81 protein-coding genes, 1 tRNA gene and 5 pseudogenes (1 of these 87 running past the window's edge) are annotated in these 115343 nt (G+C 70.3%); 24 read left to right on the plus strand and 63 right to left on the minus strand.

Features of this window, described 5'->3' with window-relative positions; all coding sequences use genetic code 11:
- Positions 1-134 precede the first annotated feature (134 nt).
- From ACZ7PG_RS45205 to ACZ7PG_RS45220, 4 genes are all read left to right on the plus strand, one after another.
- A complete protein-coding gene (locus tag ACZ7PG_RS45205) occupies positions 135-1673 on the plus strand; it encodes a sugar ABC transporter ATP-binding protein (RefSeq protein WP_470245374.1) in 1539 nt (512 codons plus the stop codon).
- A 64-nt stretch (positions 1674-1737) separates the two neighbouring features.
- Entirely contained in the window at positions 1738-2763 is a 1026-nt protein-coding gene (locus tag ACZ7PG_RS45210) for an ABC transporter permease (protein WP_360482365.1), read from the plus strand.
- A gap of 3 nt (positions 2764-2766) precedes the next feature.
- Positions 2767-3423, plus strand: coding sequence for a FadR/GntR family transcriptional regulator (locus tag ACZ7PG_RS45215; protein WP_470245375.1), 657 nt, complete (start codon positions 2767-2769; stop codon positions 3421-3423).
- A gap of 72 nt (positions 3424-3495) precedes the next feature.
- Complete coding sequence (locus tag ACZ7PG_RS45220) at positions 3496-4578, plus strand: glycoside hydrolase family 88 protein (RefSeq protein ID WP_470245376.1); 1083 nt, start codon at positions 3496-3498, stop codon at positions 4576-4578.
- A gap of 1 nt (position 4579) precedes the next feature.
- Here ACZ7PG_RS45220 and ACZ7PG_RS45225 read toward each other — a convergent pair whose 3' ends face one another.
- The 12 genes from ACZ7PG_RS45225 to ACZ7PG_RS45280 form a co-directional block, all read right to left on the minus strand.
- Positions 4580-5887, minus strand: coding sequence for a DNA polymerase IV (locus ACZ7PG_RS45225; protein WP_470245377.1), 1308 nt, complete (start codon positions 5885-5887; stop codon positions 4580-4582).
- Position 5888: 1 nt separating this feature from the next.
- The gene (locus ACZ7PG_RS45230; protein ID WP_470245378.1) at positions 5889-6203 is read right to left on the minus strand and encodes a transcriptional regulator; all 315 of its coding nucleotides are present in this window, start codon (positions 6201-6203) and stop codon (positions 5889-5891) included.
- Positions 6200-6814, minus strand: coding sequence for a hypothetical protein (locus ACZ7PG_RS45235; protein ID WP_470245379.1), 615 nt, complete (start codon positions 6812-6814; stop codon positions 6200-6202). Before ACZ7PG_RS45235 ends, ACZ7PG_RS45230 begins: the two co-directional genes overlap by 4 nt.
- 150 nt (positions 6815-6964) lie before the next feature.
- The gene (locus ACZ7PG_RS45240) at positions 6965-7696 is read right to left on the minus strand and encodes an ABC transporter permease (protein ID WP_470245380.1); all 732 of its coding nucleotides are present in this window, start codon (positions 7694-7696) and stop codon (positions 6965-6967) included.
- Positions 7693-8601, minus strand: coding sequence for an ABC transporter ATP-binding protein (locus ACZ7PG_RS45245; RefSeq protein WP_470245381.1), 909 nt, complete (start codon positions 8599-8601; stop codon positions 7693-7695). The genes ACZ7PG_RS45240 and ACZ7PG_RS45245 overlap by 4 nt, the downstream gene beginning before the upstream one ends.
- 217 nt (positions 8602-8818) lie before the next feature.
- Positions 8819-9118 carry a hypothetical protein gene (locus ACZ7PG_RS45250; protein ID WP_470245382.1) on the minus strand — a complete coding sequence of 100 codons (300 nt, stop codon included), beginning with the start codon at positions 9116-9118 and terminating at the stop codon, positions 8819-8821.
- A 36-nt stretch (positions 9119-9154) separates the two neighbouring features.
- Positions 9155-10726, minus strand: a complete 1572-nt coding sequence (locus tag ACZ7PG_RS45255; RefSeq protein WP_470245383.1) for an alpha/beta hydrolase — start codon at positions 10724-10726, stop codon at positions 9155-9157.
- 284 nt (positions 10727-11010) lie between these two features.
- Positions 11011-11388 carry an effector-associated constant component EACC1 gene (locus ACZ7PG_RS45260; protein ID WP_470245384.1) on the minus strand — a complete coding sequence of 126 codons (378 nt, stop codon included), beginning with the start codon at positions 11386-11388 and terminating at the stop codon, positions 11011-11013.
- A gap of 44 nt (positions 11389-11432) precedes the next feature.
- Positions 11433-13151, minus strand: a complete 1719-nt coding sequence (locus tag ACZ7PG_RS45265) for an aminotransferase class V-fold PLP-dependent enzyme (protein ID WP_470245385.1) — start codon at positions 13149-13151, stop codon at positions 11433-11435.
- Positions 13148-13915, minus strand: coding sequence for an amino acid ABC transporter ATP-binding protein (locus ACZ7PG_RS45270; protein ID WP_470245386.1), 768 nt, complete (start codon positions 13913-13915; stop codon positions 13148-13150). Before ACZ7PG_RS45270 ends, ACZ7PG_RS45265 begins: the two co-directional genes overlap by 4 nt.
- Positions 13908-14786, minus strand: a complete 879-nt coding sequence (locus ACZ7PG_RS45275) for an amino acid ABC transporter permease (RefSeq protein WP_470245387.1) — start codon at positions 14784-14786, stop codon at positions 13908-13910. Before ACZ7PG_RS45275 ends, ACZ7PG_RS45270 begins: the two co-directional genes overlap by 8 nt.
- Positions 14773-15723: an ABC transporter substrate-binding protein gene (locus tag ACZ7PG_RS45280; protein WP_470245388.1), complete on the minus strand. Its 951-nt coding sequence runs from the start codon at positions 15721-15723 to the stop codon at positions 14773-14775. Before ACZ7PG_RS45280 ends, ACZ7PG_RS45275 begins: the two co-directional genes overlap by 14 nt.
- Positions 15724-15819: 96 nt before the next feature.
- Between ACZ7PG_RS45280 and ACZ7PG_RS45285 the strand changes: the two genes are divergently transcribed.
- Entirely contained in the window at positions 15820-16803 is a 984-nt protein-coding gene (locus ACZ7PG_RS45285) for a Gfo/Idh/MocA family protein (RefSeq protein ID WP_470245389.1), read from the plus strand.
- On the opposite strand, the gene ACZ7PG_RS45290 is transcribed toward ACZ7PG_RS45285, so the two are convergent.
- Entirely contained in the window at positions 16800-18005 is a 1206-nt protein-coding gene (locus ACZ7PG_RS45290) for a glycosyl hydrolase family 8 (RefSeq protein WP_470245390.1), read from the minus strand. The two genes, ACZ7PG_RS45285 and ACZ7PG_RS45290, sit on opposite strands and share 4 nt — an antisense overlap.
- Positions 18006-18164: 159 nt before the next feature.
- Here ACZ7PG_RS45290 and ACZ7PG_RS45295 point away from each other — a divergent pair, with 159 nt between their 5' ends.
- Positions 18165-18557 carry a TIGR03618 family F420-dependent PPOX class oxidoreductase gene (locus ACZ7PG_RS45295; RefSeq protein ID WP_470245391.1) on the plus strand — a complete coding sequence of 131 codons (393 nt, stop codon included), beginning with the start codon at positions 18165-18167 and terminating at the stop codon, positions 18555-18557.
- A gap of 43 nt (positions 18558-18600) precedes the next feature.
- Here the strand turns inward: ACZ7PG_RS45295 and ACZ7PG_RS45300 are convergent, their stop codons facing one another.
- From ACZ7PG_RS45300 to ACZ7PG_RS45320, 5 genes are all read right to left on the minus strand, one after another.
- Positions 18601-19143, minus strand: coding sequence for a TetR/AcrR family transcriptional regulator (locus ACZ7PG_RS45300; RefSeq protein WP_470245392.1), 543 nt, complete (start codon positions 19141-19143; stop codon positions 18601-18603).
- Positions 19143-20675: an acyl-CoA synthetase gene (locus ACZ7PG_RS45305; RefSeq protein ID WP_470245393.1), complete on the minus strand. Its 1533-nt coding sequence runs from the start codon at positions 20673-20675 to the stop codon at positions 19143-19145. Before ACZ7PG_RS45305 ends, ACZ7PG_RS45300 begins: the two co-directional genes overlap by 1 nt.
- Before the next feature lie 122 nt (positions 20676-20797).
- The gene (locus ACZ7PG_RS45310; protein ID WP_470245394.1) at positions 20798-22000 is read right to left on the minus strand and encodes a GTPase; all 1203 of its coding nucleotides are present in this window, start codon (positions 21998-22000) and stop codon (positions 20798-20800) included.
- Positions 21997-23781, minus strand: a complete 1785-nt coding sequence (locus ACZ7PG_RS45315) for a P-loop NTPase family protein (RefSeq protein ID WP_470245395.1) — start codon at positions 23779-23781, stop codon at positions 21997-21999. The genes ACZ7PG_RS45310 and ACZ7PG_RS45315 overlap by 4 nt, the downstream gene beginning before the upstream one ends.
- 101 nt (positions 23782-23882) lie before the next feature.
- Positions 23883-24884: an IniB N-terminal domain-containing protein gene (locus ACZ7PG_RS45320; RefSeq protein WP_470245396.1), complete on the minus strand. Its 1002-nt coding sequence runs from the start codon at positions 24882-24884 to the stop codon at positions 23883-23885.
- 302 nt (positions 24885-25186) lie between these two features.
- Here ACZ7PG_RS45320 and ACZ7PG_RS45325 point away from each other — a divergent pair, with 302 nt between their 5' ends.
- On the plus strand, positions 25187-26302 hold the full coding sequence (locus tag ACZ7PG_RS45325) for an Hsp70 family protein (protein ID WP_470245397.1): 1116 nt from the start codon (positions 25187-25189) through the stop codon (positions 26300-26302).
- On the plus strand, positions 26299-29085 hold the full coding sequence (locus ACZ7PG_RS45330; RefSeq protein ID WP_470245398.1) for a helix-turn-helix transcriptional regulator: 2787 nt from the start codon (positions 26299-26301) through the stop codon (positions 29083-29085). Before ACZ7PG_RS45325 ends, ACZ7PG_RS45330 begins: the two co-directional genes overlap by 4 nt.
- A gap of 46 nt (positions 29086-29131) precedes the next feature.
- On the opposite strand, the gene ACZ7PG_RS45335 is transcribed toward ACZ7PG_RS45330, so the two are convergent.
- The 3 genes from ACZ7PG_RS45335 to ACZ7PG_RS45345 are packed head-to-tail and all read right to left on the minus strand — an operon-like array spanning position 29132 to position 31084.
- Positions 29132-29875 (minus strand): ferredoxin reductase, encoded by a 744-nt coding sequence (locus tag ACZ7PG_RS45335; protein WP_470245399.1) that lies wholly within the window; start codon positions 29873-29875, stop codon positions 29132-29134.
- Complete coding sequence (locus ACZ7PG_RS45340) at positions 29845-30444, minus strand: sulfite oxidase-like oxidoreductase (RefSeq protein WP_470245400.1); 600 nt, start codon at positions 30442-30444, stop codon at positions 29845-29847. Before ACZ7PG_RS45340 ends, ACZ7PG_RS45335 begins: the two co-directional genes overlap by 31 nt.
- A 28-nt stretch (positions 30445-30472) precedes the next feature.
- Positions 30473-31084 carry a pentapeptide repeat-containing protein gene (locus ACZ7PG_RS45345; protein ID WP_470245401.1) on the minus strand — a complete coding sequence of 204 codons (612 nt, stop codon included), beginning with the start codon at positions 31082-31084 and terminating at the stop codon, positions 30473-30475.
- Positions 31085-31128: 44 nt separating this feature from the next.
- Here ACZ7PG_RS45345 and ACZ7PG_RS45350 point away from each other — a divergent pair, with 44 nt between their 5' ends.
- The 3 genes from ACZ7PG_RS45350 (at position 31129) to ACZ7PG_RS45360 (ending at position 33633) form a co-directional block, all read left to right on the plus strand.
- Entirely contained in the window at positions 31129-32031 is a 903-nt protein-coding gene (locus ACZ7PG_RS45350) for an ornithine cyclodeaminase family protein (protein WP_470245402.1), read from the plus strand.
- A 321-nt stretch (positions 32032-32352) separates the two neighbouring features.
- Complete coding sequence (locus ACZ7PG_RS45355; protein ID WP_470245403.1) at positions 32353-32607, plus strand: hypothetical protein; 255 nt, start codon at positions 32353-32355, stop codon at positions 32605-32607.
- Positions 32608-32811: 204 nt separating this feature from the next.
- Positions 32812-33633: an LmeA family phospholipid-binding protein gene (locus ACZ7PG_RS45360; RefSeq protein WP_470245404.1), complete on the plus strand. Its 822-nt coding sequence runs from the start codon at positions 32812-32814 to the stop codon at positions 33631-33633.
- Between the two features lie 60 nt (positions 33634-33693).
- Here ACZ7PG_RS45360 and ACZ7PG_RS45365 read toward each other — a convergent pair whose 3' ends face one another.
- From ACZ7PG_RS45365 to ACZ7PG_RS45410, 10 genes are all read right to left on the minus strand, one after another.
- A complete protein-coding gene (locus ACZ7PG_RS45365; protein ID WP_470245699.1) occupies positions 33694-34260 on the minus strand; it encodes a hypothetical protein in 567 nt (188 codons plus the stop codon).
- On the minus strand, positions 34260-35876 hold the full coding sequence (locus ACZ7PG_RS45370) for an extracellular solute-binding protein (protein ID WP_470245405.1): 1617 nt from the start codon (positions 35874-35876) through the stop codon (positions 34260-34262). The genes ACZ7PG_RS45365 and ACZ7PG_RS45370 overlap by 1 nt, the downstream gene beginning before the upstream one ends.
- Complete coding sequence (locus ACZ7PG_RS45375; RefSeq protein ID WP_470245406.1) at positions 35873-37003, minus strand: toxic anion resistance protein; 1131 nt, start codon at positions 37001-37003, stop codon at positions 35873-35875. The genes ACZ7PG_RS45370 and ACZ7PG_RS45375 overlap by 4 nt, the downstream gene beginning before the upstream one ends.
- 1 nt (position 37004) lies before the next feature.
- On the minus strand, positions 37005-38084 hold the full coding sequence (locus ACZ7PG_RS45380; protein ID WP_470245407.1) for a hypothetical protein: 1080 nt from the start codon (positions 38082-38084) through the stop codon (positions 37005-37007).
- Positions 38085-38180: 96 nt separating this feature from the next.
- On the minus strand, positions 38181-39674 hold the full coding sequence (locus ACZ7PG_RS45385) for a carboxylesterase/lipase family protein (protein WP_470245408.1): 1494 nt from the start codon (positions 39672-39674) through the stop codon (positions 38181-38183).
- Positions 39674-41095: an ATP-binding protein gene (locus tag ACZ7PG_RS45390; protein ID WP_470245409.1), complete on the minus strand. Its 1422-nt coding sequence runs from the start codon at positions 41093-41095 to the stop codon at positions 39674-39676. The genes ACZ7PG_RS45385 and ACZ7PG_RS45390 overlap by 1 nt, the downstream gene beginning before the upstream one ends.
- Entirely contained in the window at positions 41092-42744 is a 1653-nt protein-coding gene (locus ACZ7PG_RS45395) for an FAD-dependent oxidoreductase (RefSeq protein ID WP_470245410.1), read from the minus strand. Before ACZ7PG_RS45395 ends, ACZ7PG_RS45390 begins: the two co-directional genes overlap by 4 nt.
- Before the next feature lie 10 nt (positions 42745-42754).
- Positions 42755-43681 carry a ribonuclease Z gene (locus ACZ7PG_RS45400; protein ID WP_470245411.1) on the minus strand — a complete coding sequence of 309 codons (927 nt, stop codon included), beginning with the start codon at positions 43679-43681 and terminating at the stop codon, positions 42755-42757.
- A 13-nt stretch (positions 43682-43694) separates the two neighbouring features.
- Positions 43695-44264: an HdeD family acid-resistance protein gene (locus ACZ7PG_RS45405; protein WP_470245412.1), complete on the minus strand. Its 570-nt coding sequence runs from the start codon at positions 44262-44264 to the stop codon at positions 43695-43697.
- A 149-nt stretch (positions 44265-44413) separates the two neighbouring features.
- Positions 44414-46600 carry an RICIN domain-containing protein gene (locus ACZ7PG_RS45410; RefSeq protein ID WP_470245413.1) on the minus strand — a complete coding sequence of 729 codons (2187 nt, stop codon included), beginning with the start codon at positions 46598-46600 and terminating at the stop codon, positions 44414-44416.
- Between the two features lie 278 nt (positions 46601-46878).
- Here ACZ7PG_RS45410 and ACZ7PG_RS45415 point away from each other — a divergent pair.
- Positions 46879-46951 (plus strand) — tRNA-Ala (locus tag ACZ7PG_RS45415).
- A 226-nt stretch (positions 46952-47177) separates the two neighbouring features.
- Here ACZ7PG_RS45415 and ACZ7PG_RS45420 read toward each other — a convergent pair.
- Together ACZ7PG_RS45420 and ACZ7PG_RS45425 are read right to left on the minus strand one after the other, a co-directional pair.
- A complete protein-coding gene (locus tag ACZ7PG_RS45420) occupies positions 47178-47336 on the minus strand; it encodes a hypothetical protein (RefSeq protein WP_470245414.1) in 159 nt (52 codons plus the stop codon).
- Positions 47337-47730: 394 nt separating this feature from the next.
- A complete protein-coding gene (locus tag ACZ7PG_RS45425) occupies positions 47731-48624 on the minus strand; it encodes a hypothetical protein (protein WP_470245415.1) in 894 nt (297 codons plus the stop codon).
- A gap of 408 nt (positions 48625-49032) precedes the next feature.
- Between ACZ7PG_RS45425 and ACZ7PG_RS45430 the strand changes: the two genes are divergently transcribed.
- On the plus strand, positions 49033-49548 hold the full coding sequence (locus tag ACZ7PG_RS45430) for a TIR domain-containing protein (protein WP_470245416.1): 516 nt from the start codon (positions 49033-49035) through the stop codon (positions 49546-49548).
- 23 nt (positions 49549-49571) lie between these two features.
- Here the strand turns inward: ACZ7PG_RS45430 and ACZ7PG_RS45435 are convergent, their stop codons facing one another.
- Genes ACZ7PG_RS45435 through ACZ7PG_RS45445 form a run of 3 tightly spaced genes read right to left on the minus strand, consistent with a single transcriptional unit; the run spans position 49572 to position 51218 of the window.
- Positions 49572-50021 (minus strand): HIT family protein, encoded by a 450-nt coding sequence (locus tag ACZ7PG_RS45435; RefSeq protein ID WP_470245417.1) that lies wholly within the window; start codon positions 50019-50021, stop codon positions 49572-49574.
- Positions 50018-50884, minus strand: a complete 867-nt coding sequence (locus ACZ7PG_RS45440) for a macro domain-containing protein (protein WP_470245418.1) — start codon at positions 50882-50884, stop codon at positions 50018-50020. The genes ACZ7PG_RS45435 and ACZ7PG_RS45440 overlap by 4 nt, the downstream gene beginning before the upstream one ends.
- A gap of 40 nt (positions 50885-50924) precedes the next feature.
- Positions 50925-51218, minus strand: coding sequence for an ImmA/IrrE family metallo-endopeptidase (locus tag ACZ7PG_RS45445; RefSeq protein WP_470245419.1), 294 nt, complete (start codon positions 51216-51218; stop codon positions 50925-50927).
- Positions 51219-52488: 1270 nt separating this feature from the next.
- Here ACZ7PG_RS45445 and ACZ7PG_RS45450 point away from each other — a divergent pair.
- Complete coding sequence (locus ACZ7PG_RS45450; protein WP_470245420.1) at positions 52489-52617, plus strand: hypothetical protein; 129 nt, start codon at positions 52489-52491, stop codon at positions 52615-52617.
- Between the two features lie 122 nt (positions 52618-52739).
- Here the strand turns inward: ACZ7PG_RS45450 and ACZ7PG_RS45455 are convergent, their stop codons facing one another.
- Positions 52740-53153: a winged helix-turn-helix transcriptional regulator gene (locus tag ACZ7PG_RS45455; protein WP_470245421.1), complete on the minus strand. Its 414-nt coding sequence runs from the start codon at positions 53151-53153 to the stop codon at positions 52740-52742.
- Positions 53154-53258: 105 nt separating this feature from the next.
- Here ACZ7PG_RS45455 and ACZ7PG_RS45460 point away from each other — a divergent pair, with 105 nt between their 5' ends.
- Together ACZ7PG_RS45460 and ACZ7PG_RS45465 are read left to right on the plus strand one after the other, a co-directional pair.
- Entirely contained in the window at positions 53259-54098 is an 840-nt protein-coding gene (locus tag ACZ7PG_RS45460; protein ID WP_470245422.1) for a DsbA family oxidoreductase, read from the plus strand.
- Between the two features lie 26 nt (positions 54099-54124).
- Entirely contained in the window at positions 54125-54790 is a 666-nt protein-coding gene (locus tag ACZ7PG_RS45465) for an NAD(P)-dependent oxidoreductase (RefSeq protein WP_470245423.1), read from the plus strand.
- A 364-nt stretch (positions 54791-55154) separates the two neighbouring features.
- On the opposite strand, the gene ACZ7PG_RS45470 is transcribed toward ACZ7PG_RS45465, so the two are convergent.
- Genes ACZ7PG_RS45470 through ACZ7PG_RS45485 form a run of 4 tightly spaced genes read right to left on the minus strand, consistent with a single transcriptional unit; the run spans position 55155 to position 63395 of the window.
- Positions 55155-55937, minus strand: a complete 783-nt coding sequence (locus ACZ7PG_RS45470; protein ID WP_470245424.1) for a hypothetical protein — start codon at positions 55935-55937, stop codon at positions 55155-55157.
- Between the two features lie 10 nt (positions 55938-55947).
- The gene (locus ACZ7PG_RS45475; RefSeq protein ID WP_470245425.1) at positions 55948-60813 is read right to left on the minus strand and encodes a DNA repair ATPase; all 4866 of its coding nucleotides are present in this window, start codon (positions 60811-60813) and stop codon (positions 55948-55950) included.
- A complete protein-coding gene (locus ACZ7PG_RS45480) occupies positions 60810-62819 on the minus strand; it encodes a flotillin family protein (protein ID WP_470245426.1) in 2010 nt (669 codons plus the stop codon). Before ACZ7PG_RS45480 ends, ACZ7PG_RS45475 begins: the two co-directional genes overlap by 4 nt.
- A 6-nt stretch (positions 62820-62825) precedes the next feature.
- Positions 62826-63395, minus strand: a complete 570-nt coding sequence (locus ACZ7PG_RS45485) for a hypothetical protein (RefSeq protein WP_470245427.1) — start codon at positions 63393-63395, stop codon at positions 62826-62828.
- Between the two features lie 258 nt (positions 63396-63653).
- Here ACZ7PG_RS45485 and ACZ7PG_RS45490 point away from each other — a divergent pair, with 258 nt between their 5' ends.
- Positions 63654-65075 (plus strand): M1 family metallopeptidase, encoded by a 1422-nt coding sequence (locus ACZ7PG_RS45490; RefSeq protein ID WP_470245428.1) that lies wholly within the window; start codon positions 63654-63656, stop codon positions 65073-65075.
- A 57-nt stretch (positions 65076-65132) separates the two neighbouring features.
- Here the strand turns inward: ACZ7PG_RS45490 and ACZ7PG_RS45495 are convergent, their stop codons facing one another.
- From ACZ7PG_RS45495 to ACZ7PG_RS45510, 4 genes are all read right to left on the minus strand, one after another.
- Positions 65133-65879 carry a Fe(II)-2OG oxygenase family protein gene (locus tag ACZ7PG_RS45495; protein WP_470245429.1) on the minus strand — a complete coding sequence of 249 codons (747 nt, stop codon included), beginning with the start codon at positions 65877-65879 and terminating at the stop codon, positions 65133-65135.
- A 78-nt stretch (positions 65880-65957) separates the two neighbouring features.
- On the minus strand, positions 65958-66974 hold the full coding sequence (locus ACZ7PG_RS45500) for a TauD/TfdA family dioxygenase (RefSeq protein WP_470245430.1): 1017 nt from the start codon (positions 66972-66974) through the stop codon (positions 65958-65960).
- A gap of 86 nt (positions 66975-67060) precedes the next feature.
- Positions 67061-70576 (minus strand): hypothetical protein, encoded by a 3516-nt coding sequence (locus tag ACZ7PG_RS45505; protein WP_470245431.1) that lies wholly within the window; start codon positions 70574-70576, stop codon positions 67061-67063.
- 43 nt (positions 70577-70619) lie between these two features.
- Positions 70620-71387, minus strand: coding sequence for an SMODS-associated NUDIX domain-containing protein (locus ACZ7PG_RS45510; protein ID WP_470245432.1), 768 nt, complete (start codon positions 71385-71387; stop codon positions 70620-70622).
- 688 nt (positions 71388-72075) lie between these two features.
- Between ACZ7PG_RS45510 and ACZ7PG_RS45515 the strand changes: the two genes are divergently transcribed.
- From ACZ7PG_RS45515 to vanX, 3 genes are read left to right on the plus strand one after another with little or no spacing between them, the layout of a single operon-like run.
- Positions 72076-73098 carry a D-isomer specific 2-hydroxyacid dehydrogenase family protein gene (locus ACZ7PG_RS45515; protein ID WP_470245433.1) on the plus strand — a complete coding sequence of 341 codons (1023 nt, stop codon included), beginning with the start codon at positions 72076-72078 and terminating at the stop codon, positions 73096-73098.
- On the plus strand, positions 73085-74119 hold the full coding sequence (vanA, locus tag ACZ7PG_RS45520; protein ID WP_470245434.1) for a D-alanine--(R)-lactate ligase: 1035 nt from the start codon (positions 73085-73087) through the stop codon (positions 74117-74119). The genes ACZ7PG_RS45515 and vanA overlap by 14 nt, the downstream gene beginning before the upstream one ends.
- Positions 74116-74724 (plus strand): D-Ala-D-Ala dipeptidase VanX, encoded by a 609-nt coding sequence (vanX, locus tag ACZ7PG_RS45525; protein ID WP_470245435.1) that lies wholly within the window; start codon positions 74116-74118, stop codon positions 74722-74724. Before vanA ends, vanX begins: the two co-directional genes overlap by 4 nt.
- Before the next feature lie 6 nt (positions 74725-74730).
- Here vanX and ACZ7PG_RS45530 read toward each other — a convergent pair whose 3' ends face one another.
- On the minus strand, positions 74731-75810 hold the full coding sequence (locus ACZ7PG_RS45530) for a sensor histidine kinase (RefSeq protein WP_470245436.1): 1080 nt from the start codon (positions 75808-75810) through the stop codon (positions 74731-74733).
- A gap of 7 nt (positions 75811-75817) precedes the next feature.
- Complete coding sequence (locus tag ACZ7PG_RS45535) at positions 75818-76477, minus strand: response regulator transcription factor (protein ID WP_470245437.1); 660 nt, start codon at positions 76475-76477, stop codon at positions 75818-75820.
- Between the two features lie 87 nt (positions 76478-76564).
- On the opposite strand from ACZ7PG_RS45535, the gene ACZ7PG_RS45540 reads away from it, so the two are divergent.
- A complete protein-coding gene (locus tag ACZ7PG_RS45540) occupies positions 76565-76984 on the plus strand; it encodes a M15 family metallopeptidase (RefSeq protein WP_470245438.1) in 420 nt (139 codons plus the stop codon).
- Here the strand turns inward: ACZ7PG_RS45540 and ACZ7PG_RS45545 are convergent.
- From ACZ7PG_RS45545 to ACZ7PG_RS45555, 3 genes and pseudogenes are all read right to left on the minus strand, one after another.
- Positions 76967-77392, minus strand: coding sequence for a hypothetical protein (locus ACZ7PG_RS45545; protein WP_470245707.1), 426 nt, complete (start codon positions 77390-77392; stop codon positions 76967-76969). The genes ACZ7PG_RS45540 and ACZ7PG_RS45545 overlap by 18 nt on opposite strands.
- Before the next feature lie 1002 nt (positions 77393-78394).
- Positions 78395-78757 (minus strand): annotated as a pseudogene (locus tag ACZ7PG_RS45550) (NAD-dependent epimerase/dehydratase family protein); the annotation flags it as partial.
- Entirely contained in the window at positions 78754-79722 is a 969-nt protein-coding gene (locus tag ACZ7PG_RS45555) for a ScbA/BarX family gamma-butyrolactone biosynthesis protein (RefSeq protein WP_470245439.1), read from the minus strand. The gene ACZ7PG_RS45555 and the pseudogene ACZ7PG_RS45550, both read right to left, overlap by 4 nt.
- A gap of 206 nt (positions 79723-79928) precedes the next feature.
- On the opposite strand from ACZ7PG_RS45555, the gene ACZ7PG_RS45560 reads away from it, so the two are divergent.
- Positions 79929-80558: a ScbR family autoregulator-binding transcription factor gene (locus ACZ7PG_RS45560; protein WP_470245440.1), complete on the plus strand. Its 630-nt coding sequence runs from the start codon at positions 79929-79931 to the stop codon at positions 80556-80558.
- A gap of 58 nt (positions 80559-80616) precedes the next feature.
- On the opposite strand, the gene ACZ7PG_RS45565 is transcribed toward ACZ7PG_RS45560, so the two are convergent.
- Entirely contained in the window at positions 80617-81234 is a 618-nt protein-coding gene (locus ACZ7PG_RS45565; protein WP_470245441.1) for a ScbR family autoregulator-binding transcription factor, read from the minus strand.
- A gap of 294 nt (positions 81235-81528) precedes the next feature.
- Here ACZ7PG_RS45565 and ACZ7PG_RS45570 point away from each other — a divergent pair, with 294 nt between their 5' ends.
- A complete protein-coding gene (locus tag ACZ7PG_RS45570) occupies positions 81529-82293 on the plus strand; it encodes an AfsR/SARP family transcriptional regulator (protein ID WP_470245442.1) in 765 nt (254 codons plus the stop codon).
- A 71-nt stretch (positions 82294-82364) separates the two neighbouring features.
- Here the strand turns inward: ACZ7PG_RS45570 and ACZ7PG_RS45575 are convergent, their stop codons facing one another.
- From ACZ7PG_RS45575 to ACZ7PG_RS45625, 11 genes and pseudogenes are all read right to left on the minus strand, one after another.
- The gene (locus ACZ7PG_RS45575) at positions 82365-82940 is read right to left on the minus strand and encodes a methyltransferase domain-containing protein (RefSeq protein ID WP_470245443.1); all 576 of its coding nucleotides are present in this window, start codon (positions 82938-82940) and stop codon (positions 82365-82367) included.
- 129 nt (positions 82941-83069) lie between these two features.
- A complete protein-coding gene (locus ACZ7PG_RS45580) occupies positions 83070-83897 on the minus strand; it encodes an ABC transporter permease (protein WP_470245444.1) in 828 nt (275 codons plus the stop codon).
- Positions 83894-84820, minus strand: coding sequence for an ATP-binding cassette domain-containing protein (locus tag ACZ7PG_RS45585; RefSeq protein WP_470245445.1), 927 nt, complete (start codon positions 84818-84820; stop codon positions 83894-83896). Before ACZ7PG_RS45585 ends, ACZ7PG_RS45580 begins: the two co-directional genes overlap by 4 nt.
- A gap of 124 nt (positions 84821-84944) precedes the next feature.
- Positions 84945-95177 (minus strand): annotated as a pseudogene (locus ACZ7PG_RS45590) (SDR family NAD(P)-dependent oxidoreductase); the annotation flags it as partial.
- 14 nt (positions 95178-95191) lie between these two features.
- Positions 95192-99880, minus strand: a pseudogene (locus ACZ7PG_RS45595) (type I polyketide synthase); the annotation flags it as partial.
- A pseudogene (locus tag ACZ7PG_RS45600) lies at positions 99877-105003 on the minus strand (type I polyketide synthase); the annotation flags it as partial. The pseudogenes ACZ7PG_RS45595 and ACZ7PG_RS45600, both read right to left, overlap by 4 nt.
- A 145-nt stretch (positions 105004-105148) precedes the next feature.
- Positions 105149-105988 carry a nucleotide disphospho-sugar-binding domain-containing protein gene (locus ACZ7PG_RS45605; RefSeq protein ID WP_470245446.1) on the minus strand — a complete coding sequence of 280 codons (840 nt, stop codon included), beginning with the start codon at positions 105986-105988 and terminating at the stop codon, positions 105149-105151.
- A gap of 98 nt (positions 105989-106086) precedes the next feature.
- A complete protein-coding gene (locus ACZ7PG_RS45610) occupies positions 106087-108642 on the minus strand; it encodes an ABC transporter permease (protein ID WP_470245447.1) in 2556 nt (851 codons plus the stop codon).
- Positions 108639-109406, minus strand: coding sequence for an ABC transporter ATP-binding protein (locus ACZ7PG_RS45615; protein WP_470245448.1), 768 nt, complete (start codon positions 109404-109406; stop codon positions 108639-108641). The genes ACZ7PG_RS45610 and ACZ7PG_RS45615 overlap by 4 nt, the downstream gene beginning before the upstream one ends.
- A complete protein-coding gene (locus ACZ7PG_RS45620) occupies positions 109403-109639 on the minus strand; it encodes a hypothetical protein (protein ID WP_470245449.1) in 237 nt (78 codons plus the stop codon). The genes ACZ7PG_RS45615 and ACZ7PG_RS45620 overlap by 4 nt, the downstream gene beginning before the upstream one ends.
- Before the next feature lie 111 nt (positions 109640-109750).
- Complete coding sequence (locus ACZ7PG_RS45625; RefSeq protein ID WP_470245450.1) at positions 109751-110182, minus strand: hypothetical protein; 432 nt, start codon at positions 110180-110182, stop codon at positions 109751-109753.
- Between the two features lie 76 nt (positions 110183-110258).
- Here ACZ7PG_RS45625 and ACZ7PG_RS45630 point away from each other — a divergent pair, with 76 nt between their 5' ends.
- Positions 110259-110984, plus strand: a complete 726-nt coding sequence (locus ACZ7PG_RS45630) for a TetR/AcrR family transcriptional regulator (protein ID WP_470245451.1) — start codon at positions 110259-110261, stop codon at positions 110982-110984.
- A 69-nt stretch (positions 110985-111053) separates the two neighbouring features.
- Here ACZ7PG_RS45630 and ACZ7PG_RS45635 read toward each other — a convergent pair.
- Positions 111054-115343, minus strand: a pseudogene (locus ACZ7PG_RS45635) (SDR family NAD(P)-dependent oxidoreductase); its annotated part runs 6498 nt beyond the window's last position; the annotation flags it as partial.

A 115343-nucleotide genomic window follows, 5' to 3' on the forward strand; every position in this document is an offset into this window, starting at 1 on the left:
AAGAAGACCAAGGTTCGGAAAAAGGAAAAAAAAAAGGGGGACGGGTGAAAGCGGCCCTGGCCCATTCTGTTGGGGGGGGGAAGGGGTCGGAACCCCCTTTTCCCCCCCCCACGACCGCCGTACGGAAGGCGATCATGTCCAGCTCTCCTGCCGCGCTCGCCGTCGAGGGCATCGGCAAGCGCTTCTCCGGTGTCACCGCCCTCGACGACGTCTCGCTGGAAATCCGTTCCGGCGAGGTGCTCGCGCTGATGGGCGAGAACGGCGCCGGGAAGTCGACGCTGCTGCGCGTCCTCTCCGGCGACCAGGGCCCCGACGACGGGCGCCTGCTCCTCGACGGCACCGAGGTCGCGTTCGACACCCCGCGCGCGGCGATGGCCGCCGGGGTCCGCGTGATCTACCAGGAACCCGAGATCATCCCGCACGTTTCGGTCGCGGAGAACGTCTTCGTCGGCGAGCTCCCCGCCAAGGCGCGGGTGTTCAACCGCCGCACGCTCATCAAGGCGACGCAGGACGCGCTCGCCGAGTACGGCTTCGAAGGCGTCCTCAACCCCGCGACGCTCGGCGTCGCGCTGTCGGCCGCCCAGCGCCAGATCGTCGAGATCCTGCGCGTCCTCACCGCGGCCACGCCGCCGAAGGTGATCGCCTTCGACGAACCGACGTCGTCGCTGTCCGAGCACGAGGTCGAGGCGCTGTTCCGGCTTATCGGCCGGCTGCGCGACAGCGGTGTCGCGGTCGTCTACGTCTCGCACCGGATGAAGGAGATCTTCCAGCTCGCGGACCGCGTCGCCGTGCTGCGCGACGGCAAGCTCGTCGGCGTCCAGCAGGTCGCGGAGACCGACGAGCCCGGCCTGGTCCGGATGATGATCGGCCGCGACCTCTCGGCGCTCGAGCGCCGCGTCACCCAGGACACCGGCGACGTCGTGCTGAAGCTCGACGACGTCACGACCGACGACGTCACCGGCATCTCGCTCCAGGTCCGCGCGGGCGAGGTCGTCTGCCTGGCCGGCCTGGTCGGCGCGGGACGTTCCGAGCTGGCCCGCGCGATCGTCGGCGACCTGCCGATCCGGTCCGGCACGGTCGAACTCGACGGCAAGCGGCTGCGCGCGCACAACCCGGGTGACGCCGTGAAGGCCGGCATCGGCTTCGCGCCCGAGGAGCGCAAGACGGACGCGTTGCTCATGCAGCGATCCGTCCGCGACAACATCTCCATCTCGGTGCTGGACCGCCTTCGCCGCTTCCGCGTCGTGAAGCGGGCGAAGGAACGCGCGCTCGTCGAGGAGTACATCCGCGAGCTTCGCGTGCGCACGCCGTCGATGGAGCAGGAAGTCCGCAAGCTTTCCGGCGGCAACCAGCAGAAGGCCGTCCTGGCGCGCTGGCTCGCGCGGCGGCCCAAGCTGCTGATCCTCGACGAGCCGACGCGCGGCGTCGACGTCGGCGCGAAGGCCGAGATCTACCGGATCATCGACGGCCTCGCCGCGGAAGGCATCGCGCTGCTGGTCATCTCCTCCGACCTGCCCGAGGTGCTGACGCTGGCCGACCGCATCCTCGTCATGCGCGCCGGGCACCTGGCCGGCGAGCTCAGCCGCGAGGACGCGACCGAGGAAGCCGTGCTGACCCTCGCCATCCCCGAAACCGAACCAGCCGTGGAAGAAGCCCAGGAGATCGGCGCATGAGTGAGCTTGCGAACGAATCGAATGACACGGCTGTAGCCGTGCCGAGCGTCAGCGAGGTCGGCGCATGAGTACCCCCACCAAGGAAACGACGGCCCCCGCCGCACCTGCGCAGCCGAGCGCCGCGCGTCGCGTGCTGACCGGCATCGGCGTGCAGAACTCCAGCCTGATCATCACGCTGATCGCGTTGATCGTCCTGCTGAGCATCCTGAACGACAACTTCCTGCGCACCAACAACCTGCTGCTGATCGGCAGCGCGATCACCATCATGGGACTGCTCGCCCTGGTGCAGACGCTGGTGATCATCCTGGGCGCGCTGGACATCTCGGTCGGCTCGATGGCCGGGCTCGCCTCGGTCATCTCGGCGATGGTGTTCACCTCGACCGGCAGCGCCGGGGTCGGCATCCTCGCCGCGGTCGGCGTCGGCATCCTCTGCGGCCTGATCAACGGCATGATCATCATCTTCGGCCGGGTCAACCCGGTGGTCGCGACGCTGGCCATGCTCGCCACCTACAAGGGTGTCGCGCAGGTCATCTCGGACGGCAAGTCGCAGGGCTACACCGGCGGCGACGACCTGTTCATCTTCCTGGCCAAGGGCGCGATCGCGGGCCTGCCGTCGCTGGTGTGGGTGTTCCTGATCGTCGCGGCGCTGCTGCATTTCCTGCTCAAGTACACCGACATCGGCCGCAACGTCTACGCCATCGGCGGCAACGACACCGCGGCGCGGCTGGCCGGCATCAACATCAACCGGTACATCATCGGCGTGTACGCGCTGGCCGGCGTGGTCGCGGCGGTCGCGGGCGTGCTGATCACCGCGCGCACGGGCTCCGGCCAGCCGGTGTCCGGGTCCGAAGGCCTGGAACTGCAGGCCGTCACCGGCGCGGCGCTCGGCGGCACGATGCTCAAGGGCGGCCGCGGGTCGATCATCTCCACGGTCCTCGCGGTGATCATCCTGGGCGTGCTCGACAACGGCATGTCCGGGCTGGGCATCAACCCGTTCTGGCAGAACGTCGCCCACGGCGCCCTGCTCGTGATCGCGGTGGTGCTGCAGCAACTGCGCAGTGGAGAGCGCCGCGTCGGCCTGCCCGAGTAGCCGGTGAACCTCCATGCCCGGATAGTGGACGAACTGGGCAGGCTCATCGTCGAAGGCGTCCTCGGGGACGGGCAGCCGCTCGTCCCCGAGGAGCTCGGCCGCCGCTTCTCCGCCTCCCGGACGGTGGTCCGAGAGGCACTGCGGGTGCTGGAATCCAAGGGCATGGTGACCGCGCGGCCGCGCGTCGGCACGTGGACACTGCCCCCCGAGGCGTGGGACGCGATCGACCCGGACGTCATCGGCTGGCGCGTCAACGGGCCGGACGGCCGCCACCACCTGCACGAGCTGCGGGAACTGCGGCTGACCATCGAGCCGCAGGCGGCGCGGCTGGCCGCGCAGCACCGGCGTCCCGACGAGCTTTCGGCGATGGCGGCGGCCTACGAGCTGATGGCGGACGCCGTCGAACGCCAGGACACCGCGGCCTTCCACGACGCCGACTCGAAGTTCCACGCGGCCTTGATCCGCGCGTCCGGGAACGCGTTGATCGCGCAGCTGCACGTCCCCGTCGTGGCCGCGCTGACGGCGCACGGCGAGCCGATGGAGCTCGTGGCGCATTCCCGGGTACTGACACTCGTGCTCGCGAAGAACGCCGACGGGGCCGAATCCGCGTCCCGCCGATTGCTGGAAACCGTTGCGCCGTACCACTCACCGGCACCTTGACACGTCCACCGGGAACCCTGAACACTCGCTGCGACCCACCCGCCGCCATGACGTGCTGAGGAGGACGCTTCCATGCGTTTCCCGGGTATTCGTGGCTTTGGCGTGCTCGCGGCCGCGGTGGTGGCGGGCGGGCTGTTCTCCGCTCCGGCGGCGGTCGCGGCCCCCGCAGACTGCCCGATCACCGGCCAGATGGTCGCCGCCGGCGACTACTGGGTCGCCAACGGCACCAACCTCGACGCGATCGACTGGCAGAACGCGACGTTCCACGTCGGCAATCTCGCGCTGGTCCGGACCACCGGCCAGTCGAACCACAAGACGCTGCCGTGGGCGCAGGCCGCGAACTACCAGCTGCCGCTGGACCCGAAGCGGCCGTTCTTCCCGGACAACCAGGCGGCCGGCGAGGCGTACCTGGACTTGTACACGTACTTCCACCCGGAGATCTCGCTCGACTCGATCCGCACCCGGATCAAGGACGAGGTCGCGTCCGTGCAGGCCGGGCACCGCGACTACTGGAACTACGTCGACGCGCTGAACATGGCGATGCCGTCGTTCGCCCGGATGAGCGTGATCGACCACGATCCGTCCTATTTGGACGCCATGGACAAGCTGTTCCGGACCTCGGAACACAAGCTGTTCAACGACTTCACGGGCCTGTGGTACCGCGACGCGCGGTTCACCGGCTCGGGCGTGTTCTGGTCGCGCGGCAACGGCTGGGCCCTGGCGGCGCTGACGAAGGTGCTGCAGGTCCTGCCGTCCACCGACCCGCGCCGGCCGGAGTACCTGCGGGTGTACAAGAAGATGGCAACGACGTTGGCCCTGGTGCAGCGTCGTGACGGCTTCTGGAACTCCGACCTGCTCAACCCGTGGGACCACGGCGGCCCGGAGACGAGCGGCACGGCGTTCTTCACGTTCGGCATCGGCTGGGGCATCTCCGCGGGCATCCTGGACGCGTCGCGGTTCCGCCCGGTGGTGGACAAGGCGTGGACGGCGCTGTCGACGACGGCCCTGCAGGCGGACGGCAAGGTCGGCTACGTCCAGCCCGTCGGCGACCGTCCGGCGACGGCTCACGCGTCCGACACCTCGGCTTACGGCGTCGGCGCGTTCCTGCTGGCCGGCCAGGAAGTGGCCAAGCTGCAAGGCTGCTCGGCCGAGTAGGTCACTTCAGGCAGTCGCCGGGGTCGCCGCGGGTCAGGGCCGGGTCGGTCTGGGGGAACGTCTTCGCCGCGCCCGGGCCCGAGCTGCGGTGCTCGAAGCGGACCGTCACCCGGCCGTGGCCCGCGCCCTGGACCCAGCCCGTGCCGAACTCCGAGTGCACCACGTCGTCGCCCTGTCGCCATTCCGACGGGGCGGCGACCGGTGCGGGTGCGGCGGAGACCACCGTGGCCGCCGCGGTTTCCGGTACGGAGAGGCTGAACAGCGCGTCCTGGTGCGGCACGGAAAGCCCGCTGTAGGCGACGCCGGCGAGGCGGATCCCGCCGAACTCCGCGGGGTCCAGTAGCAGCCGTTCCGCCACCGCCGCCAGCTCGGCCAGGTCGTCCGTGGGTGCCGAGATCGTCTCGGAGCGGGTCACCGTGCGCATGTCCGTGTGCCGCAGCTTGATCACCACCGTGCGGGCCACGCGCTCGGCCTTGACCAGCCGCTTGTGCGCCCCCACCGCGATCCGGCGCACCTCCGCCCGCAAGGACGTCAGGTCGATGATGTCCGTGTCGAACGTCGTCTCCGCGCTGACCTGTTTGGTCTCGCCGCGGTCGGCCACCGGGCGGTCGTCGAAGCCCGTCGCCAGCCGGCGCAGGTCGCGGCCGACCACGCCGCCCAGCGTCGCCACCGCGTCCTGTTCGGACAGTGCCGCCAGCTGCCCCAGCGTCTGGACGTCGATGAACCGCAGCTTCCCCTCGGCGACCGGGCCGATCCCCCACAGCGCGCGCACCGGCAGTGGCGCGAGGAACTCGCGTTCGGTGCCCTGCGGCACCACCAGCAGGCCGTCCGGCTTGGCCTCGTCCGAGGCGATCTTGGCGATCTGCTTGCCGTTGCCCGCGCCGATCGACGCCACCAGCCCGGTTTCCGACCGGATGCGGGACCGCAGCGACGCGCAGAACTCCGTCACCTCGTCGAAAGACGCGCCGACGAGCGAAGGCGGCTCGGCGAAGGCCTCGTCGAGGGAGATCTTCTCCAGCAGCGGCGCCACCGACGTGACGACGGCGAACACCTCCTGGCTGAGCCGTTCGTACACGCGGAACCGCGGCGGCACGATCACGCCGTTCGCCGGGAGCAGCCGCCGTGCCTGCGCCATCGGCATGGCCGACTTGATGCCGAACGCCCGTGACTCGTAGCTCGCGCCCGCGACGACGCCGCGGGGACCGGTGCCGCCGACGAGCACCGGGCGCCCGGCCAGCGTCGGGCGGGTGAGCTGCTCGGCCGACGCGTAGAAGGCGTCCAGGTCGAGGTGGATCACCCAGCGGGCCACGTCAGTCCCCGCCGGTGGCGTCCAGCAGCTGGTGCAGCGCCTTGGTGTAGCTCTCGAACGCCGCGCGCCCGGCCGCGGTCAGCCGGACCAGGGTGACCGGCGTGCGGTGCTCGTAGGCCTTGGTGATCTCGACGTACTCGGCGTCCTCGAGCTTGCGCAGGTGCGTCGAGAGGTTGCCGGCGGTCATGTCCAGGAGCTGCTGCAGGCGCGGGAAGGTGATCTGGTCGCCGGTGTGCAGCCCGGCGAGCGCGACCGTGACCCGCAACCGCGCCTGGGCGTGGATGACCGGGTCGAGCTGCGGCAGCGGTTCGCTCATCGCGACTTCTCGCGCACGAAGTACACGATCGAGGCGAGCAGGAACCCGCCACCGCCGCAGATGGTCAGCACCAGGAAGTTGCCCGGGAACCCGATCAGCACGCTCAGCGCCGCGGACACGATCATCCACGCGCCCAGGCCGTACATCAGCTTGTCCTGCCAGAGCATGCCGCCGGCGAGGTACATGACGCCGGTGACCAGCAGCCAGGTGCCCGACCACAGCAGCGACACCTGGTCGGAGGTCAGCGAGCCGAACTGGGTGATCCGGATGTCGATCACGGAGAGCCCGATCGAGGCGAAGGCCCAGCTGTAGCCGTACATCGCGCCGACCGTCTTGGACGGGCCGCGGATCCCCCGCCCGGCCCGCGCGCTGACGAAGGCGGTGTAGCCCATCGCGCCGAGGAAGAGCACGGTGACGAGCACGCCGCCGACCCATCCCGGGACGCTCTCGGTCTGCGTCGCGAAGTAGGTGAAGCCCCAGCCGACGATCCAGGCGAAGGCCCACGCGGCGAGCATGCGCGCGGGGCCTCCGCCCAGTTCCCGGCGGTTCTGCCGGTTCTGCCGGGCGATCAGGTTCAGCGACTCCTCCGCCGACATCGGCTCGTCGTCCACCTGTTCCGCCCTTCGTCCGCGCAGACCCCTCAGTACTTGAACCTTGTTCTGGTCAGCCCGGCGCGCCCCGCCGCGAAACGGAGGCTCGGAACCTGGTGATGCGCCGGGCGACGGCAGAACAAGGTTCACTGCACGGAGGTTAACAAGCATTCACAGCCTGGCCGTGTCCAGCCGGAACCGGCGCACCACGACCAGCGCGGGCACGACCAGCCACCCCGCCAGCACGAGCACCGCGACCCACGTCCCGGACGCGTGCGTCAGCGGGTCGACGCCGACGCGCCGCAGCCAGTAGGTCGGCACGAAGTGCGCCAGCGTCGTCATCCAGCCGGGCAGGAACTCCAGCGGGATCCACAGGCCGCCGAGCATGCCGAGCGGCATCATCAGCGCACCGGTCACCGCGCCGACCGTGTCGCCCTTGCCGAACAGGCCGATCGCCAGCCCGAGCACGGCGAACGGCAGCGTGGCCGCCCACAGGAAGACCAGCAGCCGGCCCCAGTCGGCCAGGCCGAGCTGCTCGCCGCGCAGGAAGCCGACGAGGAAGATGACCAGGAGCACCGGCAGGGCGACGGCCATCGCCGAGGCGACCTTCACCGCCAGGTAGCCGGAGCCGCGCATCGGCGTCAGGCGGATCTGACGCTGCCAGCCGTCGGTGCGCTCCTGCGCCACGCGGGTGCCGGTGAACAGGGCGCCGCCGCTGGCGCCGTACGCCGCCATGGTGATCATCGTCTGGGTGCTGGAGTGCAGGCCGTTGTCCAGGAGGGTGTCGCCGAAGATGGACCCGAACAGCAGGTACATCGCCGTCGGCATGCCGATGGTGAAGATCGTGAACTGGGGACTGCGGACGATCCGCTTGATCTCCAGGCTCAGGTAGGTGGTGTTCACGCGGCCGCCCCTTCGGTCTCGTCGGCGGTGAGCGCCAGGAAGGCCTCTTCCAGCCCCAGTGCGGTGATTTCGATGTCGGACGCCTGCGGGTACTTCGCCAGCAACGCGCGGATGGCGGCGTCGGAGTCGGCGCAGGCCAGCTCGGCGCGGCCGGCGCGCAGCTGGACGGTCGTGACACCCGGAAGCGCGGCCAGGTCGGTTTCGGTGGCCTCCGGCACGACGGCCTTGAGCACCCGCCCGGACACCGCGGCCCGGACCTCGGCGACCGCACCGTCGGCGACGACGACGCCGTGGCGCATCAGCACGACGCGGTCGGCGTAGTCCTCGGCCTCGGCGAGGTAGTGCGTCGCGAACAGCACGGTCCGGCCGGTGGCGGCGAACTCGCGGATGGCCGCCCAGAAGGCGCGCCGCCCGTCGACGTCCATCGCGGCGGTGGGCTCGTCGAGGACGAGCAGCCGCGGGTCGCCGGCCAGGGCGAGCGCGAACCGCACGCGCTGGCGTTCACCGCCGGAAAGCTTGCCGCAGCGGCGCTTCACGAGGTTCTGGAGCCCGGCACGGGCGATCACCTCGGCGGCGGGCAGCGGGTTGACGTGCGTCGACACGATGAGGTCGACGATCTCGCCGACGGTGACATCGCCGAGCAGCGCGCCGTTCTGCATCATGGCGCCGACGAGCCCCCGGTCGACGGCCTCACGCGGGCTGCCCCCGGCGACGGTGACCTCCCCCGCGTCCGGCTTGGTCAGCCCCAGCAGCATGTCGACGGTGGTCGACTTGCCCGCACCGTTCGGCCCGAGCAGCGCGACGATCTGACCCTGCGCGACCTCGACGGACACCCCGCCGACGGCCGTGACGCCGCCGAACCGCTTGGTGAGCCCGTGGAGCGCGAACGCCGGTCCCCCGGTCATGGCGTTCTCCTTTCGTGGACTTTGCGTTTCAAACTCGACTTGCACTTTGTAACACAAAGTCCGCGCAGGTTCAAAGTCCCCGGCGTCGGAAAGTCGGAGAAACGGGGTGCCGGGCGCTGGGCCCGACACCCCGTCTCAGCGGGTTTCCGCAGGTCAGCCGGTGAACCGCCCGGCAACCAGACCCTGAGTCGCGCCAAGGTCGGCGACGTCGTGCCACCTACCTCCAGAGCCGCTCGCGGCCGCACCAGTCGGCGACGTCGGTAACGACGCCGTCCGCGCGGGCCTCGTCGAGGCGGGACTGCTCGCGGCGAGCGAGCGCGTAGGGAACGGCGCCCGGGTCGTCTCGCTCGACGTCCCGCAGAGACTCCCGAACACCCTCGGCCGTATCGCGCGGCATCATGACGGCGACCAGATCCGGCAGCTCGGAGGACACCGGCTCGACGCCGGCCTGGCCGACCGTCAACTGCGACGTGACTCCCTCGGCAACCCCGTCCGACAAAAACGGGGTGCCGGGCACTGGGCCCGACACCCCGTCTCAGCGGGTTTCCGCAGGTCAGCCGGTGAACCGCCCGGCAACCAGACCCTGAGTCGCGCCGAGGTCGGCCTTCGCCGCGGTCGGTGCCGGGGGCACCGGCAACGGCAGCGGGGCGCACTCGACGTCGGCCGTGCGGCCCGGCTTGCGGGCCGGGAGCGCGCCCGTCGCCAGGTAGTCCGCGATCTTGTTGTCGACGCACGCGTTGCCGCGCGGGGTGATCGCGTGGCTCGTGCCGCCCGGCTCCGCGATCAGCGACGCGCCCGGGAAGCGGCTGCGGACCTCGAGGCTGCCCGGGAACGGCGTCGCCGCGTCGAGCGTCTCGTCGATCATCAGGACGCTCTGGACGCCGCTGCCGTCGATCTTGGTCGGCTTGCCCGCCTTCGCCGGCCAGTACAGGCACGGCGCGTTGAACCAGGCGTTCTGCCAGGTGAAGTACGGCGCCTTGGTGAACGTCTTCCAGTTGTCGATCTTCCACTGGTTCCAGCTCTGCGGCCACTGGACGTCGGAGCACTGGACGGCGAGGTAGACCGCGTAGCCGTTGTCGTCGCCCCGGCCGCCGAAGGCCTCGAACAGCGACTTCCAGTTCTGCCAGTCACCCTGGTTGACGAACCGCGCGAGCGCGTCGCCCAAGAGCGTCCACCGGAGCTGGTAGTACGACGCCTGCTGGATGACGTCGATGATCTCGTCCGGCCCGATCACGCCGCCGGCCGGGTTGAACTGCGCCTTGAGCAGCTGCTCGTTCACCACGCGCTGCACGGCGGACTGGGTCTTGCCGAGGTGGTAGACGTCGTCGTGCTGGGCGACCCAGCCGAACCAGATGAGGATGTTCTTGTCGAACGCGACGTCCTGGTTCAGGTTGTCGCCGTACCAGACGCCGCGCGGGTCGACGGTCGAGTCGAGCACCATCCGGCGCACGTTCCGCGGGAACAGCGAGCCGTACACCTGGCCGAGGTAGGTGCCGTAGGAGTAGCCGTAGAAGTTCAGCTGCTTCGCACCGAGCGCCTGGCGGATGGAGTCCATGTCCTTGACCGTGTCGGTCGTCTTCATGTTCTCCAGCAGGGCCTTGGAGTTGTTCTTCGCGCAGGCCTCGGCGTACCCCTTGGAGCGGTTCAGCCAGGTCTTCTCCAGCTGCGGGGTGAACGGCACGTACTGGGGACGGTTGTAGTCCATGTAGTTCGGGTCGCAGCTCAGCGCGGGCTTGCTGGACCCGACGCCGCGCGGGTCGAAGCCGATCCAGTCGTAGGCGTCGCCGGCGTGGTTGGGCACGCGCGGCCCGCGGGTCGCCAGCAGCAGGCCGGAGCCGCCGGGGCCACCTGGGTTCGTCAGCATGACGCCCTGGTACTGCGCGTCCGGCACCTTGTGCTTGACGCGGTCGACGGCGAGCTGGATCTGCTCACCGTGCGGCTTGGAGTAGTCGAGCGGGACCCCCAGGTACCCGCATTCGGCGCCGGCGGCGACGAGCGTGGGGTCGGTGCAGGCCCCCCAGGCGATCGACGCCTGGCTCGCGGGCGCGGCGGTCGCGGCCGGCGCGGCCACGAGCGCGGACGCCACCGCGGCGGCGGCCACCACGGAAAAAAGGGCACGTCTCACTGTTTTCTCCCTTTCGGCTTCGGCTTCGGCGGCTGAACCCTAAACCCGCGCACGCCGACCGGGGACGGCAAACGGGTGGCAGGGTGCGAATGCCCTACGAAAGGCGGAAATCGGATGCACCGGGCACCCGGCGCCGGTCCTATTTGGATCGACCGGGGACAGCCGACAGGCCCAGCACCATGAAGGTCGCGAAGACCACGAGCAGCAAGGGGACCAGCCAGCCCGTCACGCCTGAAGTCAGCACCAGGATCAGGAGGGCCAGCGGCAGTGCGTGCCGGGCGCGGTCAGCCGTGCCGCTGGACGAACGCCTCGATCAGCTGCTGGCGCTCCGCCGAGGTCGCCCGCTCCAGCTCGACGGTGTCGCCGTCGATCGTCATCTTGATCTTGTGGCGGCCCGCCTGGCGGCCCAGCCACTCGCGCAGCGTCTCGACCAGGCCGGGGAACACTCCGCCGGCCGCGCTGAACGCCACCATCAGAGACCCGATCGTCACGGGGTCCGCGCCCTTCGCGCCCGCCGGGACCTCGCCGGGTACCGAGCGCAGGTCGACGTCGAGCTCGCCCAGCTCGGCGCGCAGCCGGCGGGCGAGCCGGTCGAGCTCCTCGGCGTCGGCGTCGTCCGCCTCGAGCCGCAGGAGCGCTCGCCGGGTGTCCGGTTCGGTCATGCGCGTCATGGTGCGCTCCGGAACGGGCGCGGGCAAGGCCCCGATCAGGCGCGGATTTCGTTGAGGTAGTTGTAGATCGTGTAGCGGGTGACGTCGAGGCGCCCGGCCAGGTGGTCGACCGCGTCCTTGATGAGGAAATAACCGGCTTCGTCGAGCTCCCGGACCACCGCCGCCTTGTGCCGCTTCTTCATGAGGTCCACCGGGATCCCGGCCTTGGTCACCGCGCGGTCGACGAGGAACCGCTGCAGGCTGTCGACGTCCGGTGGGAAAGTCTCCGGCTCGCCGGCGCCGTTCGCCGGCGCGGACGCGTCGACGCTGTTGACGCACAGACAGCCGACCGCGACCCCGTCGGCGTCACGCAGGAACAGCGTCGACGAGCGGATCGGGCGGCCGTCCGGGCCGTGCGTGCGGTAGTTCGTCAGGTCCTGGGTCGTGCCGCGGCGGACCAGGCCGAGCAGCAGGTCGGTCATCGGGCCGCCGACGTTGCGGCCGGTCAGGTCGCCCGCGATGGCGACGATCGAGTCCGGCAGCCGGCTCAGGTCGTGCAGCAGCACCTCGTTGCCCGGCCCGAGCATCGCCGCGAGCCCCGGGATCGCGGGGACCAGCGCGGTCAGCACCTCGTGCGTCGTCGCGCCCGCGGCCGGGACGGCCAAGGGCTCACGCGGCTTGGTCAACGTCTCCAAGGCGGAGCGCAGCAGATCCGCGGCGGCCGCCGGCGTCGACGCGTGGGGCGACAGCCGGACGTGCTCGGGCCGCACCGTCGCGGCGATCCCGGCGGTAGCCAGCGCGGCGCCGACCTGCTCGGCCGGGTGGCCGGGCAGCGTGAACGCCAGGATCCCGGCGCGGCGGTCCACCGCGGACACGACCTCGGCGCCGCAGGAGGCCAGCACCTCCTCGAACGACCCGATGCGCTCGGCGATCCGGGCCGCGATGGCGCCGACGCCGGCGTCCTCGACCAGTTCGAGGGCCTCGGCGAACGCACCGGACGTGATCGGGCTGAGGTTGGAGATCGACCAGGCCTGCGCGGTGACGTCCGGCGGGTGGATCTCGTCGTCGAACAGGCCGGGGTCACGCGCACCGGTCCAGCCGGAGAACACCGGGTCCATCCGCTCGAGCGCCCGGTCGGACAGCACCGCGAAGCCGGTCCCCCAGCCCGCGCGCAGCCACTTCTGACCGCCGACGACCAGGACGTCCGCGACCTCCCACGGCTCCTCGACGACGCCGAAGCCCTGGATGCCGTCGACGACCAGCAGCCGGTCGCCGACGACGTCGCGCAACGCCGCCAGGTCGGCACGGAAGCCGGTGCGGAAGTCGACGGCGCTGACGCTGACCGTGGTGATCTCGGGCGTCAAAGCGGAAGCGACGCGCTCAGGAGTCACGTATCCGCCGGTCAGACGCCGGACACGCAGCCGGCCCGCTTGTTCGGCGCGGGCCCACGGGTAGGTGTTGGCGGGGAACTCGGCGGCCGACACCAGGACGTCACCGCTGCTGTGGAACGCGGCCTGGAACAGCCCGAGGCTGGTGTTGGGCAGCAGGACCGTGTGGTCGGTGTCCGAGCCGGACAGCCGCGCGGCGGCCGCCTTGGCGCGGATCTCCTGCCGCATCAGCTCGTCCACAGTGGACGGACCGGCCGTCGTGGCCTGGTCGAGCAGTGCGGCCGTCGTGTCGAGCACCGCGTGCGACGGCGGCCCGAAGCGGGCGAAGTCGAGGTAGCCGGCGGGCTCGTCGAACTGGAGCAGGTACCGGGGCGAAATCCGCGTCACGCGAGGATCCTCGCCAGGAACTGCCGGGTGCGCTCGTGCTTCGGCGCGCTCAGCACCTCCGACGGCGGCCCGGTCTCGACGACCGCGCCGTCGGCCAGGAACACCACCTCGTCGGCGGCCTCCGCGGCGAAGCTCATCTCGTGCGTCACGACGACCATCGTCATCCCCTCCCCCGCCAACGTACTCATCACTTCCAGCACCTCCCCGACCAGCTCCGGGTCCAGCGCCGACGTCGGCTCGTCGAACAGCATCAGCTTCGGTTTCATCGCCAGCGACCGCGCGATCGCGACGCGCTGCTGCTGCCCGCCGGACAGCTGCGCGGGGTAGGCGTCGCCCCGGTGCCCGAGCCCGACGCGGTCCAGCAGTTCGAGGCCCTGCTTGCGGGCGTCTTCGGCGCGCAGGCCGAGCACCCGGATCGGGCCCTCGACGACGTTCTCCAGCGCCGTCCGGTGCGCGAACAGGTTGAACCGCTGGAACACCATGCCGATGTCCCGGCGCTGGCGGGCGACGTCGCGTTCGCGCAGTTCGTACAGCTTTCCGCCGCGTTGCCGGAAGCCGATCGGCTCGCCGTCGACCCAGATCTGGCCGGCGTCGATCGTCTCCAGGTGGTTGATGCAGCGCAGGAACGTGCTCTTGCCCGCACCGGACGGCCCGAGCAGGCAGACGACCTGTCCCTTGTGGACTTCCAGGTCGATGCCGCCGAGGACTTCGGTGTGGCCGTAGGACTTCTTGACGCCGACGGCGCGCAGCAGCGGCTCAGACACGGGCACTCCTCACCAGCGGCACGCCGCGCAACGCCTTGCCCGCGCGGGCGAGCGCCCCGCTGTCGGACTGGCCGAAGGAGCGTTCCAGGTAGTGCTGACCGACGCCGGCGACGGTCACCACGACCATGTACCAGACGGCCGCGGCCAGCAGCGTCTCCATCACCAGCAGGTTGTTCGACGAGATGTTGTTCGCCGCGTGGATCAGCTCGGTCACGCCGATCACCGACGCCATCGACGTGCCCTTGAGCATGTTGATGAAGTCGTTGCCGGTCGGCGGGATGATCACGCGCATGGCCTGCGGCAGCACGACCCGGCGCAGCGTCGCGGCCGGCGTCATGCCGATCGACTTGGCCGCCTCGGTCTGTCCGCTGTCGACGCTGTTCAGCCCGGCCCGGACGATCTCGGCCATGTACGCGCTCTCGTTGAGCGCCAGACCGAGGAACGCGGCGGTGAACGCGCTGATCAGCACGTTCGTCTGCTCGTGGACCAGGAACGGGATGTCGATCACCGGGAAGACGAGCGCCAGGTTGTACCAAAGGAGGATCTGGAGCAGCACCGGCAGGCCGCGGAAGATCCAGATGTAACCGGCGGCGAACCACCGGGCGACCGGGTTGGCGCTGCGGCGCAGCAGGGCGATGACGATGCCGAGCACGATCGCGACGGCCTGCGACAGCACGGCGAGGACGACGGTGTTGAGCAGGCCGGTCGCCATCACCTTGAAGAAGACGAAGTCCGGGACCTGGCTCCACTCGATCTGCGCGTTGCCGAGGGCGATGCCCAGCAGCACGAGCAGCGCCAGGATCACGGCGGCGGCGACCCAGCGTCCCCAGTGCCTCAGCCGGACGATCGGCAGCGGTTCAGGAGCCGCCATTGACCGCGGCCTCCTTGATCGCGCCCTGGTCGACGCCCCAGGCCTGGAGGATCTTGCCGTAGGTGCCGTCGGCGATGAGGGCCTGCAGCGCCTTCTGCACGGACTCCGTCAGCGGCTTGTTCTGCTTGTTGACGCCGATGCCGTACGGCCCGCCCTCGATCGGCTCGCCCGGGACGACCTCGAAGAACTTGCCGTCGCCGGCGGTCCGCGAGATGTAGACGGCGCTGGGGAGGTCGTTGAGGATCGCCGCGACGCGGCCGGTGCGCAGCTGGTTCTGGTTCTGGTTGTCGCTGTCGGTCGCGGTGACGTTCAGCGCGGGCTTGCCGGCCTGCGTGCACTTGGTGCTCTGCGCCTCGGCGAACTTCTGGTGGCTGGTGCCCTGCACGACGGCGACGTTCTTGCCGCAGAGCGTGTCCGGTCCGGTGATGCCGTCCGGGTTGCCCTTGCGGATCATGATCGTGATGCCCGAGGTGAAGTAGTCGACGAAGTCGATCTGCGCCTGGCGGGCCTTGGTGTCGTTCATGCCGGCCATGGTCAGGTCGATGCGGCCGGACTGGAGGCTGGTGATGAGCGAGCCGAAGGCCATGTCCTGGTGGGTCACGGTGACGCCGAGCTTGGCGGCGATCGCCTTGGCGAGGTCGACCTCGTAGCCGATCGGGGTCTTGCCGTCGGCGGCGTAGAAGTTGTTGGGCGCGGACTGCAGGTTCGACGCCAGGTGCAGCACGCCCGCCTGCTTGACGGCGTCGGGCAGCGCGGCGTTGAGCTGGGCGTCCTTCTGCACGCCCTGGACGATCGCCGTGGTGTCCGGGATGCCGGAGGCGGGCGCGCCGGCGGCCTGCGACGTCCCGCCCGCGCCGTCCGGACCACCACCGCAGGCGGTCACCAGGACGGCCAGGCTCGCGAGCAAACCCGCCTGCAAGGCGCGTGAACGGGACATAGCGGACCTCCACTGTTCGGCTGGCCGGAACGGTACAACTCGTTGTTGAAGAGGTCAACTGGCTGTTGAAATCTGTCTCGGTGCTAGCTTGCGCGCATGAGCCTGCGGATCGGCATCCTCGGGGCGGCGCGCATCGCCCCCGCTGCCCTGGTCAAGCCCGCTTCTTCGAACTCCTCCGTCGCGGTGACAGCGGTCGCCGCGCGTTCGCTCGATCGCGCGCAAACGTTTGCTGCGCGGCACGGCATCCCGGCCGCATATGGGTCTTACGAAGAGCTCCTGGCGGACCCGGACGTCGACGCCGTCTACAACCCGCTGCCGAACGGCCTCCACGGCCGCTGGACGCGCGCGGCACTGGAAGCGGGCAAGCACGTGCTGTGCGAGAAGCCGTTCACGGCCAACGCGGCGGAGGCGCGGGAGATCGCCCAGCTGGCCGCCGAGTCGGATCGCGTGGTGATGGAGGCGTTCCACTACCGCTACCACCCGCTGACGCTGCGGGCCGAGGAGATCGTGGCGTCGGGCGAGCTGGGCTCACTGGAGCGCGTCGAGACGACGGTGTCGTTCCCGCTGCCGAAGTTCTCGGACATCCGTTACAACTACGACCTCGCCGGCGGCGCGACGATGGACGCGGGCTGCTACGCGGTCCACATGGCCCGCACGTTCGGGGGCGAGACGCCGTCGGTGGTGTCGGCGTCGGCCCGGTTGAGGTCACCCCGGGTCGACCGGGCGATGACGGCGGAGCTGAAGTACCCCTCGGGCCACACGGGCCGGGTGACGTGCTCGATGTGGTCGTCTTCGTTTTTGAAGATCAGTGCGAAGGTGATCGGTTCGAAGGGCTCGCTCAAGGTGGTCAACCCGCTGATGCCCCAGGCGTACCATCGCTTTTCGGTGCGCATCGGCAACGCGCGGCGCACGGAGAAGTTCCCTCGCCGGGCGACGTACGAGTACCAGCTGGACGCGTTCGCGGCGGCAGTCCTGCACGGCGAACCGGTGAAGACCTCGGCGGCCGACGCGGTCGAGACGATGACCGTGATCGACGAGATCTACCGTGCCGCGGGACTGCCGCCGCGAGAGCCGGCCTAAGCGGCCACGTAGTTACCGGACAGGATCAGCAGCACCTGCACCGTGATCCCCGTCCCGTAGTAGTCAGTCGCGTCCGGGGACCACGTCGAGATCGACGTCCACAGCTTGTCCAGCCACGCCTGGCTGCCCGCGTCCGTCATCGCCGCCACCGCGAACGGCGCGGTGAAGCACGGGTGCTGGCCGCTCTCCGTCTTCGAGCCCGACAGCGAGTAGCCGCTCTGGATCTTCGACGGGTCGCTGCCCGTCGCCGACTTGATCCACGTGTTCATCTTGCGGACCTGCGCCGCCGCCGCGCTGCCGGAGAAAGAGATCGCGTCCGCGCCGAGGCGCCACGGGTCGCGGCACGCGTTCCAGCTGTACTTGCCGTCGTACGGGCCCTCGAGGAAGTTCGCCGGCGCCGGCTTCGGCGTCGAGTTCGTGTTGACGACGAAGTCCGGCAGCAGGCCCGTGTTCGGCGCGTACGACGACTGCAGCTGGCTCACCGCGGTCTCCGAGCGGGTCCGGACCTGGTCCCAGAAGCTGTCCCCGGTCGCCTTCGCGAAGGCCCGCAGGTGCCCCGGCATCCAGTCCGACGAACGCGAGCTGTTCTTGTACTCCGCGTCGTTGCCCCAGTCACCCAGCAGCGTGAACTTCGTGCTGTTGTTGACCTCGGACTTCTTGATCGCGTTGATGATCCGGACGGCCTCGGCCTTGTAGTTGACCGAGCCCGTGCTGCCCCACTTCTTGTCCGCGATCAGCAGGCCGTACGCGATTTCGAGGTCGCCGTCGGTGGCGGAGTCGCTGCCGTTGACGCTCTTGCAGTTCCCGTCCTGCTCGGCCGCGTGCAGGTCCTTGTTGTTGACCGACGGATGGGCCTTCACGAACTTCAGGATCCCGTCGACGATCGCGCGGGCCTGCGTGTCCTTGTCGGCCATCATGGCCGAGATCGTCAGGCCGTAGCCCTCCCCTTCGGCGACGAAGGAGTGGTCGGCGTCCTTCGACAGCACGGCGTAGGTGCCGCTGCCGCACTTGGTCGTGAGGAAGTTCTTCTTCCAGAAGTCGTAGTACTTCTGGAGCGCGGCATCCTGCGTGGCCTGCGAGACGGACGGCCGCAGGGTTCCCGGCACGTACGGGGTCCCCGCGGCGGACGCGGTCGTCGGCACGCTCAGCAGCCCGGCGGCCAGCGCGGCCGTGGCCACCACCGCCCGGACGATTCTCTTCATCGGTCCTCCGTAAAGACAGACATCGTTGGCTGCGGCGACGGCGATCAGAGCGTGACAGAAGGTTCAAGACCAGGTCAAGGCTGTTAGGAAACTTTCCTTACAATGACCGTGAGTGGTCTCACGACCGGCCGGCCACCCGGACGGACTAGCGTGGACCGCATGAAGATCGACCGCGGCGCGGACTTCCGCGCCTTCTGGACCGAACGCCGGCTGGCCACCCTGACGACGGTCCGGCCGGACGGCACACCGCACGTCGTCGCGGTCGGCGTCACCGTGGACTTCGACGCCGGCCTCGCCCGCGTGATCACGTTCGACACGTCCGTCAAGGCCCGGATGATCCGCGCCGCGGGTGCCGAGGGCGTGCCGGTCGCGGTCTGCCAGCTGGAGGGGCCGAAATGGTCCACTTTGGAGGGACGCGCGGTGCTGCGCGACGACCCGGAGTCGGTGCGGGACGCGGAAAACCGCTACGCCGCGCGCTACCGGCAGCCCAAGCCGAACCCGCAGCGGGTGGTCCTGGAGATCGCGGTGAGCCGGATCCTCGGCAACGCCTGAAGAGGTCGTGAGTGAGAAACAGTGTTAGAACACTGTTTCTCACTCACGAGGCCCGGGCGTGCACCAGCCGCGTGTACTCCGCCAGCAGGGTCGCCAGCTCGCTGTGCTCCCCCGCCGACGCCAGCTGCTGGTGCCCCACCAGCATCGCCATGCCCAGCGACGTCAGCGTCCGCGCGAGGCCGCGGTCGCCGACGATGCCCTTGACCGCCTTGCCGACCGTCCGCAGCCGGGCGGAGTCGACGCGTTTCTGCGCCGCCCGCACGGTTTCGTCGTTCGCCGCCCACGCGCGGATGGCGGCCTCGGCCTCGTGCGGCAGCCCGAGCGTCAGGTCCATCAGCGCGGCGAAGTCCGCCGACGGCCCGCCGCTGCCGAAGTTCCGCTCGCGCAGGAAGAGCACCTGCCGGTTCTCCCAGTGGTCCAGCAGCTGCTCCACGAAACCCGGCCAGCCGCCGAAGTGGTGGTAGAACGACCCGCTCGTCACGCCGAGGTCGCGGCACAGCCTGCCGACGTTCAGCTCGGTGAACCCGTGTTCCGCCAAGACGTCCAGCGCGGCCGCGAAGTACGCCTGCCGCGTCACCGAGGGCATCAGACGTTCCGGTCCCGGTCCCGCCAGTACGGCTCGCGCAGCGAACGCTTGAGGATCTTGCCGGTCGCGTTGCGCGGCAACACTTCCACGACGTCGACGCTGCGCGGGCACTTGTAGTGGGCCAGCCGCTCGCGGCAGAACTCCATCAGCTCGTCGGCGTCGAGCCCCTCCCCCGCGACGACGGCCTTGACCTGCTCGCCCCAGCGGTCGTCCGGCACGCCGATCACCGCCACCTCGGCCACGCCGGGGAACTCCGCGACGACGCGCTCGACCTCCGGTGAGTAGACGTTCTCGCCGCCGGTGATGATCATGTCCTTGACGCGGTCCTCGAGGAAGAGGAACCCGCCGTCGTCGAGGCGGCCGACGTCGCCGGTGCGCACCCAGCCGTCCACAATGGTCTCGGCGGTCGCCTCGGGCTTCCCGAGGTAGCCCGCCATCCGCTGCTCGGTGCGGATCCAGACCTCGCCGACCTCGGTGTCCTCGGCCGTCACCGGGTCGACGACCCGGATGTCCACACCGGACAGTGCGGTGCCCGCCGACGCCAGCCGTTCGGGGCGCGAGGCGTCCCGGTGCGCCTCCGGGGTCAGTGCGGTGACCGCGCCGGACAGCTCGGTCATGCCGTAGACCTGGGCGAACCGGGTGTCCGGCCACGCGGCGAGGGCCGTGCGCAGCAACGGGAGCGGCATCGGCGAAGCGCCGTAGCAGAGGTACTTCAGGCTGGAGAACGCCTTGAGCGCGGCCTCGCCGGCTTGCGCGATCCCGGCGACCACGGCGGGCACCAGGAAGGCGTGCGTGATCCCGGCCCGCAGCGCGGCGAACAGCGACGCCGCGTCCGGCTCGCGCGTCAGGTACGACGGTTCGCCGTACAGGAAACCGGAAACGGCGTAACAGCTACCGCCGACGTGGAACAGCGGCATCGCGACGAGGTTGACGTCGCCCGGGCCGATCGGGAACGCCGTGCCCGCGGCGAGGCCGTGGGCGATGACGCTGTGGTGCGTGAGCACCGCGCCCTTCGGGAACCCGGTGGTGCCGCTGGTGTACATGATCAGGACGCCGTCGTCCTCGTCGAGTTCGGAGCCGGCGTGCGGCTCGGCACCGGCGAGGAAGGACTCGTACTCGTCGACGGCCACCACGCGCTCGACTGCCGGCAGCCGGTCGCGGATCGCGTCGAGCGCGGAGACCAGTTCGGTGCCGACGAAGACGACTTTCGCGCCCGAGTCGTTGAGGACGTACGCCAGTTCGTCGCCGGAGAGCCGCCAGTTCACCACGGCGTTGGCCGCACCGATCCCGGCCGCCGCGAACGTCGTCTCCAGGCAGGCGGGGTGGTTCTTGTCGACGAACGCGACGCGGTCGCCGCGGCCCACTCCGGCCGCCGCGAGAGCGCCGGACAGCCGCCGGACGCGCTCGTCGAACTCCGCCCAGGTCCACTGCCGGTCACCGAAGATCAGCGCGGTGTCGCCGGGGCGTTCGCGCGCCCAATGCGCCAGGAGGTCGCCGAACAGCCGGACGCGAGGGCGGACGTCTTCGGGCATCGGGGTGCTCCTCGGGCCGGCGCTGGACCATAGACCGGTCTATGGTGCGGCGACGGCGACCGCGAGTCAACACCTGACAGCGATGACCTCAATGCCCGGATTGCCGGTTTGTTCCTGGCGCGTCAGGCGAACAGCGACAGCAGGCCCTCGGTCGAGCGCACCACGACGTGCGCCGCGGTCCGCTCCGCGTGGGGCCGGTCCGGGCGTTCCGCCTCGTGCCGCCAGCGGCGCAGCGCGTCCAGGCCCGCGTCGTAGATGTCGCCCGGGTCCGCGTCCGGCTCCAGGTTCAGGCGGTCGGCCGGGGCCGTGCCCTGGGCGCCCAGCAACCGGACCGCCTCCTCCGCCGGCTCGCCGGACAGCGCCGTGCGGCCGCCGCGGATGTCGGCGATCAGGCGCAGCTCGCGGAAGTCGTGCGCGGCCGCGGCGAAGCGCTCCACCCGGGACACCAGCCGGTCGCCGCCCGGGCGCGGCCGGTCCGCCAGCAGGGTCTCCAGCCGGATGATCGCCGTGCGCGCCTTCAACGCCTCGGCCCGCGCCACGAAGCACCCGGCGAGGGTGTCCCGCAGCTCGCCCAGACCGCTGCGGCGGACGAGCTCGGTCGACAGCTTGAGCGGGTCGTCGCAGCCGGTGCGGATCAGCGTCAGCGCGAGGCGGACGCCGAACATCCCGAACCGCACCACCAGCGACCGCCGCGTCTCGACCGGGATCGGGCCGGGGAACGCCGGGTCGGTGAACGAGTCCACCGAAAGCACGTGCCGTTCCAGCTCTTCGCGCGGCACCGCGGCGAAGGCCGCCAAGAGGTCGAACTCGTCGTCGCGCAGGGACCGGCCGCCGTAGGCCAGCTGCCCCGCGACGGCGATCACGCCCAGAAAGCCCGTGCAGAGCGGGTCTTCGCGCCAGGCCCGCCGCGCCAGCTGCTTCGCGGTCAGCAACGCGTCGATCCGGCCCGCGCCGACCTCGTCCGCGCGGGACAGCACCAGCACCGAGTTGACCGCGCTCTGCCGCGCGAACGCCGAGCCGCCCGGCGGGTGCGCCGCCGCGAGCTCGTCCGGTTCGAGGTGACGCACGAGCCGCACCGACGCGTCCGGGAGGTCGTCGGCCGGGCCCGGGTCGTCCAGCAGCACGAGGTCGCGCAGCGCCCGCGTCGGCCACTCGCCGAGCGCGGCGGCGAGCGTCGTCTTCCCCGACGACGGCGCCCCGGTGAACCCGACGCGCAGCGGCTGCTCCAGCCGGTTCAGGCAGTCGTGCAGGAGCGCCGAGGCGCGCGGGTCGTCGCGGTAGAGCCCGGCCGCGGCGTGCAGCAGGTCGCGAACGTCCTGCGTCACGCCGAAAGCTCCCGCGGCTTGCGCCCGGCGATCGTGCCGAGCTCGCCCGCGCGCTGATGCAGCCCGGCCAGGCGATCGATCTCCCGGCGGATGTGCCCGGTCCGGCGCTCGCGCTCGGCCGTGCCGGCCATGATCGTCTCGCGTTCGCGCGTCAGCTCATCCGCGAGGTCCTCGGCCAGGCCGGTGAAGTGGTCGCGCAGCCGCCGCTGCACGACGCGGATCCCGTCGCGGAACTCCTTGCTGTAGCGCAGGAAGACGTCGTCGACGTGCCGTTGCGCGGCCTGTTTGGCGGCGGCTTGGCGCCGCTGCAGGCGCATCCCGCCCTCGTCGCGGATCGTCTTCACCGCGAACGCCGCGCCGGCGCTGAGCGACACCGGGTTGATCAGCGGCAGGCCCAGCCAGGGCAGGCTGGTGACCAGGCCGAACATCAGCACGCCACCGTAGGAGCCGCGCAGGCCGGTGAAGGCCTGCTGGCCGATCTTGAACTTCTCGATCTTCGGGCGCCGGACGTCGTCGAGGTATTCGACCCCGGAACCGTCGAGCGGCAGGTCGGGCAGCGCGCGGTCGTACTGCGCGCCGAAGCACGCCGCGACCGCCTGCGCGGTCCACTGGGCTCGCTCGGCCAGCCACGCGTAGTTCGTTTCAACGGCATCGGCCAGGGTCTCGTCCAGCCACGGCGCGAAGTCATCCCAGACCTTCGCCGGGTCTCCCTCGTCGAAGGTCTGGTCGATCGTGTTGACGATCTTGCGCGTGCGTTCGCGCAGGTCGTACTCGACGTCGCCCATCAGGTCGGTGACCTCGTCGGAAAGCAGGTTCTGCCACCGGGTGTTCTGCCGCCGCAGGTCGTCGGCACGGCGTTGCGCGCGCTGCAGCAGCGCGGCCTGGCCGAGCCCGGCATCCTGTCCCGCGGCCTCGACGCGGTCGCGCAGGGACTCGACGAGCTCCGCGGCCGCGGCGCGCACGCCGACGGCGGCGAGCAGCGCGCGGGCCTGCTCCGGCGGCCGCGAGGCCTGCTCGGCGATCCACGTGAGCAGCTCGGGAAAGCCCGAACGCGCGTTGAGGTCGGCGTCCCCGGCCTTCGCGGCGGCTTGGCGCACCACGGCCGAAACCGGCAGGACGGGCGCGTCGATCCCCGCCTCGGCGAGCATCCCGCGGTTGCGCTCGGCGACCGCGCGCCACCCGGGGGAAGCGTCGATCTTGGTGAGCGCCAGCACGACGTGCGGGCACCAGGTGCGGACGTGGCGGGCCAGCGCGAGCTCGGCGGCGCTGAGCGGCGCGGTCGCGTCGGAGACGAGGATCACAGCGTCGGCTTCGGCGAGCAGGTCGAGCGCGGCGGCGGTGCGCGGTGACCGCGGGTCACCGACCGAGGGGGTGTCCACGAGGACGAGCCCGGCGGACAGGAGCTCGCGCGGCACGCCGACCTCGACGCGGCTGAGCGTGCCCGCGGGGCGGGCGCCGAGCTCACCGGTGAGCCGTTCGACCGCGACGGGAGTCCGTTCGCGGGAGCGGCTGACGAGGGTGGCGGCGGGTTCGGCGGCGTAGCCGATTTCGGTGGGGACCTCGGGGGTCGGGGCGTCGCCGACCGCGCACACAGGCGCGTTCAGCACCGCGTTGACCAGGTATCCCTTGCCCTGTTTGGGGAATCCGAGCACGCCGAGCCGGATCTGCCCCTCGGGGGCGTCACGACGTCTGCGGAGGCGCTCGGCGAGGTCGGCGCGGCCGTGGGTGCGGCACGCGTCGAGAGTCTCGTTGAGCACTTCGTGCCAAGCCGGTGCGGTCACAGCGGACGAGTGTCCCCGGTTTACTCCCCGTACGCACACCGGGTGCCCGTCCCGCGGCTGCACCCAGACCGCGGGACGGGCACCGGTGACCGGTTCGGGGATCAGTGCCCGAGGTGGATGTCGTTGGACGCGATGTCGCCGAGGTGCAGGTTGCCCAGGGCGTTGTGGCTGACGTCGGAGACGTCGGACACCACGTCGTGAACGGCCGAGGTGTTGCCGCTCGCGATGTCGCCGACCGCGCCGGCCACGTTGTGGTCGACGGAGATGCCGGTGGCGTTCGACACGACGCCGCTGACGTCGCCGACGCCGTGGACGGCGTTCGTGACCTCGCCGGTGACGTGCTTGACGTCGATGTCGCCGGCGCCCTTGAGGATGCCGGAGAAGTCGCCGACCTGGCCGACGACGGAGTTCACGGTGTGGCTGAGGTCACCGCTGATGTCACCGACCTGCGAGGTGGCCTCGTAGACCGGGGTGACGGCGTTGTACGACACGTTGTTCGTGACGGCGTCGCCGAGGTGGGCGGCCTGCTCGACGGTGGCGACGACCGAGCTGTGGTCGGCGTCGGTGACCGAGTACACGAGGTTCCCGGTGACCTGGACCGCGTCCAGGCTGGAGCCGAGGTCGCCCGCGTTGCCGAAGTCGCCCGCGAGCGCGGTGACGCCGGCGGCGGTCGTGGTGAGGTCGTTCACACCCGGGAGCGCGCCGACGCCCGGGACGGCCGGCAGGCCGAGGTCGCCCACGCCCGGCAGCGCGCCGACGCCGAGGTCGCCGACACCCGGCAGCGCCGGGACGGCCGGCAGGCCGAGGCCCGCGGTGAGGGCGGTGAGCTGGTCGATCGCGCCCTGGATGCCGGGGGCGTCGGTGCCGAGGCCGCCGAGGCCGGGGAGGCTGCCGACGCCCGCGAGGCCACCGACGGCCGGGAGGCTGTCGACCGGCACGAAGTCGAGCACCAGCGGGATGACCTCGTGCACGTCGGCGGCGCTGACGTCGCCGAGACCGGCGGCGGCGAGGACGCCCTGCGGGTCCGTCCCGAAGGCCGCGAGGGCGGTCGGGTCGTTGAGCAGGTTCAGGGCGAAGTCGTGCAACGTCTGCACGGAGTCCATGGGGTTTCTCCTGGTCCGGTGGTTCGGGGGACGGCATCGGCCGCAAGGACCGCTGCTCCGACATCAAGCTAGGGACCCGGTCCCCCCACGCACATCGGGGATCACTCCGAGTCGCGGACCAGTCAGCCAATAGGGGATCGATATGTCATCGTTAGGGAGTTAGGGGGTCATCCGAGATGCTCGCAGTTGGGTTAAATCCCTCCAGCCCCTTGATTGACTAACCCGTTTGGGTGAGGATGCCCCGAGCCCTAGGGGGATCCCGCACCCCCGATCGGCCCCGCGAGGTGAGGAGGAAAGCGCCATTGCCTTACGTCCTTGGGATCGATGTGGCACAGGGGCGTACCCACGCCGCGACCTGCCACCGTCAAGGCCCCGGCTGGAGCGAACCCGAACCGCTCTGGCTGGGTGAACGAACCCCCGCCGCCGCGTCCGCGCTGTTCCTGGACGACGAGGGGTACCTGCTCACCGGGGACGCGGCCGCGCAGGCGGGCGCCCAGGTCCCGTCCCGGCTGCTCACCGGCTTCCACCGGCGGATCGGCGACGACGTGCCGATGCTCGTCGAAGGCGAGCCGTTCCCGCCCGAGACGCTGACCACCGTGCTCGTCGAGAGCATCGCCGAGCACGCCGCGAACCAGTTCGGCGGCGCCCCGCAGCACCTGGTGCTGACCCACCCCGCCGACTGGGGCGGCTACCGCCGTGACGTGCTGCGGAGGGCACTGGCCGACGCCGGGTTCCCCGCGGTCACGCTGGTCCCCGGCTCGATCGCCGCGCTCGGGGCGCACCTGCCCGTCCCCGGCCCCGGCGCCACGGCGGCCGGGGTCTGCGAGTTCGGCGCCGACGGCGTGAACGTCACCCTGGCCACGGCGACCGGCGCGAGCGGCTGGCAACCGGCCGCGAGCGCCGAAGGCGTGGCCCCGGCGGCGGCGCTCAGCACGCTCTTCGCCCTCGCGAACGCGGCGTCGACGTCCCCCAAGGGACTCGCCGGCGTGGTGTTCTGCGGCGACGTCCCCCCGCACGCGCTGCCGGCCCGGCCGCCGTGCCCGGTGTTCGCGGGACCGGTTCCGCCGGCGGCCACCGCACTCGGCGCGGCCGCCCTCGCGGCGCTGCGCGCGGACCACCGGGGTGCCCCGCACGAACCCCCCGCCGTCGAGACCACCCTGCTCCCCCAGGTGGACACGCTCGGTGACCTCGGCGAGCGGCCACCGCGTCCGCCGGTCGAGATCACGCCGTTCGAGCTGCCCGAAAAGAGCAGTCCGATGAACCTGTTCCGGCGGCGGCGTCCCCTCGCGGCCGCGGTGCTCCTGCTCGCCGCGGCCACCTCGGCCGTGGTCATCACGGTCACCGCCCGCGAAGCCACCGCCGTCCCCTCCCCCGTCCCGAGCCACTGCGCCCACCCCTCCGGTGAAGGTCCCTGTTGAACACTCTGCTCACGCAGGTCCCCCCGCTTCGCACCGTCCCCGTGCACCCGGCGGCGCTGCGGCTGCTCGACCAGGTCACGGCCGACCCGGCGGCGCCGATGCGGCTGGCCGTCGTCGCCCCCGGCGGGTACGGCAAGAGCGTGCTGCTCGCCGCACTCGACCGCTGCTACCGCGCGGCCGGCGTCCAGGCCCTGCTCGTCGACGACGCCGACCGGCTGGGTCCCGACCAGCTCGAGGAGCTGCTCACCGGCGCGGACGGCCCGATCGTCGTCGCCCACCGGCCGGCCGCGGTGGCTTCGAGCTGGACGTTGCTCCAGCTCGGCCCCCTCGGCATCGAGGACGTCGCACGGCTGATCGCGGCGGTGACGGGTTCGCCCGCCGAGCCCAAGGCGGCGGCCGAGCTCCACGCGCGCACCGGCGGAGTCCCACGCCTGGCCGAGCGCGCGCTCCTCGGGCGACTGGAGGAGTTCCGCCCGGAGCTGGACGAGCTCCCCGACGACGTCCTGCGGTATCTGATAGCGGCGGAAGCCGGGGCAGGGCGCAATCTCGACTTGCTGTGCGCGTTGCTGGACCGCGGCCCTGATCAGTTGCCATCGATCGTCGACGCGGCCCGCGCAACGGGTCTCCTCGGCCCGGACGACACGCTGCTTCCGCTGGCCGCAACGGCTGTCCGCGACTTCGGCCCACCCGCCCGCCGCCTGACGACGGTCCAGCGCCTCGTCGAACTGCAGTTGGCGAATGGTCTCCCGGTACTCGACCTGGCGCGGTCGTTGCTCGGCACGGGCAGCTCCGGAGCATCAGCGGCGGCCGCGTTCGCAGCGGCGGCAGCGGAGGCGTTACCGGCCGACGCACGGCTCGCGGCCCGGCTGTTCGAGGCAGCGGCGGAGGCGGGCGACCGGTCATCGGTGGTGACGGCGGGCTGGGCCCGCGCGACGGCGTTGTCAGGCGACCTGGACACGGCGTTGCGCCTCGGCGACGGAATGCTCGGCGCGGCCGATCCGGAGACCCGCGCGGCCGGCGCGGCGATCGCGGCGACTGTGCTCGCGCATCGGGGTGAGCTGGCTCGGAGTGCGGAGCTGTACCACTGGGCGTCGCGTAGCGCCGAAATGATGGCGCCTGGCGGGCATTCCAGCAGCCACGGCACCGCGGGCGCCGGACATCCCGGCAGCGCTGGGCTCGGCAGCGCGGGAGTCTCCGGCGGCGCTGGGTTCCCCGCCGGCGCCGGGCACCCCGGCAGCACCGGGCACCCCGGCAACGCGGGTCTCGGCAGCGCGGGAATTCCCGGCAGCGCCGGGCTCCCCGCCGGGACCGCGCATCCCGGCGGCACTGGGTTCCCTGCTGGCACCGGACACCCCGGCAGCGCTGGGCACCCCGGCAGTGGTGGGTTCCCTGCCGGCACCGGACACCTCGGCAGCGCTGGGGTCCCGGCCGGTGCCGGGTTCCGCGGCGGCACCGGGTTCCCTACCAGCGCCGGCGCCGGGCTTCCCGGCATGGCCAACTGGGCGGGAGCCGATGCGTTCGCGGCGATCGCGCTCGTCGGCACCGGTGATCTCGACGGGGCCCGGCGGCTGCTCGACTCGCCCGCGCCCGGTGTTGCGCCGACCTTGTTCGCCGGGGCGGCCACTCGGATGGCCCGGGGCATCGCCGATTCGGTGGTCGGCTGCGCGACGGAGACCTTGTCGACCCTGCTCGGCGCCGCGGCGATGCTGGAGCCGGCGCTGGGCGGCACCTTGCTGCCCGACAGCCCGGCGTCGCTGGCCGCGCTCGCCGCCTTGCACACCGGGGAACTCGCGCTGGCGGAGCCCGTGCTGACCCGCGCCCTCGACGGCGGGATCGGCGGCGACCTGCTGTCCGTGCGGCACCGGCTGCTGCTGGGCTGGGTCGCGATGACCGCCGGCGACCTCGCGACAGCGGCCGAACACCGCGACGCCGTCGCCGGCCGCACGCTGGAAGCCCGCGACGAGCTGTTCTTCGCCACCCTGGAGCTCGGCTTGGCGCGCCGGGCCAGCGATCTGGTGGGTTTGCAGCGGTCGTGGCACCGGGCGTACCAGGCGTCGATGCGGCAGCAGACGGACCTGTTCACCCTGCTGCCGCTCGGCGAGCTCGCGATCGCGGCGGCCCGCACCGGCGCGTTCGCGAAAATTTCGGGTCAGCTCGAACGGGCCCACACCCTGCTGGCGCGCCTCGGCGAACCTCCACTGTGGACGGTCTCGCTGGTGTGGCACGAGCTGCACGCGGCGATCACGCTGGAGGACGCGGAAGCGGCGAAGGCGCACCTGACGACGTTGGAAACGCACGCCCACTGCGGCCGCTACCCGCACGCGCTGGCCACGGCGGCCCGCTGCTGGCTGTCGGTCCGGAGCGGCACGTTCGCCCCGGACACGATCGCGGCGGCGGCGGCCGAGATGCACGACCTGGGCCTGCGCTGGGACGCGGCGCGCCTGGCCGGCCAGGCGGCGATCCGCACGTCCGACCGCAAGGCGATGGTCCAGCTGCTGGAGGCGGCCCGCCAGTTCCAGGGAACGGCGGCCCGCCGCGAGCCGGGAACATCGGAGCCCGCGGCGGCCGGGACGGGCTTGGCGGCGCTGAGCGAGCGAGAGCTCGAAGTGGCCCGGCTGGTGGTCGAGGGCCTGACGTACAAGCAGGCGGGTTCGAAGCTGTTCATCTCGGGGAAGACGGTCGAGCACCACATGGCCCGCATCCGCGGAAAGCTCGGCGCGGCGGACCGCCGAGAGCTGCTCGCGACGCTCCGAGAGCTGCTTTCCCGCCCGGACGCGCCTTAGAACAGCCGACCCCGGGTCAGTCGCGGCTGGGTCAGTCGCGGCTGGGTCAGTCGCGGCTGGGGCCGAACCTCTCCGTGCGGATGCGGTGCGGGTCGTGGCCCAGTGCGACCAGGATGTCCGCCGCCGTCTCGACGAAGCCCGTCGGTCCGCAGATGAAGCAGTCCGCGCCGAACTCCGCCGGCCAGCCCGCCGTGTTGAGCGTCGGCACGTCGATGCGGCGCGGGATTCCCGGGCGGCCTTCCGGCAGCTCGCGCGTGTACACGTACGTGATGTCCAGGCCCGCCACCGGCGTGCGCAACTCGTCCGCGTAGTACAGCTCGGCCGGCGTGCGCAGCGAGTAGATCAGCTTGAACGGGGTGCGGACGCCCGCCGCCCGGCGGGCGCGGATCATCGCCATCACCGGGACGATGCCCGAGCCGCCCGCGATCAGGAGGACCGGTGCCGGGTCCGCCGGGCGCCAGACGAACCAGCCGCCGACCGGGCCGCGGATCTCCACCGGGTCGCCGATCGCGTACGGGCCGGCCAGGTGCTCGGACACCTCACCGTCGGGGACGCGCTGGACCGTCAGCTCGACCCGGTCACCGTCGGCGGGCGCGGCGAGCGAGTAGCTGCGCTGCGCGCGGTAACCGTCGGCCGCCGTCAGGCGGACGTCGACGTGCTGCCCCGCCAGGTGACCCGGCCAGCCGGGCAAGTCGAAGACGAGCGTGCGCGCCGTCGGCGTCTCGTCGCGGAAGTCGGCCAGGCGGGCGACCCGCCAGGCTAGTCGCCCTGATACCGCTGTTCGCGCCATGGATCCCCGTAGTCGTGGTAGCCGACGTTCTCCCAGAAGCCGGGCTCGTCCCGGGTCTTCAGCTCGAGCCCGCGCACCCACTTCGCGGACTTCCAGAAGTACAGGTGCGGCACGAGCAGCCGCGCCGGGCCGCCGTGCTCCGGGGTCAGCGGCTTGCCGCCGTACTCGTAGGCGATCCAGGCCTGGCCGTCGAGCAGGTCGGCGAGCGGCAGGTTCGTGGTGTAGCCGCCGTAGGAGTGCACCATGACGTAGTCGGCGGCCGTGTCGAGCCCGCCGACCAGGGTGTCCACCGCGACGCCGCGCCAGCGGGTGTCCAGTTTGGACCACTGGGTGACACAGTGGATGTCCACTGTGGGCTTCTCGCTGGGCAGGGCCATCAGCTCGGCCCAGCTCCAGGCGTGCTTCTCGCCGGACTCCGTGGTGACCGTGAACTCCCACGTCTCGGTGCGCACGCGCGGCGTCGGGCCTGCGGACAGCACGGGGAAGTCCTCCGCCAGGTACTGCCCGGGTGGCAAACGCGGGTTGCCGCCGCGGGCCCGGCCGCGGAACCCCGGTGTCACGACGCCCATCGCGGCTCTCCTCCCGATCGGCCCGAGCCTACGCCCGGACGCGCAGCCCGAGCGACGTGACGAGCACCGCAGCCTGTTCGGGTGACACGATCGCGCCGGCCAGCTCGGCGTTCACCGGGTCGAGCGCCGAGAGATCGCTGCCCCTCAGCTCGGCGCGGGACAGCTTGACGGCGTGCAGCGTCGCCGCCGAAAGGTCGACGTCGGCGAACACCGCGTCGGCGCAGTTCGCCCCGGTGAGATCGACCTCACGCATGCGCACCCCGTGGAAGGCGACCGACCGCAGGTCGGCCCCCGCCAGCCCGGCGAACGACCAGTCGCCGCCGGTGACCCGCAGCGGGCGCAGCTCGCACTCGCTGAACGTCGCGCCGACCAGCTTGCACCCGGTGAACTCGGCGTCGAAGAAGTTGCACCGTTTGAAGCTGCAGCCGGTAAACGCCGAGTCCGCGTGCCGGGACGCGTTGAAGCGCACGTTGCCGAACACGCAGTCGGTGAAGACCGAGTTCCGCGTCTGCGTCTCCGAGAAGTCGACCTCGCGGAACTCGCACCGCACGTAGTGGCGTCCGGTGATCTCCTCCCCGTACCAGTCGTCGCGGACGAACCGCTGGTCTTCGACGGGTGGATCTTGCGCGGCATCGGACACCTCGTCAGGCTAGCGGCAGTTCTCCGGCTTCGAAGGGTTCGCACATGCTCGATGCTCACGCCGTCAGGTCGGCCGTTCCGATGACCGCCGCCGTCGACGCGGTCCGGGAGGCCTTCCTCGACCTCGCCGCCGGCCGTTTCGTGGTGCCGCAACGGTTGTCCTTCGGCGGCGGCACGACGCTGGTGATGAGCGCCTGCCACACGCCGACGTCGACGACGGTGGTGAAGACGCTCAGCCTGGTCGCCGGCCGCACGCCGATGATCCTCGGGACGCTGGTGTGGAACACGGCCGCGGGCCAGGTGGTCGCCGACGCGATCGAGGTGACCACCCTGCGCACCGGCGCGGCGTCCGGCGTCGCGACGGACCTGCTCGCGCCACCCTCCGCCGGCCGCTTGGCACTCCTCGGCACCGGCGCGCAGGCCGCCGACCAGGTGCGGGCGGTGGCGGCGGTACGGCCGGTGAAACGGCTGGCGGTGTTCGGACGGGATCCGTCGCGCGCTCAGGGCTTCGCGGATCGTGTGCGTGCCGAGTTCCCGGGGATCGAGACGCGGGTCGCGACTTCGGCCGCCGACGCCGTCTCCGATGCGGAGATCGTTTGCTGTGCTACGTCATCGTCGACTCCTCTGTTCGATGTGGACGACCTGCCGGAGCGGGTTCACGTCAACGCGATCGGGTCGTATCTGCCTTCCATGCGGGAGCTTCCGGCCGAGCTGCTCGGTTCTGCTTCGTGTGTGGTGGTGGATCAGGTCGAGGCCGTGCTCGAGGAAGCCGGTGAGGTGATCCACGCGGTGGACAGTGGGGTGGTGAAGCGCTCCTCCTTGGTCGAGCTCGGCGACGCGTTGGGTACGCCGCCGGCAGTGAGTGGACGGACGGTGTTCAAGTCCGTCGGTCTCGCGGTGCAGGACTGGGCCATCGCGCGGCTGCTGGGTGACGCCGGCCCGCGTTGACGGCCGTGAACGCGGACCTGAGTGGACGACACGCGTACCCGGACGGACGACTCGCGTACCTGGATGGACGACACGCGCGTGACTGGGTGGGCATCACGCGTGACTGGACGGGCATCGGGCGTGATTGAGCGGGCATCACGCGTGATTGGGAGGGCATCGGAGGCCGGTTGGGGGGCGACTGAGGGTGTGGGAGGGGCGGCAGAGAGCAACGGGAGCCGCCGAACGGCGCAATCTTGGGGTTGGAGCGTTTGACGGGTCACCCGATCCGGGAATTTTCCGGGCATGTCTCCTTGGCGAACCACCACCAGACGGAACACGGCCGTGCGGGTCATCACGGCGATCGGCGCGATCTTCGCGGGGATCGAAGTGCTTTACATGATCATGGTGCTCGCCGGTGCCAATGCCGGCAACGCCTTCTTCGTCTTCATCAAGTCACTGGCGGTTCCTCTCGCGTTGTTCTGGCCGGGTCTGTTCCCGGTGGACAACCCCAGCCTGGCCGTGATCCTCGACTTCGGCCTGGCCGCGGTGTTCTGGCTGGTCATCACCGGCATCATCGCCCGCTTCGCGGGCCGGTGACCGGCGGGCGACACCGCCCTCCGAACTGCCACCTGTCGTCGCCGCCCCCTCCGGTGACGGCAGGTGGCTCCCAGCCGCCCCAGCGGGTGCGTCCGGGCAGGAGGCGGCCGGCGGGTCAGGTCCCGCACCGTCGCCGCGTGAGAATCGCCGCTTTCACCTGACCTGCCGTCGGCGGGCCGCCCGGCCTTCGGCGACACTGGACGGATGAGCGACGGCAGGTGGTTCGACGGCTGGTCGCCCTGGCCCGAACTGGCCGGGCTGGCCGGGCTGGCCGCGGCCGGGCGTTCCCTGCTCCCGAACGTCCCGGTCACGCCGGGCGCCCTGGTGCGCACCGTCACCGAACAGCTCGTCGGGCGCCGGCTGACCGCCAAGGTCGACGGTCGCGACGTCGGCCTGACCCTCACCGAACTCGACTACCCGGCCGACAGCCTCCGGCTGGCCACCGGCCGCATCGGCGACGTCCGGATCGTCGCCGAGGACGTCGACTGGCCCGAGCCCGAAGGCGGCAGCATTCCGCTGCGCCGGGTCACCGTGCTCGCCGAAGACGTCCGCCTCCGCTCCCTTCCCACTCCCTCCGCCAAACCCGCCCGCGTGGACCTGCGCATCGCCGTTTCCGCGGACGTGCTCCGCGAAAGGGTGGCGAAGGTCCGCCCCGGGATCGTGGCCGCCCCGGCGGACAGCGGGCTGCTCCAGATCCACTGGGCCAAGAAGCCGCACTGGGGCCACTTGACGCTGGAAGCCCGGGTGGAAGCCGACGCGGTCGTGCTCGTGCCCCGGACCCTCCACATCGGACAGCGCACCCTGCGCCCACCGAAGCGCTTCCAGCCCATCGTGCTTCCCCTGCCGGAACTCCCCCCGGGGATAAAGCTGACCAAGGTGGAACCGCGGCACGACGAACTCGTGCTGCACACCGTCGCCGAAGAGTGGCCCGAACGGCTTTCCCGCATTCCTCTCGCCGACCTGTTGAGCTGGTTGACCACCGCAGCGGTGACCCTGACCTTGCCGAAACTCGGTTCGCGTCCATGAGATCCAAGCTACTCGAACGCGCGTTCGAACGTCACCACTCACAAGAGTAGCGCCGCGAACTCACCCGTCCCGGTCACGCAGATACCGCGTGTGATCGGCCTGCCGGTCGACCTCGGTCGCGTAGAACCGCTCGGCCACCCGGTGCGCCTCCGCCTCGAGCAAACCCAGCTGTGTCACCAGTTCCGAGCCCGCACCGGCCCGCCGGGCCGCGAACCACCACGGCAGGTTCAGATAAGTCTCCAGCGACAGAGGCAGATCCGTGCCCGCCAAGCGGACGACCGCGTGCCGCACATCGGGGTCAGCCGACAACCGCGCAGGATCGGACAGCAAGTCCCGCAGGACTTCCGCGATGCGTCCCACCGTGTCCACAGTGGACTCGGGCATGCGCGAAGACTGCGACGCGACCCGGTGCACCAAGGTTTCCAAGGAAGAACGCAGCTCAGCGGACGTGTCGGGGACCAGCCGGACCTTCTCCGAAGGCGCGAGCAGCGCCCCCACCAGGTACAACGCGACCACGACGAACGGCCAGAACCACCCGATCACCCCCGTCAGGTACAGCACCACACCGACGAGCCCGCCGACGCAGCCGAGCAGGTTCTTGGTCGACCCCAGATAGCGCAGCAGCATCATTGGTACCCGCGGATCTCCTGGAACACGCTGGACAGCTGGACCTTCCGCGCGTCGAACACCTTGCCGCCGGTCGCCCCGGCGACCTGCGTCAGCTCGTCGCTCGACCCCTCGCCGAACAGCACCGTGAACACCGGCACCTGCTTCATCGCCGGCGGCAGCGAGCCGGACGACGCCTGGAAGTCGGCCAGCGACGAGCCGTTCGCGTTCTCGCCGTCGGTCATCAGGACGATCGAGGTGAACCGGTCCGGATCGCGCGCCGCCAACGGTTCCAGCACCCGGTAAGCCTCCGAAAGGCTGTCGTAGATCGCCGTCCCGCCGCCCGCCGACAGCCCCTCGGCGAACGTCTTGATGCGGTCCAGCTCGCCCTGCGGGTTCTGCTCCGGCACAGTGAACGTCGAAGGCCGCGAAGGACTCGTGTTGAACGGCAGCATCGTCACCTCCTCCCGGCTCCGGAACCGCCTGAACCGGCCGGCCAGCGACGTGTCCGCCCCCGTCAGCCCGACCAGCGCGCTTTTCAGCGAATCGATCCGATCGCCCTTCATCGAACCCGACGTGTCGAGCACGTACAAGGTCCGCGACGGCCGCCGGATCTTGTCGAAGTACGCCTGGAGCAGCGCGTCGACGGCCTGCTGCGTCGCCGGGAACGGCAGCTCGACGAGGTCGCGCGCCGCGAACTGCCGCCCCAGCGCGACGCCCGGGACCACCGGCCGCCGCTGGGTCGTCTCCATGATCTTCTTCTGGACGTCGGGCGTCCGCAGGTAGTCCGAGAGCCGCTGGTGTGCCGAGCGGGCATCGTTCCCGGCGTCCGAAAGCAGGGTCAGCGGGTAGTCGGCCGTGACGACGCCGTCGCTCGGGTAGACCAGCGTCAGCGGCTCCGGCAGCTTCCCGGACGCGTTCGCCGACAGCAGCACGGACTCGTAGTTGATCAGCCCGTCGACCTTCTGCCCGGGGTCCTGGCCGGTCGCGCGCCGCGTGTACGCGTCCGACAGCCAGCCCGACGACCCGGCCGAAAGCGCCTGGGCGCTGAAGAACTGCGTCAGCTGCGGAGTCACCGACGCGATCTGCTGGGCGTCGATCGCGTTGCCCGCGCCGGCCAGCGCCGAAGCCACCCCGACCAGCGCCGAGAACCCGGAGTTCGACGCCGACGGGTCGGTCATCCCGTAGCTGAACGCCTTCTTCCCGGCCTGCGCGGCGATCTCACCCCAGCTGACGGGCTTGCCCGCCCAGCCGAGCCGCTGCACCACGGACGTCGCCAGCCCGAGCACGACCGGCGAGCTCATGATCTTGACCTGGTTGCCGAGCCGTTTCGCCGCTTCGGGAATGCCTGCGGGGTAACGGTTCGAAGAGAACCACACGGCGTCGTACTTGCCGTCGACGCTGCCGTTCGCGAGCGCTTCGGCACCTTCGAGGGTCCCGGTGAACGTGAACTTGACCGTCACTCCGGTGGCGCGCGCGGCTTCGTCGAGCACCGGCTGCATGTCCGCCAGCTCGCTGCCCGCGAGGATCCGCAGCGTCCCCGGCTCGGGATCCCCCAGCGGCGCGGACGGAGCGGCGTCGGAACAGCCGGCCAGCAAGGCCGCGCCCACCGCCAGCGCGAGAAGTTTCCTGATCATGCTTCCCCCTCGTGCGAGCGCCGCAGGTGGTCCTCGGCGCGGCGGATCTCGCCGGACAGCGACTCGACGGTCGCCGCCATCGTGCGGACGGCGTCGGCGCGGAACCCGTCGATCGCGTCGATCGAGGCGTAGATCCGGTCGAACGACTGGCGGATCGTCTCGGTCGCGACGGCGGGGTCGCTGCTCGCCTTGCGGATTTCGGCGGACTGCAGGTCCAGCAGCTCGGTGTTGGCGCGGATCAGCCCGTCGGTGGTCGCCTGCAGCGCCGCGACCTCGTCGAGGACGTCGCGCTGGCTCGCCAGCGCACCGCTGACCAGCAGGGCGACCCGCAGCGCGGACACGGTCGTCGACACCGCCCGCTCGACGCCGCGGACCAGCTCGTCGTTGTTCTTGCGCACCAGGTCCAGCGCGAGGTAGCCCTGCGCGCTGACGGCGAGCTGGGTCAGCAGGTCCTGGTGCCGTTGCCGGATCGGGTACAGCACGTCGGCGCGCAACGCGTTGGCGCGCGCGGGATCCGTGAAGTCGAAGACCCCGGCCTGCGTCTCGATCGCGCCGTCGACGGCTTCGGCGAACGCGGCCGCCTCGGCGAGCTTGCCCATGACCTTCCACAGCCGCCCGCGCTCGCCCTTGATCGCGGCGTTGTCGCGACGCAGGACGTCCTGACGGCCGCGGAGGTCGACGACCAGCGCGTTGACCGGCTCGTTCGCCGCGCGGTAGCGGTCCAGCGCCCGCTTCGCGCCTTGGGCGACCGGGAACATCCCGAGCAGCTTGCGCCCGGTCAGCGGCAGCTTGGCCGGGTCCAGCTCGGCGACCGTGCGGCGCAGGCTCGTCAGGCTCGTCGTGACGCCGTCCTGCGGGGACGCGGCACTGCGCAAGGACCGGTCCAGCATCGACCCCGCGACGCCGGCCGCGGCCCGCATGTCGGCCTCGCCGACGGCCAGCAGCTCGTCCAGGAGGTCCGTGAACTCCGGCGACCGGACGTCCAATGCTTCCAGCCGCGCGGCGAAAGCTTCGGCGCGAACGGTGACTTCCGACCGCGTGTCGTCGCTGAGCGTGATGAGCCCGGCGGCGCGCTCGGCGGGGATCGCGGTGACGGGCTCGGGCGGGGTGAGGGCGAAGTCGTCCATGTCAGTACTGCTTGCCGACGGCGTCGAGCAGTCGCTCGAGCGTTTCGAAGGTCGGCGGCTCGACGGCGTCCACGAGGTCGGCCGGCGCGTGCGCCTTCGCCGCGACGTCGGCGAACAGCTGCGGGTTGGTCGTGCGGAACCCGAAGGTCGCGGCGAGTTTGCCCAGCTCGGGGTCGGTCGTGAGCAGCTGGCCCACCTTGTCGCCGTCGCCCGAGAGCGGGACGAGCGTGTGCTTCGAGTAGACCGTCGGCGCGGTGTAGAGCATGCGCATGTCCGGCCGGATCGACCCGTCGCCGCGCTCCACCCGGTCGACGAACTGCGACTCGTAGATCAGCGCCAGCGGCGTCTTCCCCATGCCCGCCGACAAGTAGTCCTCGAACGGCCCCTCGGTGCTGTTCTGCGTGTACCCCTGGTCGAGGAACAGCTTCGACACCGACGGCAGCACCTTCGCCTCCTGGTCGGGTGTGCTGACGACGGTGTTGCCGTTGGCCACGAAGGAAACGATCGACAGGTACATCGCCGCGGAGTTCGACTCGCGCGGGTCGGTCGTCGTGACCAGGACGTTCTTGCGCGCCGGGTAGGCGGTGTTGCCGGGCAGCTGGTCCCAGCGCGTCCCGGCCTTCGCCAGGTCGAGGTACTTCGCGATGTCGAGGACGTCGTAGTCGCCGGCGCCCTTGTGCACCACCCCATTGGCCCGCAACAAAGAAACGATCGGCTCGAACGACGCGATCGCCATCGGCGACTGGAACGGCGTGTAGACCGTCGTCACCTTGCGGTCGCGCTGGATCTTCTGCGCGGCCGGTGACGACGACGGGAACGCGAACGCGTACTTCCCCAGGTCGACGGTCGTCGCGATCTGCCGCGAGCCGGCTGTGTCGACCTCGACCTTCAGGCCGTTGCGGGCGAAGGCGTCGACGACGCGCTGGTCGGTGAAGAAGGCCTGCTTCTCCGACCCGATCACACCGCGCACGGTGGTGAGGTCGCCACCCTGCGCGGAGTCGTCGCCGCGGCCCCAGACGATCACGGCGACGACGGCCAGCAGCAGCACCACGGCCAACCCGATGGACACCTGGCGTTTCACTGTCACTCCCCTCGACGGCCAAATCCTCTACGGCCTTCGACTCGTTTGACGCGCGAACGAGCCAGCTCGAAGTGAAGGAAAGATGAACTAACGGTGTCAGGACGGCTGGAACCAGGTTCCGGACGCCCATTCCGTGTCGCCCCAGGCATTTCGCTCGTCGGACCGTGGATCGAGCACCAGGTCGGTGTCTTCCCGGAAAACGAGCACCGGCCGCAACTCGGGGCCGTACGGGGGCCATTCGGGGCCGTCGGCGTCCGCGACGCCGTCCCGGACGAACCGCACCCAGCACCGGTGGATCAGCAACGCCGCGCTCTCGCGCTTCGGGTTGACGGCGGACCCCTGGGTAGCGAGCGGCAGCGGGGTCTTCCACGCCATGGTCGTCTCGGTGCCGTGGCCGCCGTCGAGCTGCTCGGGCACGCCGGGCGCGGCGATGTCGATGCGGTAGCGGTAGACGGCCGCGTAGGCGGACTGCGCGTCGGCGAGGCGCTGGGTCGGGACGCCGTAGCGTTCGTCGCCCATCGCGGCGATCTTCGCGGACTTCAGGTCGGGGACGCGGCGAAGGTACGTCTCGAGAAGCCGCGAAGCGCCTTCGTCCCCGAGGATGCCGTTCAAGACCGAGCTTGCCGGAGCGGTCGCGACGTCGTCACCGAGCATCAGCGCGTACGTGCTGCCTTCGTTGCTGTTGCAGCCCACGAGCAGCGTGACGCCGGCCGCGCTCCCCCGGCGGATCGGCTCGATCGGCACCTCCGGCAGCACGCGGGGGTGCAGCGTCGGCCGCCACAGCCACAGCGCCTGGAAGCCGGTGAGGATCCGTTCCTGCGCCTCGACGAACTCCTTCGCCGGCAAGGCACGCAGCGCTTCGACGTCGTGGCAGCCGACCTCGTCGAGGAGCCGCCGGGCCAGCGCGGTCCCGGCCTCCGGCGTCGCGACGTGGTCCGCGCCGCCGCTGCTGCTGATCGCCTGGGCGAACAACCCCGTCCCCAGCGGGCTGCCCATCAGGTTCCCGACGCTCTTCGCGCCCGCCGAGACGCCGTAGACGGTGATCCGATCGGGGTCGCCGCCGAACGCGGAGATGTTGCGGCGCACCCATTTCAGGGCCTCGACCTGGTCGAGGAACCCGCACACGCCGGCGTCCGCCTCCGGCTCGCCGAAGAGGCCGGCGAGGTGCAGGAAGCCGAGCGAGCCGAGGCGGTAGTTGATCGTGACGACGACGATCCCGGCGCGTGCGAACTCCTCGCCGTCACCGAGCTGCTCGCCGTGGCCGACGCGGTAGCCGCCGCCGTGCAGCCAGAACAGCACCGGCCAGCCGCGGTCGGGAACGGGCCCTTCCGGCGTGCAGACGTTGAGGTACAGGCAGTCCTCGTCGCACACGGCGGACGGGTTCATCGGGTCCGGCGACTGCATCGCGTGCGGCCCGTACTCCGTCGCGACGTGCACGCCACCGGACAGCGACGGCGGCCGCGGCGCCTTCCAGCGCAGCTCCCCGACCGGCGGGTGGGCATACGGGATCCCACGCCACCGGCGGACGCCGTCGCCCGCCAGCCCCACCAGCGCCCCGAGCTCGGTCGTGACCGTCGGGACGGAAGCCATCAGAGCGAGGCCTGCTCGACCGTCGGCAGGCAGATTTCGAACCGGGTGTTCCCGGGCTCGGACTCGACGCGCAGGTCACCCTGGTGGCGTTCGACGACGATCTTCCACGAGATGTCCAGGCCGAGGCCGGTCCCTTCGCCGACCGGCTTCGTCGTGAAGAACGGCTCGAAGATCCGCTGCTTGATGTCCGCCGGGATGCCGGGGCCGGTGTCGCCGATCTCGACGCGGACCTGCTCGTTCTGGCCCCACGTGCGCAGCGTCAACGTGCCTTCGCCCTGCATCGCGCCGAGGGCGTTGTCGATGACGTTCGTCCAGACCTGGTTCAGCTCGGCCGGGTACGCCGGGATCTTCGGCAGGCTCCGGTCGTACTCCTTCACGATGCGGACGCCGTCGCCGATCTTGCCCGCGAGCATGACGAGCGTGGAGTCGAGGCCGTCGTGGACATCGACCCACTGGTGCGGCGCCCGGTCCATCTGCGAGTACTGCTTGGCCTTGCCGACCAGCGCGGAGATCCGCGTGGTGGAGTCCTCGATCTCGCCCATCAGCATCTCGGTCTCGAGCGCGTAGGCGAGCCAGCGGACGGCGCCGTCGATGAAGGTGTCGCCGACCTGCTCGAGGACGTTGTCCAGGTCGGCCGTGGTCAGGCCGGCGCGGACGTAGATGTCGGCGAGGTCCCAGCCCTGGTCGATGCCGCGGTCGTCGAACCAGTCGGTGATCTCGTCCTCGCGGTCGGCCTGCTGCATCGCGGACAGCTTCTCGGCGTTGACGACCTGCTTGACCAGGCGTTCCTGGACGTCGATGAGCTGGTAGAGCAGCTCCGGGTCGATGTCCTTCTTCGCGAGGAAGGCGAGCTTGTGCCGCATCCCGGCGACGCGTTCGCGCAGGGCGGACGTCGCCCGGACGGCGGCCGCGGCCGGGTTGTTCAGCTCATGCGTGAGTCCGGCCGACAGCTCGCCCAGCGCCAGGAGCCGACGACGCGAGCCGATCACGGTGTCGCTGTTGCGCCAGCCGAGGTACATGCCTTCGAGGAGGTGCGTCGCCATCGGGAACCACCGGCGGAACTCGAAGGAGAACTCCTTCGAGGGCAGCGCCAGGAACGTGACATCGGACAGCGCGCGCACGGTGGCGTTGTAGGTGTGCTCGCTCTCCTGGTGCACGAAGAACTGCGTCGCGCCGAAGTACGCTCCGCGCTGGTCGGACCGGTTGGTCTCCACCTCCGTGCCGCTGACCAGCCGCGTCATCCGGATCGCGCCGTTCAGCAGGACGTAGAAGCAGGTCGCCTCGCCGCCCTCGCTGATGACGGTGGAGTCGGCCGCGTACTCCTCGAGCACGGCGTTGGCGGCGATCCAGTCGAGCTGGTCTTCGGAAAGGTGTTCGAAAAGGAAGAGCCCGCGAAGCTCTTCCCGCGGCAGTGCGCTCATTGTTCCTCCAGGTACCGGTGTACCAGCGTCACGGCCATCGCGCCCTCGCCGACCGCGGACGCCACCCGCTTGACCGACTGGGCCCGCACGTCACCGGCCACGAACACACCGGGGACGGACGACTCGAGGTAGTGCGGATCACGGTCGAGGGTCCAGCCCGCCGGCCGCTGCCCGTTCGCCGTCAGGTCGGGGCCGGTGCACACGAAGCCGTGCTCGTCGCGGTGGATCGTCTCGCCGAGCCACTCGGTGCGCGGGGCGGCACCGATGAAGATGAACAGGTGGCCGCTCTCGACCGTCTCGGTGACGCCGTTCTCGCACAGCGTGAGACGTTCGAGGTGCTCGTCGCCGTGGGCCTGCTTGACCGTGGTGTGCGTGCGGACGTGGATGTTCTCGATGCCGGCGATCTGCTCGATCAGGTAGTGCGACATCGACGACTCCAGCGACTCCCCGCGCACGAGGATCGTGACGTCGCTCGCGTGCCGGGAGAAGAACACCGCCGCCTGTCCGGCGGAGTTGGCGCCGCCGACGATGTAGACGTGCTCGCCCTTGCACTCGGGCGCCTCGGTCGCGGCCGAGCCGTAGTAGACGCCGCGGCCGCTCAGCTCCTCGATGCCCTCGGCGTCCAGCGCGCGGTAGGTGACGCCGCTGGCGAGGATCACCGAGTGCGCGGCGATCTCACTGCCGTCGCCGAAGGTGACGACCCGGGACGAGCCGCGGGCCTCGAGGCCGACGACGTCGCGCGCGGTCAGCACCTCGGCACCGAACTTCTGCGCCTGGCGCCGCGCCCGGTCGGTCAGCTGCGCGCCGGAGACGCCGTCGGGGAAGCCGAGGTAGTTCTCGATGCGCGAACTGGTGCCGGCCTGGCCACCCGTGGCCTTCTTCTCGACGAGCACCGTGCGCAGGCCCTCGGACGCGCCGTAGACGGCGGCGCCGAGGCCCGCCGGCCCCCCGCCGATCACGACGAGGTCGTAGAACTCCTGCGCCGGACGGGTCGACAAGCCGACCGCGTCGGCGATCTCGCTGCCGGAGGGGTGTTTGAGGACGGTGCCGTCCGGGGTGACGACGACCGGGATGTCGGCGTCGGTGGCGTCGGCGGCCTGCAGGATCCGGCGCCCTTCGTCGTCTTCGACCGAGTACCACCGGTACGGGACGGCGTTGCGGGCGAGGAAGTCGCGCATGTGGAACGACGGCGAGTTGAAGCGGTGGCCGATGAGCTTGACCTCTTCGACCGGCTTGTCGCCGACGGCTTTCCAGGTCTCGACCAGCGCGTCGATCACCGGGTAGAGCTTCTCCTCCGGCGGGTCCCACGGCTTGAGCAGGTAGTGGTCGACGTCGACGACGTTGATCGCCTGGATCGCGGCGTCGGTGTCGGCGTAGGCGGTCAGCAGGGCGCGGCGGGCGTGCGGGAACAGGTCCATCGCCTTCTCGAGGAAGGCGATCCCGTCCATCTGCGGCATCCGGTAGTCGGCGAGGATCGCCGCGACGGCGTCGCCGCGCAGCTTGATCTCGCGCAGCGCGTCGAGGGCGTCGGCACCGGAGTCGGCGCGGATGACGCGGTAGTCCTTCCCGTACCGGCGCCGCAGGTCACGGGCGACCGAGCGGGACACGGCGGGATCGTCGTCGACGGTCATCAGGATCGGCTGGCTCACGAGATGCAGCCTACGGCGCCCGGTGGTCCGCTGGGGAGGACCGGCGTTTCGGGACCTGGACCCGCTCCAGGTCCTCGGCCACCACGATCTCGCCGTCGAACTCGGCTTTCGCCTCCTCCAGGAAGCGCGCCGGATCGGGGTAGCGCTGCGAGAAGTGGGTCAGGACGAGCTGCCGCACCCCGGATTCGGCGGCGACCCGCGCCGCCTGCTGGGCGGTCAGGTGCCCGAAGTCACGGGCGAGGTGGGTGTCCTCGGCGAGGAACGTCGACTCGATCACGAGCATGTCGGCTTTTTCGCTGAGCGCGTACACGCCGTCGCAGAGGCGGGTGTCCATGACGAACGCGAACCGCTGGCCGGGCCTGGGGACGCTGACGTCTTCGATTCTGGTGGTCCCGAGCCGGCCGTCCCGCTGGAGCTTGCCGACGTCCGGGCCTTGGATGCCGTGGTCCTTCAGCTTGCCGGGGAGCATCGTGCGGCCGTCCGGCTCGACCAGCCGGTAGCCGAAAGCCTCGACCGGGTGACTCAGCCGCCGCGCTTCGAGCGTGAACTTCCCGGTCGCGATCGGGCCGTCTTCGGCGATCGGGTGTTCGCGCAGGTCGGCCTGCTCGTAGAACGACGTCGCGTGGCGCAGCCGCTCGAAGTAGTGCGCGCCGGAGGCCGGGAAGTGGGCGTGGACCGGGTGCCTGACCGCGTCCAGCGACAACCGCTGGATGACTCCGGGCAGGCCGAGCGTGTGGTCGCCGTGGAAGTGCGTGATGCCGATCCGCGTGATGTCGGTGGCGGCGACGCCGGCGCGCAGCATCTGGCGCTGGGTCCCTTCGCCGGGGTCGAAGAGGAGGCCCTCGCCGTCCCATCTCAGCAAGTAGCCGTTCTGGTTCCGGAGGCGCGTGGGCGCCTGGCTCGCGGTGCCCAGCACCACCAGTTCGCGGGTCGACACCCCCGCACGCTACTCACGCGGCGGGTGCGGTGTCCCCCAGTTTGCGCAGCCGGAAGGCCAGCACCAGCAGCATGATCCCGTAGAGCAGCGCGTAGATGCCGACGAGCAGCGCGATGCCGAACGCGCCGGCGATCGGGTTGATCACGATGAGGACACCGGCGATCACGGAGAGCGCGCCGGCGGCGATGAGGAACGCCTCGCCCTGGATCTGCTTGCGCAGCCGGATCGCGGCGGCGATCTCCGCGACGCCGGTGACGATCGCCCACAGGCCGACCAGCAGGGCCAGGAGCAGAACCGTGATGCCGGGCCAGACGAGGACCAGGATTCCGGCGACGATGCCGAGCGCGCCGAGGATTCCGTAGGCGGCGCGGTGGCCGGAGTCGCCCGGGCGAAACGCCTGCATCAGGCCGCCGACGCCGTCGACGATCGCGTACACGCCGTAGAGGATCGCCAGCACGAGCACCGTAGCGCCCGGCCAGGCCAGCGCGAAGATGCCGAAAAGGACGGCGACCACGCCGCGGACGGCGGCGATCGGCCAGGCTCGGCGGGGTTCGATGACGGAAAACGCTGCGAAGGAGGTCATGGGTCGCTCCTCGGGTGTGGGGCGTCCCATTATCGCGACCAATCGCCCGGCCGGCGTGATTCACCACCCGTTCGGGCCATGCGTCCACTGTGGCCGGACACATAGGACCGGCGTGCGCCGCGGCCGCCACCACGGCGCACGCCGGTTGCTCAGGGGTAACTGACCAGGTTGACCGGCTTGGTGCCGGTCGGGGTCGTGTCACCCGTGTTGTTGATGACGTGCGTGATCGTGCCCTGGTAGTTCAGGGAGACGGTCACCATGTCGTGGAACTTCACGCCCGCGGTGTTCGGTGCCTCGAACGCGTGAGCGCTGGCGACCGACGGGTTGGTGCTGAAGTAGCAGTAGCTGCCCAGCCCCCACGCCTCGTGACTGGTGACGTTCGGGCCGACCTTGTAGGCCGAGTAGCCCTTGGTCGAGCCGTTCATCCAGCCGGCCTGGTTCGGCACGTCGTAGGGCATCTCGTTCTGGAAGAAGTACGTCCGGCCGCCGTTGCCGTTCCAGACGACCTGCGTCTTCTGGTAGTGCTCGACGAACAGGCCGTACATCGTCACGTTGTTGCCGTTGACCGTGAGCCCGTTGTCGGCGGTGTTGGTGCCCCAGCCGACGTTGTTGCCGTTGTCGGCGTGGTCGGCGCGCCAGATCCACATGTGGTCGCCGATCACGTTGCTGCTGTTCACCACCAGGCTGTTCGTCGCCTTGCCGACGGCCGGGCCGCCGATCCGGAAGAAGACGTCGTGCAGCGACGTCGGGTCCGCTTCGTGGTTCGCGGCCGAACCGGCGGCGCCGACCTGCATGAGCGTGTTCGAGTTGGTCGTGCCGGCGTCGATCAGCAGGCCGGCGACCTTGACGCCGTCGACGTCGTCGACGTTCATCGCGGTGACGCCGTTGTCCGGCACCATCGTGGCGATGCCGAGCCCGAGCACGACGGTGTCCGGCCGGGTGACGTGCAGCGCCTGGTTGAGGTGGTAGACACCCGGCGTGACCAGCAGGTTCTTGCCCGCGGCGAGCGCGGCGTTCATGTCCGCGGCGGTGGCGCCGGGCTTGGCGATGTAGAACTGGTCGATCGGCAGCGACGTGCCCGGCGCGGTCCCGTTCGCCCAGCTCGTGCCGGACGCGTTGGTCTTCACCCCGGGGACGAAGACCTGGTAGTTGCCGGCGTTGTCGATGTAGAGGAACGGCTTCTCGCGCACGACCGGCGTCTGGTTGACGGTGGTGTACGGCGGGGCCGGGAAGGTGTTCTGCGGGGCGCCCTGGACGCCCGCGAAGACCATGTTCCAGTTCGAGCCGGACCAGCTGCCGAACTGCGAGTTGCGGGAGATCCACTGCTGCTGCGAGCCGGAGCGGACCTGGCCGTCGATCTTCGAGTCGGAGATCCAGCCGCCGCTGGCCCAGCCGCCGTCGTCGAGCTGCAGGTCGCCGCGGACGTGCATGCGGCGGTACGGCGCGGCCTGGCTGACGGCCCAGCGGTCGGCGCCGCCGGTCGGGTTGACGGACAGGTTCTCGGCGCCGCGCCAGAAGTTCTGCGTCGCGTTCTGTGGCGGGAACCAGTCGGCCTCGACGTGCACGGCGCCGTTGATCGTCACGGCGTCGGGGCTCAGGCCGAGGCCCAGCACCTGCGTGTAGAAGCCGACGTTGACGTCGTTGGAGTAGGTGCCGGGCTTGAACATCACGGCGTAGCGCTGGCTGCCGAACTGGTTGCGTTCCTGCTGGCTGAAGATGCTGTTGAGCCGGCTCTGGATCGTCGAGCTGGGCATCGACGGGTCGAAGATCACCACGTTCGGGCCGAGATCCGGCTGACCGGGCTGCGTCGTGTTCACGGGGTTCAGGATGAACGACTGGGCGGTGGTGCCGTTGCAGGAGTACTGCTGGAGCTGCACGGAGTCGGCGGCGGAGGCCCCGGGGACGTCGAGGCACTTCCCGCTGTTGCGGCTGACGAAGTGGTAGCGGCCGTTCCCCTCGTCGACGGCCTGCCACTGCTGGTTGGCACCGTTCGAGTAGGTCCAGAGCTGCACGAGGCCACCATCGGCGGTGGAGACGTTGCTGACATCCCAGGCGGCGGCCGCGTTGGTGCGCGCGTTCACCCGGAAGTAGCCGTCGCCCGTGGACTGGAACTGCCACTGCTGCGAGGCGGTCTGGTTGCAGGAGTACTGCTGCACGACGGTGCCGTTGGCGGTCCCGGCAGCCCGGGCATCGACGCACTTCCCGCTGTTGACGGCGGCCACGGTGTACCAGCCGTCCGGGGTGACCGCCGCTTGCGCGTTCGTCGCGGTCGCGGTGCCCGCGACCAGGGCGAACGCCGCGGAGAGCAGCGTCATCACCCGCCGTCTCGTCTTCATCGAAACCTCCTCTGCCGCGGTTCGCGGCGTCCGTAGAGCAGGAAACGGCAGAGGCGTGCCCGGTCTAGGGGTAGACGCGGCGTAACGGGCGGGGACCTCGGCGTCACAACCGCCGAAAATGTAACGGCGGCCACACCCGGAGTCAATACACGACTAAAAATAAGGCGTAAAGTCGCAGGTCGGCGCCCCGTTCACTGGGACTGGCACCCCCTCTGCGGAGGGCATGCGGGGGTCCTGTACGGTATTGCCATACGAGATGCGGAGTTCACCTTCGCCTCGGGGCTATGGCGCAGCTGGTAGCGCACCTCACTGGCAGTGAGGGGGTCAGGGGTTCGAGTCCCCTTAGCTCCACCGTGACGAAACACCGCCCGCCGGATCCAAAGATCCAGGTAGGGCGGATTTTCGTTGTATCGGATCTTGAGTTTCGCCGAGCAGAAGTTCAGCTACCGGCTAGTAGCTGAGGCAGAACTGGGGTACGGGCCGGATGGCGGCGAAATGGGGTCACGGAAAGTGCTCCAGTAGTGCCCCCAAACAGGTAGATCGCCAGAGGTACTTCAGCCGGCCGCACAGCCCACCGTCAGCGTTCGCGCTGCAGCGCCTCGGGTAGCCCGTACGCCCCGACATCGGCCAGCTTGTCCATGACGTCGAGACATCTGTCGCGCATTGCCGCGTCACCTTGCCGATAGAGCCGGAGCACGACGGTGACGATGTCACAGCTGATGGACCGCGGGCGCATCTCGGCTGAGGTTATCGCCGGGTACGAAGCCCACCTGGCCACGCCCGATGAGCTGGAGCCTGAGGCTAAGCCGGCGCGCAAGCGGGCATCACGAAAGAAGAAGACTGACACGCCCACGTGAGATCATCTACCCAGAGCAACACCCATGTGATCATACGTAGTTTATTTGACCCTCAAGCCCGATTGGGTGTAACACGTGCGGGGTGCATCGCCGACTATCCAGCGTGATACATGCTTAGGTGGTCGCAGTGATCAGTAGGCGACTGCGCAGGCGGTTGTCAATTGCTGTCGCCAGTGTTATTTTCTAACTATATAAGAGGAGAGTTGAACAATGCGCTATGGAGGAGACGAAGGCGGCGGCGCCTAAGGCTGATGACCCGCCCGAAAGGGCGGGTCATTTTAATTGCAGCGACATTCCAATTCTAGCTTTGCCCTTTAGCTCTAGGTACGACAGTGCGACACGCACAATACCGTCCATCTTGCCAGGTACCCTCTCTAGAGTAGCCTGCGCATTCTTGTCGGGATCGAAGCCAATTGCATCAAAAAGCACGTCTTTACCTTTCGGCAGTTCGACCGTATACTCAAACCTTGGCAGATAGTTTCTGACCGTAAACGTGAACTCGTCTTGCTTCTTTCGCTTCATGAACCGCTCACACTTGCAAGGCCAGAAAATTTCGAATATCAGCATAAATTTCTCATCCTTCGGCACCGGTGACGCGAAGTGGGCTAGCACTTCGAGGTCGCCGTTGCTGAGCCAGGACCAAGTCACATCTCGCTCAATACCGCCGCGATCATTGGACAGCATGGGCCCTCGTGCTTCGACGTGAACTCCCGCTCGCGCCGCGTAGGTGATCGGCTGACGCTCGCCAGCGGACGACCACAAGCGAAAGAAGTTCAGATCTCGTTCCACCGCCGTGGCTTCAACGATTGACGTCTCAGTTACGTCACCGTTGTCATGTATGACGAGTTTCTTAGTCCAGGCATCAACGCGCCAAAAAGAGCCCATCCTGTCGTTAATTTCCTGCGAGTAACGTTGCAGAAGCCGCTGATTATACTGCTGGTTATCACGCAACTCTCTTCGCGAGAAAACCAGATGGCTCACATACAATCCGGCAAGGGCCACGACGGCGCCCACCAGCGACCAAGCCAAGACGGCGTCGGGAATTACTCGGTAAAGGGCACCGCCAACTCCGAGCACAAGACCAGTCATAGTCACAAGCACGGCTAGCTTCAGCCGCAATATGAGACTGATCAACTGGTCTCGACGGCTGAGATTGCTTTTCGGCATCGAGTGACCTCTTCTGACTGCGTATGCGGTGCAGTCGGTCAAGTCGTCGCAGCGTGACGGCGTGTTACGGATTTCATGGACATCGGCGACGGCGGGCGAGCGGGACGTGCCTTAGGCGACAAGTCACCCACCCGGCCAAGTTGACCAGCCCGCCAGGGTCGTGTCGATGCTTCTTCCGCAAAGCAGCGGAGTAGGATGCAGCCGGTTCGGTGATTGTTTTCCCAACTCATTATTTGCTCAGGGAGAAACTGACTTGGTGCACTTATTGATCACTCGATCGATGACGGCGCGTGCTACTCGACCACGGTTACGCTCTGCGTAAGTCGCGGCGTTCAATGACGGCAAGTTACAAAGGGAAGACGCTGTGCGACCGAACTAGATATGGTGTACTTGGGGAGGAACTGTACCGTGGCATACCGCAATAAAACCTACGTGGCCTTCGCCAGCGAAGATATTGACTACTACTGGATGATGACCGCGTGGAAGAAGAACCAGGGCATCGACTTCAACTTTTACGATGCCCACGACATCAACACCGCGCTCGACACCAGCCAGCCCGACACGATCCGCCGACGCTTGGGCGAACGACTGGCCAACACCAAGCAGTGCGTGGTACTCGTCAGCGACACGACGAAGCCGAAAGCCGCCCGCTCGAACACATTCTTGTACTACGAGATCGAAGCCATCAACCGCCTCGGGCTGCCCGTTGTGTTCGTCAACCTCAACAAGAGCCGGCAGATTCAGGAAAGCAAGCTGCCGACAACTTTGACCGATCAGTACTCGATCAGTATCCCGTTCGGTCAGAAGATCATTACGCACGCACTCGACAACTTCCCGGAGGCCTTCGCTAACAACGCGCGGTCGGGCTCGAAGACCGGACCGCATTACTACGTTGATAGTGTCTATGCCAACTTGGGCCTGTAGAACAGTTGAGCACTAGGCTTCGGCTATTTATCAAACTCTCCGGGCAGAAACGGGCGCAGCTTAGTCGCGATTCGGTCCGTCTCAACCAGCGACGCCTCGTCTACATGGTTCCACTCGGTGCCGCCCTCCGGCAAGGTTCCGGCGATGTGGAAGTGCACGTGCGGAATCGTTTGGTGAGCTGGAATACCGTTGTTCTGCCAGACGGCTACCCCTTCAGGTTCATAGGCGTCAGTGATTGCCCGGGAAGCGGCGATCACTGACGCCATGACCGCGGAGGCCTCATCGGTCTTGAGGTCGAGGATTGTCGGACGATGCGCCACTGGCACCACGAGCAAGTGACCGCTGCCGCGCTGTTCACGCGTCACGAGGGTGGCCGATAGCTCATCACGGGTCAGGATGGTGAACGGCCGCGCGCCGCTCAGGTAGTCACAAAATGGGCATGGCTCGAACTCTGGCACTTCGATAGATGTCATGACCGCCTCAGTGATTTCAAGAACGCTTGCAGTTCGAGCCTATCGAGGTCCTGAGCGACTTCCGGCCGGACCGCAATGTTAAGGCGGCTGGTCACGCGCTCTTCGCGGGAGGCGAACATGAACGACATGGCCGTCAGCCGAATGGCGTCCAGCGGTGGGAGGTGCTGAGAGATGCGTGCTTGCCCACCACCGATGACACCGATGGTGACCGGCTCGCCGTTGCTGCGGGCACGCACCTCCGACCACAAACTGTTCAAGCTGCGCCATATGCCATCAATGGTGCCTCGCGCCTCGTTGCGGTGGTTCATCTTGGTGTAGGCGACGCAGAAGTAAAGCTTTCTCACCGCCGGTTCCAAGACCGCTACCGTGCCCAGCTCGTACCGAACCTGTTTGCCAGGCTTGCGCTCCTCCGGCGCGAACGGCTCACCGGTCGGTTTGTCTGCCAAGGCAGAAACCAACTCCGTGTCGAGGCGTGCCAGGTCGCCGTGATAGACGCTTACGAGCAGCTGCGCCTGCACACTGCGCTCGTCGATGATGTGCGGGATTGACGTATCGAAGGTGTCAGCCATACCGATAACGATGTGACCATCTTGCTTGAACAAGTCCTCTTCGACGATACGAATTTCCGTGCTCGGTGCGTCGTAGGTTTGTTGCACTGGCCTCGGCCAGGCACGTAACAAGCCGTATGCGATCGAGACAACGGCCACAGCCACCAGCAGCACGCCGCCGATGGGCGCCAGTGAACCGGGGATTAGGGCATCAGTCACGCCCGCGGCGGCCGAAAGCAGGCCAAAGGCAGCCAGGCTCTGGGTCGTCAGCTTGGCCCAGAAGCGGCCTTTCTTGAGATCTCTCAGGATGCTCATCCGAGACAGACTCCCGGCGAAGCGTCGGCGTCGGCGATCCTCACTCGATGAGCTTACTCGGAGGTCGGGGTAAACCCAGGTTGCCCGCGCCGGGCTGGTTTGGCGTGCCGTCCCGACCTTTAGCCACGGCCTTTGGGCAACTTTTTAGCCGGTGAAGAAGCCCCATGCCGAACAGCCGAGTTCGCATGGCGGTCACTGGGACATCGAAGTGGTCGGCCAGCGCCTGGAGGCCACATATCCCCTGGTCGAGGACCGCAGCGCGCCAAGCCCGCGGCATGAACAGGCAGGCGGCGAAGTAGTCGGCGGCCTGGATGGCACGCTCTTGCCGGGTCATATCGGCTACTGGACGGCAATGAGAATCCGGAGATCGCCGAGCTGGCCGGCCTGAACCGCCAGGCGAACGAGTGGGGCACCGAATCACTGGTGACCTCCGCGTGCGAGCGACACGGGTCTCGCCTCCCGGCGCGGACGAGTCGCCAGCTCGGTTAGCCCGGCTGATGGCCGACGACCTCCGAGCCTAGCCTGCAGCGGTCACCGCACCGATCCGCCCGGTAGCCGGTTCGCACCCCCGGACTTCACGTCGGACGTGGCCACCCGATGCTTCTGCTTGGGAGGTACCTAGACTGCGGCTGCGCAGACGTCGATCGTGATCTTGAGGCTGAACCGCAGCTGTTGCCGACCCTGCGGCTACCAGCACTCGCCAGTCGCTCGTGCGGACGCTGCGTTCGACTCTCCCCACGGCCCAACTCCGTCGCGGATATCACGATCACTGATCGCGCGACGTCCCCGCCCGACGATGGAGGACGTCGCCAGCGGCTGTCAACGCGCTGTCATGCCACATGCGTGCACCCTGGCGAGCCAACCTCAGGCACCTCGGCTCGAGACGGGCTTGCTAGCCAAGGGTCGCTCGTTACGCCAGTCCGGCTGGACGACACCGACTGGGCGATCCTGATCGGCCGGATCCAAGCCCACGTTCGCTTGCCGAATGCGCCAGATGTTCGACACGCGCGCGGCGCAGTCCTCTCACCAATTTCACTGGGGCAAACCCCCTGTCGCAACTGCACTCAACAACAGATAGTTGCAAGCAACGGCGAGCGAGCGCATCATCATCGGGCGATCCTCGATCGCCGCAGCTCAGGGCCATGATCGGCCCATACTGGCAGTGAGGGGGTCAGGGGTTCGAGTCCCCTAAGCTTCACAGACGTATTTTTTGGACATGCGACGTCGAATTGAGTCGGCTTCGTTATGTAGACCGGTTCGGTCGATGATTGATCAGGGCCCGATGCTGCCCGGTGTCGCCACAGCGAACGCCGAGGTCTGCACCCATTCATCAATCAGGCCATGACGGGCATGCGCAGTCGGCGGCCGTCTTGGCCTCCGTGACAGAGGTAGCGGGTCGACGGCGTTCTCGCCTGGGGTACAGCACGCATTGACGCCGCAGCAAGCGCTGGCGGTGTCGTTGTCGGCGGTGCTGTTTGCTCGGGGCCAGCGGGTCTGGTGGCGCGGATGATCGCGGGGTGCATCCCGTCGGCAACTGCGGGGGTCCGGGCGACCTGGATATCGGAAACCCGGCGGCTTCCAGGCTGGCGCGGTACTCGGCGGAGGTGAGCGCTCCGGCGATGCAGCCGACGTGGCCGCCGCGCACGCACCAGGACGCGGTGGGTCTCGGCGAACACGGCGGGCTTGTCGACGGACAGGCAGCCCGCGGGGCGGTGCAGGTGGACATCGGGTAGTCGTGCGATTCCACGCGCTTGAAGTGGTCGCTCACAAGCCGGGACTGGACCGCCAGAGGATCGCCTGTTTCATGAGCGGCCACCCAGGAAACGCATCGTGTCCGTGACCGCTTGCGTGGTGGTTATGGTCCGGCCGTTGCGGCGCGCTCGCGGTTGGCGCGGATCTCGTCGTGGTGGTCGGCGGCCCAGCCGATCAGCGACGTGACGATCTCGTGTAGGCCGCGGCCCAGCGGGGCGAGGGTGTACTCGACGCGCGGGGGTACCTCGGCGTAGGCGGTGCGGGTGATCAGGCCGTCCTGCTGGAGCTGGCGAAGGGTGAGGCTGAGCATGCGCTGGGAAATGCCCGGGACCTGCCGTTGCAGGTGGGTGTAGCGCAGCGGTCCGGACTCCAGGACCGCGATGAGCAGTAGGCTCCACTTGTCGCCGACGCGGTCGAGGGTCTGGCGGATGAACTCCATGTGCTCGGCGGGGATGGCCGCGCACGGCCCGATCGCCGCCGCTCGCGCCGTCACCTCTGCTCCGTTGGCCGTCTCCATGACGCACATTCCTCTCCGGTACGCACACCGGTGTGCCTTTTGTATCGCCTTCCATACTGGTCCATCATGGCGTTACGCACAAGTTGTAAGAAATGGAGGTGCGTGATGAGGTTGGACATCTGGTCCGAGGTGACCTGCCCCTGGTGCGGCCTGGGGAACCACCGGGTGGCCAAGGCCATCAAGCGGTTCGAGCACGCGGACGAGGTGCACCTGGTCCACCACTCGTTCCCGCTCAGCAGCAGCTTCCCCGAGGGCGACACGTTCTCCGTCCGCGAGGCCCTGCTCCGCCGGCACGGTATGGGCGGCAGCCAGGCCGAGACCTCGACCCGGCGGATCGAGAAGCTCGCCGAAAGTGAGGGCCTGATCCCCTACCAGGTGCTGGACAACAAGGTCGGCAACACCGACCTGGCGCACGAGTTCCTCGCCCACGCCAGCGCCCAGGGCAAGAACCGCGAGGCCTGGGACGCGATCTTCACAACCTACTTCGGTAACGCCGAGCCGGTCTTCTCCCTGGACGACCTCCTGGTGCTCTCCGACGAGCTCGGCCTGGACCGCGAGCAGACCCGCCAGGCCGTCACCGACCGCCGCTACCGCCGGCAGGTCCGCGACGACGCGGCCCGCGCCCAGCGCCTGGGGCGACCGGCGCGCCGTTCATCGTCGTCGACGACCGCTACGGCGTGCCCGGCGCCCAGGACAGCGACAGCTTCCTTGAACTGCTGCGCAAGGCCTGGGACGACAGCCACCCCCTCACCCCGGCCGGCGATGCCCCCGTCTGCGGACCGGACGGCTGCGCCGTCCCCGAGCGCGCCTGATCCCGACCCCATACGTGCTGATGCCGGCCCCGCTGCTCCCGACGCACGAGGCGTCCATGACCAAGTCGCACAACGAGGCCCGGCGCCTGGGCTCTGCCCTGGCCAGTCGGCCGGCCGCCTGATCCACCCCTGAACTCCCCGAAAGGCATTTTGATCACCATGAGTAACCTCCTGGTCTTCGGCGGCAGCGGCCGAACCGGCGCTCACGTGCTGGAGTACGCGGCCCAGCGCGGCCACCACGTCCGCGCCCTTGTCCGCAACCCCGACACGGTGCGGGCACCGGCCAGCCTCGAACTGATCCAGGGCACCCCTGCCGACATCGACGACATCCGCCGGGCCGCCAAAGGCACCGAGGCCGTGATCAGCGTGCTGAACAACGGCCGTGCCTCCGACAACCCATGGGCCAAGCCGGTCAGCCCGCCGACGTTCATGACCGACGCCGCCCGCCACACTCTCACCGTCATGGGCCAGCAGGGCATCCGCCGCATCGTGCTGACGTCCACGCAGGGCGCGGGCGACGACTGGGCCCGGCTCAACCCGCTGGTGAAGGCGTTCATCAAGCTGTCGAACATCAAGGCGGGCTTCGCGGACCACAGCGGCGTCGACCAGGTCATCCGCGCCTCGTCCGGCATCGACTGGACCCTGGCCCGTGCCGTCACCCTGACCGACAAGCCCGCCGGCGGCCCCGTGCGGGCCGCCGAGCCCGGCACCGAAAAGCCCGGCGCACGGATCAACCGCGCCGACCTCGCCCAGTTCCTCGTCCAGACGATCGAGGACGACGCATGGATCCGCGAAGCGCCCCTGGTCTGGAACACCCGCGGCTGAACTGTCCCGTGGTTGTCTCCGCGGTTTCCGAGACCATTTGACGCCCACTATCGCCATCGTCGATGCCGGCCCAGGGCTGAGCCTGTCCATCGCCAAGGTGTTCGGCCGCAACGGCTTCTCCGTGGCACTCGTATTGCGGCCCCAGGACAAGCTCGACCGTCTCCCGGCATCACCATGACCGGCCCACTGGACGCGACGGTCGACGACATCCAGCCACAACTGAACGACCAGCTTCATGGGCAGCGCGGAGTTCTCCCAACATTTCAGATGCATAGATCACCTAAGCATCCTTAGCGATCACCTGTTCTGCCCGAATTCAGGCCCGTCAGCGCCTTCGCCGATTCAGCAGCCTTAACTTCCATGGCTACTCTTTTGATACCATCGAAATACCACCCGAGGCCAGAGAGAATAGGTTCACAAAAGCCTTACTAGCCTCCTCATTTTGGTCGAGCCGCTCCAGCGATTGGAACCGCATCGGGTCAATATCGATAGTGGCAACACCGCCAGCATCTTCTCTATCCAACATGGAGAACACCACGAGGCATCGATAGGATCGCACAGCTCCGTCTCGCTTTTCACGCATCAACGACTGCAGAAAAACAGCATCATCCTTGACCTGGCCACGAAGGGCATCCACCGAACTCCAACGAGTAGCGAACCCTTGCAGCTCCGCATCCAGCTGAATTTGGACTAGAGTATCGAAATCGATTCGGCAAACCCGAAAGTCTGGATCGGTCGAGCTGATAAATGACATCGAGCCTTCCCCCCACCATAGATGTCGATACGTATAGCTACCCCATTGATGCCACGCAAGACACGCTTCAGCTTGCCCGGTCGAACACTCAGGAATGTCAGCCAGGAAACTATGGTTTGCGAAGTCTGTCGCCTCTTGCCACGTGAACGCGCCAGACCAGTGTAGCCAAGAGAACGGAAGTCCTTTGCGCTGGGCGCGCTTGCGCTCTACGGGGGCGCGGCTCCAGGCACGCTTGACGCCTGCGTTGTAGTTCCTGGCCTGAGCAGCCTTGGCCGGGCTCATCGTGCTGATCGCGGCCGAGCCGATCCAGGCCGGGTAGCCGTCTATCCGGACGATCAGACCGCTCGGGTCGCTGAAGCTGAGCGCACAAGCCTGACTCGCGATCCGCTGCATCTCAGAGCGATCAAGCCTCTTCCCGCGCCAGCTGCTGAGCCGCTCGCCCGATGGCCGCCTCTACCGCGCCTACTCGGTCGGCCAGCAGGCCCACCGCGCCGACCGCTCGGCTCAGTGGGTCCTCGCCGTCGCCGCCCAGGGCCTGCTCGCGTACGTATGCCGCCTTTACGTCGGCCCACCGCTGAGCCTGCGCAGGGGACAGTCGTCCCCGTAGCTCGGCCAGCTTGAGCAGGTTGGCCTCGGCGCCCGACGTCAGCATCTGCGCCTCGCCGGCGTAGTGGTCGTCGATCAGGGACTCGAGCTCCGTGTCGTTCATCGCCGGCACTATCCGCTCGGCGAGCTTGTTCATGTTGCGGTACGAACCCTGTAGCTGGAACGGCGGTTCGGTGCGTGAAGCGTCCGCCTGCGCCGCCGAAGCGATGTAGGCCTGGTTGTTCGCCAGTACGGTTCGCTGCACCCGCAGGAGCTTCCGGAGCACCGCCAGGATCTGCTCCAGCTCCGTGGCCGAGTACGCGTGCGAAAGCTGGTCGGCACGCACGGAACCGTCGCCGCGGGCCATTCGGACCAGCACGTCCACATCGGACCGCTCTCGGGACACCAGCGGCGCCAGTACGGCGTTCGACGTCAGCGCGTTCTCGACGTAGCTCAGCGCGAAGAGCTCTTCCTTGCCGGACAGCACGTCGCCGAGGTTCCAGACGTCCGCGCGGTTGGCGAGCATGTCGGGGATGCGGAAGCGCTTGCCCTGCTCGGTGTACGGGTTTCCGGCCATGCACACCGCGAACCGCTTGCCGCGCAGGTCGTACGTCCGCGTGCGGCCCTCCCACACGCCCTCCATCCGCCGCTGCGCGTCGCACAGGGAGATGAACTTCTGCAGCAACTCCGGCGACGTGTGCTGGATGTCGTCGAGGTACAGCAGCACGTTGCTGCCCTGCTCCAGCGCGAACGAGATCTTCTCGACCTCCTGCCGCGCGGTCGCGTTGGGCGCGTCCGCCGGGTCGACCGAGGTGACGTCGTGGCCCAGCGCCGGCCCGTTGACCTTGACGAACACCAGCCCGAGGCGGCTGGCGACGTACTCCATGAGCGTCGTCTTGCCGTACCCCGGCGGCGAGATGAGCAGCAGCAGACCGGACTGGTCGGTGCGCTTGGCGTCCCCGGCCGCGCCGAGCTGCTTGGCCAGGTTGTCGCCGATCAGCGGCAGGTAGACCTCGTCGAGCAGCCGGTTCCGGACGAAGGCGCTCATCACCTTCGGCTTGTACTCCTCCAGCCGGAGCCGGTGACGTTCGGCCGCCACCAGGTTGTTGCGCAGCCGCTGGTACGCGCGGAAACCCGGCACGCGGTCGCGGCGGAAGCGCTGCGTCCTGGCGAGCGTCTCGTCGAGCCGCACCGTCACCGACCGCCCGGTGATCCGCGGGTGCGCGCCGAGCAGACCGTCCACAGTGGCCGTCAACGTCGCCGACGAGTCGTACCGCGGCAGGTCGCACAGCTCGATCGCGACGGCCTCGGGCAGCTCGTCGGCCGGCAGCCCGACCGAGTCCGCGAAGGACCGCAGCCACGCGTCGGCGAGCTGGTGCCGGTCCGCCAGGTCGTCGAGGGAACCCAGGTCTTCGGCGAAGCTCCGCCGGTCGAACCGGAACTTGTCCAGCACCGCCCGGGCGCCACCGCTGGTGACGAACCCGGCCGGCGCGACGGCGAGCTCCTCGACCAGGTACTCGCCCGAAAACTCGGTCTCGAGCCCAAGTCCGCCGGTGAACGCCGTCACCGCCTCCCCGAGCTCCCGTGCCAGCTCGTCGAGTGCGGGCACAGAACCGAAGGCCTCCCGCACCCGCGCGAGCGATGCGGCCCGCGTCGTCCAGGCAGCGCGCGCCCGCTCGTCGGCGCCGAACGCCCAGAACAGCTGGGCCGCCGCCCGGGCGGACGGCGGGTAACGCAGGAGCCCCGCGGCCGACCGCAGCCGCAGCAGGGCGCCCAGGATCGCGGCGGCGTCGTGGTCGTGGACCCCGCGCGCGTACCCCTCGTCGTACCGCTCCGCGGCCACGCTCCGGACGACGTCGAGCAGGTCGGCCTCGACCAGCTCGGCCGCCGGCCGCTCGGCGAGGATCGACGTCGCGAGGTACTCGGCCCGGTAGACCTCCGGCGACTCCGAGACCAGCAGCTGCTCCCAGTACGGCCGGGTCGCCTCGAACGCGGCGTCGCGCACCGGCGCCCGGTAGTCGGTGCCGGTGATCGCGAACTTCATCGTGCTTTCGTGTGGCACCAGCGTCAGGTCGACGTCCTGGGTGTTGACGGCGAAGGTGTTGCGGCCGAGGCGGATCGTCTCGCCGCCCTCGCCGTAGAGGTCGAGCCGGTCGCGCAGGGCCCGGCCGGCCTCCTGACGAGCGGCCTTCACCCGGCCTTCGAGCTCCTCGGCCCGCACCTGGTCGCCGAGCGCCCGCAGGTCGGCGACGACGCTGCGCAGCTTCGAGACCATCGGGTCGGCCGCGAAGTAGGTGTTGATCTCCTCGGCCGAGCCGAGCGAACCGATCCGGCGCGTCACGCTGCCGAGGATGCGCCCGGCCGACTCGACCAGCCGGTCCGCACGCCGCGCCCGCTCGTCCAGCAGCGCCTGCTTGCGCGAGGAGAACGCCTCGTAGACGTCGGTACGCTTCTCGCCGAGCGAGGTCAGGAAGTCGTCGAACTCCCCGAACCGCGATTCGAGGTTCTCCAGCTGCAGCAGCAGCCGGCCCAGCTGCTCGTCGCAGCGCTCGGGGGTGTCCGCGACCGCGAGCCCACCCGTGATGGCCTGCGCGAGCAGCGCGAACTCGGCCGCGAACTCCGCCCGTCCCTCGGTCTCCAGGAGCTCCTTGCGGCGCGCTTCTAGGGTGGCCCGGGCGCGGTTGACGGCGCCGATCACCTCGCCGACGCGCTCCAGGATCTTCGTCCGGATGACGGCGTCGGCGATGTCCAGCCCGCCCACGACGTCGGTGAGGACCTCCAGGCCGGCGGACTGTTCGTCGAGCTGCTCGGCGACCGGACCCGCCTCGGCGACCGTCTTGATCGCGCCCGCTGCCGCGATGAGCCCGTCGACTTCGGCGTGGTAGCCGGTGAACGCCTCCTCGCCCTGCAGGAACCGCACGGCCCGCTGCGCGGCCTCGGAGAACTCGGTGTCCAGCCCGGCGATCAGCTCGTCCACCCGGGTGGTGTCGGCGTACCGCAGCTCCCGCACGGTGACCAGGCGCCCGCGCGCCCGGTGCATCTCGGCCAGGCGCCGCACCCACGCGTCCGCCGCGTTCAGCGCCTCGCCCCGCACCCGCCGCACGAGCGACGCCGTGTCGGCCGCCGCGGTGTCGACGGCTTCGGCCGCCTGCGCGGTGAGCGAGGTGACCGTCTCGAACTCGTCCAGCACCTGCTCGGCGGTGACGCGGACGTCGGACAGCGGCGAGCGCAGGTCACCCAGCTCGCTCTCGCCGAGCCAGTGGTAGTGGTCGAAGACCCGCCCGCAGGCGGCGATCAGCGCCTCGAACACCGCCGCCGAGGGCGCCATCTCCCCGATCATCCTGGTGATCGACAGGCAGTCGGAGATCCCGCGGACGAGGTCGGCGTTCCCGACCCGCTCGAGCGGCCCGGTGCCGGTCGGCTGCGACGCGGCGTAGGTGTCCGACTGGAACGGCGTCCGCCAGACCTGCATCGGGTGGACGCGGCTCGGTTCGTCGGACAGCGCGCGGAACAGGATCATCGTGCCGTCGTCGAACAGCGAGTACCCGTGGCACGGGATCGGGTTGGCGACCTCCTTGCGGATCACGTTGTACGGCAACAGGAGCGAACGTCCCTCCGCCCGCGCGTGGAAGACGTACAGCACGTCCTCGCCGTTGGGCGAGCGGATCACGCGCTCGAACTCGAGACCGTCCACAGTGGTGTCGAACGTCTTGCTGACGCCGGTGTCGAGGTAGTAGCCACCGGGGAAGATGATGCCGTGGTCCTCGGGGAGCCGCTGGCACGCCTGCCCGATGCCGTCGAGCCGCACGACGTCCTGGGTGCGCGTGTTGAACACCAGGTAGCGGTACGTGGTCTCCTTGTACGGCAACATGCGCAGCAGGATCAGCGGGCCGATCCGGGCGTAGGAGACCTCGGCGTCGGCGAGGCTCTGCAACGGCTCGTCCACCGGCTCGGCGTACACGCCGGCGCCGGTCTCGGTGTTGTTCTCGACCTTGACCGTCAGGTTGCCGCCGACGGTTTCGACGAAGACCTCGTCCTCGATCGAGATGTGCGGGTGCCGGCCCAGGACGTGGTCCTCGCGGGTCGTCTCGATCCACTCGAAGTCGTGCGACGGCGGGAACACGTGGTCGCGCTCGCCGCGACTGTCCAAGTAGGACACCGTGCCGTCGGCCGCGACGGCCCAGCGCAGGACCCGGATGTCCTCGGTGCGCGGGCCGATCTGGAACACCGCGAGCAGCTTCCCGTCCAGCCGGCGCAGCTGCAGCAGCTTCGCCTGCCGGTAGTACCGGTACAGCTCGCCGAAGTCCCGCCCGAACTGCTCGTCACGCAGCAGTTCGGGCAGTTCCTCGGCGCTGACGTCGTCGAAGCGGAACGCGTCTTCGTCGCGGCTGAAGCGCTGCAGCGAGAAGACGTCGTCGATCGCCGTCTCGGGCTTCAGGCCGATGAAGACGTTGTAGCCGAACAACATCCGCCCGTCGACCGCGACGATGTCCCGGGGCACGCAGTTGTTGGCGGTGCGGATGCGTTCGGTGCCGACCAGCGCGAGCTGCGCGCTGCCGAAGACCTCCAGCCGCCGCGCGTTGAGCTCGTCCGCGCGTTTCGCCAGCTCGGCGGCCTGGGCGGCCAGCCGGACGCGGAGCACGTCATAGGTGCCCGCGTCCAGCTCCGTTGCGGCCGCCGTCACTGCTTCGCGGCGACGACGGTGGCGACCGACGTCTCGGCGAGGCCGAGCTTCTGCGCCGTGGTCATCAGCTCACGGAGCTTGTCGCTGTCCGGCCCGCCGGCCTGCAGCTGCTTCGCCAGGAAGGCCGACAGCGTCAGGTTCTTCACGTCCTCGGTGCTCACCGCGCCGATCAGCTTGGCGAGGTCGTCGGTGAAGCTGGCCGACCCGTCGAGGTAGGGCCGCGCGAGCGACTGGACGACGTCGGAGTGCTGCACGAAGCCGTCCACGCTCTTGCCGAGGCCGATCGAGCCGACCACCCGGTCGAAGAACATGGTCTCGCCGCCGACGATGTCGATGTCGGCCTTCTCCAGGCCGGCGCTGAGCACGACCGCCTGCGCTTCGGCGACGTCACGCTGCACTTCGAGCGCGGCCAGCCGGATCTCCTTCTCGGCGTCCAGCCGCAGCCGGTACTCCTCGTGCTCCCGGCTCGCGCTGTCGAGCGCGGCCAACGCGGCGGCCTTGTCGGTGAGGCCCTCGGCTTCGCCCTTCAGCTTGTCGCGCAACGCTTCGGCGATCACGACGGCCTTCTCACGCTCGACGATCGCCTCGGCGCGGCCGACCTTCTCCAGCGCGACGGCGTCGCGCTCCCGCACCTGCGCGGCGGCGAGCCCGGCGGCGGCCTCCTCGGCCTGGATGCCTTCGGCGAGCCGGATCTTGGCCCGCGTCTCCAGCTCGGCGGTCTGCTGGCGCGCCTCGGCGAGAGTCAGCTCCTCGCGGGCCTTGTGCTTGGCGGCCTGCTCCGCGGCCTCGGCGGCCTTGATGCCCTTGACCAGGTTCTCCTGGGCTTCGGCCTCGGCGCGGATGACGACCGCCTCGCGGGTCCGCTGGGCCTCCTCGACCACGCGCAGCTTCTTGATGTTCTCTTCCTGCTCGGCGACGGTCTTCTCGACGGCGATCCGCTCCCGGATCACCTCGGCGATCGACCGCTTCTCGGTCTCGAGTTCCTTGTCCTTCGAGATCCGGGACAGCTCGGTCTCGCGCTCGCGGCCGATCACCTCGAGCAGGCGGTCCTTTTCGATCCGCTCGGACTCGATGGCGATGACGCGTTCGCGGTTCTTGCCGGCGACTTCGATCTCGCGCTGCTGGTTCTGCTGCTGGATGCCGAGCTGCTCGTCGGTGCGCAGCTGCGCGGCCTGCGACTTGAGCCGCTCCTCGGCCTGCACCTTCGCGATTTCGGCTTCTTCGCGCGCCCGCATGGTCTCGACTTCGCGACGCTGCTTGATTTCCGCGTCGGCCTGGCGCCGTTCCAGTTCGAGGATCGCCTCCCGCGCGTCCACGTTCTGGCGCGTGATCTCTTTTTCTTCGTGGCGGCGGAACTCGTTGGTGCGCACGTGCTCGATCGCGGTCAGCTCGGTGATCTTGCGGATGCCCTGCGCGTCGAGGATGTTCGCCGAATCCAGCGAAGCCATCGGGGTCTGCTCGAGGTAGTCGATCGCCGCGTCTTCCAGGCTGTACCCGTTCAGGTCGGTGCCGATGACGCGGATGATCTGGTCGCGGAACTCGTTGCGCTTGGTGTAGAGGTCGACGAAGTCCAGCTGCTTGCCGACGGTCTTCAACGCCTCGGAGAACTTCGCGTTGAACAGTTCCTGCAGGGTCCCCTGGTCGCTCGCGCGTTCGGTGCCGATCGCCTGCGCGACCTTCACGACGTCCTCGACCGTCTTGTTGACCCGCACGAAGAACGAGATCCGGATGTCGGCGCGGATGTTGTCCCGGCAGATCAGGCCTTCCTGGCCGGTGCGCTCGATGTCGATCGTCTTCACCGAGATGTCCATGACCTCGGCCTTGTGCAGCACGGGCAGCACCATCGCGCCGGTGAAGGTGACGTCGACCTTGCGCACCTTGGAGATGATCAGCGCCTTGCCCTGCGGCACCTTGCGGAACAGCCGGCTCACGACGAACAGCAGCACCAGGACGATCAGGGCCACGACGGCGATCAACACGCCGGCCCCCAGGCCGATGGCATCCATTCCGGTTCAGTCCTTTTCTGCTTCGAGTTCCATGGGACTGACCCAGAAGAACTCACCCGCGGAGTCGTAGTCGTAGAGGACAACGCGGCTGCCCACGCCGAGGTTGCCTTCGCCCGCCAGTCGAATTTGGATGATCGCCGACGAGCCGTCGGCCGCGGTGGCTTCGGCCTGCCCGAAGTCCTCGGTGACGCTCGACGTCCGCACGACGGCGACCCGGCCGACGAAGTCCTGCCGCGTCGGCTCGGCCCCGGCGAAGACCCGCCTCAGGGGCATGACGACCAGCCGCGTCCCGAGCGCCCCGCCGACGAGCGCTCCAACCAGGACGCCGATCCCGAGGGGGATCCGCAGGGGCGCGTCTTCGATGAGGACCGTGCCGACGAGGCTGAGGAACCAGCTGAACGCGACAAGCAGCGACAGCGAGAGGGACAGCGGGACGCCGCCGAAGAACCCGATGTCACCGTCTTCGATGTCGAGGACGCCGAGCAGGGCCAGCCCCCAGTAGCCGATCACGACGACCAGCAGGAAGCTGAAGAGCACGGCAGGAAATGCCAAAGCCGCGGAGACGAACCCGCTCATCGTTTTTCTTCCCCCCAAGGACGGGCCCGGCAGTGCAAGGCCCTGGCCAGCGACTATATCGGGCAAGCAAGAGGGCGGGTGAACATTTCGGACACGAAGCGGTCACGCGCGAGACGGCTCGAACGAGACCTGGGGGTGACACTTCGCTTCTGAGTGGTCACGTTTCGTCGACGCAGAACACCGTCGACGAGCGTGCCGGTTGATCCGTGTGGCGGGTCGGACCTACTCTTCAGCGTCGATGATTGCCGAGGAGGACCCATGCGAGGCGTCAACCGTAGCCGTGGCCACTTGGTGATCATTTCCTGTGCACTGTCCGTAGGTCTGCTGGCCGCGACGAGCCCGGCGGCTGATGCGGCACAGGCGCCGCGGTACTCCCCCGGCGCGTCGGGCGCCGGGGATCCGTACTTCCCCGACATGGGCAACGGCGGCTACGACGTCGGCCACTACGACATCCGGCTGGCCTTCAGCCCCAAGACCAAAGCGATCGACACGACCACGACGATTTTCGCCACGGCCACCCAGGATCTCTCCCGCTTCGACCTGGACTTCCAGGGACCGTTGACGATCAGCAAGCTCTCGGTGAACGGCCAGAACGCCACCTTCACCCGCAGCGGTGCCCAGGAGCTGGTGATCACCCCGCCGTACGGCCTGCGGAAGGGCAGCCCGTTCGTCGTCTCGGTGAGCTATGCCGGCGTCCCACAGAAAATCGACGACCCCGCGCTCGGCCTGTCCGGCTGGGTCGCCACCAAGGACGGTGCGATCGCGCTCAACCAGCCGATCGGCGCGGCGACCTACTACCCGGTGAACGACACCACCGACGACAAAGCGACCTACACGCAGACCATCACCGTCCCGACCGGACTCACCGTGGTGGCCAACGGCGAACCCGGGCCCACCACCACGCGCGATCACCAGACCACCTTCCGCTGGTCCATGAACCGGCCGATGGCCAGCGAGCTGGCCATGATCGCGATCGGGAACTACAACGTCACCCGCGGTGTGACGGCCGGCGGCCTGCCGAACATCACCGCGATCGGCCAGTCGATCGACACCAAACCCGGTCAGGGCAAGGTGTTCAACCAGACCACGGCGCAGGTCATCCAGTGGGAATCGTCGGTGTACGGGCAGTACCCGTTCGACTCGACCGGCGGCATCCTCGCCGACGTCGGCGTCGGCTACGCCCTCGAGACCCAGAGCCGGCCGGTCTACGACCAGAGCACCAGCGACGTCGACGGCGACCTGCTCGCCCACGAACTCGGCCACCAGTGGTTCGGCGACAGCCTCACGCCGGTGCACTGGTCGGACATCTGGCTCAACGAAGGCTTCGCGACCTACTCGGAGTGGCTCTACCAGGAGAAGTTCAACGGCGTCCCGGTGCAGCAGACTTTCGCGAAGACGTACGCCGACGAGAAGGACTGGAGCGGCGCGGTCGCCGACCCCGGACGCGATCGCATCTTCGACGACCTGGTCTACAACCGCGGCGCGATGACACTGCAGGCGCTGCGCATGAAGATCGGCGACCGCGCTTTCTTCGGAGTGCTCAGGTCATGGCCGACGGCTCACCGGTACGGCAATGTCTCGACGCGGCAGTTCATCCAGTTCGTCGAGCGGCAGACCGATCGCAACCTCGATTCGTTCTTCCGCACCTGGCTCTATCAGCCGGGCAAGCCGACTCTCTGACCACGTCAGGGAAGGCGTGTTGCGGCGGAGACGTCCGGACTCGGTGTGTGATTTGCTTCAACCGATGGTGGCACTCCAGAGTTCGCGAGGATTGCAGAGGCGTTCGCCTAGAGCACCTGTCCGGGATCCCAGTATCGACTCCCTGCCGTGACCCCAGCGGTCGTTATCCACCAGAAGAAGGTCACCGGAAGCCAGGGGAACTCGCCTCGCGACTTCCTTAGCCACCACCGCTAGCCGCTGAACCGCTCGCGTGCCAGGGTGCTGCGGGGCAGCTGAAACCAGGAAGTCCACCAGGTCGCCCTTGAGGCGGATGCCAATGTCATCCGGATCCTGCGCGGTCGCAAGTTCGTAAGCGACGGCTCGCTCGATGCCGTCGGGGAAGGGAACATCAGAGAACAACCGGACGACCTCAGCGGCGCCGGACGCATCGGACCTCATCAGACTGACGACCTCCTGCCACTGGACGAGCAGGGATTCTCCGTTCTCGCCCGGCGAGCGATTCTGCCAGCCCCGGTCGACCATGAGCATACTGAAGAACGGCGGCCTGGGCCATCGCAACGACTGGGACGAGTGCGGATCGAGTGGCCCGTCGACAGCATGCGCTTCACCGATCGCGGCGGCCGCGGGTTCGTAGCGGACCCGCCAGACGGCCGGATTTCCGGGATGGATTCCCGCTGTGTTTCCGTAGTATCGGAGCGGTTCGCCGAGCTTTTCGAGGAAGGCGACGTAGGCCGACACATCTACGGGAAAGCCAGAAATCCTCAGGATGCCGGTTGACACCAGAGTCTTCTTGACTTCGCCCACGAACTCATCGGCGTCGTCACGGCCTGGCGCCGACAGAGTCGGCGGCGAGTAATAACGCATTAGAATCCAATCGTCAGCTCATCCGACGTAGGGAACTGTCTTCGCCGCAACCCCGTCGTTTTTCCAGCCGTCCAGTAACTCCAGGTCATGACGAACGATCCGGCCATTTTGGACATCGCCACCCCTGCCGATCATCGTCCTCCGCAGCCATCGGTCGGTGCCGTCAAATTTGGCCACGAACGAAGATCTCGAATGAGCCGCTCTTCGGTTGTCGACGATAAGGAGGCTACCCTCAGCCAGGGTCCCGGCCACAGCGACCTTTTCCGCCGCACATTCTGCTCGCCGCATCGCCCGTGCCGCGGCGGCGGTGGTCGGTGTCAGCAAGGCCGGCTCGAATCGGAGACATGGCCCTATGACCGAATCCGTGATGAGTGGAACGCACGGCCGAGGGTCACTTTCGGTTATCGCCCGTCCGGCGTTGGTGTAACCACCGTGGAGACGGGCCAGGTCGAGAGCAAACAAAGGATCCCGAAGGATCGCGCGATCGTCGCCGCTCAACTGCGCTTCGATGTCGGCGAGGCCGGCGATGTTGGTGGATGCCGGCCGGTCGGACGGCGACCGCAGGCAGTGGAGCAAGAGAAATTCAGGCGGCTGGGGATGAAAGAACATCTCGGTGTGCATCCCAAGATCGACCGCGGAACTCTGGCTCGAGACCGCGTTGGCATTTCTCCGCGTCGGATAGACATCGTGGAACACCGCTCCGTCTCGCTGGTCCAGGTACGAGATCGGAAAACCGAGGGCCGCGGTAAACACCATCGTCACCGATTCGCTGACGCGATCTCGGGTCAGCCGTCGCCATGACTCCGTCACTGCCGGAGTGGGCGGCAGGTCGGAAACGTCCGGCAGATTCGTGACGCATAGTTCAGGTCGATCCGCCTTTCCGTCGGCCAACTCTCCCACGCGATCTCGCGTTTCCGCGGTCAGCGAGTACCACATGTCCGCCGCTTCGCGCGCCAGCGTACCCAGATCCTTATAAGGATCCGCTTCCGTCGTCGTTGCCCATTGACAGAGGGAATCACGTTCCCGATCGGCCAACGAATGGGTGTTCCAGTGTCTGATTGAGCCCTTCAAGTGATCCTCGATTCATCTTTCACTTATAGTCGCAGATTCGTCGGAGCCTGTTACGTCGCACGATCCGCATCGAGGTTCGCGGGCGGCACGAACAGTTCTGGCGGCAGCCGGTTCAGCGGCCACGTTGTGTACACTGCCCTAAGCGCCAGATCGGTCTCCGTCTCGGCGAGGTAACCGAGGAGCCTTAACGCGTGCTCGTACCGCACTCGTGCGAAGCGTACGAATTCTGCGTCCTTGTGCTTCGTAACCTTTTTCGGCAAATAGCCCACGAGAAAGACCGCGCGGGCGAAGGCAAATATCCGATAGATCCGCTTCAGGGCGTCTTCGTCGATCGGATACGAGGCCCCGACCGCCGCCAGTTCGGCGAGGTAGGCACGGCACAACCGGATCCGGTGATCGAATTCCTCGTCCGACACCGGCAGCATCGCATGATCCTCGATCAGTTGAACCACCTCGTAGAGCAGGGGATGCTGCGGATGCTCCTCGAGGTCCAGCGCCACCACCCCATTGGACGGCAAGATCAGCCAGTTCTCGGCGTGACTGTCGCGGCCGGGCATCGACACGGACAGGATCCGAGCGTATCCGGCCCACCCGGCGGCGAGAGCGACTGGGTTTGCCACGCCGACGCGCGCGGCAAATCGCTTCAGAGTGTCCCCGGCATGGAGGAGCGCGATGCTGTCACGATCGTCGGTACCGCCACCGAGTGCGCAATGAATTCGCGCCAGGAAGCGAAGGGTGCGTTCAGCGGCTCGCGAGACCACCGAGGCAGGGCGTCCGGCGGCGATCAGCTCTGCCAGGCTGTTCCCCACTGCACGTCGCGTCACGTAGGCGCTGTTGACCACTACCCCTTCATCGGTGCAAGTTTCGGACACCGAAGTCCAGCCGACGACGACCGGCACCTGCATCCACGGTGGCGCACCGGCGGTCTCGAGGACCCTTCCCATCGAAAGCGTTCGCTCCGCCTCACCGGCGGCCTGTTCTTGTTGCCCCGGCTTGATGACCAGCGCCTGGGACAGCAGCCGGTGCGGGTCATTGAGCACGAACGCCTTCGACCGGCCACCCAGGACGTGCTGACGGAATTGATCGTTCCGGGCAGCACGAGCCGCCACCTCCTGGCGGAGAGCCACGGGCTCTTCCACCAGGAACAGCCGTACGAGCTGCTGGTCTAGATCGCGCCGGGTCGCAGTCACCTCCGCGATCTCCGCAAGGCCTGCCGACTCTGCGAGATCGAGCAGCTGTACCAGCGGCCACGGCCACTTCTCGTCCGCCAGTGCGGCCTGCCAGGCGAACACCACGGCGGCCACGAAATCGTCGGGGTCCCCCTCCATCTCCCAGAGTTCCCGGTGAGCGGCTGCGCTGACGCTCCAGTTCTCCCGCGCACTACGTCCGGATGCGCCCCGCTCCCGTGCGGTCGCCTTGTGCGACAGCGCCGCGCGGTACGAGCCGGGGGAACGGGTCTCGCGGCCCAGGCGGTAGTGCGCGTCGCCGAGCAGCCCGGACAGGGCCATCGAACCGTTGCCCGCCGAAGCGGATCGTTCAAGCCAGGTGATCGCGGCGGTCAAGTGGCCAGGATCGCGGGACAAGGCGTGGCGTCTCAGGTGAGCCTCGCCGAGATAGCTGGTCGTTTCCATGACCGGCAGCATGTACCGCGGCTCGGGGTCAGCATCTCGCTCGATGGTGGTTTCGGGCAGGGAATCGAGTGGAGTCCTGGCCACCAGCGCGAGAATCGCCGCGACGGACTCTGCCTTCAGCACGTCTTCCCGGTCCCAAAGTTGCTCCAGGCAGTCGATAGCCTCGCCGAAGAGCAGATCCGCCTCCTGCTGCTCCTGATGACGGCGTGCTTTGCCGTGGTGAAGTGCCGCCAAGCCGAGACCCCACTGCAGCCGGGGCTCAGGTTCCCCCTGCGGCGGCATCGCGTTGCGAAATGCGGTGTAAGCCTGAGAAATCCAGTCCCGTCGCTTTACGTCCGGTGAGCCGGCGTCGTCCGGTTTCTCGTTGCCGACGTTCGGCAGACCGCCGTTCGACGATTGGGCAGGCCAGCTGCCCAGCTGCGCACAAAGCCGGCCGATGCGTTCGTACAGCCAGCGGTCGATGTCATCACGGCCGGCACGACCGAGCTCGGCACGCAGCCGGCCGATCACCGCCACGATCCGTTCGCGATCGGTCATGGGCTGATCGTCGGCGTACCCCAGGCGGACGGCCGCCCCGGCCAGTGGCCACATCATCACGCGGACGTCGCTCGGCAACGACAAGGCACCGTCCAGGTGAACGCGCAACCGTTTGGCGTCGACCTGAGACTTCTGACCGAGCAGGACAGCCAGCCCGAGAACGTGGTGCAGAGCGGTGAGAGCGTCCTGCGTGTGCGATGGCACTTCTCCCGGATTCGCCCGGCAGTACTCGTGACCTTCGGTGGCCAGCGGAAGCGCCTCTTCGAATCTCTTTTCGCGCTGAAGCTCCCGGGCGCGCTGCAACAATGCCGCAGGCAGGGCCTTGCCCCGCAACTTGGCCCCGGGGGCACCGCAGTAGCGCAAGTCCAGGATGGCCTCGTCCAACCAGTCTCCAGTCGGCTGTGCGAACGAGCGCAAGTGCCACGCGACACGTTGCCGGGCAATACCACGTTTGGCTTTAACGAAGTCGTCAATCAGCAAGTCTCGAGCCCGATACCGCAGCGCCTCGGTGTAGCTGCCGACCGCTTCCGTGTACAACGCGAGAACGGGATTTTCCCAGTCGGGCAGCGAATCTGCCTCGAACGCAGGCTCCGTGTCTTGCGAGTCGTCGTCACCGGTCTCGACGCCCCGCAGACCCGCTCCGTATGCCAGAAACTGGGCCCAAGCGGTCTGCAGGTCGCCCACGCACGCGAGCCATTCGCGTCCCTGCACCTGATGGCCGGCCGCCTCCGCGAGGACACGCTCGGCGTCGGTGCGCACATCCTCCCCCAGCTCCAACAGGCGTTTGACAGCTTCCAGCCGGTAACAGAAGTGCTGCGTGGAATGGTCGCCCGATGCGTAGGCCTTCGCGAAGTCCGTGACGGCCCCGCGCAGCAGAGGACCCGGATGGGCACTCTTGCGGGCGAGTACGAGACTGGCAACAGCTCGCTGGCCGCGCCAGATCATCGCCCTTCTCCCCGTCAGCCGCGCGCGCTCGACGATCTGCCAGCCGGAGAACGACTCGGCGAGGCAGGCTCGCGCCAGAACGTCCATGCCGCCTCTGGCCAGCAGCTCCCGGTGGCGGTCGTAGCACATACCGGCCAGTCGCACGTTGATTTCCAGCCACGTGTCAGCCCAGTTCAGCGTCGACGGCAGGTATGCCGCCGCCTCCTGCGGCGCCATCGACGCGGCATGGTGCACACCGAGGACAGTCGTCAGATCACGCACGCATGGTTCGACGCCCGCGTCGAGCAGGGCCTTCCACACCCGGCCCAGCACGCGTGGCGCGGTCGCGCGATCGAAGAGACCCGCAAACGAGGCAGAATTCAGGCGCGCCACCGCCTCGTCGACGATCTCGACGGTGAGCTCGATACCGATCGCGGCAAGTCGCTCGCGGATCTCGTCGAGGTACTCGGCCACGTTTCGACAACCCTCCGGTCCCGGGTGTTCATTGATGCACACGTCACCGCAATGCGGGCTGGTCTTCCCGGCTTCGTGCCCGGCCGATCAGGAAGGCCGAATGTGGGGCTACGATGTACTGTCTCTGCCTGCCGCTGCGCACGTCATTGCTTCCGACGGCAAGCACCTGCGTCTCGGCATCGTCACGCCCGAGCTCGATCAATCTTCTGATCAGCGTGATCGGTTCGGGGCTGTTTCCGACAAGGTCATAAACCTCGAAGTGACGCATGTTTTTGTAGGGCTCGCCCGGCGCACGCCGAGGGCGTTCGAAAACATGTCGGACGAGCTCGAACTCCAGGGCATCGGTCAGCGGCACCAGCTCCGGGTGGCCGATCTCGACGAGCTCCTCACGCAACTCCCGACGCAGGCATTCTGGCGCTGTCTCGCGATCCTTGCCCGTAGCGAACCACCGCATGAACGCGACCGCGTGGATCGGCTTGAGGTAGCCGCGAAGATCCCGCTCCATTGTCGTCTGCCGGTCCGCAACCCGTTGCTCGATGAAGTCGATCCGGTCGAGCGCCTGCTGCGCATGGGGCGCGCGCTTGAACACGCCACCGGGCGGGCCGTAAGTCTGCGGCCTGTACGGCTGATGGAACAGCACATAGCAGTCGTCATCCTTGATCCGCAACAGCGCCGCCACGGACACCCTCACCGTGCCGAACGGCCACAGAGTCGTCGGCAGCAAGCCGAGGAAGCCGCGGTGGCGCCAAGCCAGTGACGACAACGCGAGCAGAGCCGCGACGATCAGACCGGAAACAATGTCGACCCACATGCCCGATCAGTCGCCGGCCCGGAACTTCCTGTTACGCGCTTTTTTCTGCCACCCGAAGGGGTTCTGCGGTTGGCTCCAGGAACACACTCCGCCGGTATAGTCACCAGGCTGATCATCCGACGCGTGCGACCCTGCCAGGCTCCTGACCCAGCCGAGCCGTGACGGCCTCACGGGTCGGCTCCAACTCGTCGAAGTCGACCGAGGGATCTCCGATGAATGCCGTGAACGTCTTGCGGTGGTCCTCGGTCGCCATGGCCGCCAGGTCTGCCGGGTGAGCCTGGCTCCAGGACAGGCGGTACCTGCTCTCGACCGTGCCCCGGAGTGCTTCTCATCGAGCACCTCGAGCACGTCCGCCTCCGTGGGCGCTGCCACGTGGCGATACATAGTCGCGTGCGGGATGTCCGATGGCCCCTCGTGCAATGGGGCCGTCGTGGCCGGGCGGCCGTCCAGGAACTTTCGCAGGATGCGGAGCCGCGATTCCCACACCGGGCGGGGCCGAAACCCACCGGGCTCCCGGCTGACCCACATGCTCCGCCGCGCGACGGCCCGGCGTGCGGCTTCGCTACCTGCTACCACCGGAACGAGCGTCGAGCGGGGCACGAACTGACATTACCGGTCGGTATGATATCGCCGGCTTATCGAAAACCGCATACGTGACGGCAACACGAGGCCGGTTTGACTGGCCGGCATGACCCACGGCGGACCAGCACGGACAGCGGCCGCGCCTCATCCGGCCGCGGCGGCGACGGGAATCACGATCTACGGGTGCGAGCCGGACGAGGCCGTCCTGTTCCGGGAACTGGCGCCTCGCTTCGGCGTCGTGCCGACCATCACCGACGCCGCCGCGTCCGAAGCCACCAGCGAACTGGCGGCCGGCAACCGGTGCGTCAGTGTCGGGCACAAGACCCGGATCACCGATTCCGCTCTCTTCGCGCTCAGCCGGGCCGGGGTGGAGTACATCTCCACGAGGAGCGCCGGGTTCGACCACATCGACGTCGACTACGCGCGGCGCGTCGGCATTTCCGTGGGAAATGTCGCCTACTCCCCCGACAGCGTGGCCGACTACACGTTGATGTTGATGCTGATGACGGCGCGGAACGCGAAATCCGTCCTCGGCCGCGCGGAGGTCCACGATTACCGGCTGGGTGAAGTACGCGGGAAAGAACTGCGCGACCTGACCATCGGGGTGATCGGGACGGGACGCATCGGCGCCGCGGTCATCGACCGGCTGCGGGGTTTCGGGTGCCAGACGCTCGCTTACGACAGCCGTCCGCAGACTTCCGCTGACTACGTTCCGCTCGACGACCTGCTCATGCAGAGCGACATGGTCACGCTGCACACGCCACTCGACGCCAGTACCCACCACCTCCTGGACCGCCGGCGCATCGAGCAGATGCGGCGCGGCGCGGTCGTCATCAACACCGGACGCGGGTCCCTGCTCGACACCGAAGCGCTGATCCTCGCGCTGGAGAGCGGAAAGCTGGGCGGCGCGGCCCTGGACGTCCTCGAAGGCGAAGAAGGAATCTTCTACGCCGACCGCCGGAACGGACCCGTCGGAAGCGAAGCACTGCTGAAGCTGCAAAGAATGCCGAATGTGCTGATCAGCCCGCACACCGCGTACTACACGGACCACGCACTGAGCGACACCGTCGAAAACAGTCTCGTCAACTGCCTGACCTTCGAAAGCGGGAAACAGCATGGACAAGGTTAAAGTCGGAATCATCTTCGGAGGATCCACCGAAGAACATCCCGTTTCCGTCAAATCCGCGCGAGAGGTCGCGAAACACCTCGACACCGAGAAGTACGAACCGTTCTGGATCGGGATCACGAAGACCGGTGAGTGGCGGCTGTGCGACGGCCCCGGCGAGGGCTGGGAAGACGGCCGTCCGGTGGTGCTCTCGCCAGACCGGAGCGTCCACGGACTGCTCGTCCTCGAGCGGGGACGGTACGAGACGATCAGGCTGGACGTCGTGCTGCCCCTCCTGCACGGCAGGCTCGGCGAGGACGGCGCGATGCAGGGTTTAGCCGAACTCGCCGGCGTCCCCTACGCCGGCTGTGACGTCCCGAGTTCCGCTCTGTGCATGGACAAGTCGCTCACCTACCTCGTCACCGGAAACGCGGGAATCGCGACGCCGGAGTTCCGGAGCGTCACGGCGGACGAGACCGTCGATCCCGCCGGGCTCACCTATCCCGTCTTCGTCAAGCCGGCCCGTTCGGGGTCGTCTTTCGGCGTCAGCAAGGTATCCCGCGAGGAGGACCTGCCGAGCGCGGTCGAGACCGCGCGGCGGTACGACTCGAAGGTGCTGATCGAGGCGGCGGTCGCCGGCAGCGAGATCGGGTGTTCGATCCTGGGGAACGACCAGGACCTGATCGCGGGCGAGCTGGACCGCGTCGCGCTTTCCCACGGCTTCTTCAAGATCCACCAGGAAAACGATCCCGAAAGCGGTTCCGAAAACTCGACGTTCATCGTTCCCGCGGACATCTCGGCGGAGTCGCGCGCGCTCGTCCAGGAGACGGCGAAGGCCGTCTACCGCGCCTTGGGCTGCCGGGGACTCGCGCGGGTGGACATGTTCCTGAAGGAGGACGGGACGGTGGTCCTCAACGAGGTCAACACCCTGCCCGGGCTGACTTCGTACAGCCGCTACCCGCGGATGATGGCGGCCGCCGGGTTGCCGCTCGGCGAGGTGCTCGACCGGCTGGTGTCGCTGGCCTTGACCGGGAAGTTCCAGTGAAGGACGACTTCGTCTTCGTGGACGAGTTCGCGCCCGGAATACGCTGGGACGCCAAGTACGCCACCTGGGACAACTTCACCGGCAAACCCGTGGACGGTTACCTGGCGAACCGGGTCGTCGGCACGAGAGCCCTGTGCACGGCCCTGGAAAGAGCGCAAGAGAAAGCCGGTTCCCTTGGCTTCGGCCTGCTCCTGTGGGACGGCTACCGCCCGCAGCGCGCCGTGGACTGCTTCCTGCGCTGGTCGCGGCGGCCCGAAGACGGCCGGACGAAGCCGCGGCACTACCCCAACATCGACCGGGCGGAGATGTTCGAAAAGGGTTATGTGGCCGCGAAGTCCGGGCACAGCCGGGGCAGCACCGTCGACCTGACGCTCTACCACCTGGCCACCGGTGAGCTCGCCGCGATGGGCGGTGACCACGACCTGATGGATGTGATCTCCCACCACGGCGCGACGGCGGTCACGCCGGCCGAAGCGAGAAACCGGCGTCACCTCCGGTCCGTGATGGAGACGTGCGGGTTCGCTCCGTACGACTCCGAGTGGTGGCACTACTCGTTGCGGGACGAGCCCTACCCGGACACCTACTTCGACTTTCCCGTCGGGTAGCCGCGGTCAGCGCAGCCACCAGCGCGGCAGCTCCACGCTGATGCGGAGGCCGCCGCCGGGGCGGGGAGTCAGGGTGAGGGTCCCGTCGTGGGCCTGGGTGATGCTCTTGACGATCGCCAGGCCGAGGCCGACCCCCGCGTGGTCGGCGCGGATGCGTTCGGTGCCGCGCCGGAACGGTTCGACGAGCGTGGAAACCAGCTGCGGGGTGAGCGGCTCGCCGGTGTTCTCGACGGTGAGCGCCACCGTCTTGGACCCGACGCCGGTCGTCACCCACACCGTGCCGCGGCCGGGCCGGTTGTGGACGATCGCGTTGTGCACGAGGTTCGTGGTCAGCTGTAGGAGAAGCGCCGGCGATCCGTGCGTGGGCGCGATTTCGCCGGACGTCTCGATGGCGAGGCCGCGCTTTTCCGCCAGGGGCAGCAGGGTTTCCGTGGCCTCTTCCGCGACGAGGGACAGGTCGACGCGTTCCCGGGTGAAGGAGCGCTGGTCGGCCTGGCTGAGCAGGAGCAGGGCTTCGGTGAGGTCGATCGCCCGCGTGTTGACGGCGTGGAGGCGGTCGACGAGCTCACCGGAGAGCTGCGCCGGATCCGTGCGGGCCACCTCGAGCAGTGCCTGCGAGATCGCCAGCGGCGTGCGCAGTTCGTGGGAAGCGTTGGCGGCGAACCGCTGCTGCTCGGCGACGTGCGCTTCGAGGCGGGTGAGCATCGCGTCGAAGGCGTCGGCGAGCTCGCGGAACTCGTCCTTGCGGCCGTCGAGCCGGATCCGGTGGGACAGCGATCCGTCGGTGGCCATGCGGGTGGCGTCGGTGATGCGGGTCAACGGGGCGAGCATGCGGCCGGCGAGGATCCACCCGCCCAGGAGACCGAACACCAGCAGGAACACCACGACCACGCCCGCGGCCGACGTGAAGGTGCTCATCAGGGTGGCGCGGTTCAGCACCCCGCCGGGCATGACCGCGATTTCGGGCAGGTGGCTGCGCAGGAACGCCCACACGGTCAGGAGCAGCAGGGCGCCGGCGAGCATGAGGAAGCCGGCGTAGCTGACGGTGAGTTTGAGGCGGACGCTCAGCCCCGGCTTCCGGTCCACGGTCTCCTCAGGTGTCGATGCGGTAGCCGGCCCCGGCCACGGTGGCGATGACCCAGGGCTCGCCGAGTCGCTTGCGCAGGGCCGAAACCGTGATGCGCACGGCGTTGGTGAACGGGTCGGCGTTCTCGTCCCACGCCCGCTCGAGGAGCTCTTCGGCGCTGACGACACCGCCTTCGGCCGCGACGAGGACTTCGAGCACGGCGAACTGCTTCCGGGTGAGCGCGACGTAGTGGCCGTCGCGGTGGACCTCGCGGCGGAACGGGTCCAGGCGCAGGCCCGCGATCTCCCGGACGGGTGGCCGGTTGTGGGCGCGCCGCCGGTCGAGCGCCCGGAGCCGGAGCACGAGTTCCCGCAGCTCGAACGGCTTCGTGAGGTAGTCGTCGGCGCCGAGGCCGAACCCGGACGCCTTGTCGTCGATCCGGTCGGCGGCGGTGAGCATGAGGATCGGCATGCCGCTGCCTCCGGCGACGATGCGTTCCGCGACCTCGTCACCGGACGGGCCGGGGATGTCGCGGTCGAGGACGGCGATGTCGTAGGCGTTGACGCCGAGCAGTTCGAGGGCGGTGTCACCGTCGCCGGCGATGTCGGCGGCGATCGCTTCCAGGCGCAGGCCGTCGCGGACGGCTTCCGCCAGGTAGGGCTCGTCCTCGACGATCAGCACACGCACGGTTCCGATGCTACGAGCTGATCGATATCGCCGGCATATCGAAAGCGGGATACGGGCCGGCAACACGGCGTCGCTTTGACTGCGGGTATGTCTCCTGTGACGGTTTTCGACGAGACCCCGGCCGTGACCGGCCTCGACCCCGCGCTGCTCGACGCCTTGCGCCGAGCCTCGATGGACGCCGGGATCGCGTTCGTCGTCAACAGTGGCCGGCGTTCGCGCGAGTACCAGGCGAACCTGCTCGCGGCGGCGGTGGCGAAGTACGGGTCGCCGGCGGCCGCGGCCAGGTGGGTGGCGACGCCCGACACGTCCGCGCACGTTTCGGGGGACGCGGTGGACATCGGGCCCGCGGCGGCCCGGGCGTGGCTGTCCGCGCACGGGGCTCGGTACGGGCTGTGCCAGATCTACCGCAACGAACCGTGGCACTTCGAACTGCGGGCCGTCGAGCATGGGTGTCCGCCGATGTACGACGACCCTAGTTGCGATCCTCGGTTAGTTTTCCGGGAGTGACTCTCGGTACCAGTCCGTGGCCTCGGCCAGGCGGGAGCTCGGTGTGACGCCGGTTAGTTCCCAGATGCGGGTGCTCTCGTACCAATGATCCCGTGTGAGGAGGGAGTACTGGTGGTCGGTGAGCCACGGGAGGGCGGCTCGGGTGCGGTCGCGGTGTTCGGTCAGGGGCAGGTCGGTGGTGGGGGGTGGGAGGTCGAGCAGGTCGCACACGGCGGTGACCAGGGTGCGGATCGTGACCGGGAGGGGGTCGGCGACGTGGAGGACCTCGCTTGGCCGGGTCAGGCTGGGATCCATGGTCAGTGCGGTGATGGCGGCGGCCAGGTCGGCCACGGCGACTAGCGACGTGCGGGCCGTGCCGCCCTCGGCCCAGGCCGGGACCGCCTGGACCCAGCGGACCAGCGCGGGCACGACGTGGCGGTCGCCGGGGCCGTGGATGAGGTGCGGCCGTAGGACGGTGCCGCCGGCCGCCAGGACCAGCCGCTCCCCGGCCAGCCTGCTGCGGCTGGTGGGGGAGGTTGGGTCGGTGACCAGCTCGGAGTCTGGGGGTGGGGGGTTGTTTTGGGTGGTCGGTGGGCTTGGGTCCGTTGTCGGCTCGGGGTGCGGTCCTCGGCTCGCAACGCCACTCCCGGCGCCTGGCGTGCCCGGCTCGGGCCCGATGGGCGGGCGCTCGGCTGCCGGGTTGCCACGGCCGGTTGGCGGCCCCTGCTCCGCCACCAGCTCCGACCCAGCGTGCGCTCCCCGGCCCGCCAGGCCACTCCCGGCACCGGGCGCTCCGGGCTCGGGCCCTGTAGGCAGGCGCTCGCTCGACAAGCCATCGCAGCAGGTCGGCGGCCCCTGCACCGCCACCGACTTCGCCCCCGCGTGCAGCCTCTGATCCGCCACGCCATTCCTGCCGCCCGACCGTGCCGGCTCGGGCGCCGGACTGGGGCCGGCCGGCGGGCGTTCGCCCGCTGGCGCGCCCTGGCGGGCCGCAGACTCCGGCCCGTCCCCCGGGCCCGGATTCGCCTGCGGCTCGGCCGCTGACCCACCCCCGCTGGCCAGCGACCCCAACTCACCCCGCAAACCCCCGTCCGCCCGGGTCCGTGGCGGCCTCGGCTCGGCCGCTGACCCATCCCCGCTGGTCAGCGACCCGAACCCACCCGGCAAACCCCCGTCCGCCCGGGTCGGTGGCACCCCTGACCCATCCCCGCTGGCCAGCGACCCCGGATTCGCCTGCGGCTCGGCCGCTGACCCATCTCCGCTGGTCAGCGACCCCCACTCACCACGCGAACCCCCGTCCGCCCCGGTTGGTGACGGCCCCAGATCCGCCGCCATCCCAGCCCCTTCGGGCGGCGGGCCGGAGGCGGCCCCCAGGCCGCTCCGGTCCGCCATCCCTTCCGTCGGTACCTCTGCCCCCCGGTGAACTCCGTCCCGGTACACCGCGCACGTGCTCAGGTACAGCACCCTCCCCGTGCCGGCCCTCCGGACCTCCGCCAGGAGATTCGCCGTTCCTCGCTCGTTCACCGCCGTGCACAGGCCGGGATCCCCTCCGACCTGGGACGCCAAGTGCACCAGCGTCGAAATCCCCGTGCACGCCCCCGCCAGCGCCCCCGGGTCGGTGAGGTCGGCTCGCCACGTCCTCACTCCCGCGTCGGTCATCCATACCGGCGGGGGGCGTCGGACGAGGATGCGGACGCGGGGGCCCATTCCTCGTCCGAGCAGGTCGCGTAGTACCGCCGTGCCCACGAAGCCCGTCGCGCCGGTCAGCAGGATGTCCGGCTCACCCGCGCTCACGACAAGCGCATCCCCAGTGTTCCGCTCGCCGCCGTCGTGCCCTTCTGGCGGACTTCGACCCGGACCGTCCTCGTGCGCTCCGGTCCGGCCTTGTCCGCTTCGACCACCAACAGGCACTCGGAGTCGAACTCCACGTAGGTGTCGAACCGGAAGTCCGCGAGCGCCGGCAGGGCGTACGGGTCGCCGATCGCCAGCAGGGCCGCCTGGCGCGCTCCCTCCAGCAGCAGCATGCCCGGCACGTGGTCGGCCGGGTGGTCGAACAGCACCGCGTGGTCAGGGTCGAACCGCAGCGCCCACGTCCCCTCCTTCGGGGTGGCCGCCACCAGCACGTCCTCCGCGCGGTCCCGGCCGACCGACGCCGGGGCGACACCCGGCAGGGCCGCCGCCTGGAACGGGGTCGCCGCGAAGTGGTCGCCCCGGACCCGGCGGTAGACCGCCGAGGACACGCAGCGCCAGCGCTCCGACGCCGTCCCGATGCGACGGCCGTCGCGGAAGCACTCGAAGTCCAGCCGCATGCCGCCGACGTTCTTGCCGCGGTACTCGACGTCGTGCGCGGTGACCCTCAGCACCACGTCGACCGGCCGGCCCAGCGTGGCCAGCCCGGTCTCGTCGACCGAGTAATCCTTGCGGTCGGACAGAAAGCTGTGGCTCAGCGGAACGCCGTAAGCACGGTGCGCGATCAGCAACGCCGCCTGGCGGATGGTTTCCGCGTACAGCATCGGGTCGTGGAACACGGGCGTCCGCGGCCCGAAGAAGCTGTGCCGGCGCGGCCACTGCGCGCCCACCTCGAACCGGCCTTCGCCGAGGATGTTCAGATCGGTGACGAAGACCTCCGAGACGGCCGCGCGGTGCACGAGGCTCCGCGGGATCGTCTGCTGGAAGTCGACCGCGCGCGCCACGGCCACGTCGATGATCTTCGGATCGGAAATTTCGCGCGCAGACTCCTGAAGGATGGTGCCGACCATGACGGTCCTCCTAGAATTTGCTACCCCAGTACCCCAGTACTCCCCCGCTTCATTTGTAGCCGAACCGGACACCTAAAACCATACCAACCGAGCGGTTTTTTTTAGTGGCTTTCCCTGCCCCTGGGACGTAGACTGGCCATTGACGCATGAGGTACCGCCGAATGGTCTACTGTGGACCGGCCGGCCACGAGCGAGAGGGGCTGGGCGTGGCTCGCCAAGAACGTGCCGAGCAAACACGGAACGCGATCCTCGAGGCGGCGGCCTCCCGGTTCGACGCGGTCGGCTTCCTCGGCGCGAGCCTGTCGGACATCCTGACCGAAGCGGGTGTCACCAAAGGCGCGCTGTACTTCCACTTCAAGTCGAAGGAAGATCTGGCCGACGCGCTGATCGACGAGCAGTTCACCGTCTCGGACCCGCTCGCGGAGATCGAAAACCCGGGGCTGCAGACGGTCATCGACCTCACCCAGGGCATGGCGGCCAGCCTGCAGTCCGACGTCCGGGTGCGGGCCAGCATCCGGCTGGTCATCGAGCAGGGCTCGTTCATCTCGCCCGCGAACAACGCCTACAAGCGGTGGGTCGACACGCTGCACGCCTGCCTGCTCGCCGCGAAGGCGGCGGGTGACGTGCGCAAGGAGATCAACGCGCATGACCTCGCGCAGTTCGTGCAGGCGTCGTTCACCGGGATCCAGCTGAGCTCGCAGGTGCTGACCGGCCGGGCCGACCTGCTGGAGCGGATCACGTTCATGTGGAACACGATCCTGACGTCGGTGGTACCGCCGCGCCGGCTGCACCGGTTCCTGCCGGCGGGCACGTCGGCCGAGGCCGCCACGGTCTGACCACACCCGAGGAACGGGCGGCCGGGAACTCTGCCGGACCGCCCTCTTTACTTTCCCGTCACGCTCCCGCGCCCGCCGTCGGGCGCGGTGACCGCTCGGCCAGCTCGATCAGCCGCCACAGCTTTCCCAGCGTCACCGCGAGGTCGCTGTCCGGCACGACGATCCGGCTGGAGACCACGGATTCGAGGCCGACGCAGGTGACGACCACCAGCAGCTCCGCGGTCTCGAGCGGCACGTCGGCGCCGAGCTCGCCGCCGTCGATCGCATCGGCGACGTACTCGTGGATCTGCGCCAGCCAGGTGCGGGAGAACACGACGAACCGCTCGTCGACGGACCCCATCTCGCGGGCCATCCGGAAGCTGGCACCGACCTTCGGATCGGTTTCGAGCCAGTGCATGAGGGCGCGGCTGAGCTCGGCGAGGCGCCGCAGGGCGGGGCGTGCCACCGCCAGCTGACGGCCCACGTGCGCGCGCAGCACCTCCGTCGCGGCGATCTGCACCTCGTCGCAGATCTCGTCCTTGGAGGAGAAGTGGAAGTACAGGCCACCCTTGGTGACGCCGGCCGCCTGCGCGATGCCCACCATGCTGGTGGCGGCGTAGCCGTCCCGGTGCAGCAGCACGGCCGCGGCCTCCAGCAACAGGCGCCGCGTGTGTTCCGAGCGTGCCTGCTTGGTCACCGTCGGTCCCCTCCGCTCGTGCCGTTCCGGCGCAGGGACCCTGCGCGTCCCGATCATGATTACATACCAACCGCCCGGTTTACAACTAGGGGAACCCCAGAAATCGGCCCCTGGCAAGGCACTTGGCCACCGCTCGAAGAACAAACCGACCGACCTCCCGGTTTTGTCTTGAAAACCGACCTCCCGGTTTAGTACGCTGCCGGAGTGGGACCGGGCACATGGGCGCTGGAGGACACACTGGGGGCGCCAGGCCGGGCAGATCCGATCGACACGCGGACACCGGAGGCACTGGAAATGGACTACGAGATACTGGGGCAGATGAAAGTCGGCGGGCGGCCCGGCGTCAGCGCCCCGCGGGCGCGCAAGATCGAGACGCTGCTCGCCGTGCTGCTGGTCAAGCGCAACCAGGTGGCCACGACCGAGCACCTGATTGGCGAGCTCTGGGGAGAGCACCCGCCGGCCCGGGCGAGCGCCGCCCTGTACGTCTACGTCTCGCAGCTGCGGAAGCTCCTGCGCGGCACGGGTGACGACGTCGACGACAGCCCCGTCGTGACCAGCCCGCGCGGCTATTCACTGCACGTCACCGACGGCGAGCTCGACGCCGACCGCTTCACCCGCCTCTACGAGCGCGGCCGGGCCCTGTACTGGGACCGCAACTACAAGGAGGCCGCGGCCGTCCTGCGTCAAGCGGCGAACCTGTGGCGCGGCGAGGCGTTCGGCGGTTTCACCGACTCCCCCGACGTCCAGGCCTACGCCGCTCTGCTGGAGGAGACCCGGCTGGAGTGCCTGGAACTGCTGATGGAGACGGAGCTGCTGATCGGCCGGCACCGCGAGGTCGTCGGGCAGCTTTCCGCGCTGGCGAAGGAGCACACGCTGCGCGAGACGTTCTACGAGTACCTGATGACGGCCCTGCTGCGGTCGAACCGCCGGGCCGAAGCGCTGGAGACGTTCGCCTCCGCCCGGCAGCACCTCGTCCAGCAGCTGGGCATCGAGCCCGGCAGCTCGCTGCGGAAGCTGCACCACAGCATCCTCGTCGGCGAGATGTCGGACGCGGTCTGAGCACGCCCCCACGCCCAGCAGTCCGGGTCCCCGCCACCACGGCGGGGACCCGGCTTGCGTTAGGGCACTCGCTAGCTGCGGTAGAGCGAAACGACCTGGTCGCCGCACGCGGCGGGCTCGCCGTACCAACCGCCCCAGCGGCTGTCCAGCGCGAGGTCGGCCAGCTCGGCCATCAGGTCCAGCTCCGCGGGCCACACGTAGCGCAGCGGCACCCCGTCGCTCAGGAACAGCGTCTGGCGGGCGCAGTCGTGCCCGGTGACGAGCGGGTGCGCCGCCCAGCGGGCCGGGTCGGGGTGGAACCCCTGGACCACCAGCCCGCCGCCGGGACGCAGGAGCGTCGCGAGCCGGCGGACCAGGCGGACCTGCTCCCGCTGCACGAGCAGCCGCGAGAGGACGTCCGAACCGGCGTAGACGACGTCGAAGCGCTGGGTGGGCCGGCTGTCGAAGCTTGCCTCGGTGACGGCGTACCCCTCGGCCGCGAGAGTGTCGGCCACCGGGCCACCGCCCGGGACGAGCACGCGCGGACGTCGGGAGACGCGGTCGGCGACCTCGGCGACGAACGCCGCCGCACCGGCCGGGTCGGCGGCCAGCGGAGCGAACCAGGCGTCGAGGGTCACGGCCGGGTTCTCGGCGATGCGGGTCGGCATCGGGGCCACCTCACTTCACGGACTGGTCGGATGTTCTCCACGCAGAGTGCCGGACCGATCTAAAGTCGACCTAGCGCACGCGAAAAGGCGGCCCGTGCCGGAGCACGGACCGCCTCTCGCTTCGAGAGATCAGCCGCGAGCGCGCTGGTGGAACTTGCGGATCGCCAGGTAGGCGGCCCCGGCCGTGATGACGGTCCACCAGGCCAGCGCCAGCCAGCCGGTCGAGCCCAGGTCCGTGCCGTTCATCAGGCCGCGGAGGGCGTCGATGAGCACGGTCACCGGCTGGTTGTCCACGACCACCCGCAGCACCGACGGCATCGACGCCGTGGGCACCAGCGCGCTGGTGGCGTAGGGGACGAAGACGAGGATCATGCCGAGACCGCCCGCGCCTTCGACGGTCTTGGCGATCGACCCCAGGAGCGTCGCGAGCCAGAACACGCCGGTGGCGAACAGCGTCAGCAGGCCGATCGCGCCGAGCCAGCCGAGCACGCCCGCCGCGGGACGGAACCCGACGGCCAGGCCGACCGCGACCATCACCACGAACGAAAGCAGGCTGCGCAGCACGCCGGAGACGACGTGGCCGACGAGCACGGCCGGGCCCGCCATGGGCATCGACCGGAACCGCTCGACCAGACCCTGCGTGAGGTCCGAGGCCACGCCCACGACCGTGGACGTCGAGTTGAAGGCGACGCTGATGGCCAGCAGGCCGGGCACCAGGTAGTCGATGTAGGCCATGCCCGGGACGTTGATGGCGCCGCCGAACATGAAGCGGAACAGCAGCAGGAGCGTGATCGGCAGCGAGACCGCCTGGATCAGCATCTCCATGTTGCGCGCGATGTGCTTGACGTTGCGCCCGACCAGCACGCGGCAGTCGGACAGCGCCAGTGCGAAGGACGAACGGCTCGGGGTGTCGGGGATCTGCGTTCCCTCGACCTCCCTGGACAGGGTCTGGGTCATCGCTTCTCTCCCGCGGTTCCGGTAAGGGCGTGGAAAACGTCGTCGAGGGTCGGCTCGGACAGCTCGAGGCCGGTGGTCTCGAGGCCCGCGTCGGCGACCTGGTTGAGCACCCGCCGGACCTGGCCGGGCTGGTCGATGGCGACGCTGACCGTGTCGTCGATCAGCACGCCGCCGGTGATGCCGTACGCGCGCTCGGCTTCGGTGCCGGTGGCGAAGGTGAGCTTCAGCCGTTCGGTGCCGACCTTGCGCTTCAGCTCGGCCGCGGTGCCCTCGGCGACGACGCGGCCCTTGTCGATCACCGCGATCCGGTCGGCCAGCTGGTCGGCCTCCTCGAGGTACTGCGTGGTGAGCAGGATCGTGGTGCCGCCGTCGAGCAGCTCGCGGATCGCGTCCCACATCGCCGAGCGGCTGCGCGGGTCGAGGCCGGTGGTGGGCTCGTCGAGGAACAGCACCGGCGGCGAGGTGATCAGGCTGATGGCCAGGTCGAGCCGGCGGCGCATGCCGCCGGAGTAGGTCTTGACCTGGCGGTCGGCGGCTTCGGTCAGGTCGAACTGCGTGAGCAGCTCGGTGGTGCGGGTCTTCGCCGCGGCCGAGCCGAGGTGGAACAGCCGAGCCATCATCTGCAGGTTTTCGCGGCCGGTGAGCAGTTCGTCGACCGCGGTGTCCTGCCCGGTGAGGCCGATCTGCTCGCGCACCTTGCGCTTGGGCCCGTCGAGGTCGTGGCCGTTGATGGTCACGGTGCCGCCGTCGGCGTCCAGCAGGGTGCTCAGGATCCGCACGGTGGTGGTCTTCCCGGCGCCGTTCGGCCCCAGCAGCGCGAACATCGTGCCGCGCCGGACGCTCAGGTCGACGCTTTCCAGGACGTCCACGTCGCCATAGGACTTGCGCAGCCCCCGTGCTTCGATTGCGTAGCCGGTGACCATCGGTTACCTCTCCTCATTCGGGTCAAGATCGTGGTGAAGCCGGGGAACTGTCCGTTCCAGTGGGCCATGCGCCGCTCGGCGGCGGCAATAATGGCCGGGTCGGGCCGGGTTAGGGGTGGACTCCTCAGTCGTCGTCCCCACCGCCGATCGCCATGCTGATCAGGGCGTCGGTGTCGAGGTCGTCGATCGTGGCCTCCTCGACGGCTTCGGTCTCTTCTTCTTCGGGCAGACGCACTCCGGCCAGCTCCAGCAGCCCGTCCAGGAGCCCCGCGGCACGCAGCTTCTCCAGCGGGATGCCCGCCAGCGCGTCCCGGACCCCTTGCTCCGTCACGGCTTCCGCGACGACCTCGACCTCGGCCGGGGCCAGTTCGCCGACCAGGTGCTCGGCGAGGATCCGCGGGGTCGGGTAGTCGAAGATCAGGCTCACCGGCAGTTTCAGGCTCGTGACGAGGCTGAGCTTGTTGCGGAACCCGGTGGCGGACAACGAGTCGAAGCCGACTTCGTTGAACGAGCGGTCCGGTTCGACCGCCTCCGGCCCGGCGTGCCCCAGCAGCGCCGCGGCGTGCGTGCGGACCAGGGTCAGCACGGCCGGGACGCGCTTGGCCACCGGCAGGCCCGCGAGCTTGCGGGCCAGCGTTTCGGTGTCTTCGGCCTCGTCCTGCGCCGCGCGACGGCCGGGCGTGCCGGCCAGCCCACGCAGCACGGCGGGCAGGTCGTCGTCGCTCGACGACGCCAGCACCCGGGTGTCCAGCGCGATCGGCACCAGGAGTGCGTCGGCGGCGCCGACCGTCGAGTCCAGCAGCCGCAGTCCGTCCTCAGTGGACAGTGCCGTGATCCCGATGTGGTGTGTGTCCGCGCCTTCCAGCGCTTCACCCATGCCACCGGCCCACAGGCCCCACGCGAGCGACGTGCCCGGGAGACCTTCGGCCCGGCGCCGGACGGCGAGAGCGTCGAGGAACGCGTTGGCCGCGGCGTAGCTGCCCTGTCCCGGGGCGCCGAGGACGCCGGCGGCCGAGGAGAACAGCACGAACGCGGTCAGGTCCAGGTCCCGGGTCAGTTCGTCGAGGACCGACGCCGCGTCGGCCTTCGGGCGCAGCACGGTGTCCAGGCGGTCCGGGGTCAGCGACGTCAGGATGCCGTCGTCGAGGACACCGGCGGCGTGCACCACCGCCCGCAGCGGCGCTTCCGCCGGGATCCCGGCCAGCAGTGCGGCGACGGCGTCGCGGTCGGCGACGTCGCAAGCGGCGATCGTGACGTCCGCGTCGAGCGCGGCCAGTTCGGCCGCCCCCGGCGCGTCGGCGCCTCGGCGGCTGACCAGCAGCAGGTTCCGCACGCCGTGCTCGGCGACCAGGTGCTTCGCCACGGCCGAGCCCAGCGCGCCGGTGGCGCCGGTGACCAGGACCGTGCCTTCGGGGTCCCACACCGGGGCCGCGACCGCGTCGGCCGCCTTCGCCAGCCGCGGCACCAGGACCGCACCGGCCCGAAGGGCGACCTGCGGCTCGTCGGAGGCGGCCACCGCGGCCAGCGTCCGGCCCGCCGGGGTACCCGCGCCGAGGTCGACGAGGGTGATCCGGTCCGGGTGCTCGGCCTGCGCCGAGCGGACCAGGCCGGCCACCGCGGCACCGACCGGGTCGGGGTTCTCCCCTTCTTCGGCCGCCACCGCACCGCGGGTCACGACGATCAGCGACTCCCCCGGTCCGGCCAGCCAGGACTGCAGCAGGCCGAGTACGCGGTGCAGTTCGGCGTGCAGGTCGTCGCCGGCCACCGGGAGCACGGCGTGGCCGGTCGCCTCCGTCCGGGCGCCCAGGGCCTCGGTGAGGCCGAAGGCGTCGTCGCCCAGCACGGACCAGTCGGTGACCTCGGCGACCGCGTCCAGCTCGGCCGGCTCCCAGGCGACGCGGAACAGCGAGTCGCCGCCGCTCGGAGCCGCGGCCTGCGGGACGGCGGACATCGGGCGCAGCAGCAGCGACTCGACCGACGCGACCGGGACGCCGGCACCGTCGGCGACGTCCAGCGCGACCGCGCCGGTGCCGACCGGGCGGACGTGGACCCGCAGCGTCGTCGCCCCGACGGCGTGCAGCCGCACGCCTTCCCACGCGAACGGCAGCGCCGGTTCGGAACCGGCCGCGCCGGAGACGCCGATCGTGTGCAGCGCGGCGTCGAGCACGGCCGGGTGGACGCCGTAACGGTCCACATCGGACACCGAAGCCGGCAGCCGGATCTCGGCGAACGCCTCGCCGTCGCGCTTCCAGGCCGCGACGAGCCCGCGGAACGCCGGCCCGTAGGCCAGGCCGTCGGCGGCCAGCTCCTCGTAGGTGCCTTCCAGGCGCACCTGCTCGGCGCCGGCCGGCGGCCACGCGGTCAGGTCGAAGCTTTCGGTCTTGCCCGCCTTGGCGAGCTTGCCGGTGGCGTGCCGCGTCCACGCGCCGGTCGACCCTTCGGGCCGCGAGTGGACGCTGAACGGCCGGGTGCCGCCCTCGGGCGCGCCGAGGGCGAACTGGACGCGGACGCCGGTCCGGTCCGGCACGACCAGCGGGTACTCCAGGGTCAGCTCGTCCAGGCGCGGGCAGCCGGCCTCGTCACCCGCCCGGATCGCCATCTCGACGAACCCGGTGCCGGGGAACAGGATCGCGCCGCCGACGACGTGGTCGGCCAGCCACGGGTGGGTGCCCACGGACAGCCGTCCGGTGAACAGCAGCCCGTCGGCGTCGGCCAGCTCGACGGCCGCTCCGAGCAGCGGGTGGTCCTCCTGGCCGACGGCACCGGTGGTGCTCTCCAGCCAGAAGCGCTGCCGCTGGAACGGGTAGGTCGGCACGGCGACCGGCCGGGCGTCCGTGGGCTCGTAGATCGCGGCCCAGTCGACGTCGACGCCGCTGACGTGCAGCTGCGCGACGCCGGTCAGCGCGGCCACGGCCTCGTCGTTCTCCTTGTGCAGCATCGAAGCCAGGACCTCCGGCCGTTCGTCGAGGCAGCCCGCGGTCATCGCGGTGAGCGTGGTGTCCGGGCCCAGCTCCAGGAACCGGGTGACGCCGTCGGCCGCGACGCGGGTGACCGCGTCGAAGAACCGGACGCCTTCGCGGACCTGCTGGACCCAGTACTCCGGCGACGTCAGGTCCGCGGTCTCGGTGACCGTCGAAACCACCGGGATCCGCGGCGAGGCGTAAGTCAGCTCCGAAGCGACCGCGCGGAACTCGTCGAGCATCGGGTCCATCAGGCGGGAGTGGAACGCGTGCGACACCTTCAGCTGCTTGGTGCGCTCGAACTTCGCCGCCACTTCGGCGACGGCGTCGGCCGCACCGGAGATCACGACGGCGTTCGGGCCGTTGACCGCAGCGATGTCGATGGAGTCGTCGCGCACCTCGTCGGGTGTCGCTTCGATCGCCACCATCGCGCCGCCTTCGGGCAGCGCCTGCATCAGCGCACCGCGGGCGACCACCAGCTTCGCCGCGTCCGCCAGGGAAAGCACGCCGGCGCAGTGGGCCGCGGCGATCTCGCCGATCGAGTGGCCGACGAGGACGTCCGGCTTGACGCCCCAGGCCCGCACCAGGCGGAACAGGGCGACTTCCAGCGCGAACAGCGCGGGCTGGGTGTAGCGGGTCTCGTTCAGCTCCTCGACGACGTCTCGGATCGGCCGGTCGAGGTGACGGTCGAGCTCCGCGCAGACCTCGTCGTACGCGGCGGCGAACGCCGGGAACTGCTCGGCGAGCCGCGTGCCCATGCCGGCGCGCTGCGAACCCTGGCCGGCGAACAGGAACGCCGTGCGTCCACCCGCGGAAGCGATCCCGCTGACCACGCCGCGCGCTTCTTCCTCGTCGACCAGTGCCGCGAGGCCGCGGACGAACTGTGGCGACCGGCTGCCGATCAGGACCGCGCGGCGGTCGAACGCGCTGCGCGTGGTGGCCAGCGAGAACCCGATGTCGGCGAGGCTGCCCGCCGGGTCTTCGTCCACATAGGACATCAGCTGCTCGGCCTGTGCCCGCAGCGCCACCGCGCCGCGGCCGGAGACCGGCCAGGCGACGGGACCTTCGTAGTCGTGCCCGCCGGTCACCTCGCGGCGGTCACCCTCTTCCAGGATCACGTGGGCGTTGGTGCCGCTGACGCCGAACGACGAGACGGCGGCCCGGCGGATGTGCCCGTTGGGCAGCCACTTCACCGGCTCGACCAGCGCGCGGACCGAGCCGGACGACCAGTCGATCTCGGTGGACGGACGCCCGACGTGCAGCGTCGCGGGCAGCTCGCCCTGGCCCATGGCCATGACCATCTTGATCACGCCGGCCGCACCGGCCGCGGCCTGCGTGTGGCCGAGGTTCGACTTCACCGAGCCGATCCACAACGGACGGTCGGCCGAGGTCTCCTTGCCGTAGGTGGCCAGCAGGGCCTGGACCTCGATCGGGTCGCCGAGCTTCGTGCCGGTGCCGTGCGCCTCGACGGCGTCGACGTCGGCCGCGGTGATGCCCGCGTCGGCCAGCGCCGCGCGGATGACGCGCTGCTGGGCCGGGCCGTTGGGGGCGGTGAGGCCGTTGGACGTGCCGTCCTGATTGACCGCGCTGCCCTTGAGGACCGCGAGCACCGGGTGGCCGAGGCGGCGGGCGTCGGAGAGCCGTTCCAGGACGACCACGCCGACGCCTTCGGACCAGGTGGTGCCGTCGGCGTCGTCGGAGAAGACCTTGCAGCGGCCGTCGGCGGCCAGCCCCTTCTGGCGGCTGAACTCGACGAACGTCTCCGGCGTCGCCATCACGGTCACGCCGCCGGCCAGGGCCAGCGTGCAGTCGCCGCCGCGCAGGGCCTGGGCGGCCATGTGCATCGCGACCAGCGAAGACGAGCACGCGGTGTCGACGCTGACCGCCGGGCCCTCCAGGCCGAGGGTGTAGGACACCCGGCCGGTGACGATCGAGCCGGCGCTGTTCGCGCCCACGTAGTCGTGGTACTGGACACCTGCGTAGACGCCGGTCGGGCTGCCCTTGAGCGACGTCGGGTCGATGCCCGAGCGCTCGAGCGCTTCCCAGCAGGCTTCCAGGAGGAGCCGCTGCTGCGGGTCGATGGCCGGGGCTTCCTTCGGCGAGACGCCGAAGAACGTCGCGTCGAAGTCGCCGGCGTCGTGGACGAACCCGCCGCGGGCGACGTAGGTCGTGCCCGGACGGCGGCCGGTCGGGTCGAGCAGGCCGTCGACGTCCCAGCCGCGGTCGGCCGGGAAGTCGCCGATGGCGTCACGGCCGTTCGCGACCAGCTCCCACAGCTGCTCGGGCGAGGTGACCCCGCCGGGCAGGCGGCAGGCCATGCCGACGATCGCGATGGGCTCGTCGGACGCCTTGGACGACGCCGTGGCGATCTCTTCCGGCGCGCCCACGATCTCGGTGAGCAGGTGCGTGGCCAGCACCGACGGCGTCGGGTGGTCGAAGATCAGGGTCGCGGGCAGTCGCTGCCCGGTCGCCGCGGTGAGGCCGTTGCGCAGCTCGATCGCGGTGAGCGAGTCGAAGCCGAGCGACTGGAACTGCGCGGCCGGCTCGATCTCGTGCGCGCCGCCGTAGCCCAGCACGGTGGCGGCGTGGCCGCGGACCAGCTCGAGGACGGCGTCGGCCCGGTCCGCTTCCGGCAGGGCGAGCAGGCGGGTGGCGAACGAGTCGGCCACCGTCTGCGTCCCGGCCGCGACGCGCCGGGCGGGGCGTCCGGTCAGCTCTTCGAGGGTCTTCGGGATGGTGTCCAGCTTCCGCAACGCCGGCAGGTCCAGCTTCACCGGTACGACGGCGGCCTGACGGGATGCCAGCGCGCGGTCGAAGAGGCCGAGAGCGTCCGAAGTGGACAGTGGCACGATGCCGCCCGCGCCCAGGCGGGCGACCTCGGCCTCGGTGAGGGTGCCGCCCATGCCGCCGACCTCGCCCCACAGGCCCCAGTCCAGGGACAGCGCGGGCAGGCCGTGTGCGACGCGGTGGGCGGCGAGGCCGTCGAGGAACGCGTTCGCGGCGGCGTACCCGCCCTGGCCCGGGGCGCCGAGGACGCCGGAGACCGACGAGAACAGCACGAACGCCGAGAGCGCGGTGTCGCGGGTGAGCTCGTGCAGGTTGAGGGCGCCGTCGACCTTCGGCCGCAGCACGGTGTCGAGGCGCTCGGGCGTCAGCGCGGTGATGACGCCGTCGTCGAGGACGCCGGCGGCGTGCACGACGGACGTGAGCGGGTGCTCGGCGGGGATCGCGGCCAGCACGGTCTCGAGGGCCGCGCGGTCGGCGACGTCGCAGAGCGCGATGTCGACGTGCACGTCCAGCTCGGCGGCCAGGCTCTCCAGCGCGGGCGTGCTGCGGCGGCTGACCAGCAGGAACCGCCGGACGTCGTGCTGCCCGGCCAGGTGCCGGACGAGCGCGCCGCCGATCGCGCCGGACGCGCCGGTGACCAGCACCGTGCCACCCGGGTGGAAGTACGCCGGTTCGGCGGCCGCGGCGGTGCGGACCAGCCGCGGGACGAGGACCGTGCCGAAGCGGACCGCGGATTGGGGTTCCCCGGTGGCGAGGACCTGCGGCAGGACCTCGGCCGCGGTGCTTTCCGCGTCCAGGTCCAGCAGCACGAACGTGTCCGGGTTCTCCTCCTGCGCCGAACGCACGAGGCCCCAAGCGGCCGAGGCGGCGAGGTCGCTGACCCCGCCGGCGGCCGCGACGGCCCCGCGGGTGACGACGACCAGGCGCGCGTCCTCCGAGTGCTCCTCGGCGAGCCAGTTCTGCAACGCGGCCAGCACGCTGTGGGTCAGTTCGTGGGTGTCGGTGCCCGCGCACTCGAAGACCTCGGCGGCGGAGGCGTCCACAGTGGACTCGGCGGGGATCCGCTGCCACTCGACCCGGTAGAGCGGGGCCTCGGCCGCGACCGGAGTGGTGAACGCGCGGAACACGGTCTCGGCGACGGTGGCGACCGGCGCGCCGGTCGTGTCGGCGAGCGCGACCGAGAAGCCGTCCTCGGTGGTCGGGGTGAAGCGCACCCGCAGCGCCGAGGCGCCGGTGGCGTGCAGCTCGACGCCGGTCCAGCAGAACGGGACGCGGCCGACTCCGCCGTCTCCCCCGCCCGCGACGCGCAGGGCGTGCGTGCAGGCGTCGAGCGCGGCCGGGTGGAGGCCGAAGCGCTCGGCGTCGCTGTCTTCGGGCAGGGCGACCTCGGCGAAGACCTCGCGGCCGCGCTTGAAGACCGCACGCAGCGAGCGGAACAGCGGGCCGTAGGTGAGGCCGGTGTCGGCGAAGTCGTCGTAGATGCCGTCGATGGCGACCGGCTCGGCGCCCGCGGGCGGCCACTCGGTCAGTTCGGTGCCGCGGTGGGTCTGCGGCGCGACGGTCCCACCGGCGTGCAGCACCCACGGCTCGCCGGAGTCTTCGGGACGCGAGTGGATCTGGACGGGACGGACGCCGTTGTCGTCCGCGACCCCGACCGTCACCTGCACCTGGACGCCGGTGCGCTCCGGGACGACCAGCGGGCTGCCCAGGGTGAGCTCCTCGATGCGGCCGCAGCCGACCTGGTCGCCGGCGCGGACGGCCAGCTCGAGGAAGGCCGTGCCGGGCACGGTGGCGACGTCGCCGAGGCGGTGCCCGTCGAGCCACGCGTGCGTCTCGAGCGACAGGCGGCCGGTGAGGACGACGCCGTCGGTGTCGGCGAGCGCGATGGCCGCGCCGAGCAGCGGGTGCCCGGCGGAAGTGAGACCGGCCGCCGTGACCTCGTCGCGGTTGGCGCGGGCGTCGAGCCAGTAGCGCTTGCGCTGGAAGGCGTACGGCGGCAGGTCGGCGCGCCGGGCGCCACGGCCGTCGAACACCGCGGCCCAGTCCGGGTTCAGGCCGCTGACGTACAGCTCGGCCAGTGCGGTGAGCGCGGCCCGCGGCTCGGGGCGGTCCTTGCGCAGGACCGGCACGACCACGGCGTCGAACGTCTGGCGAGCCAACGCCGACAGCACGCCGTCCGGCCCGACCTCGACGAACCGCGAGACGCCCTGGTCGCTGAGCGCGGTGAGCCCGTCGTGGAACCGGACAGCCGCGCGGACGTGCGAGACCCAGTACTCCGGCGTGGCGACCTCTCCCCCGGCGAGTGCGCCGGAGACGTTGGAGACCAGCGGGATCGTGGGCTCGGCGTAGGTGAGCGTGCGCGCGACCTCGACGAACTCGGCCAGCATCGGCTCCATCAGCGGCGAGTGGAACGCGTGCGACACCTTGAGCTTCGACGACTTGCGGCCCTCGAACCGCGCGACCACGGCGGTGACGGCGTCTTCGGTGCCGGACAGGACGACGGAGTCCGGGCCGTTGATCGCGGCGATGCTGACGCCGTCGGTCAGGTGCGGGGTGACCTCGTCCTCGGTCGCCTGCAGCGCGACCATCGCACCGCCGGTCGGCAGTGCCTGCATCAACTTGGCGCGGGCGGCGACCAGCGTGCACGCGTCGGCCAGGGACAGCACCCCGGCGACGTGCGCGGCGGCCAGCTCGCCGACCGAGTGGCCGAGCAGGAAGTCGGGCTTCAGACCCCACGAAGACAGCAGCCGGAACAGCGCGACCTCGATCGCGAACAACGCGGGCTGGGTGTAGCCGGTCTGGTTGATCAGGCGCGGCTTGTCGAACACGACCGTCTTCAGTGGACGGTCGAGGTGCTGGTCCAGCTCCGCGCAGACCTCGTCGAACGCGGCCGCGAACACCGGGAACGCGGCGGCCAGCTCGGCCCCCATCCCGGCGCGCTGCGCGCCCTGACCGGAGAACAGGAACGCGGTCTGCCCTTCGACCAGCTCGCCGGCTTCCACGGCCGCAAGACCCGCCTTGCCGTCGAACACCACCGCACGGTGGCTCAGCGGCGAGCGTGACGTCGCCAACGAGAACCCGATGTCGAGTGCCGAGGCGTCCACTGCGTCCATATCGGACAGTCGGGCTGCCTGCGCCTTCAGCGCGGCGGCACCGTGCCCGGAGAGGGGCCACGGGACCGGCACGTCCGCGGGCCAGCTCGGCGTGACGTCCTCGACGTCGATGGCGGGCGCTTCCTCGATGATCACGTGCGCGTTGGTGCCGCTCACCCCGAACGACGACACACCCGCGCGACGCGGCGTCGAGCCCGCCTCCCACGGACGTTCCTCGGTCAGCAGCTCGACGTTGCCGGCGGTCCAGTCGACCTCGGTGGTCGGCTCGGTGACGTGCAGGGTCTTCGGCAGGACACCGTTCTGCAGCGCCTGCACCATCTTGATCACGCCGCCGACGCCGGCCGCGCCCTGGGCGTGCCCGATGTTCGACTTGATCGAACCGAGCCACAAGGGACGGTCGCGGTCCTGGCCGTAGGTGGCGAGCAGGGCCTGGGCCTCGATCGGGTCGCCGAGCGTGGTGCCGGTGCCGTGGCCTTCGACGGCGTCCACATCGGACGCCGAGAGCTGCGCGTTCGCCAGTGCCTGGCGGATGACGCGCTGCTGCGACGGGCCGTTCGGGGCGGTGAGGCCGTTGGACGCGCCGTCGGAGTTGACCGCGGACCCGCGCACGACGGCGAGGACCGGGTGACCGTTGCGGCGCGCGTCGGAAAGCCGCTCCAGCAGGAGCGTGCCCGCGCCCTCGGCCCAGCCGGTGCCGTCGGCGCTGTCGGAGAAGGGCTTGCAGCGGCCGTCCGCGGCGAGCCCGCGCTGGCGGCTGAACGCGACGAACGGGCCGGGCCGCGACATCACCATCACGCCGCCGGCGAGCGCCAGCGCGCAGTCGCGCTGCCGCAGCGCCTGCACGGCCAGGTGCAGTGCGACCAGCGACGACGAGCAGGCCGTGTCGATCGTGATGGCCGGGCCCTCGAGGCCCAGCGCGTAGGCGATCCGGCCGGAGATGACCGAGCCGGCGTTGCCGGTGCTCAGGTAGTCCTGCACTTCACCGGCGAGCACCGACGGCGGCAGCTCGTCGTAGTAGTCTTGGTCGCCGCTGCCGAGGAAGACGCCGACCTGCTGCTTGGCCAGGGAATGCGGTGCGATGCCGCCGCGTTCGAAGGTCTCCCACGCCAGCTCCAGCACGAGCCGCTGCTGCGGGTCCATGGCGAGCGCCTCACGCGGCGAGACGCCGAAGAAGGGCGCGTCGAACTGGGCGACGTCGTGGATGAACCCGCCCTCGCTCACGTAGCTGGTGCCCGGGCTGTCGGGGTCGGCGTCGAACATCGAGTCCAGGCCCCAGCCGCGGTCGGTGGGAAACGGCCCGATGGCGTCGCGGCCTTCGGCGACCAGGTCCCAGAGGTCCTGCGGGGAACGGACGTCGCCCGGGTACCGGCAGCCCATCGCGACGATCGCGATCGGCTCGGCGTCCGCGGCCTCGACCTCGCGCAGCCGCTCCCGCGTCTCCTGCAGGGTGGCGGTCACCCGCTTCAGGTAGTCGACCAGCTTGCTTTCGTCAGTCATCGTGGACTTACCTCTCAGGCGCCGAGCTCGTTGTCGATGAGGGCGAACAGCTCATCCGTGGTCGCGGTCTCCAGCACGTCGGTGGTCTTGGTGCCGGACAGGGTCTTGTGCAGGGTGGTGACCATCGCCTGCAGCCGGGCGACGATCCGGGACCGGTCGATCTCGGCCGCGTCCAGAGCCGCCGCGACGGCTTCGAGGCGGTCCAGCTCCACTTCGAGCGGGACCGCTGCCTCGCCCCCGCCGAGCTGGGTCCACAGGTGTTCGGCGAGCGCCTGCGGGTTGACGTGGTCGAAGGCGACGGTCGCCGGGAGCTTCAGCCCGGTGGCCGCGCCGAGCCGGTTGCGCAGGTCGACCGCGGTGACGGAGTCGAAGCCGAGCTCCTTGAACGCGCGGGCCGGCTCGACCGCCGATCCGCCGTCGTAGCCGGCGACCACGGCGACCTCGGTGCGCACCAGTTCCAGCAGCGTCCGCCGCAGCTCGGCGGACGGCAGCCCCCGCAGGTCACCGTTGTCGGCCGGGGCCTCGGTCTTGTCCTCGGCGACCTCGGGCAAGGCGCGCAGCAGCGGCCGCGGGCGGGCGAGCTGGTACACCGGGGCGAAGGCGGCCCAGTCGATGTCGGCGACCACCAGGTGGGTCTCATCGTGGTCGAGGGCCTGGCCCAGTGCTTCGACGGCCAGTTCCGGCGCCATCTCGGCGAGACCCATGCGGCGCAGCAGGTCGCTCGCCTCGGCGTCGACCATGCCGCCGCCACCCCAGGAACCCCAGGCGATCGCGGTCGCGGTGCGGCCCGCGGCGCGCCGACGCCGGGCGAGGGCGTCGAGGTAGGCGTTGCCCGCGGCGTAGGCGGGCTGGCCGGAGGTGCCCCACACGGCGGCGCCGGAGGACATCAGCACGAAGGCGTCGAGCTCGGTGTCGCCGAGCAGCTCGTCGAGCAGCGCGGCGCCGGTGACCTTGGCGCGGGTGGCCGCGGCGAACTCCGCGGGCGTGACGTCGGACAGCGGCGACTCGGCGGTGAGGACACCGGCGGCGTGGACGACGGCGGTCGGCGGGTGCTCGGCCAGCAGGGCTTTCAGCTGCTCCCGGTCGGAGACGTCGCAGGCCACGACCGTGGCGCCCAGCTCGTCGGCCAGCGCGCGGGCGCCTTCGGCGTCGAGGCCGCGACGGCTGGTGAGCACGAGGTTCTGCACGCCGCGGGCGGCCAGCCACCGGGCGACGTGCGCGCCGACCGCGCCCGTGCCGCCGGTGACCAGGACCGTCCCGCGCGGCCGCCACTCGTCCGCGGTGCCCTTGAGCGGAGCGTGGACCATGCGCCGGGCGAACACGCCCGAAGGCCGGATCGCGACCTGGTCCTCACTGTCCACACCGGACACCACCGCGGCCAGGCGGGCGGCGTCGGCGGGGCCGTCGACGTCGACCAGGCCGCCCCAGGTGGCGGGCTGGTCGAGCGCGGCGACCGTGCCGAGGCCCCACACGGCGGCGGCGGCCGGGTCGGCGCCGGAGAAGGCGTCGACCGCGACGGCGCCATGGGTGACGACCCACACCGGAGCGTCGCTGTCACGCAGGACTTGCAGCAGGGCGATGGTGGCGGCGACCGCGGTGCTGAGCGCGGGGTGCTCCGGGTGTTCGCGGGTGTCGAGGGCCAGCAGCGACAGCACGCCGTCGAACGGCCGCACCGCCGTCGCTTCGGTGAGCGCCGCGGCCAGTTCCCCGTGCTCGGCGATCACCCGGACGACGTCGCCCTGCTCGGCGAGTGCGTCGGCCAGTTCGGCCGCCTCGGGGACCCCGGCCGGGACGACGACCAGCCAGGTGCCGATCAGCCCGCCCGTGACGGTCACCGGCGCCCAGGAGACGCGGTAGCGCCAGGACTCCACTGTGGACAGCTCGGTGCGGCGGCCGTGCCACGCGGCGAGCGCGGGGACGACCTCGGCCAGCGGCGCGGTCTCGACGCCGAGCCGCTCCGCGAGGCTGTCGACGTCGCCGCTCGTGACGTCCTGCCAGAAGTCCTGGTCGGCGACCGAGGCTTGCGGCACTGTCGTGGCCGCTTCCTCTTCGAGCCAGAAGCGCTTGTGCTGGAACGGGTACGTCGGCACGTCGACGATCCGGCCGCCGGGCACCAGCGAGGCCCAGTCCGCCGCGCCGCCGCGGACCGAGTGTTCGGCCAGCGACGTCGCGAAGCGCGTGAGACTGCCTTCGTCACGGCGCAGGGTGCCGGTGACCGAGCCGCTATGGCCGCCTTCGTCGAGGGTCTCCTGGATGCTCATGGCCAGCACCGGGTGCGGGCTGATCTCGACGAACCGGGTGTAGCCCGCCTCGGCGAGCTTCGCGACGACCGGGGCGAACCGGACGGTGGTGCGCAGGTTCGTGAACCAGTACCGGGCGTCCATGGTGGCCCCGGGCTCCTCGGTCACCGTGGACGTCATCGCGACGCTTCCGGCACCGGGCGCGATCGGGCCGAGATCGGCCAGCAGGCGGTCGGCGAGGTGCTCGACGTGCGCGGAGTGCGACGCGTAGTCCACCGGCACACGCTTGGCGCGGAACCCTTCGGCGAGGAGCTGGTCGCGCAGCTCGTCGAGGGCCTCGCCGTCGCCGGACAGCACGGCCGAGGTGGCACCGTTGTCGGCGGCCAGCGAGATCCGGCCGTCCCAGGCGTCGAGGCGCTTCAGCAGTTCGGCGGCGGGGAGACCGGCGGCGAGCATGCCGCCACCCCGTCCGCCGAGGACGTCCCCGATCGCCTTGCTCCGCAACGCGACCACGCGGGCACCGTCCTGAAGGGACAGTGCGCCCGAGACGCTCGCGGCGGCGATCTCGCCCTGCGAGTGGCCGATCACCATGTCCGGCTCGACGCCGTGTGCGCGCCACAGCGCGGCGAGTGAGACCATCACGGCCCACAGCATCGGCTGCACGACGTCCACACGGTCGGCCGGCGGCGTGCCCGGCTCGCCGCGCAGCACGGCGATCACGGACCAGCCGGTGAACTCCTGCAATGCCGCGTCGCACTCGGTCATCCGCTCGGCGAACGCGGGCGACTGCTCGATCAGCTCGATCGCCATGCCGGTCCACTGGGAGCCCTGGCCGGGGAAGACGAACACGGTCTTGCCGCGGACGTCCGCGGTCCCGGTGACGACGTCGGGGCGCGATCCACCGGCGGATAGGGCCTCCAGGGCCTGCTTGGCGTCGGTGGAAAGCACCACGGCGCGGTGGTCGAGCTTCGCGCGCCCGGTGGCGAGGGTGTAGGCGATGTCGGTGAGGTCTGTGTCCACCTGGGACGCGAGCTGTGCGGCGGCTTCGGCCAGCGCGGCCGGGGTCTTGGCCGACAGCACCAGCGGGTGGACCGCGGCCTTCGGCGGCTCGACGGCTTCGGTCTCGGGAGCCTGCTCGAGGATCACGTGTGCGTTGGTGCCACTGACGCCGAACGACGACACCGCAGCCCGGCGCGGCCGGTTGACCTCGGGCCAGTCGCGCGGCTCGGTGAGCAGCTCGACCGCCCCCGCCGTCCAGTCGACGTGCGTCGACGGCGTGCCGACGTGCAGGGTGCGCGGCGCCTTGCCGTGCCGCAGCGCCTGCACCATCTTGATCACGCCCGCGACACCGGCCGCGGCCTGCGGGTGACCCATGTTGGACTTGATCGAGCCGAGCAGCAGCGGTGCGCCGGTGGCGCGCTGCCCGTAGGTCTCCATCAGCGACTGCGCCTCGATCGGGTCGCCGAGGGCGGTGCCGGTGCCGTGCGCCTCGACGAGGTCCACATCGGACCGCGACAGCCCGGCGTCGGCCAGCGCGGCCTCGATCACCCGGACCTGCGACGGGCCGTTGGGCGCGGAGAAGCCGTTGCTGGCACCGTCCTGGTTGATCGCGGAGCCGCGCAGCAGCGCGAGGACGCGGTGGCCGTTGCGGCGCGCGTCGGAAAGCTTCTCGAGCACGAGGACGCCGACGCCCTCGGCCCACGACGTCCCGTCGGCATCGTCCGAAAAGGACCGGCTGCGGCCGTCGGCGGAGAGGCCGCGGCGGCCGCTGAAGTCGACGAACATCTCCGGGGTGCCCATCACGGCGACACCGCCGGCGAGCGCGAGAGTGCAGTCGCCGTCGCGGAGGCCTTGGGCGGCCATGTGCAGCGCGACCAGCGAAGACGAGCACGCGGTGTCCACCGACACCGACGGGCCTTCGAGGCCGAGGGTGTAGGAGACCTGCCCGGAGACGAGGCTGCCGTCGGGGCTGCCACCGCTGTAGTCGTGGTACATGACGCCGGCGTAGACACCGGTCGGGCTGCCCTTGAGCGCGTGCGGGTCGAGCCCGGCGCGTTCGAAGGCCTCCCACGAGGCTTCCAGGAGGATCCGCTGCTGTGGGTCGGAGCGGCGGGCGTCGCGCGGGCTGATGCCGAAGAACTCGGCGTCGAAACCCGGGGCGTCGTAAAGGAATCCGCCGTGGCGCGTGTAGGTCTTGCCGGGCCGGTCGGGGGTGGGGTCATAGATGCCCTCGAGGTCCCAGCCGCGGTCGGCGGGGAACTCCCCGATGACGTCGCGGCCCTGGTCGACCAGATCCCACAGGTCGTCCGGCGTGCGGACCTCCCCGGGGTAGCGGCAGCTCATGCCGATGATGGCGATGGGTTCGGAGTGCTGAGCTTCCAGCTCCTGCACGCGCCGGCGGGCCGCCTGCAGGTCCGCCGTCGCGCGCTTCAGGTAGTCGCGGAGCTTGTCCTCGTTGCTCATGAGATCCCCAGTTCTTCATCGAGCACGGCGAAGAGCTCGTCGTCGGTGGCTTCGTCCAGGTCGGCGGCCTCGGGGGCGCCCGTGTTCGCCTCGGTCCACTTGCGGGACAGCGCCTCGAGGCGGGCGGTGACCTTCGCCGTCGAGCCGTTCAGCGAGCCCGCCGCGGCCAGGGACGCCTCCAGCCGGTCGATCTCGGCCAGCAGCGAGTCGGCCGGGCCGCGGCCCGGGCCCAGCAGGGCGTGCAGGCGGGCGGCCAGCGCGGCCGGCGTCGGGTGGTCGAACACGATGGTCGCCGTCAGCTTCAGGCCGGTCAGCGCGCCGAGCTGGTTGCGCAGCTCCACCGACGTCAGGGAGTCGAAGCCCATCTCCTGGAACGCGCGCCCGGGCTCGACGAACCCGAGTCCCAGCACCGCCTTGACCTGGCCGGACACGACCTCCAGGAGGTACGTCTCGCGCTCGGACTCCGGGAGCGTCGCGAGCCGCGCCACCACCGCGCCGTCGTTCTTCGCCGCCGAGCGGCGGGGGGCCGGCCGGACCATGCCGCGCAGCACCGGCGGCAGCGAGTCCGCGCGGGACCGCAGCGCCGCGACGTCCAGCTTCACCGGTGCGAGGACGGCGTCCTCGGCGACCAGGCACGCGTCGAGCAGGGCGAGGGCGTCGGCGGTGGCCATCGGCGGGGTGCCGAGGCGGCGCAGCCGGCGGAAGTCGGCCTCGACCAGCTCGCCGGCCATGCCGCCGTCCTCCGCCCAGGCGCCCCAGTCGAGCGCCGTCGCCGGGAGACCCTGGGCGTGGCGGTGGCGGGCGAGTTCGTCGAGGAACGCGTTGGCCGCGGCGTACCCGGCCTGCCCGGCGGCCAGCACCGTGCTCGCGGCCGAGGAGAACAGGATGAACGCGTCCAGGTCCCGCGTGAGCTCGTGCAGGTGCCAGGCGCCGTCGACCTTCGGGGCGAAGACGCGGTCGAGCTCGTCGTCGGTCAGGTTCTCCACGCGGCCCGCGGACGGGACGCCCGCGGCGTGCACCACCGCGGTCAGCTCGACGCCCTCGACCAGCGCCGCGACGGACGCGCGATCGGTGACGTCGCAGCTCGCGATGGTGACTTCGGCGCCCAAGCTCGTCAGTTCGTCACGCAGGTCCGAAGCGCCGGGAGCATCGGCACCGCGGCGGCTGGTGAGCAGCAGGTGCCGGACGCCATGCCGGCTGACCACGTGCTTCGCGACGACGGCACCCAAACCACCGGTACCGCCGGTGATCAGGACCGTGCGCTCGAGGTTCCAGCCCAGCTCGCCGGACGGCGTCGCCGCGACCAGCCTCGGCACGTACGCCTTCCCGTCGCGGACGGCCACCTCGGGCTCGCCGGTGGCCAGCGCGGGCCCGACGTCGCCGTCGACCAGCACGAACCGGCCCGGGTTCTCGGCTTCGGCCGCCCGGACCAAGCCCCAGACGGTCGCGAGGGCCGGGTCGACGTCCTCGCCGGCCACCGACACCGCGCCACGCGTGACGACGGCCAGGCGGTCCTCGGAGTCCCGGATGGCGTCGAGCACCTGACGGGTGGCCGCGCGTGCCCGCTCCGGCACCGAACCGTCCGATGTGGACACTTCGAGGACGCGGGCGGTGCTCGCCGAGCCCGCGGGGGCCGGTTCCCAGGCCGTGAGGAACAACGAGTTCGGCGTCAGCTTGTCGAGCGAGATCGGCCGGGCGGCCAGGGAGTCGACCGTCAGCACCGGAGCGCCGGCGGCGTCGGCGATCCGCAGTGTGATGGTGTCGGGACCGGCCGGCGCCACGTGGACCCGCAGCTCGGACGTGCCCGCGGCGTGCCAGGTGGTGCCGCCGAAGGCGAAGGGCAGCATCGGCTTCGTCTCGCCGTCCTCCGGGGCCGGGCCGAGCAGCTGGGCGTGCATGGCGGCGTCGAGCAGGGCCGGGTGCAGGCCGTAGTCGCGGGCGTCGGCCAGGGCGACTTCGGCGTAGACGTCGTCGCCGTGACGCCACATCGCGCGCAGGCCCTGGAACGCCGGGCCGTAGTCGTAGCCGAGGTCAGCGAGCTGCGCGTAAGGGTCGTCGAGCGCGACCTCGGTGGCACCCGCGGGCGGCCACTCGGTGAGGTCGAACGACGGCTCGTCCGCTTCGGCGGTCACGAAGCCGTCGGCGTGGAGCGTCCAGGCGTCCTCGCCGTCGGGTCGCGAGTGGACGGTGATGCGGCGGCGGCCGTCCTCCTCCGCGCCGAGGGAGACCTGCAGTGCGGCGCCCGTGCCCTCGGCCAGGGCGAGCGGGGCCTGCAGGGTCAGCTCTTCGATACCCGCGTAGCCGATCTCGTCGGCGGCGGCGCGCGCCAGCTCGACGAACGCCGTGCCCGGCAGCAGGATCGTGCCCAGCACGACGTGGTCGGCGATCCACGGCACGGTGTCCGCCGACAGCCGCCCGGTCAGCACCACCGTGTCCGACTCGGGCACCCGGACGACGGCGCTGAGCATCGGGTGCGCGGCCGGCTGCTGGCCGTGGTCGGCGGCGTCGCCGGTCCCGGTGGTGGCGGACAGCCAGTAGCGGGTGCGGCGGAAGGCGTAGGTCGGCACCTCGACGCGGCGCGCTCCGGCGTAGAACGCCGCCCAGTCCACGGGAATCCCGCGCGCGTGCAGGGTGGCGACCGCGGTGACGACGGCATGGGCTTCGTCGCGGTCCTTGCGCGCGGCCGGGACGAAGGCGAGCGTCTCGTCGTCCAGTGCGGTGTTCGCGGCGGCGGTCAGGACCGGCGCCGGGCCGATCTCGACGAACGTCCGGACGCCCTCCTCGACCAGCGCGCGCAGGCCGTCGTCGAACCGGACGGTCGCGCGGACCTGCTCGACCCAGTACTCCGGGGACGTCAGATCGGCGTCGGCGGACACCGTCGAGGAGATCGGGATCTCGGGCTTCGCGTAGGTGAGTTTCGCCGCCACAGCCGCGAACTCGGCCAGCATCGGCTCCATCAGCGGCGAGTGGAAGGCGTGCGAAACGTGCAGCTTCTTGGGGCGCTCGAAGTGCGCGACGACGGCGGCGACCTCGTCCTCGGCCCCCGAGACGACCAGGGAGCCGGGGCCGTTGATCGCGGCGATGCTCACGCCGGCCGTCAGCAGCGGGGTCACCTCGGCCTCGGTGGCCGGGATCGTGACCATCGCGCCGCCGGCGGGCAGGGCCTGCATGAGCCGGGCGCGGGTGGCGACGAGCGTGCAGGCGTCGTCGAGCGAGAGGATCCCCGCGACGTGCACCGCGGCCAGCTCGCCGATCGAATGGCCCAGCAGGTGGTCGGGCTGCACGCCCCACGACTCGAACAGCCGGTATAGCGCGACCTCGAACGCGAACAGCGCGGGCTGCGTGAAACCGGTCTGGGCGAGGGCATCGGCGTCGTCGAAGACCGCACGGTCGAGGTCCAGCCGGGAGCAGACGGCGTCCAGCGCGAAGGCGAACACCGGGTACTTCGCGGCGAGGACCGTGCCCATGCCGGCGCGCTGGGCGCCCTGGCCGGTGAAGAGGAAGGCCGTCCGGCCGGTGCCGCGGCGGTCGCGGACCACGTTCGGCGCGTTCTCGCCGGCGGCCAGTGCCGTCAGCCCGGCGCGCAGTTCGGTGGCGTCGGAGCCGACGACGACGGCGCGGTGGTCCAGCGCCGAACGGGTCGTGGCCAGGGAGAACCCGATGTCCGCCAGGTCTCCGTCGTGGTCGATGAGCTGCCGAGCCTGAGCGGCGACAGCGTCGGCCGAGTCCGCCGAAACCGGCCACGCGACTACGGGAAGTTCGACCCCGGCGGTGTTGTCGGCGACGGGTTCGGCCTGCTCGATGATCACGTGGGCGTTGGTGCCGCTGATGCCGAACGACGACACCGCGCCGCGGCGGAGCCGCTCCACCGACGGCCATTCGCGGGCCTCGGTGAGCAGCTCCACCGCGCCGGCCGACCAGTCGACGTGCGGCGACGGCGTGTCCACGTGCAGGGTCTTCGGGAGCACGCCGTGCCGGATGGCCTGGACGACCTTGATCACGCCACCGACCCCGGCGGCCGCCTGGGTGTGGCCGATGTTGGACTTGAGCGAGCCGAGCCACAGGGGCTGGTCCGCGGACCGGTCCTGGCCGTAGGTGGCCAGCAGGGCCTGCGCCTCGATCGGGTCGCCGAGCTTCGTGCCGGTGCCGTGGCCTTCGACGAGGTCGACGTCCGTTGTGGACAGTCCGGCGGTGGCGAGGGCCTGGCGGATCACGCGTTGCTGCGCGGGTCCATTGGGGACGGTCAGGCCGCTGGAGGCGCCGTCGGAGTTGACCGCGCTGCCGCGCACGACGGCGAGGACGTCGTGGCCCAGGCGCTGGGCGTCGGACAGGCGCTCGACGACGAGCACGCCGACGCCTTCGCCCCAGCCCGTGCCGTCGGCACCGGCGGCGAAGGCCTTGCAGCGGCCGTCGTCGGACAGGCCGCGCTGCTCGGTGAAGTAGACGAACGTTTCGGGGGTGGCCATCACCGTGACGCCGCCGACGAGGGCCAGCGAGCAGTCGCCGCGGCGCAGCGCCTGCGTGGCCCAGTGCAGGGCGACCAGGGAGGACGAGCAGGCGGTGTCGACCGAGACCGCGGGGCCTTCCAGCCCGAGCGCGTAGGCGACGCGGCCGGAGACGACGCTGCCGGCGGCCGCGTGGCCGAGGTAGTCGTGGTACATCACGCCGGCGAAGACGCCGGTGCTGCTGCCGCGCAGGGTCTCCGGCACGATGCCCGCGCGCTCCAGCGCGGTCCACGACGTCTCCAGCAGCAGCCGCTGCTGGGCGTCCATGGTGAGCGCCTCGCGGGGCGAGATCCCGAAGAACTCCGGGTCGAATTCCGCGGCGTCGCGCAGGAAGCCGCCCTCGCGGGTGTTCGTGGTACCGGGCCGCTCCCCCGCCGGGTCGTAGAGGCGGTCGAGGGGCCAGCCGCGGTCGGCCGGGAACGCGCCGATGGCGTCGGTCCCGGTGCCGACCAGCTCCCAGAGGTCGTCGGCGGAGGCGACCCCGCCGGGGTACCGGCAGTCCATGCCGACGATCGCGATCGGCTCGGCGTCCCGCCGCCGGACCTCGTGGAGGGCACCCTTGGCCTCGCGCAGGTCGGCGGTCGCGCGCTTGAGGTAGTCGAGCAGTTTCCGCTCGTTTTCGGCGCTCACGCCATTACCCCCTGGAAAATGGCAAGAAGAACGGTACTCACGTAATCGACCACCTAACCGCGAAAAGGGTGGGTGCCACGTCGAAAACGCTACCTACGGTCGTGGTGCCGCCCCACCCCTAACGGCCCCACAATCAGCGGGTCAGGGCGGCGACCAGCGCGCGCGGCGCCGGCAAGGCAGCGATTTCGTCCCGCAGCGCGGTCGCGGCGGCACTCAGCGAAGCCAGCTCCCCGACCTGCTCGGCCGACCCCACGAGCCCGGCCCCGACCGCCGCGATCCGAGCGCCGATCGCCGTCTCCGTCAGGGAAAGCTGGGGCACCCCGTGCGTCGCCGCCGCGAGCGCGAGCGTCGCGTCGCCGTCGTGGACGAGGGCCGTGCACGTCGGCAAGAGCGCTGCCGGCGGTGCGGTGTCGACCAGACGGACGTTGGGTGGCATCGAGACGCCCTCCAGCGCGGAGTCGGTCGCCCAGACCACCTCGGCCGGCAAGCCGGCGACGGCGTCGAACACCGGCCCGGCCAGTGACGTGTCGGTGAGCGAGAGCAGCACCCGGCTGCGCCTTGCCTTGCGGCGCAGCCACTCCGGCACCACGACCGGCCCGAAGTAGGGCACGTGCCGGACCGGGCGCACGTCCGACGCGTCCCGCAGCGACGGCGGCACCGTGTCGAAAGTGCCCGGGCCGGAGGCATCGAGCGGGCCCAGCAACCGGACCGTGTCGACGCCGGCGACCGGGGCTCCCGGGGAGGAGACGACGACGTCGGGGCCCCACAGCGCGGCGAACTCCTTCAGCGCCGCGGACTCCGTGTCCTCGGTTCCGAGGTCGACCGCGACGCACCCGGTGCTGAGGATCTCGCCGACGAACGACGCCCGTCCGGCGATCTTCACGTCGTGGCCCGCGGTGCGCAGCGCCCACGCCAGCGGGACCAGGTTGTGCAGCCGCGCGGGCGACGGCGGAGCGGCCAGGAGAACGCGCATGGGATCCACTCCAGAAAAGGAAACCGGGCCGGCCCGGTGCGGATAGTCGAATTCGAGACTATCCGCGCCGAACCGGCCCGCGAACCCCTACAAAATGATTACTGCCCCGGCAACGTCACCGCTTCGATCGGGCTGCGCCGCATCGCCAGCCGCGCGGAAAGCGCGGTGACCGGCCAGACGATCAGGAACACCGCGGCGATGACCGCGAGGAACACCCAAAGCGGGCCGACCGGCACGATGGTGCCGGACGAGAGCGCCATGGGAATCACCGTGAACAGCGAGATCCCCGTCCCGAGCACCAGGCCGAGCACGGCCAGGATGCCGCCCTCGATCATCAGCATCGACCGGACCTGTCCCCGCCGCGCACCCGCCAGCCGCTGCACGCCGAACTCGCGACGCCGCGAAAGCACCGCCACGGCGAGCGTGTTCACCGCAGCGATCGCGGCGTACGCGATCGCGAGCACGGCCAGCAGGAAGTGGATCATCGCCTCGATGTCGGCGCTCGCCGCGAAGCTTTCCGTCACCGCGTCGGAATCCCCGACGACGGCTCCGGGCCAGCTTGCCGTCGCCGCGGTGACCGCCGAGACGACCGCCGCCGCGTCCTGGCCGTCCGCGGCACGCACCAGCAGCCTGCTCGCCACGCCCGACGTCGTGTGCGGGGCGAGGAGCGCGGCCGGCAGCACGATGCTCGGGTAGCCCGACGGGCTGTCCAGCAGCGCGACGATCTTCACCTTCACCTGCGCGCCGTCGCCGAGGCGCATGGTGATCTGGTCGCCGAGCTTCAGGTCCAGGTCGTCCGCGATGCCTTCGGGCAGCGCCACCGTCTCACCGGTGAGCTCGCCCAGCGAACCGGACGTCACCGGCGTCGCCAGCACCCCGTTCGCGTCCCGGACGTCGAGGCCGAGCAGCCGGCCGGGGTCGCTGCCGTTGCCGTCGTAGGGCTCTTCGATCCAGCCCTGGCTGGTCACCAGCGGCGACACCGACCCGACGCCCTTCGCCTGCCGGACGGCGTCGGCCAGCGCCGGCGAGACCGCCCCGGTGCCACTGGTCACCACCGCGTCGGCCTGAAGCTGGTCGGCGTAGGCACCGATGATGGCGTGCTGTTGCGTGGTTTCGGCGTACACGTTGCCGAGCGCGACCGCCGTGGCCAGCGTGATCGGCGTCAGCACGGCGGCGAACGCCACCGCCCGCGTCCGCGAGTTGATCACCGCGAGCACCGCGTCCCGGCCGCCGATCCGCCGGATCAGCGGGCCGAAGCGGGTGGCGACGAACGCCATCAGCTCCGGGCCGATCAGCGCGACGGCGATCGAGCCGGTCAGCACGGCGGGACCGCACACGGCCGACGCGATGTCCACCGGCATGAACAGGGTCGCGACGGCGAGCAGCACGGTGACCCCGGCGAACACCTTCGCGCCGAAGCGGCGCACGTCGTTCACCTTCGCGGGCGGGATGGACGCCTCGACGAGCGCCTGCAGCGGCCGGGCCCGCGCCGCCGGCAGCGCGGCGAACCACGCGGCGGCGAACGAGATGCCGAGCGAGAGCACGAGACCGCCGCCGAAGGCGATGATCCCCTGCTGGAACTCCAGCTGGGGCGGCAGCATGCCGTTGCCCGTCGTGAAACCGAAGATCTCCGTGCCGAGGAAGCGGCCGCCGGCCAGCCCGATGAGGGCACCCAGCGCCGCCACCACCATCGTCTCGGCGAGCACCATGCGGTGCACCTGACGCGGGGTCGCGCCGGTGGCCCGCAGCAGCGCGAGCTCCTGCTGCCGCTGCCGCACGGTGAGACTGATCGTCGCCGACACCACCAGCGCCATGACCACCAGGACCATGCCGCCGAACACGCCGGCGAGCAGGATCAGGGGCAGCTGGGCGCCGTCGATGCCGGGGAACTCGGCGGACCCGCGGTCCGCGCCGGTCAGCACGTTCAGCCCGGGCACCTTTTCGGCGATCCGGCCGGCGAGCTCGCCGGCGTCCACGCCGTCGGCGGGGAAGATCCCGGCCAGGTCGACCGTGCCGGGGTGCACCGAGAACTGCTGGGCGTCGGCGGGTGAGAAGAACAGGGCCGGTCCGACCGTGTCCGCGTGCGCGATCCCGGTGACCACGAAGTCACGCGGCGGCGCGCCGTTCACGGCGATGCCGACCTGGCCCCCGGCGCGGACACCGGCAGTCGCGGCCGAAGCTTCGTCGAGCACGACCTGGCCCGTGGCTTGCGGCTGCGCACCGTCCACAAGGGAGTAAGGCGCCAGCGCGGCCGAGTCCCAGCCGTGCCCGGCGAGCGGAGCGTCGGCGCTCTGCGGGCCGGACCCGGTGACGACGACCGCGGCGAACGTGGTGTCCGGCACGACCTGCCGCACGCCCGGCACGGACGCGAGCTGGGCCAGCTGACCCGCCGGGATGCCCGAGCGCTCCCCGTAGGGAACGACCTGCGACTCCTCGTCCGGCAGCTTGAACCCGGCCGAACCGGTCACCACGACCGGCGCGGCCGCCAGCCGCTGCGGCTGGGCGTCGAGCGACAGCGCCGTCTCGAACAGGCCGCCGCACGCGATCAGGAGCGAGCAGCCGACCAGGACCGCGACCAACGTCGCCAGCGAGGCGGCCGCGCGGAACCGCAGGCTGGCCAGCGCCATCCGCAGGACCACCCGCCGCGGGCTCACTGCCGCCCCCTCGCCTGCTTGGCCCGGGCACCGAGCCGCGCCAGCTCCGCCGCGACCATCTCGACGGCCGGGGTGGCCATCTTGGTCACGATCTGCCCGTCGACCAGGAAGAGCACCTCGTCGGCGAACGACGCGGCGACCGGGTCGTGGGTGACCATGACGATCGTCTGGCCGGCGTCGGCCAGCTCGCGCAGGAGCCCGAGCACCTCGAGCGCGGTGGTCGTGTCCAAGGCACCGGTCGGCTCGTCGGCGAAGGTGACCGCCGAGCGGCCGGCGAGCGCGCGGGCGATCGCCACGCGCTGCTGCTGGCCACCGGACAGCTCGCCGGGACGGTGCCGGACCCGCTGTGACAGGCCGACCCGCTCGACGACCTGGGCGATCCACGCCCGGTCCGGTTCCTTGCCGGCCAGCAGCATCGGGAGGGTGATGTTCTCCTCGACGTTGAGGGCGGGCATCAGGTTGAACGACTGGAACACGAACGCCACGTGCTCGCGGCGCAGCTCGGTCAGCTGGGTTTCGTTGCGGCCCTTGAGGTCGACGCCGACGAGCGTGACGCTGCCCTCGTCGGGCCGGTCGAGCCCGGCGGCGCAGTGCAGCAGGGTGCTCTTGCCGGAGCCCGACGGGCCCATCACCGCGGTGAAGCTGCCGGCGGGGAACTCCACGCTGACCCCGGCGAGGGCGACCACGCCGCTCTCGCCGCGCCCGTACGTCTTCTTCACCGAGTCCAGCCGGACGGGCGACCCGGTGGTCGTCAAGGTAGTCATCCCCGCGCGATCCGTTCGTTCGAGCGGTTGCGGGTCGCGAGGTACCAGGGCACCACGATGACCGCGCCGCCGATCAGCGGCCAGATGAAGAACGGCGAGTGCAGGCTGAGCGTCGCGAAGCACATGATCAGCCAGATCAGCAGGTGAATGCCGGTGCCGGCGAGCCACACGATCGTGACCACCTTGAGGGCCGTGCGCCCCCCGGTCGTGGAACCGTCTGTCGTCTCGGCCATCTCGGCCCCCCACTCTCAGGTACGGATAAATCTGTGTATGGGTTGCACAGTTTAACGCAGTCCTGCTCCGAGGGGAACCCGGACCCCGGTGACCGGGAACAGGGGTCGCCCCTACTCGGTCAGCCGCATCCGGCGGTCCCGCTCCCGTGTGGACCACAGGCCGAGCACGAGCAGGCCGCCGCCGAGCACCGGCCACAGCACCCACGGGCCGTCCCACTGGCCGCTGACCATCCCCAAGGTCAGGTAGACCACGACGTTGACGAGGCTGACCACGACCCAGACCGCCAGCCCGACCCGCGGGGCGGCCTCCAGGATCGGCGGGACCGTGGAGCCGGACCGCCCGGAGACGGCGCTGTCCAGCTCAGCGTGGGTGGTGGCCACCCGGACGCGCGCGAGCCTGACCTCGGCGTCTTCGCACCGGCCCTCGGCCCGATCGTGTTCGATCCGCGTCGCGGCGAGCTTGCGATCCAGCTCGGTGACCCGCGTACGCTCCGGCCACAGGAGCCGGCCGACGGCCGTGGCCACCGGCCTGTTCTCGCTCACGTCGCTCGCCCTCCGCCCAAATCAGTGTAAGACTCTCACAGTTTACTGCCGGAGCACTCGCCAGGGAAGACGCACCATGCTGGACAGGGACACGACACCGGAGCTGCCCCCCGGGATGACGCTGGCCTGGGGCGGCACGCCGCCGCCCCGCCGCGGACCCAAGCCGTCGCATTCGGTGGCGCAGATCGTCGCGGCGGCGGTGGAGCTCGCCGACGCCGACGGCGTCGCGAACGCCTCGCTCCCGAACATCGCCCACGAGGTGGGCGTGACGACCAACGCGCTGTACAGGTACGTGAGCTCCAAGGAGGAGCTGACGGTCCTGCTCGCCGACGCGGGCTGGGGCCCGCCACCGCCGGGGCTGGCGTCCTCGGGCGACTGGCGGGCCGACGTCCGCGACTGGACGCGGGCGGTGCTCGACCGCCTGCTGAGCCGGACGTGGCTGCTGGACCTGCCGATGCGCGGCGACCCGGTGACGCCCAACCGGCTGGCCTGGACGGAGCTGCTGCTGCGCGCCTGCGCCGCCGCGGGCGTCCGCGGCGAGCACCTGCTCGGCTGCGAGACGATGGTGTCGGGATTCGCGACGGCGGCGGCGGTCCGGCTGGCCACCCCGGCGTCGGCCGCGGAGGCGTCGGCGGTGCGGGAGCACCTCGGGTTCCACCTTCCCCGGCACGGCTCGGCCGAGCTGGCGGCGCTGGTGTCCGACGGCCGGTACCCCGTCACCGCGGAGGACCGGGAAGCGTTCTTGACCGCCGGGCTCGAGCCCGTGCTGGCCGGTGTGGCCGGGATGGCGAGCATCTTCTGACCGGGGTCTGCCGCGGCCGGTCGTGAGTGAGAAACAGGGTTAGAACACTGTTTCTCACTCACGACCGCGTCAGTCCAGGCCGGCGAGCCAGTCGGCCACCGTGGCCGCCGTGGTCGGGGCGTCGGTGTCGATCAGCGTGAAGTGGTGCCCCTTCGCCGTGCGGACCTCGTCCGCGTGGGACCACGTCGTCTGCCAGTTGCGGGCGTCCGCGTCGAACGGCTCCCCGGCGCGGACCAGCAGCGACGGCGTCGAGATGCCGCTGATCGCGATGTTCGGCAGCAGGTCCATGTACCGGGCCATCGCCGTCAGCTTCGCGCGGTCGAACGAGCCGTACTGCGACTCGTTCGCCAGCATGCCCTTGGCCAGGTCCGCCGCGCCGTCACCGATCGCGTCGTCGCCGTTGATCACGTACGTGTCCAGGAGCACGGTGCCCGCCGCCGGGGTTCCGCCGCGCTCCAGGCACTCCGCGACCGCGTGCACCAGGATGCCCGCCGACGAATACCCGAGCAGCGCGAACGGCCGGTCGCCGGCGGACTTGCGGAGGCTCTCCGCCAGCACCTCGACGATCGCCTCCGGGGTCGACGGCAGCGCCTCCCCCGGCAGGAACCCGGGCATCGGCACGGCGTGCAGCTCCCGGCCGTCGCCGAAGCCCGCGGCCAGCTTCGCGTACTGGTAGACGCCGCCGGTCGCGACCGGGGTGCTGAAGCAGAACAGCTCCACCCCGGCCGTGCCTTCCTTGAGCCGCACCGGAGCCGGCAGGCCGTCGATGTCGGCCGGTGAGGTGAACGCCGGACGGAGGTTGGCCACCGCCGCCAGCATGCTGAGCCCGTCCTCGACGCGCCCGGCCCGCACCGCGTCGGCGAAGACGTCCGCCAGCGCGTCGGGTTCGCCGGCCGGGGCCACCACCACGTCACCGTCCAGTTCGGACAGCAGGTGCGCGGCCAGGCCCGCCGGGGTCTGGTGGTCGAAGACGACGGTCGGCGGCAGCCGCAGCCCGGTGTCCTCGTTGAGCCCGTTGCGCAGCTCGACGGCGGTCAGCGAGTCCAAACCGGACTCCAGGAAGTGCCGCTGCGCCTCGATCGCGCTGCCCCCGGCGTAGCCGAGCAGGCCCGCGGTCCGGTCCAGGACCAGGTCGAGCACGGCCCGTTCCCGCCGCAGCGGTTCGAGCCCGGCCAGCCGCTCCTTCAGCGACGGACCACTCGTCGACGCCGTCCGCCGCGTTTGCGGCACCAGCGCCCGGAACGCCGGCGGGACGTCGCCCGCCGCCGAACCGGTGTCGACCTTCATCGGCACCAGCAGGGCCTCCGGCCGGGCGACGGCCGCGTCGAACAGCGCCAACCCTTCCTCTGTGGACAGTGGTGCCAGGCCGGTGCGCGCCATCCGCGTCCGATCCACTTCGGACAGTCCCGCGGTCGCCTCCCACAGCCCCCAAGCGAGGGACTGCGCGGGCATTCCCTGGGCACGCCGGTGCGCGGCCAGTCCGTCGAGGAAGCTGTTCGCGGCGGCGTACGCACCCTGACCGGCGTTGCCCAGGAGCCCGGCGACCGACGAGAACAGCACGAACGCCTTCAGGTTCGACGTCAGCCGGTGCAGGTTGATCGCCGCGTCGACCTTGGGCCGCAGGACGGCGGCCAGCCGCTCGGGGGTCAGGGACGGCAGCGTCGCGTCGTCCACCACGGCCGCCAGGTGCACCACCGCGGTCACCGGGTGCTCGGCGAGCACTTCTGCCAGCGCATCGGCGTCGGCGGCGTCGCACGCGGCGACCGTGACGTCCGCACCCAACTCGGTCAGTTCCTCGACCTGGCCGGGAGCCGCGCCCCGGCGGCTGACGAGCACCAGCTTCCGGACGCCGTGCTCGGTGACCAGGTGCCGCACCAGGTGTGAGCCGAGCGCGCCCGTGGCTCCGGTGACGAGCGTGGTGCCGTCGAACGTCGACGTGGGTGCTTCGGTGGACGGCGCGAGCCGGGTCAGCCGACCGCCGTACGCGACGCCGTTCCGCACCACGAGCTGCGGTTCCCCGGCGGCCACGAGCTGCGGCAGCAGGTCGGTGGAGTCGGTGTCGAGCAGGACGAACCGGCCCGGGTTCTCCGACTGCGCCGAGCGGATCAGGCCCCACACGGCCGCGCCCGCCAGATCGGTGACGTCCTCGCCGTCGAGGGCGACGGCGCCGCGGGTGCGCACGACCATCGTGGCCTGCGACTCGCGCACCCGGTCCAGTACCAGGGTCAGCGTGTCCTGCACGGAGTCCGAAGTGGACACGTCGACGATCTCGAAGTCGGTGGCCGCGGTCGCGGGCACGGGGACCGGTTGCCACGCCCAGCCGTGGAGCGAGCGCGGCGGCCGGACCACCGAGACGTCCGTCGCCCCCGCCCGCAGCACGAGCGAACCGACGGAAGCGACCGGGCGGCCCGTCTGGTCCGCCAGTTCCAGGGACACGGAGTCAGCGCCGAGCGGGACGACCCGGACCCGCAGCCGGGACGCGCCCGCCGCGTGCAGCTCGACACCCGTCCACGCGAACGGCAGCCCGCCCGCGACCGTGACCGTGTCGCAGAGGCCGATCGCGTGCAGGGCCGCGTCGAGGACGGCCGGGTGCAGTCCGAACCCGCCAACGGCCTCGGCTGCGACGACCTCCGCGAACACCTCGCCGTCGCGGGTCCAAGCCGCGGACAAGCCCTGGAACGCGGGTCCGTAGCCGAGCCCGGCGGCGGCGAAACCTTCGTACAGCCCGTCCAGGGAAACCGGCTCGGCATCGGCGGGCGGCCAGGCCGTCAGCCCACCCGGCTCAGCACCAGCAGCGGGCGCCAGGACACCAGCGGCGTGCCGGACCCAGAGGTCGTCGGCCTGCGAGTACACCGCGACCGCGCGGTGGCCGGAAGCGGCCGGCTCGTCGACGACGACCTGCAGCCGCACCTTGCCCAGCGTCGGCAGCACCAGCGGCGCTTCCAGGGTCAGCTCGTCGAGCCGCGGGCAGCCGGTCTCGTCGCCGGCCCGCACGGCCAGTTCGACGAAGCCCGCGCCCGGGAAGACGATCGTGCCGCCGACAGTGTGGTCCGCCAGCCAGGGGTGCGTGTGCACCGAGATCTGCCCGGTCAGCACCACCTGCGTCGAGCCCGCCACCGCGAGCGCGGCGGAGACCAGGGGGTGTTCGGTCGAATCGAGCCCGGTCGCGGCGAGGTCGCCGGTCGCGTGCAGGGCTTCCATGTCGACGTCCGGCCAGTACCGGCTGCGGTGGAAGGCGTACGGCGGCAGCGCGACACGCTCGGCGCCGCGGAACAGCTTCGCGCCGGCCAAGCCGAGGCCGTGGGCGAAGAACCGTCCCGCCGCCAGCTGCGCGCCCCGGACCTCTTCCTGGGTCTTGGCCCGCAGGGTGATCACGACGGCGTCGCGCGGGTCCCCGGCCAGGCAGCTCTGGGTAATGGCGGCGAGGGTGCCGTCGGTGCCGAGTTCGACGTACCGGCTCACGCCGGCGGCTTCAAGGGCGTGGACGCCGTCGAGGAACCGGACGGACTGCCGGCAGTTCGCGACCCAGTACTCCGGGTCGGTCCAGCGTTCCGGATCGACCGCCGTCCCGTCCACTGTGGACACGACGGGGATCCGGGCGGGCTCGTAGGTGAGCTCCTCGGCGATCTCACGCAGCTCGTCCAGGATCTCGTCGAGCAGCGGCGAGTGGATCGCCTGGCTGATCACCAGCCGCTTGGTGCGGCGGCCCTGTGCCTTGAAGTGTTCGGCGATCGCGAGGACGTCGGACTCGTCCCCGGAGACCACCAGGGACGTGGGGCCGTTGATCGCCGCGATCCCGCAGGCGGCGGTGAGCAGCGGCGTCACCTCGTCCTCGACGGCCTCGACCGCGACGACGGCGCCGCCGGACAGCTCCTGCATCAGCTGGCCGCGGTGGGCGACCAGTTTGACGGCGTCCTTCAGCGAAAGCACCCCGGAAACGTGGGCCGCGGCGATCTCGCCGACGGAGTGCCCCATCAGCACATCGGGACGCAGGCCCCACGACTCGACCAGGCGGTAGAGCGCGACCTGCATGGTGAAGAGCGCGGCCTGGGTGAACGCCGTCCGGTCGAGCAGCTGGGCGTCGGCCGAGCCCTCCTCGGCGAACATCACCTGACGCAGCGACCGGCCGAGGTGGCCGTCGAACAGCGCGCTCGTCTGCGTGAACGCGTGCTCGAAGACGCCGAACGCGGCGCACAGCTCGCGGCCCATGCCGGGGCGCTGGGTGCCCTGGCCGGGGAACAGGAACGCCGTCTTGCCGCCGCGGGCGGTCCCGCGCACGACGGCCGGCGAGTCCTCCCCGGCGGCCAGCGCGGTGAGCCCGGCGACGAAGTCGTCTCCGACCACCGCGGCGCGGTACGG

This window comes from Amycolatopsis sp. NPDC114504 (genome assembly GCF_055633595.1).

What these genes read in the sequence shown, in the direction of transcription:
- ACZ7PG_RS45230 (WP_470245378.1), bottom strand. Translation starts at nt 6,203, where the DNA reads ATGAGCGAACCGCTGCCGCAGCTCGACCCGGTCATCCACGCCCAGGCG.
- ACZ7PG_RS45515 (WP_470245433.1), top strand. Translation starts at nt 72,076, where the DNA reads ATGACCCACGGCGGACCAGCACGGACAGCGGCCGCGCCTCATCCGGCC.
- ACZ7PG_RS45490 (WP_470245428.1), top strand. Translation starts at nt 63,654, where the DNA reads ATGCGAGGCGTCAACCGTAGCCGTGGCCACTTGGTGATCATTTCCTGT.
- vanA (WP_470245434.1), top strand. Translation starts at nt 73,085, where the DNA reads ATGGACAAGGTTAAAGTCGGAATCATCTTCGGAGGATCCACCGAAGAA.
- ACZ7PG_RS45410 (WP_470245413.1), bottom strand. Translation starts at nt 46,600, where the DNA reads ATGAAGACGAGACGGCGGGTGATGACGCTGCTCTCCGCGGCGTTCGCC.
- ACZ7PG_RS45260 (WP_470245384.1), bottom strand. Translation starts at nt 11,388, where the DNA reads ATGACCGAACCGGACACCCGGCGAGCGCTCCTGCGGCTCGAGGCGGAC.
- ACZ7PG_RS45350 (WP_470245402.1), top strand. Translation starts at nt 31,129, where the DNA reads ATGCTCGATGCTCACGCCGTCAGGTCGGCCGTTCCGATGACCGCCGCC.
- ACZ7PG_RS45335 (WP_470245399.1), bottom strand. Translation starts at nt 29,875, where the DNA reads ATGGCGCGAACAGCGGTATCAGGGCGACTAGCCTGGCGGGTCGCCCGC.
- ACZ7PG_RS45245 (WP_470245381.1), bottom strand. Translation starts at nt 8,601, where the DNA reads ATGACCGGGGGACCGGCGTTCGCGCTCCACGGGCTCACCAAGCGGTTC.
- ACZ7PG_RS45285 (WP_470245389.1), top strand. Translation starts at nt 15,820, where the DNA reads ATGAGCCTGCGGATCGGCATCCTCGGGGCGGCGCGCATCGCCCCCGCT.
- ACZ7PG_RS45460 (WP_470245422.1), top strand. Translation starts at nt 53,259, where the DNA reads ATGAGGTTGGACATCTGGTCCGAGGTGACCTGCCCCTGGTGCGGCCTG.
- ACZ7PG_RS45575 (WP_470245443.1), bottom strand. Translation starts at nt 82,940, where the DNA reads ATGCCGACCCGCATCGCCGAGAACCCGGCCGTGACCCTCGACGCCTGG.
- ACZ7PG_RS45210 (WP_360482365.1), top strand. Translation starts at nt 1,738, where the DNA reads ATGAGTACCCCCACCAAGGAAACGACGGCCCCCGCCGCACCTGCGCAG.
- ACZ7PG_RS45295 (WP_470245391.1), top strand. Translation starts at nt 18,165, where the DNA reads ATGAAGATCGACCGCGGCGCGGACTTCCGCGCCTTCTGGACCGAACGC.
- ACZ7PG_RS45280 (WP_470245388.1), bottom strand. Translation starts at nt 15,723, where the DNA reads ATGTCCCGTTCACGCGCCTTGCAGGCGGGTTTGCTCGCGAGCCTGGCC.
- ACZ7PG_RS45205 (WP_470245374.1), top strand. Translation starts at nt 135, where the DNA reads ATGTCCAGCTCTCCTGCCGCGCTCGCCGTCGAGGGCATCGGCAAGCGC.
- ACZ7PG_RS45340 (WP_470245400.1), bottom strand. Translation starts at nt 30,444, where the DNA reads ATGGGCGTCGTGACACCGGGGTTCCGCGGCCGGGCCCGCGGCGGCAAC.
- ACZ7PG_RS45305 (WP_470245393.1), bottom strand. Translation starts at nt 20,675, where the DNA reads ATGCCCGAAGACGTCCGCCCTCGCGTCCGGCTGTTCGGCGACCTCCTG.
- ACZ7PG_RS45580 (WP_470245444.1), bottom strand. Translation starts at nt 83,897, where the DNA reads ATGACCCAGACCCTGTCCAGGGAGGTCGAGGGAACGCAGATCCCCGAC.
- ACZ7PG_RS45370 (WP_470245405.1), bottom strand. Translation starts at nt 35,876, where the DNA reads ATGATCAGGAAACTTCTCGCGCTGGCGGTGGGCGCGGCCTTGCTGGCC.
- ACZ7PG_RS45540 (WP_470245438.1), top strand. Translation starts at nt 76,565, where the DNA reads ATGTCTCCTGTGACGGTTTTCGACGAGACCCCGGCCGTGACCGGCCTC.
- ACZ7PG_RS45435 (WP_470245417.1), bottom strand. Translation starts at nt 50,021, where the DNA reads ATGACATCTATCGAAGTGCCAGAGTTCGAGCCATGCCCATTTTGTGAC.
- ACZ7PG_RS45620 (WP_470245449.1), bottom strand. Translation starts at nt 109,639, where the DNA reads ATGGCCGAGACGACAGACGGTTCCACGACCGGGGGGCGCACGGCCCTC.
- ACZ7PG_RS45375 (WP_470245406.1), bottom strand. Translation starts at nt 37,003, where the DNA reads ATGGACGACTTCGCCCTCACCCCGCCCGAGCCCGTCACCGCGATCCCC.
- ACZ7PG_RS45440 (WP_470245418.1), bottom strand. Translation starts at nt 50,884, where the DNA reads ATGAGCATCCTGAGAGATCTCAAGAAAGGCCGCTTCTGGGCCAAGCTG.
- ACZ7PG_RS45555 (WP_470245439.1), bottom strand. Translation starts at nt 79,722, where the DNA reads ATGGTCGGCACCATCCTTCAGGAGTCTGCGCGCGAAATTTCCGATCCG.
- ACZ7PG_RS45320 (WP_470245396.1), bottom strand. Translation starts at nt 24,884, where the DNA reads ATGGACTCCGTGCAGACGTTGCACGACTTCGCCCTGAACCTGCTCAAC.
- ACZ7PG_RS45510 (WP_470245432.1), bottom strand. Translation starts at nt 71,387, where the DNA reads ATGTGGGTCGACATTGTTTCCGGTCTGATCGTCGCGGCTCTGCTCGCG.
- ACZ7PG_RS45300 (WP_470245392.1), bottom strand. Translation starts at nt 19,143, where the DNA reads ATGCCCTCGGTGACGCGGCAGGCGTACTTCGCGGCCGCGCTGGACGTC.
- ACZ7PG_RS45290 (WP_470245390.1), bottom strand. Translation starts at nt 18,005, where the DNA reads ATGAAGAGAATCGTCCGGGCGGTGGTGGCCACGGCCGCGCTGGCCGCC.
- ACZ7PG_RS45385 (WP_470245408.1), bottom strand. Translation starts at nt 39,674, where the DNA reads ATGGCTTCCGTCCCGACGGTCACGACCGAGCTCGGGGCGCTGGTGGGG.
- ACZ7PG_RS45220 (WP_470245376.1), top strand. Translation starts at nt 3,496, where the DNA reads ATGCGTTTCCCGGGTATTCGTGGCTTTGGCGTGCTCGCGGCCGCGGTG.
- ACZ7PG_RS45480 (WP_470245426.1), bottom strand. Translation starts at nt 62,819, where the DNA reads ATGGATGCCATCGGCCTGGGGGCCGGCGTGTTGATCGCCGTCGTGGCC.
- ACZ7PG_RS45425 (WP_470245415.1), bottom strand. Translation starts at nt 48,624, where the DNA reads ATGCCGAAAAGCAATCTCAGCCGTCGAGACCAGTTGATCAGTCTCATA.
- ACZ7PG_RS45615 (WP_470245448.1), bottom strand. Translation starts at nt 109,406, where the DNA reads ATGACTACCTTGACGACCACCGGGTCGCCCGTCCGGCTGGACTCGGTG.
- ACZ7PG_RS45365 (WP_470245699.1), bottom strand. Translation starts at nt 34,260, where the DNA reads ATGCTGCTGCGCTATCTGGGGTCGACCAAGAACCTGCTCGGCTGCGTC.
- ACZ7PG_RS45465 (WP_470245423.1), top strand. Translation starts at nt 54,125, where the DNA reads ATGAGTAACCTCCTGGTCTTCGGCGGCAGCGGCCGAACCGGCGCTCAC.
- ACZ7PG_RS45455 (WP_470245421.1), bottom strand. Translation starts at nt 53,153, where the DNA reads ATGGAGACGGCCAACGGAGCAGAGGTGACGGCGCGAGCGGCGGCGATC.
- ACZ7PG_RS45485 (WP_470245427.1), bottom strand. Translation starts at nt 63,395, where the DNA reads ATGAGCGGGTTCGTCTCCGCGGCTTTGGCATTTCCTGCCGTGCTCTTC.
- ACZ7PG_RS45605 (WP_470245446.1), bottom strand. Translation starts at nt 105,988, where the DNA reads ATGCGCGTTCTCCTGGCCGCTCCGCCGTCGCCCGCGCGGCTGCACAAC.
- ACZ7PG_RS45630 (WP_470245451.1), top strand. Translation starts at nt 110,259, where the DNA reads ATGCTGGACAGGGACACGACACCGGAGCTGCCCCCCGGGATGACGCTG.
- ACZ7PG_RS45570 (WP_470245442.1), top strand. Translation starts at nt 81,529, where the DNA reads ATGGACTACGAGATACTGGGGCAGATGAAAGTCGGCGGGCGGCCCGGC.
- ACZ7PG_RS45360 (WP_470245404.1), top strand. Translation starts at nt 32,812, where the DNA reads ATGAGCGACGGCAGGTGGTTCGACGGCTGGTCGCCCTGGCCCGAACTG.
- ACZ7PG_RS45585 (WP_470245445.1), bottom strand. Translation starts at nt 84,820, where the DNA reads ATGGTCACCGGCTACGCAATCGAAGCACGGGGGCTGCGCAAGTCCTAT.
- ACZ7PG_RS45390 (WP_470245409.1), bottom strand. Translation starts at nt 41,095, where the DNA reads ATGAGCGCACTGCCGCGGGAAGAGCTTCGCGGGCTCTTCCTTTTCGAA.
- ACZ7PG_RS45420 (WP_470245414.1), bottom strand. Translation starts at nt 47,336, where the DNA reads ATGCGCCCGCGGTCCATCAGCTGTGACATCGTCACCGTCGTGCTCCGG.
- ACZ7PG_RS45470 (WP_470245424.1), bottom strand. Translation starts at nt 55,937, where the DNA reads ATGCAGCGGATCGCGAGTCAGGCTTGTGCGCTCAGCTTCAGCGACCCG.
- ACZ7PG_RS45445 (WP_470245419.1), bottom strand. Translation starts at nt 51,218, where the DNA reads ATGACCCGGCAAGAGCGTGCCATCCAGGCCGCCGACTACTTCGCCGCC.
- ACZ7PG_RS45405 (WP_470245412.1), bottom strand. Translation starts at nt 44,264, where the DNA reads ATGACCTCCTTCGCAGCGTTTTCCGTCATCGAACCCCGCCGAGCCTGG.
- ACZ7PG_RS45275 (WP_470245387.1), bottom strand. Translation starts at nt 14,786, where the DNA reads ATGGCGGCTCCTGAACCGCTGCCGATCGTCCGGCTGAGGCACTGGGGA.